Origin of the sequence: Cupriavidus gilardii (genome assembly GCF_013314895.1) — a bacterium.
Classification (GTDB): Bacteria; Pseudomonadota; Gammaproteobacteria; order Burkholderiales; family Burkholderiaceae; genus Cupriavidus; species Cupriavidus gilardii_C.
This window is the reverse complement of sequence record NZ_JABTYE010000010.1, coordinates 57,672-170,339: the sequence shown is the minus strand read 5'-3', so window position 1 is coordinate 170,339 and position 112,668 is coordinate 57,672. Positions and strand designations below refer to the sequence as shown.

Annotated in this window: 100 protein-coding genes, 1 other RNA gene, 1 pseudogene and 1 riboswitch (2 of these 103 running past the window's edge); of the genes and pseudogenes, 69 read left to right on the top strand and 33 right to left on the bottom strand. The window is 67.9% G+C overall.

Going from position 1 to position 112,668, the window contains the following annotated elements; all coding sequences use genetic code 11:
• From HTY53_RS12330 to rnpB, 4 genes and pseudogenes are all read left to right on the top strand, one after another.
• A protein-coding gene (locus HTY53_RS12330) for a glycerate kinase (RefSeq protein ID WP_368040980.1) crosses the window boundary here: on the top strand, positions 1–398 show its 3' end. The gene continues 928 nt to the left of window position 1, outside the view; only the last 398 of its 1,326 coding nucleotides appear in the window; the start codon falls outside the window, past its left edge; the stop codon is at positions 396–398.
• A gap of 40 nt (positions 399–438) precedes the next feature.
• Positions 439–1,482, top strand: coding sequence for a dihydroorotase (gene pyrC, locus HTY53_RS12325; RefSeq protein ID WP_174106855.1), 1,044 nt, complete (start codon positions 439–441; stop codon positions 1,480–1,482).
• Between the two features lie 60 nt (positions 1,483–1,542).
• A pseudogene (locus HTY53_RS12320) lies at positions 1,543–2,337 on the top strand (DUF3025 domain-containing protein); the annotation flags it as partial.
• A gap of 28 nt (positions 2,338–2,365) precedes the next feature.
• An RNA gene (gene rnpB / locus HTY53_RS12315) (RNase P RNA component class A) lies at positions 2,366–2,709 on the top strand.
• An 85-nt stretch (positions 2,710–2,794) separates the two neighbouring features.
• Here the strand turns inward: rnpB and HTY53_RS12310 are convergent.
• Entirely contained in the window at positions 2,795–3,217 is a 423-nt protein-coding gene (locus HTY53_RS12310; RefSeq protein WP_174106854.1) for an OsmC family protein, read from the bottom strand.
• A 729-nt stretch (positions 3,218–3,946) separates the two neighbouring features.
• On the opposite strand from HTY53_RS12310, the gene rplM reads away from it, so the two are divergent.
• The 4 genes from rplM (at position 3,947) to erpA (ending at position 5,879) form a co-directional block, all read left to right on the top strand.
• Positions 3,947–4,375, top strand: a complete 429-nt coding sequence (gene rplM / locus HTY53_RS12305; protein WP_006576930.1) for a 50S ribosomal protein L13 — start codon at positions 3,947–3,949, stop codon at positions 4,373–4,375.
• Positions 4,376–4,386: 11 nt separating this feature from the next.
• Positions 4,387–4,779 (top strand): 30S ribosomal protein S9, encoded by a 393-nt coding sequence (gene rpsI, locus HTY53_RS12300; protein ID WP_006576929.1) that lies wholly within the window; start codon positions 4,387–4,389, stop codon positions 4,777–4,779.
• 204 nt (positions 4,780–4,983) lie between these two features.
• On the top strand, positions 4,984–5,397 hold the full coding sequence (locus tag HTY53_RS12295) for a bactofilin family protein (protein WP_174106853.1): 414 nt from the start codon (positions 4,984–4,986) through the stop codon (positions 5,395–5,397).
• A gap of 113 nt (positions 5,398–5,510) precedes the next feature.
• Entirely contained in the window at positions 5,511–5,879 is a 369-nt protein-coding gene (gene erpA, locus HTY53_RS12290) for an iron-sulfur cluster insertion protein ErpA (RefSeq protein WP_006576927.1), read from the top strand.
• A gap of 89 nt (positions 5,880–5,968) precedes the next feature.
• Here the strand turns inward: erpA and HTY53_RS12285 are convergent, their stop codons facing one another.
• The 3 genes from HTY53_RS12285 to HTY53_RS12275 all read right to left on the bottom strand — a co-directional run bounded on the left by HTY53_RS12285 (position 5,969) and on the right by HTY53_RS12275 (position 9,384).
• Positions 5,969–6,766 carry a phytanoyl-CoA dioxygenase family protein gene (locus HTY53_RS12285; protein WP_174106852.1) on the bottom strand — a complete coding sequence of 266 codons (798 nt, stop codon included), beginning with the start codon at positions 6,764–6,766 and terminating at the stop codon, positions 5,969–5,971.
• Between the two features lie 88 nt (positions 6,767–6,854).
• Complete coding sequence (locus tag HTY53_RS12280) at positions 6,855–7,976, bottom strand: anhydro-N-acetylmuramic acid kinase (RefSeq protein WP_174106851.1); 1,122 nt, start codon at positions 7,974–7,976, stop codon at positions 6,855–6,857.
• A 31-nt stretch (positions 7,977–8,007) separates the two neighbouring features.
• On the bottom strand, positions 8,008–9,384 hold the full coding sequence (locus HTY53_RS12275; RefSeq protein WP_174106850.1) for a M23 family metallopeptidase: 1,377 nt from the start codon (positions 9,382–9,384) through the stop codon (positions 8,008–8,010).
• 214 nt (positions 9,385–9,598) lie between these two features.
• On the opposite strand from HTY53_RS12275, the gene tyrS reads away from it, so the two are divergent.
• The 4 genes from tyrS to HTY53_RS12255 are packed head-to-tail and all read left to right on the top strand — an operon-like array spanning position 9,599 to position 12,799.
• Positions 9,599–10,840, top strand: a complete 1,242-nt coding sequence (gene tyrS / locus HTY53_RS12270) for a tyrosine--tRNA ligase (RefSeq protein WP_174106849.1) — start codon at positions 9,599–9,601, stop codon at positions 10,838–10,840.
• Positions 10,841–10,851: 11 nt separating this feature from the next.
• Positions 10,852–11,382 (top strand): D-aminoacyl-tRNA deacylase, encoded by a 531-nt coding sequence (gene dtd, locus HTY53_RS12265; RefSeq protein ID WP_174106848.1) that lies wholly within the window; start codon positions 10,852–10,854, stop codon positions 11,380–11,382.
• Between the two features lie 16 nt (positions 11,383–11,398).
• The gene (locus HTY53_RS12260) at positions 11,399–12,061 is read left to right on the top strand and encodes a YbhB/YbcL family Raf kinase inhibitor-like protein (RefSeq protein ID WP_174106847.1); all 663 of its coding nucleotides are present in this window, start codon (positions 11,399–11,401) and stop codon (positions 12,059–12,061) included.
• Positions 12,062–12,121: 60 nt separating this feature from the next.
• Entirely contained in the window at positions 12,122–12,799 is a 678-nt protein-coding gene (locus tag HTY53_RS12255) for a histidine phosphatase family protein (protein ID WP_174106846.1), read from the top strand.
• 130 nt (positions 12,800–12,929) lie between these two features.
• Here the strand turns inward: HTY53_RS12255 and HTY53_RS12250 are convergent, their stop codons facing one another.
• A complete protein-coding gene (locus HTY53_RS12250; protein ID WP_174106845.1) occupies positions 12,930–13,652 on the bottom strand; it encodes a queuosine precursor transporter in 723 nt (240 codons plus the stop codon).
• 172 nt (positions 13,653–13,824) lie between these two features.
• Here HTY53_RS12250 and tam point away from each other — a divergent pair, with 172 nt between their 5' ends.
• A complete protein-coding gene (gene tam / locus HTY53_RS12245; RefSeq protein ID WP_174106844.1) occupies positions 13,825–14,592 on the top strand; it encodes a trans-aconitate 2-methyltransferase in 768 nt (255 codons plus the stop codon).
• A gap of 10 nt (positions 14,593–14,602) precedes the next feature.
• On the opposite strand, the gene HTY53_RS12240 is transcribed toward tam, so the two are convergent.
• From HTY53_RS12240 to lptF, 3 genes are read right to left on the bottom strand one after another with little or no spacing between them, the layout of a single operon-like run.
• Positions 14,603–15,136, bottom strand: a complete 534-nt coding sequence (locus HTY53_RS12240; RefSeq protein ID WP_174106843.1) for a sirohydrochlorin chelatase — start codon at positions 15,134–15,136, stop codon at positions 14,603–14,605.
• Between the two features lie 3 nt (positions 15,137–15,139).
• The gene (gene lptG, locus HTY53_RS12235) at positions 15,140–16,294 is read right to left on the bottom strand and encodes an LPS export ABC transporter permease LptG (protein WP_174106842.1); all 1,155 of its coding nucleotides are present in this window, start codon (positions 16,292–16,294) and stop codon (positions 15,140–15,142) included.
• On the bottom strand, positions 16,291–17,412 hold the full coding sequence (gene lptF, locus HTY53_RS12230) for an LPS export ABC transporter permease LptF (RefSeq protein ID WP_174106841.1): 1,122 nt from the start codon (positions 17,410–17,412) through the stop codon (positions 16,291–16,293). The genes lptG and lptF overlap by 4 nt, the downstream gene beginning before the upstream one ends.
• Before the next feature lie 187 nt (positions 17,413–17,599).
• Between lptF and HTY53_RS12225 the strand changes: the two genes are divergently transcribed.
• The 3 genes from HTY53_RS12225 (at position 17,600) to HTY53_RS12215 (ending at position 21,051) form a co-directional block, all read left to right on the top strand.
• The gene (locus HTY53_RS12225; protein ID WP_174106840.1) at positions 17,600–19,159 is read left to right on the top strand and encodes a leucyl aminopeptidase; all 1,560 of its coding nucleotides are present in this window, start codon (positions 17,600–17,602) and stop codon (positions 19,157–19,159) included.
• A gap of 10 nt (positions 19,160–19,169) precedes the next feature.
• Positions 19,170–19,613: a DNA polymerase III subunit chi gene (locus HTY53_RS12220; RefSeq protein WP_174106839.1), complete on the top strand. Its 444-nt coding sequence runs from the start codon at positions 19,170–19,172 to the stop codon at positions 19,611–19,613.
• Positions 19,614–19,848: 235 nt separating this feature from the next.
• Positions 19,849–21,051: an Rpn family recombination-promoting nuclease/putative transposase gene (locus HTY53_RS12215; protein ID WP_174106838.1), complete on the top strand. Its 1,203-nt coding sequence runs from the start codon at positions 19,849–19,851 to the stop codon at positions 21,049–21,051.
• A gap of 67 nt (positions 21,052–21,118) precedes the next feature.
• Here the strand turns inward: HTY53_RS12215 and rocF are convergent, their stop codons facing one another.
• A complete protein-coding gene (gene rocF / locus HTY53_RS12210) occupies positions 21,119–22,030 on the bottom strand; it encodes an arginase (RefSeq protein ID WP_174106837.1) in 912 nt (303 codons plus the stop codon).
• Between the two features lie 98 nt (positions 22,031–22,128).
• Positions 22,129–22,554 carry a VOC family protein gene (locus tag HTY53_RS12205; RefSeq protein WP_174106836.1) on the bottom strand — a complete coding sequence of 142 codons (426 nt, stop codon included), beginning with the start codon at positions 22,552–22,554 and terminating at the stop codon, positions 22,129–22,131.
• A 129-nt stretch (positions 22,555–22,683) separates the two neighbouring features.
• On the opposite strand from HTY53_RS12205, the gene HTY53_RS12200 reads away from it, so the two are divergent.
• Entirely contained in the window at positions 22,684–23,265 is a 582-nt protein-coding gene (locus tag HTY53_RS12200; protein WP_217435596.1) for a TetR/AcrR family transcriptional regulator, read from the top strand.
• A gap of 89 nt (positions 23,266–23,354) precedes the next feature.
• Here the strand turns inward: HTY53_RS12200 and ilvD (HTY53_RS12195) are convergent, their stop codons facing one another.
• Together ilvD (HTY53_RS12195) and ilvD (HTY53_RS12190) are read right to left on the bottom strand one after the other, a co-directional pair.
• On the bottom strand, positions 23,355–25,214 hold the full coding sequence (gene ilvD / locus HTY53_RS12195) for a dihydroxy-acid dehydratase (RefSeq protein ID WP_174106834.1): 1,860 nt from the start codon (positions 25,212–25,214) through the stop codon (positions 23,355–23,357).
• A gap of 134 nt (positions 25,215–25,348) precedes the next feature.
• Positions 25,349–27,022 carry a dihydroxy-acid dehydratase gene (ilvD, locus tag HTY53_RS12190; protein ID WP_174106833.1) on the bottom strand — a complete coding sequence of 558 codons (1,674 nt, stop codon included), beginning with the start codon at positions 27,020–27,022 and terminating at the stop codon, positions 25,349–25,351.
• Between the two features lie 158 nt (positions 27,023–27,180).
• On the opposite strand from ilvD (HTY53_RS12190), the gene HTY53_RS12185 reads away from it, so the two are divergent.
• Both HTY53_RS12185 and lgt read left to right on the top strand, forming a co-directional pair.
• Positions 27,181–28,167: a LysR family transcriptional regulator gene (locus HTY53_RS12185; protein ID WP_174106832.1), complete on the top strand. Its 987-nt coding sequence runs from the start codon at positions 27,181–27,183 to the stop codon at positions 28,165–28,167.
• A gap of 88 nt (positions 28,168–28,255) precedes the next feature.
• Positions 28,256–29,059 (top strand): prolipoprotein diacylglyceryl transferase, encoded by an 804-nt coding sequence (gene lgt, locus HTY53_RS12180; protein WP_174106831.1) that lies wholly within the window; start codon positions 28,256–28,258, stop codon positions 29,057–29,059.
• A 90-nt stretch (positions 29,060–29,149) separates the two neighbouring features.
• Here the strand turns inward: lgt and HTY53_RS12175 are convergent, their stop codons facing one another.
• Positions 29,150–30,874 carry a ShET2/EspL2 family type III secretion system effector toxin gene (locus HTY53_RS12175; protein WP_174106830.1) on the bottom strand — a complete coding sequence of 575 codons (1,725 nt, stop codon included), beginning with the start codon at positions 30,872–30,874 and terminating at the stop codon, positions 29,150–29,152.
• 96 nt (positions 30,875–30,970) lie between these two features.
• Here HTY53_RS12175 and HTY53_RS12170 point away from each other — a divergent pair, with 96 nt between their 5' ends.
• Positions 30,971–33,130 (top strand): hypothetical protein, encoded by a 2,160-nt coding sequence (locus HTY53_RS12170; protein WP_174106829.1) that lies wholly within the window; start codon positions 30,971–30,973, stop codon positions 33,128–33,130.
• Positions 33,131–33,136: 6 nt separating this feature from the next.
• Here HTY53_RS12170 and HTY53_RS12165 read toward each other — a convergent pair whose 3' ends face one another.
• Entirely contained in the window at positions 33,137–34,087 is a 951-nt protein-coding gene (locus HTY53_RS12165) for a LysR substrate-binding domain-containing protein (protein ID WP_174106828.1), read from the bottom strand.
• A gap of 150 nt (positions 34,088–34,237) precedes the next feature.
• Between HTY53_RS12165 and HTY53_RS12160 the strand changes: the two genes are divergently transcribed.
• From HTY53_RS12160 to HTY53_RS12130, 7 genes are all read left to right on the top strand, one after another.
• A complete protein-coding gene (locus HTY53_RS12160) occupies positions 34,238–35,410 on the top strand; it encodes a CaiB/BaiF CoA transferase family protein (protein ID WP_174106827.1) in 1,173 nt (390 codons plus the stop codon).
• A gap of 14 nt (positions 35,411–35,424) precedes the next feature.
• On the top strand, positions 35,425–36,267 hold the full coding sequence (locus tag HTY53_RS12155) for an HpcH/HpaI aldolase/citrate lyase family protein (RefSeq protein ID WP_174106826.1): 843 nt from the start codon (positions 35,425–35,427) through the stop codon (positions 36,265–36,267).
• Between the two features lie 189 nt (positions 36,268–36,456).
• On the top strand, positions 36,457–37,191 hold the full coding sequence (locus tag HTY53_RS12150) for a GntR family transcriptional regulator (protein WP_238511618.1): 735 nt from the start codon (positions 36,457–36,459) through the stop codon (positions 37,189–37,191).
• Positions 37,192–37,278: 87 nt separating this feature from the next.
• Positions 37,279–38,808, top strand: coding sequence for a malonyl-CoA decarboxylase domain-containing protein (locus tag HTY53_RS12145; RefSeq protein WP_174106825.1), 1,530 nt, complete (start codon positions 37,279–37,281; stop codon positions 38,806–38,808).
• Positions 38,809–38,955: 147 nt separating this feature from the next.
• Positions 38,956–39,948 (top strand): Bug family tripartite tricarboxylate transporter substrate binding protein, encoded by a 993-nt coding sequence (locus HTY53_RS12140; protein WP_174106824.1) that lies wholly within the window; start codon positions 38,956–38,958, stop codon positions 39,946–39,948.
• 61 nt (positions 39,949–40,009) lie between these two features.
• Positions 40,010–40,801 carry an enoyl-CoA hydratase/isomerase family protein gene (locus HTY53_RS12135; RefSeq protein ID WP_174106823.1) on the top strand — a complete coding sequence of 264 codons (792 nt, stop codon included), beginning with the start codon at positions 40,010–40,012 and terminating at the stop codon, positions 40,799–40,801.
• Between the two features lie 56 nt (positions 40,802–40,857).
• A complete protein-coding gene (locus tag HTY53_RS12130) occupies positions 40,858–42,408 on the top strand; it encodes a malonate--CoA ligase (protein ID WP_174106822.1) in 1,551 nt (516 codons plus the stop codon).
• A 172-nt stretch (positions 42,409–42,580) separates the two neighbouring features.
• On the opposite strand, the gene HTY53_RS12125 is transcribed toward HTY53_RS12130, so the two are convergent.
• The 5 genes from HTY53_RS12125 to HTY53_RS12105 all read right to left on the bottom strand — a co-directional run bounded on the left by HTY53_RS12125 (position 42,581) and on the right by HTY53_RS12105 (position 46,295).
• Positions 42,581–43,288, bottom strand: a complete 708-nt coding sequence (locus HTY53_RS12125) for an SIMPL domain-containing protein (protein ID WP_174106821.1) — start codon at positions 43,286–43,288, stop codon at positions 42,581–42,583.
• 96 nt (positions 43,289–43,384) lie between these two features.
• Positions 43,385–44,197, bottom strand: a complete 813-nt coding sequence (locus HTY53_RS12120) for a sulfite exporter TauE/SafE family protein (RefSeq protein ID WP_174106820.1) — start codon at positions 44,195–44,197, stop codon at positions 43,385–43,387.
• Between the two features lie 108 nt (positions 44,198–44,305).
• Positions 44,306–44,752 carry an EVE domain-containing protein gene (locus HTY53_RS12115; RefSeq protein WP_174106885.1) on the bottom strand — a complete coding sequence of 149 codons (447 nt, stop codon included), beginning with the start codon at positions 44,750–44,752 and terminating at the stop codon, positions 44,306–44,308.
• A gap of 839 nt (positions 44,753–45,591) precedes the next feature.
• Entirely contained in the window at positions 45,592–45,963 is a 372-nt protein-coding gene (locus tag HTY53_RS12110; protein WP_174106819.1) for a cell division protein ZapA, read from the bottom strand.
• Entirely contained in the window at positions 45,960–46,295 is a 336-nt protein-coding gene (locus HTY53_RS12105; protein WP_006577387.1) for a hypothetical protein, read from the bottom strand. Before HTY53_RS12105 ends, HTY53_RS12110 begins: the two co-directional genes overlap by 4 nt.
• 223 nt (positions 46,296–46,518) lie before the next feature.
• Positions 46,519–46,786: riboswitch (cobalamin riboswitch) on the top strand.
• 80 nt (positions 46,787–46,866) lie between these two features.
• Between HTY53_RS12105 and HTY53_RS12100 the strand changes: the two genes are divergently transcribed.
• From HTY53_RS12100 to cobC, 7 genes are read left to right on the top strand one after another with little or no spacing between them, the layout of a single operon-like run.
• Positions 46,867–48,828, top strand: coding sequence for a TonB-dependent receptor domain-containing protein (locus HTY53_RS12100; RefSeq protein WP_174106818.1), 1,962 nt, complete (start codon positions 46,867–46,869; stop codon positions 48,826–48,828).
• 54 nt (positions 48,829–48,882) lie between these two features.
• Complete coding sequence (locus HTY53_RS12095) at positions 48,883–49,926, top strand: FecCD family ABC transporter permease (protein WP_254599925.1); 1,044 nt, start codon at positions 48,883–48,885, stop codon at positions 49,924–49,926.
• Between the two features lie 10 nt (positions 49,927–49,936).
• Positions 49,937–50,764: an ABC transporter ATP-binding protein gene (locus HTY53_RS12090; protein ID WP_174106817.1), complete on the top strand. Its 828-nt coding sequence runs from the start codon at positions 49,937–49,939 to the stop codon at positions 50,762–50,764.
• 25 nt (positions 50,765–50,789) lie between these two features.
• The gene (gene cobO, locus HTY53_RS12085) at positions 50,790–51,434 is read left to right on the top strand and encodes a cob(I)yrinic acid a,c-diamide adenosyltransferase (protein ID WP_174106816.1); all 645 of its coding nucleotides are present in this window, start codon (positions 50,790–50,792) and stop codon (positions 51,432–51,434) included.
• A gap of 3 nt (positions 51,435–51,437) precedes the next feature.
• On the top strand, positions 51,438–52,541 hold the full coding sequence (gene cobT, locus HTY53_RS12080; RefSeq protein WP_174106815.1) for a nicotinate-nucleotide--dimethylbenzimidazole phosphoribosyltransferase: 1,104 nt from the start codon (positions 51,438–51,440) through the stop codon (positions 52,539–52,541).
• Between the two features lie 39 nt (positions 52,542–52,580).
• On the top strand, positions 52,581–53,420 hold the full coding sequence (locus HTY53_RS12075) for an adenosylcobinamide-GDP ribazoletransferase (RefSeq protein WP_174106814.1): 840 nt from the start codon (positions 52,581–52,583) through the stop codon (positions 53,418–53,420).
• Positions 53,405–54,040: an alpha-ribazole phosphatase family protein gene (gene cobC / locus HTY53_RS12070; RefSeq protein ID WP_174106813.1), complete on the top strand. Its 636-nt coding sequence runs from the start codon at positions 53,405–53,407 to the stop codon at positions 54,038–54,040. The genes HTY53_RS12075 and cobC overlap by 16 nt, the downstream gene beginning before the upstream one ends.
• Before the next feature lie 39 nt (positions 54,041–54,079).
• On the opposite strand, the gene HTY53_RS12065 is transcribed toward cobC, so the two are convergent.
• Genes HTY53_RS12065 through cobU form a run of 4 tightly spaced genes read right to left on the bottom strand, consistent with a single transcriptional unit; the run spans position 54,080 to position 57,828 of the window.
• A complete protein-coding gene (locus tag HTY53_RS12065) occupies positions 54,080–55,048 on the bottom strand; it encodes a cobalamin-binding protein (RefSeq protein ID WP_174106812.1) in 969 nt (322 codons plus the stop codon).
• 1 nt (position 55,049) lies between these two features.
• Complete coding sequence (cobD, locus tag HTY53_RS12060; protein WP_174106811.1) at positions 55,050–56,117, bottom strand: threonine-phosphate decarboxylase CobD; 1,068 nt, start codon at positions 56,115–56,117, stop codon at positions 55,050–55,052.
• Complete coding sequence (gene cbiB / locus HTY53_RS12055; protein ID WP_174106810.1) at positions 56,114–57,112, bottom strand: adenosylcobinamide-phosphate synthase CbiB; 999 nt, start codon at positions 57,110–57,112, stop codon at positions 56,114–56,116. Before cbiB ends, cobD begins: the two co-directional genes overlap by 4 nt.
• Positions 57,106–57,828: a bifunctional adenosylcobinamide kinase/adenosylcobinamide-phosphate guanylyltransferase gene (gene cobU, locus HTY53_RS12050; RefSeq protein WP_174106809.1), complete on the bottom strand. Its 723-nt coding sequence runs from the start codon at positions 57,826–57,828 to the stop codon at positions 57,106–57,108. The genes cbiB and cobU overlap by 7 nt, the downstream gene beginning before the upstream one ends.
• A 104-nt stretch (positions 57,829–57,932) precedes the next feature.
• Between cobU and HTY53_RS12045 the strand changes: the two genes are divergently transcribed.
• The 3 genes from HTY53_RS12045 (at position 57,933) to HTY53_RS12035 (ending at position 61,992) form a co-directional block, all read left to right on the top strand.
• On the top strand, positions 57,933–59,459 hold the full coding sequence (locus HTY53_RS12045; protein ID WP_254599924.1) for a cobyric acid synthase: 1,527 nt from the start codon (positions 57,933–57,935) through the stop codon (positions 59,457–59,459).
• 122 nt (positions 59,460–59,581) lie between these two features.
• Entirely contained in the window at positions 59,582–60,781 is a 1,200-nt protein-coding gene (locus HTY53_RS12040) for a PepSY-associated TM helix domain-containing protein (protein WP_174106882.1), read from the top strand.
• A gap of 200 nt (positions 60,782–60,981) precedes the next feature.
• On the top strand, positions 60,982–61,992 hold the full coding sequence (locus HTY53_RS12035) for an ankyrin repeat domain-containing protein (RefSeq protein ID WP_174106808.1): 1,011 nt from the start codon (positions 60,982–60,984) through the stop codon (positions 61,990–61,992).
• Positions 61,993–62,059: 67 nt separating this feature from the next.
• Here HTY53_RS12035 and panC read toward each other — a convergent pair whose 3' ends face one another.
• The 3 genes from panC to HTY53_RS12020 form a co-directional block, all read right to left on the bottom strand.
• Complete coding sequence (panC, locus tag HTY53_RS12030) at positions 62,060–62,908, bottom strand: pantoate--beta-alanine ligase (RefSeq protein ID WP_174106807.1); 849 nt, start codon at positions 62,906–62,908, stop codon at positions 62,060–62,062.
• Positions 62,909–62,955: 47 nt separating this feature from the next.
• Positions 62,956–63,834, bottom strand: coding sequence for a segregation and condensation protein A (locus tag HTY53_RS12025; RefSeq protein WP_174106806.1), 879 nt, complete (start codon positions 63,832–63,834; stop codon positions 62,956–62,958).
• A 67-nt stretch (positions 63,835–63,901) separates the two neighbouring features.
• Positions 63,902–64,090, bottom strand: coding sequence for a DUF3460 family protein (locus HTY53_RS12020; protein WP_149317714.1), 189 nt, complete (start codon positions 64,088–64,090; stop codon positions 63,902–63,904).
• A 182-nt stretch (positions 64,091–64,272) separates the two neighbouring features.
• Here HTY53_RS12020 and HTY53_RS12015 point away from each other — a divergent pair, with 182 nt between their 5' ends.
• From HTY53_RS12015 to bamE, 3 genes are all read left to right on the top strand, one after another.
• Positions 64,273–66,129, top strand: a complete 1,857-nt coding sequence (locus HTY53_RS12015) for an autotransporter assembly complex protein TamA (protein WP_174106805.1) — start codon at positions 64,273–64,275, stop codon at positions 66,127–66,129.
• A 172-nt stretch (positions 66,130–66,301) separates the two neighbouring features.
• The gene (locus HTY53_RS12010; RefSeq protein WP_174106804.1) at positions 66,302–70,525 is read left to right on the top strand and encodes a translocation/assembly module TamB domain-containing protein; all 4,224 of its coding nucleotides are present in this window, start codon (positions 66,302–66,304) and stop codon (positions 70,523–70,525) included.
• A 49-nt stretch (positions 70,526–70,574) separates the two neighbouring features.
• A complete protein-coding gene (gene bamE / locus HTY53_RS12005) occupies positions 70,575–71,123 on the top strand; it encodes an outer membrane protein assembly factor BamE domain-containing protein (protein ID WP_174106803.1) in 549 nt (182 codons plus the stop codon).
• A gap of 24 nt (positions 71,124–71,147) precedes the next feature.
• Here bamE and metG read toward each other — a convergent pair whose 3' ends face one another.
• Together metG and HTY53_RS11995 are read right to left on the bottom strand one after the other, a co-directional pair.
• Entirely contained in the window at positions 71,148–73,223 is a 2,076-nt protein-coding gene (metG, locus tag HTY53_RS12000) for a methionine--tRNA ligase (protein ID WP_174106802.1), read from the bottom strand.
• Between the two features lie 264 nt (positions 73,224–73,487).
• Complete coding sequence (locus HTY53_RS11995) at positions 73,488–74,120, bottom strand: OmpA family protein (RefSeq protein ID WP_174106801.1); 633 nt, start codon at positions 74,118–74,120, stop codon at positions 73,488–73,490.
• A 363-nt stretch (positions 74,121–74,483) separates the two neighbouring features.
• Between HTY53_RS11995 and apbC the strand changes: the two genes are divergently transcribed.
• The 14 genes from apbC (at position 74,484) to HTY53_RS11925 (ending at position 90,450) form a co-directional block, all read left to right on the top strand.
• Positions 74,484–75,572, top strand: coding sequence for an iron-sulfur cluster carrier protein ApbC (gene apbC / locus HTY53_RS11990; protein ID WP_174106800.1), 1,089 nt, complete (start codon positions 74,484–74,486; stop codon positions 75,570–75,572).
• Between the two features lie 11 nt (positions 75,573–75,583).
• Positions 75,584–76,105 carry a DUF3305 domain-containing protein gene (locus tag HTY53_RS11985; RefSeq protein ID WP_174106881.1) on the top strand — a complete coding sequence of 174 codons (522 nt, stop codon included), beginning with the start codon at positions 75,584–75,586 and terminating at the stop codon, positions 76,103–76,105.
• 61 nt (positions 76,106–76,166) lie between these two features.
• The gene (locus HTY53_RS11980) at positions 76,167–76,832 is read left to right on the top strand and encodes a DUF3306 domain-containing protein (RefSeq protein WP_174106799.1); all 666 of its coding nucleotides are present in this window, start codon (positions 76,167–76,169) and stop codon (positions 76,830–76,832) included.
• A gap of 102 nt (positions 76,833–76,934) precedes the next feature.
• Positions 76,935–79,088 carry a 4Fe-4S binding protein gene (locus tag HTY53_RS11975; protein WP_174106798.1) on the top strand — a complete coding sequence of 718 codons (2,154 nt, stop codon included), beginning with the start codon at positions 76,935–76,937 and terminating at the stop codon, positions 79,086–79,088.
• A 103-nt stretch (positions 79,089–79,191) separates the two neighbouring features.
• A complete protein-coding gene (locus HTY53_RS11970) occupies positions 79,192–79,824 on the top strand; it encodes a TorD/DmsD family molecular chaperone (protein WP_149317721.1) in 633 nt (210 codons plus the stop codon).
• 251 nt (positions 79,825–80,075) lie between these two features.
• Positions 80,076–80,285, top strand: a complete 210-nt coding sequence (locus HTY53_RS11965; RefSeq protein WP_174106797.1) for a formate dehydrogenase — start codon at positions 80,076–80,078, stop codon at positions 80,283–80,285.
• A 135-nt stretch (positions 80,286–80,420) separates the two neighbouring features.
• Positions 80,421–83,450, top strand: coding sequence for a molybdopterin-dependent oxidoreductase (locus tag HTY53_RS11960; protein WP_174106796.1), 3,030 nt, complete (start codon positions 80,421–80,423; stop codon positions 83,448–83,450).
• Positions 83,451–83,460: 10 nt separating this feature from the next.
• Positions 83,461–84,150: a formate dehydrogenase FDH3 subunit beta gene (gene fdh3B, locus HTY53_RS11955; protein ID WP_053821148.1), complete on the top strand. Its 690-nt coding sequence runs from the start codon at positions 83,461–83,463 to the stop codon at positions 84,148–84,150.
• The gene (locus HTY53_RS11950; protein WP_244258651.1) at positions 84,147–84,389 is read left to right on the top strand and encodes a hypothetical protein; all 243 of its coding nucleotides are present in this window, start codon (positions 84,147–84,149) and stop codon (positions 84,387–84,389) included. Before fdh3B ends, HTY53_RS11950 begins: the two co-directional genes overlap by 4 nt.
• Before the next feature lie 61 nt (positions 84,390–84,450).
• Complete coding sequence (locus tag HTY53_RS11945) at positions 84,451–85,701, top strand: formate dehydrogenase subunit gamma (RefSeq protein ID WP_238511593.1); 1,251 nt, start codon at positions 84,451–84,453, stop codon at positions 85,699–85,701.
• A gap of 73 nt (positions 85,702–85,774) precedes the next feature.
• Positions 85,775–86,320 (top strand): superoxide dismutase family protein, encoded by a 546-nt coding sequence (locus HTY53_RS11940; RefSeq protein WP_174106795.1) that lies wholly within the window; start codon positions 85,775–85,777, stop codon positions 86,318–86,320.
• A 97-nt stretch (positions 86,321–86,417) separates the two neighbouring features.
• Positions 86,418–87,248, top strand: coding sequence for a formate dehydrogenase accessory sulfurtransferase FdhD (locus HTY53_RS11935; RefSeq protein ID WP_174106794.1), 831 nt, complete (start codon positions 86,418–86,420; stop codon positions 87,246–87,248).
• Positions 87,249–87,410: 162 nt separating this feature from the next.
• Positions 87,411–87,977: a dCTP deaminase gene (gene dcd / locus HTY53_RS11930; RefSeq protein WP_006578441.1), complete on the top strand. Its 567-nt coding sequence runs from the start codon at positions 87,411–87,413 to the stop codon at positions 87,975–87,977.
• 202 nt (positions 87,978–88,179) lie between these two features.
• Positions 88,180–90,450, top strand: coding sequence for an arginine/lysine/ornithine decarboxylase (locus tag HTY53_RS11925; protein ID WP_174106793.1), 2,271 nt, complete (start codon positions 88,180–88,182; stop codon positions 90,448–90,450).
• Between the two features lie 121 nt (positions 90,451–90,571).
• Here HTY53_RS11925 and HTY53_RS11920 read toward each other — a convergent pair whose 3' ends face one another.
• The 3 genes from HTY53_RS11920 to argH form a co-directional block, all read right to left on the bottom strand.
• Complete coding sequence (locus HTY53_RS11920) at positions 90,572–92,305, bottom strand: TRAP transporter large permease (protein ID WP_174106792.1); 1,734 nt, start codon at positions 92,303–92,305, stop codon at positions 90,572–90,574.
• Between the two features lie 12 nt (positions 92,306–92,317).
• Positions 92,318–92,917 (bottom strand): TRAP transporter small permease subunit, encoded by a 600-nt coding sequence (locus tag HTY53_RS11915; RefSeq protein ID WP_174106791.1) that lies wholly within the window; start codon positions 92,915–92,917, stop codon positions 92,318–92,320.
• Positions 92,918–93,238: 321 nt separating this feature from the next.
• Complete coding sequence (gene argH, locus HTY53_RS11910; RefSeq protein ID WP_174106790.1) at positions 93,239–94,648, bottom strand: argininosuccinate lyase; 1,410 nt, start codon at positions 94,646–94,648, stop codon at positions 93,239–93,241.
• A 282-nt stretch (positions 94,649–94,930) separates the two neighbouring features.
• Between argH and HTY53_RS11905 the strand changes: the two genes are divergently transcribed.
• Positions 94,931–95,281, top strand: coding sequence for a type II toxin-antitoxin system RelE/ParE family toxin (locus HTY53_RS11905; RefSeq protein ID WP_174106789.1), 351 nt, complete (start codon positions 94,931–94,933; stop codon positions 95,279–95,281).
• Positions 95,262–95,579: a helix-turn-helix domain-containing transcriptional regulator gene (locus HTY53_RS11900; RefSeq protein WP_174106788.1), complete on the top strand. Its 318-nt coding sequence runs from the start codon at positions 95,262–95,264 to the stop codon at positions 95,577–95,579. The genes HTY53_RS11905 and HTY53_RS11900 overlap by 20 nt, the downstream gene beginning before the upstream one ends.
• 55 nt (positions 95,580–95,634) lie before the next feature.
• On the opposite strand, the gene ppc is transcribed toward HTY53_RS11900, so the two are convergent.
• A complete protein-coding gene (ppc, locus tag HTY53_RS11895) occupies positions 95,635–98,709 on the bottom strand; it encodes a phosphoenolpyruvate carboxylase (RefSeq protein WP_174106787.1) in 3,075 nt (1,024 codons plus the stop codon).
• 173 nt (positions 98,710–98,882) lie between these two features.
• Here ppc and hemC point away from each other — a divergent pair, with 173 nt between their 5' ends.
• From hemC to HTY53_RS11845, 10 genes are all read left to right on the top strand, one after another.
• Positions 98,883–99,884 carry a hydroxymethylbilane synthase gene (gene hemC, locus HTY53_RS11890; protein ID WP_174106786.1) on the top strand — a complete coding sequence of 334 codons (1,002 nt, stop codon included), beginning with the start codon at positions 98,883–98,885 and terminating at the stop codon, positions 99,882–99,884.
• Between the two features lie 9 nt (positions 99,885–99,893).
• On the top strand, positions 99,894–102,212 hold the full coding sequence (hemDX, locus tag HTY53_RS11885; protein WP_174106785.1) for a fused uroporphyrinogen-III synthase HemD/membrane protein HemX: 2,319 nt from the start codon (positions 99,894–99,896) through the stop codon (positions 102,210–102,212).
• 3 nt (positions 102,213–102,215) lie between these two features.
• Positions 102,216–103,406, top strand: a complete 1,191-nt coding sequence (locus tag HTY53_RS11880) for a heme biosynthesis protein HemY (RefSeq protein WP_174106784.1) — start codon at positions 102,216–102,218, stop codon at positions 103,404–103,406.
• Between the two features lie 117 nt (positions 103,407–103,523).
• Positions 103,524–104,264, top strand: a complete 741-nt coding sequence (locus HTY53_RS11875) for a 16S rRNA pseudouridine(516) synthase (protein WP_174106783.1) — start codon at positions 103,524–103,526, stop codon at positions 104,262–104,264.
• Positions 104,265–104,411: 147 nt separating this feature from the next.
• Positions 104,412–104,984: a YqgE/AlgH family protein gene (locus tag HTY53_RS11870; protein WP_174106782.1), complete on the top strand. Its 573-nt coding sequence runs from the start codon at positions 104,412–104,414 to the stop codon at positions 104,982–104,984.
• Positions 104,977–105,444 (top strand): Holliday junction resolvase RuvX, encoded by a 468-nt coding sequence (ruvX, locus tag HTY53_RS11865; protein WP_238511585.1) that lies wholly within the window; start codon positions 104,977–104,979, stop codon positions 105,442–105,444. Before HTY53_RS11870 ends, ruvX begins: the two co-directional genes overlap by 8 nt.
• The gene (gene pyrR, locus HTY53_RS11860) at positions 105,441–106,004 is read left to right on the top strand and encodes a bifunctional pyr operon transcriptional regulator/uracil phosphoribosyltransferase PyrR (RefSeq protein WP_174106781.1); all 564 of its coding nucleotides are present in this window, start codon (positions 105,441–105,443) and stop codon (positions 106,002–106,004) included. Before ruvX ends, pyrR begins: the two co-directional genes overlap by 4 nt.
• A 135-nt stretch (positions 106,005–106,139) precedes the next feature.
• Positions 106,140–107,111 (top strand): aspartate carbamoyltransferase catalytic subunit, encoded by a 972-nt coding sequence (locus HTY53_RS11855; protein WP_006575889.1) that lies wholly within the window; start codon positions 106,140–106,142, stop codon positions 107,109–107,111.
• 113 nt (positions 107,112–107,224) lie between these two features.
• Positions 107,225–108,535, top strand: coding sequence for a dihydroorotase (locus HTY53_RS11850; protein WP_174106780.1), 1,311 nt, complete (start codon positions 107,225–107,227; stop codon positions 108,533–108,535).
• Between the two features lie 125 nt (positions 108,536–108,660).
• Positions 108,661–109,482, top strand: a complete 822-nt coding sequence (locus HTY53_RS11845; RefSeq protein WP_174106779.1) for a lysophospholipid acyltransferase family protein — start codon at positions 108,661–108,663, stop codon at positions 109,480–109,482.
• Between the two features lie 33 nt (positions 109,483–109,515).
• Here HTY53_RS11845 and HTY53_RS11840 read toward each other — a convergent pair whose 3' ends face one another.
• Positions 109,516–110,364, bottom strand: a complete 849-nt coding sequence (locus HTY53_RS11840) for a symmetrical bis(5'-nucleosyl)-tetraphosphatase (RefSeq protein WP_174106778.1) — start codon at positions 110,362–110,364, stop codon at positions 109,516–109,518.
• A gap of 236 nt (positions 110,365–110,600) precedes the next feature.
• On the opposite strand from HTY53_RS11840, the gene rfbB reads away from it, so the two are divergent.
• The 3 genes in view from rfbB to rfbA are tightly spaced (at most 10 nt apart) and all read left to right on the top strand, a layout consistent with a single transcriptional unit that may run on beyond the window.
• Positions 110,601–111,665, top strand: a complete 1,065-nt coding sequence (gene rfbB, locus HTY53_RS11835; RefSeq protein ID WP_174106777.1) for a dTDP-glucose 4,6-dehydratase — start codon at positions 110,601–110,603, stop codon at positions 111,663–111,665.
• Positions 111,655–112,572, top strand: a complete 918-nt coding sequence (gene rfbD / locus HTY53_RS11830) for a dTDP-4-dehydrorhamnose reductase (protein WP_174106776.1) — start codon at positions 111,655–111,657, stop codon at positions 112,570–112,572. The genes rfbB and rfbD overlap by 11 nt, the downstream gene beginning before the upstream one ends.
• A gap of 10 nt (positions 112,573–112,582) precedes the next feature.
• On the top strand, positions 112,583–112,668 hold the start of the coding sequence (gene rfbA / locus HTY53_RS11825) for a glucose-1-phosphate thymidylyltransferase RfbA (protein ID WP_174106775.1). 793 nt of this gene lie beyond the right edge of the window; only the first 86 of its 879 coding nucleotides appear in the window; its start codon is at positions 112,583–112,585; its stop codon lies beyond the right edge, outside the window.

The following is a 112,668-nucleotide window of genomic DNA, read 5'->3' as shown; positions in this document are numbered from 1 at the left end:
TGGTCCGCGAAATCCGCGCGTACAATGCGCCGTTTGCCGCGCCGGTGGCGCTGATCTCCGGCGGCGAATGCACCGTGACGCTGCCCAAGGACGGCGCGGGGCGCGCCCGCGGCGGCCGCTGCTCCGAATTCCTGCTGTCCCTGGCGATCGAATTGGAAGGCGTGCCGGGCGTGCACGCGATCGCCGCCGATACCGACGGCATCGACGGCTCCGAGGACAATGCCGGCGCGCTGGCCGACCCGACCACGCTGTCTCGCGCGGAGGCGGCCGGCATGCCGGCGCGCCGCCAGCTCGAGGCGCACGACGCCTGGGGGCTGTTCGATGCGATCGGCGATCTGGTCGTGACGGGGCCGACCCGCACCAACGTCAACGATTACCGCGCCATCCTGATCCTGTAACTGCCGGCCTGTTTGCCCGCCTTTCGATTTGCCGAAGTCCATGACCCAGACCCTGACCATCACCCGCCCCGACGACTGGCACCTGCACCTGCGCGACGGCGCCGCCCTCGCCGCGGTGCTGCCCGATACCGCGCGCCAGTTTGCCCGCGCCATCGTGATGCCGAACCTGAAGCCGCCGGTCACCACGGTGGCGCAGGCGCAGGCCTATCGGGAGCGCATCCTTGCCGCATTGCCGGCCGGCCTGTCGTTCGAGCCGCTGATGACGCTGTATCTGACCGACAACACGCAGGCCGACGAAATCGTCGCCGCCAAGGCCAGCGGCTTCGTCCATGCGGTCAAGCTGTATCCGGCCGGCGCCACCACCAACAGCGATGCCGGCGTGACCGACATCCGGCGCTGCACCGCGGCCCTCGAAGCGATGCAGCGCGTCGGCCTGCCGCTGCTGGTGCACGGCGAGGTCACCGACAGCGAGATCGACCTGTTCGATCGCGAGGCGGTCTTCATCGAGCGCGTGATGGCGCCGTTGCGGCGCGATTTCCCGGCGCTGAAGGTTGTGTTCGAACACATCACGACCAAGGATGCGGCCGACTACGTGCGCGAGGCCGAAGGACCGGTCGGCGCCACCATCACCGCGCATCACCTGCTGTACAACCGCAACGCCATCTTTATCGGCGGCATCCGCCCGCATTACTACTGCCTGCCGGTGCTCAAGCGCGAGACGCATCGTCAGGCGCTGGTCGCCGCGGCGGTATCGGGCAACCCGCGCTTCTTCCTCGGCACCGACAGCGCCCCGCACGCGCGCGGTCTGAAGGAACACGCCTGCGGCTGCGCCGGCTGCTATACCGCCCTGCATGCGATGGAGCTGTACGCGGAGGCCTTCGATGCCGCGGGCGCGCTGGACAAGCTCGAAGGCTTCGCCAGCTTCCATGGCGCCGACTTTTACGGCCTGCCGCGCAATACCGGCACGCTGACGCTGACGCGCGAGCCGTGGCAGCTGCCGGAAACGCTGCCCTACGGCGAGACCGAACTGGTGCCGCTGCGCGGCGGCGAAACGCTGCAATGGAAGGCCGCGCTGGCGGTCTGAGCGGTGGGCGGCCCCGGCGCTGAGCGGGCCGTGGAAGGCCGGCAACCGACCGTGGAGCCGGTGCGGCAGCTGGCCCAGATCGACTGGTCCCGGCCCTGGTTCGCGCCGTTCGCCGCGACGGGCGCGGCGGTGGCGGCCCAGGTCTGCCAGGGCCGGCCGGTCCATGCCGCACTCGATGCCCTTGCCACCGCGCAGGGGCTGGCCAACGCCGCCGGACTGCCGTTGCGCTTCGTCCCCCAGCAGGCGCTGCCGCCCGGCAGTGCCTACGAGGCCCATATCCACGCGCACGGCGAGGTGCCGACGCGCGAGAACCTGCACGACTTCTTCAACGGCCTGATCTGGCTGCATTTCCCGCGCACGAAGGCGATGCTGAACCGGCTGCAGGCCGCGGCCATCGCCGTCGAGGGAGTGCGGCCCACGCGCGGCCCGTTGCGCGACGCGGCGACGTTGTTCGACGAAAACGCGGTGCTGTTCGTCACCGCCGAGCCGCGGCTCGGCGAGGCATTGCGCGGCTTCCGCTGGCGCGAGCTGTTTGTCGATGGCCGGGATGCGTGGCCCGACCGCTGCGCGGTGGTGCCGTTCGGCCATGCCTTGCTGGAAAAGCTGGTCGCGCCGTACAAGTCCATCACCGCGCACGCCTGGCCGATCGCCATGGTGCCTGCCGATCCGCGTCCGGCCACGCTCGAGACGCTGGATGGGCCGCTGGCCGACATGCTGGCGCAGGCCGAGCTGCGGGGCCGAAGCAGCTTCGCGCCGCTGCCGGTGCTCGGCATCCCGCACTGGTGGCCGGCCAATGCCGACCCCGCCTTCTACGACGACACCACGGTGTTCCGCCCCGGCCGCCGCGGCGCGGCCGACCCAAAGGTGCTAGACTGCGGCCCGCGAAGCAGGACAGACAACCGCTGCTCGCCCGGCAACGGGCGAGGGGAGGAAAGTCCGGACTCCACAGGGCAGGGTGGTGGCTAACAGCCATCCACGGCAACGTGCGGAATAGGGCCACAGAGACGAGTCTTCGCGCCGGGTTTGCCCGGTGCGAAGGGTGAAACGCGGTAACCTCCACCCGGAGCAATCCCAAATAGGCAGACGATGAAGCGGCCCGCCGAGTCTGCGGGTAGGGAGCTGGAGCCGACCGGTAACGGTCGGCCTAGAGGAATGGTTGTCACGCGCGCGCGGACCGCAAGGCCCGGGCGTCGCGCACAGAATCCGGCTTATCGGCCTGCTTCGCTTCGAATTCGCTTCCGGGGGCGGTGTTGTGCACCTATGCACCCGGAACCCCCTCCAGGACCCGCCACGCCGGCATCCCGTCGGCGCATCAGACCTCGATCAGTTCGACGCTATGGCTGATCTCTGCCGTCTTGGCCAGCATGATCGATGCCGAGCAGTACTTGTCGTGCGACAGCTGCACCGCCCGTTCGACGGTCGCCGGATTCAGATTGCGGCCCGTCACGGTGAACTTGAAGTGGATGCGGGTGAATACCTTGGGGTCCTCGCCGGCGCGCTCGGCCTCGAGCGTGACGGAGCAGCCGCGTACATCGTGGCGTCCGCGCTTCAGGATCAGCACCACGTCATAGGCGGTGCAGCCCCCGGTGCCGAGCAGCACCATCTCCATCGGCCGCGGCGCCAGGTTGTGGCCGCCGCCCTCCGGCGCGCCGTCCATCGCGACGAGGTGACCGCTGCCGGTCTGCGCGATGAAGCTCATGCCGTCGTTGCCCATCCAGGTGACCTTGCATTCCATTTCGTTCGTTCCTGCTCTCAATGTTTCGTTTCGATGTGGCGATGCGCGCGCATCGAGCCCTTGCATTTTCCTCAAATTTTCCTTGCGTCGTGTGGTGTTTTTGCCGCTTGAACAGGAGGAAAACTGAGGGAAACCTCTAAGATGTCAGTTTCGTGACATCGCGCTTTTCCCGTAAGTCATTGAATTTACGGACTTTGTGTCAGCTGCCGCGGCCGTGACAATTTTTTGCATTACGAAATGCCGTTTCGCAGTGCAAATTTTCTTGCGTCGCACAAGCCGTCATGTATAATTCGAACCATTGAACGACGGCGCGCCGATGGCCCGCCAGAGTGCGAAAGCGAAGGGTGGTCGAAGCGACCGAAGCAATTTCCCGACGCCAGCCCGCACCGCCGGCCCCGTCCCGTCGTTCTCCCAGTGTCTCCTCCACCCTCCTCCTTTGGTGGATTCAAACCCAAGCCTCAGCGCTTGGGTTTTTTTTCGCCCCTGCGCCGTTTTCTTTTCAGAAAAGCGGTCCGCAGGACACTGCGTGACTCAATCCCTTGACGGCAAACGCATTGTTTGCTTGTGCCGGGCGGCGAACCGCAAGTATAATCGAGGGCTTTTCCGTCATGCCCGCGGAAGAAGAACTCAGGGAGAGCCTGCACACACAAGCAGGAAGGTCAGGTCCAAAGGGCCGGCCGACGACGCAAGTCATGTTACGGGCAGGTTCTACAAGTCTCAGGAAAGATCATGAAAACCTTTTCCGCCAAGCCTCATGAGGTAAAGCGCGACTGGTTCGTGATTGACGCGACGGACAAAGTCCTCGGCCGTGTCGCCAGCGAAGTGGCACGCCGTCTGCGCGGCAAACACAAGCCGGAATTTACTCCGCACGTCGACACGGGCGACTACATCATCGTCGTCAACGCGGCCAAACTGCGTGTCACCGGCACGAAAGAAACCGACAAGAAGTACTACCGTCACTCGGGCTACCCGGGCGGTATCTACGAAACCACGTTCGGCAAGATGCAACAGCGTTTCCCGGGCCGCGCCCTGGAAAAGGCTGTCAAGGGCATGCTGCCGAAGGGTCCGCTGGGCTATGCGATGATCAAGAAGCTGAAGGTTTACGCCGAAGCCGAGCATCCGCATGAAGCGCAGCAGCCCAAGGCGCTGGAAATCTAAGGGGGCCATCCATGATCGGAAATTGGAATTACGGTACTGGCCGCCGCAAGAGCGCTGTGGCACGTGTGTTCATCAAGTCGGGTAAGGGCGACATCGTCGTCAACGGCAAGCCCATCAACGAGTACTTCGCCCGCGAAACCTCGCTGATGATCGTGCGCCAGCCGCTCGAGCTGACCGCTCACGCGCAGACCTTCGACATCAAGGTCAATGTGACCGGCGGCGGCGAAACCGGCCAGGCCGGTGCGGTGCGCCACGGCATCACCCGCGCGCTGATCGACTATGACGCCACGCTGAAGTCCGCGCTGTCCAAGGCCGGCTTCGTCACCCGCGATGCGCGTGAAGTCGAGCGTAAGAAGGTCGGTCTGCACAAGGCACGTCGTCGCAAGCAGTTCTCGAAGCGTTGATGCGCCGGGCAAGCCGGGATCCTTCCCAGCTTGCGCAGCCAGCAAAAACCGCACGCCAGTCGTGCGGTTTTTGTTTTGGGCGTCCACGCCTGACAGGCGTTACCCGGAGCGTTGTTGCTACATCACGGTGGTACGGGCAGTTGGCCGCACAATGCATCGTCATGGATACAATGGCGCTTTCCCAAGTTTCCCAGTGAGGCCGCGATGCTGTTTTCGAAGAAGAAAGGGTTGACGATCGACACCCTGATCGGTCGCCAGACCGTCGTCGAAGGCGACCTGCACTTCTCGGGCGGCCTGCGCCTCGATGGCCGCGTGCGCGGCAACGTGCTCGCCGTGGCCGGTCAACCCAGCATGCTGGTCGTCAGCGAGACCGGCGTGGTGGAAGGGGAGGTCAAGGTCGGCCACCTGGTGCTCAACGGCACCGTGACGGGTCCAGTGCATGCGGCCGAGCTGCTGGAATTGCAGCCGCAGGCGCGCGTGCAAGGCGAAGTGCACTATGCGGCCCTGGAAATGCACCAGGGCGCGATTGTCGAGGGCCGCCTGGTTCCGCTCGGGAACACCGAGCCCAAGGCGCTGCCCAACCTGAAACTGGCCGCAGGCAGCGAGGAAAGCGCCTGATGAGGCCGCGCGTACCGGAAACGCGCGTGCACAGAGCCCCTTGAATCGATGGGGGATCGGCACGATCTTTCCAGTGCGCTTAGAATACCGGCGTATCTAAATAGGAGAACCCCATGAACGCAGTCGCAGAGGCACCCATTACCGAGGACGTGCCGGCCCCGTTCGTCTTTACCGACAGCGCCGCCGACAAGGTCAAGCAGTTGATCGAGGAAGAGGGCAATGCCGATCTGAAACTGCGCGTCTTCGTGCAGGGCGGCGGTTGTTCCGGCTTCCAGTACGGCTTCACTTTCGACGAGGAAGTGAATGAAGACGACACCACGATGGTCAAGAACGGCGTCACGCTGTTGATCGATTCGATGAGCTACCAGTATCTGGTGGGCGCGGAGATCGACTACAAGGAAGACATCAATGGCGCCCAGTTCGTGATCAAGAACCCGAACGCCACGACCACCTGCGGTTGCGGCTCGTCGTTCTCGGTCTGACGCCAGTCCGCCTCAGCGAAAAGCGCACCCTCGGGTGCGCTTTTTGTTGCCCGCTTGCATTGCAGCGTTGCCGGCCGGGTCCGCGGGCCTTACTGCCCCGCACGCCACACCACCGGAAACCAGTCCTCCCGCATACGGTCCCCATCGGCCAGCCCGATGCCCGGGAAAGGGGGGGACGTGCGCCCGGGCCGATCGACATAGCGCACGTCATCGCCGAGAAAGCGCGCCGAAAATGCCCGCCGGCGTCCGCTGCCGGTATTGCCGGCGGCGCCATGCACGGTGCGGAAGTCGAACACCACCGCGTCGCCCGGCTCCAGTTCCGGCGTCAGGATCCGGTGCGAGCCATCCTCGACGTCCGGCATCTCCATGAACGCATCGTCACCCGCGTAGAAATTGTCGTTGCTGGCCCAGCGCTTGGGCCGCACCAGCCTGGGCCAGCGGTGGGAGCCCAGTACCACGCGCAGCGTGTTGGCCGTTGTGACCGGGTCCAGCGGGATCCAGTAGCTGGCGGTCTGACTGCCGTCGACGCAGTAATAGGGCAGGTCCTGGTGCCAGGGCGTCGGCTTTGCCGTGCCCGGTTCCTTGACGAGGATGTGCTCGTGGAACACCTGCGCCGCCTGCGAGCGCATCAGCTGTCCCGCGATCGCGGCCGCCGGCGATTCGTGCATGAAGGCCGCGAAGGCGGGGATGCGCTGCCAGTTGCAGTAGTCCTCGAAGAAGCGGCCGCTCTCGCCAGCGCGTACGTTTTCGATGGCGAACGGCCCCGGCGCTGCCAGGTTTTGCTCGAATCCTTCGCGCAGCCGCTCGACCCAGTCCGCGAAGGCCCCGCGCAGGACCAGCGCGCCGTCGCGCTGGTAGGCCTCGATCTGTGTGATGCTGATCTCCATCGCTACTCCCCCTCTTTATTGGTGTGGGCGGTCACGACAGTATCTCACCCGGCACAGGGCGGGCAGTCAGCCAGCAGAAGGCAGCGCCTCAGCGCGGATAGATCGCGCCGAGCACGCGCGGGCCGGCGGCGCCCGTCACGGTCGGCATATTGCCCGGCTCGCGGCGCAGGCATTGGCGCGCCAGCCAGGCAAAGGCGAGCGCCTCGACCTGCGAGACCGGCACGCCGAAGTCGTCCGAGGTCTGCACCGTGACGTTCGGCAACGCGGACGCCAGGCGCGCCATCACGAAGCCGTTGCAGGCGCCGCCGCCGCAGACGATCAAGCGCCGCGTATCCGGCGCGTAGCGGCGGATGTCTCCGGCGATGGCCTCGGCCGTCAGCGCCGCCAGCGTCGCCTGCACGTGCTGCGGATCGCGTTCGGCGTCCTGCAGCTGCGCGTCGAGCCAGGCGGGATGGAACAGGTCGCGGCCGGTGCTCTTGGGGGGAGGCTGCTTGAAATACGGCTCGTCGAGCAGCCGCGCCAGCAGTGCCTCGTCGATGCGGCCGCCGGCCGCCCACTCGCCGTTTGCGTCGAAGGGCAGGCCGCGATGGCGGGCAATCCAGTGGTCCAGCAGCGCATTGCCCGGTCCGCAGTCGAAGCCGATCACCGGCCCGCCGTCGCCGGGCAGCACGCTGATATTGGAGATGCCGCCGATATTGCAGACCACGCGGGTCTCGCCGGCCACGCCGAACAGCGCCTGGTGCAGCGCCGGCACCAGCGGCGCGCCCTGTCCGCCCGCGGCGATATCGCGGCTGCGGAAATCGGCGACCACGTCGATGCCGGTCAGCTCGGCCAGCAGCGCCGGATGCTGGCTCTGCCGCGTATAGCCGATGCCGTCGTAACGGCCGGGACGATGGCGAATGGTCTGGCCATGCGCGCCGATCGCCGCGATTGCGTCGGCTGGCACTGCGGCTTCGCGCAGCAGCGCCGCAACGCAGTCGGCATAGACGCGCGCCAGCGCATTGGCCGCCAGCGCCTCGCGATGGATTTCGTCGTCGCCGGGCTGCTGCAGCGCGCCGAAGGCGGTGCGCAGGCTCTCGGGGAAGGGTTGGTGGCTGGCCGCAAGAACCCGGGGCTGGGCCCCGGAGAAGTCCACCAGCACGCCGTCGGCCCCGTCCATGCTGGTGCCGGACATCAGGCCGATCAGGAGTTCGGGGCGCGTGGCGGACATCGCGGCGTGGGGCGGTGCGCTCGGTGCCGCGTCAGTTGCCGTTGGAGGCGACGTTGTAGGTGCGCAGCGCGTTGATCCGGCTCAGCATGTCGCTGGTGTAGCTCAGAAACTGCTGGCGCGCGCGCCCGGTCAGCGCCGGCGATTCCATCAGCGTGATCGTCAACGGGTTCTGCGGCACGTCGTTGTGGCGGAACTCGTAGTGCAGGTGCGGGCCGGTGGCCCAGCCGGTCGAGCCGACGTAGCCGATCAGCTGCCCCTGCATCACGCGCTGGCCCTGCTGGATGCCGGCAAAGCGCGACAGATGCGCGTAGTAGGTCGAGTAGCCGTTGTGGTGCTTGATGACGACGATATTGCCGTAGCCGTTCTGCTGGCCGACGAAATCGACTTCCCCGTCGCCGGTAGCGAACACCTTGGTGCCGGTCGGCGCCGCGAAATCCACGCCCTTGTGCTGCTGCCACTGGTGGTGCAGCGGATGGTCGCGGCCGCCGAAGCCCGACGACATCCGCGAGAACTCGACCGGCGAACGCAGGAACGGCCGCTTCATGCTGCGTCCGTCGAAGGTGTAGTAGGCGCCGTTCTTGCCGTCCGGCGCGTACCACAGCGCCTGGTGCAGCTGGTTGCGGTTGATCAGTTCGATCGCGACCACGCGGCCGTTGCGCACGAACGCGCCGTCGCGATAGCCCGATTCGTAGACGATGCGGAAGCGGTCGCCCTTGACGATGTCGTGGTGGAAGTCGATCACGCCCGAGAAGATCGAGATCATCTGGTCGACCACCTCGTCGGGCACGTTGGCCGCGTCCATCGCCTTGAAGAAGCCGCCGGCGCCGATCGTGCCCGAGCCCATCTCGTAGTGCAGCTCGTTCTTGACGACCTCGATGCGTGCCTTGTAGTCCGGATCGGCCAGGTCGCCGGCGCGCTCGATCACCAGCTGGCGCGAGATCGAGACGTCGCCGCCGAGGTTGGCCTGCAGCGAGACAAGCAGGTTGCTCTGGTCCACTTCCGCCTGCACGATCTGACCCGGTTCGAGCTTGAACAGGCCGCGTGCGGTCGGGTTCTTGTGGATGAAGGCCTGCGCGTCGGGGTCGTCCACGCCGAGCCGCTTGAGCAGCGTGGCGATGGTGTCGCCGCGCTGCATCCGCTCCTGGCGGACGAAGGTGGCGCCGGTGTCGGTCAGGCGCTCGAGCTGGTCGCGCAGGTCGGGCAGGCGCATGCCCTGGACCACGCGGGGCGCGTCGGGATCGTCGTAGGCGGTGCGCGGTGCCACGCCCATGGCCGCGGCCATGCCGAGCGTAAAGACGGTCGCGACCGAAGCCGTCAATTGCTTGCGGCGGCGCGCATGCAGCGCATGGGTCGGATCGACGAGCACCACGAGCTCACGCGCGAAAACTTCGCGGAGTCTGGACCACATCACGTAAAATTCTGCCTTGGTTCGGGCTCCGCTGCCGCGACGATCTGTGCGTGTCTGCCTTCCTCCCCCGAGGTGCGGCGCGGGCTGTCTTTCGTTTGCCGCCTACAATGGCGGTTGGCCGACGGGATGGCTCCCGGCTGGCCGAATCGGCGGATTATACCAAAAAGTTCCCCGGTGTCCGCCCGAATATTCATGTATTTCAACGACTTAAGTCATGACCGACGTATCCTCCGGCGCCGCGACCTCCTACCCCCTGACACCGTCCGTGATGCACGCGCTGGAAGTGTCCAAGCGCGGCTGCGACGAACTGCTGATCGAATCCGAATGGCTGCAGAAGCTGGCGCGTAGCGAGGCCACCGGCGTGCCGTTGCGGATCAAGCTGGGCCTGGATCCGACCGCGCCGGACATCCACATCGGGCACACGGTCGTGCTCAACAAGATGCGCCAGTTGCAGGACCTCGGCCACCACGTGATCTTCCTGATCGGCGACTTCACCTCGACCATCGGCGATCCGTCCGGCCGCAACAGCACCCGGCCGCCGCTGACGCGCGAACAGATCGAAGCCAACGCGCAGACCTATTACCGCCAGGCCAGCCTGGTGCTGGACCCGTCCAGGACCGAGATCCGCTACAACAGCGAGTGGTGCGACCCATTGGGCGCGCGCGGCATGATCCAGCTCGCCGCGAAGTACACCGTCGCCCGCATGATGGAGCGCGACGACTTCACCAAACGCTACCGGTCTGGGATTCCGATTTCGGTCCATGAGTTCCTCTACCCGCTGATGCAGGGCTACGACTCAGTTGCATTGAAGTCCGATCTCGAGCTCGGCGGTACCGACCAGAAGTTCAATCTGCTGGTCGGCCGCGAACTGCAAAAGGAATACGGCCAGGAGCCGCAGTGCATCCTGACCATGCCGCTGCTGGTCGGCCTGGACGGCGTCGAGAAGATGTCCAAGTCCAAGGGCAACTACGTCGGTGTGACGGAGCCGCCCAGCGAGATGTTCGGCAAGCTGATGAGTATCTCGGACGACCTGATGTGGCGCTACTACGAATTGCTGTCGTTCCGCCCGATGTCCGAGATCGACCTGATGAAGCAGGAAGTGGCGCTGGGCCGCAACCCGCGCGACTGCAAGGTGATGCTGGCGCAGGAGATCGTCACGCGCTTTCACAGCGCGGCCGACGCCGACAAGGCGCTGGAGGACTTCAATCACCGCGCCCGCGGCGGCGTGCCCGACGATATCCCCGAGGTCAGCCTGTCCGGCGCGCCGATGGGCATCGCCCAGCTGCTCAAGCAGGCCAACCTGGTGCCGTCGTCGTCCGAGGCCAACCGCAATATCGAGCAGGGCGGGGTGCGCATCGACGGCACCCAGATCAGCGACAAGGCGCTGAAGGTCGAGCCCGGCACCTATGTGGTCCAGGTCGGCAAGCGCCGTTTCGCGCGCGTGACGCTGTCCTGAGGCGCAGTCCGATGATTGCCCTGATCCAGCGCGTGGCGCGAGCCAGCGTGACGGTCGATGGCCGCGTCACCGGCGAAATCGGTGCTGGCCTGCTCGCGCTGGTCTGCGCCGAACGCGGCGACACCGAAAGCGAGGCCGAGCGCCTGCTGGCCAAGCTGCTCGGCTATCGCGTCTTCTCCGATGCCGCCGGCAAGATGAACCTGCCGGTGCGCGACATCGACGGCCAGGGCACGCCCGGCGGGCTGCTGGTGGTGTCGCAGTTCACGTTGGCCGCCGATACCAACAGCGGTACGCGCCCAAGCTTCACGCCCGCGGCTTCGCCGCAGGACGGCCGGCGGTTGTACGAGCATTTCGTCGCCCGGGCGCGGGCCGCCCATCCCGAGGTGCAGACCGGCGAGTTCGGCGCGATGATGCAGGTCAGCCTGGTCAACGACGGCCCCGTCACGTTCTGGCTGCGGGTGCCGCCATCGTCGCCGCCCCCGTCGCCGTCATCCGTGCCGTTCCGACCGTCATCCACGCCGCCCCGCGCGGCCAACCCGTAACCGCAAGGAGACAAGCATGAGACTCTGGAGCAACGCCTTTGCCGACATGGCGCCGATTCCCGGCGAGTTCGCCTTTGCCGTGCCGGACGCCGCCAATCACGTCACGCTGTCCGGCAACCGCAATCCCGACCTGCATTGGGACGGCGCGCCGTCCGGCACGCGCTCGTTCGTGCTGATCTGTCACGATCCCGACGTGCCCAGCCGCGGCGACGACGTCAACCAGGAAGGCCGCGAAGTGCCGGCGGATCTGCCGCGCGTGGACTTCTTCCATTGGGTGCTGGTCGACATTCCGCCGGGCCTGACCACGATTTCGGCCGGCTCGCACAGCGACGGTGTGATCGCGCGCGGCAAGCCCGGCCCGGATGCGACAGGGGGCACCGCGGCGGCGGGCGGCCTGCGCCACGGCATCAACGACTACACCAACTGGTTTGCCGGCGACAAGGACATGAGCGGCGACTACTACGGCTACGACGGCCCGTGCCCGCCGTGGAACGACACGATCGTGCACCACTACGTGTTCACGATCTATGCGCTGGACCTGGACCGTCTGCCGCTCGAGGGCCGTTTCACCGGCGCGCAGGTGCGCGAGGCGATCGAAGGCCACGTGCTCGACCAGGCCAGCCTGACCGGCACCTATACCCTGAACCCGAAACTGGCGGCGACGCAGTCGGCCGCCTGACGCCGCCGCAGCCCCAACACCAAGAATCAGCGCGCACCCGGCGCGCGCGAAGGAAACGGCATGACGTTCACGCCCGGGCCGCAGTCGCTGCTGGCCATCACCCATCTGATCGTGATCCGACACGGCGAAACGGCCTGGAACCGCGAACGGCGGCTGCAGGGGCAGCTCGATATCCCGCTGAACGAGACCGGCCACGCGCAGGCACGCGCGCTGGCCGGCTCGCTGGCGGGCGAACCGATCGATGCCATCTATTCGAGCGACCTGTCGCGCGCGATGCAGACGGCGGCGCCGCTGTCGGAGGCGCTCGGCATGCCGGTCCAGTCCGAGCCGCGGCTGCGCGAGCGCTGCTACGGCACGCTGGAAGGCATGACCTATGCCGAAGTTGCGCAGCAGCGGCCCGAGGACTTCGCCCGCTGGCAGGCGCGCGTGCCGGATTACGCGCCGCCGCAGGGAGAGTCGCTGCGCGACTTCCACGAACGCGCGATCGAAGTCGTGCTGGCGCTGGTGCGCCGCCATCCCGGCGAGCGCATCGCGCTGGTGGCGCACGGTGGCGTGCTGGACTGCCTGTATCGCGAAGCCACCGGCATGACGCTCGAAGCGCCGCGCGAGCACGAGCTGCTCAATGCCAGCGTCAATCGCCTGCGCAGCGACAGCTACCGGCTGACCGTGGCGCAATGGGGCGACGTCAGCCACCTGGCCACGCTGACGCTGGACGAGGTCGATCGGCGCGTACCGTGACGTTCGGTAGCGCCGACTCCGGTCGGCGCTATCGCCCGCGCTATTCCACCTGGCCATTCCCGGCGCCATCCCCTGGCGCTATTCCCAAGCGCAATCCCCCGGCGCAATCCCGGCCCGCTATACCCGCCCGCTATACCCGCAGCCGGAACGGCGTGAAGTCGGTGTCGCGGTCGTACCAGTCCTCGTTCTCGGCCCGCTTCAGGAACGCCACCACGCGATAGGTGACCGGCGTCATCACGACTTCCCAGCCGGTCTTGAGCACGTATTGCGCCACTGCGACCTGGATCACCTTCTCCAGCGGCCAGATGCCGTAGAACGCGATCACGTAGAACAGCGACGAGTCGACCAGTTCGCCAGCCAGCGTCGAGCCGATCGTGCGGGTCCACAGCCAGCGGCCGCGTGTCCACAGCTTCATCTTGGCCAGCACGTAGCTGTTGGTGAAGCTGCCGCAGCAGAAGGCGATCAGCGAGCCGAGCGCAATGCGCCAGGTGTTGCCGAACACGTCCTGCAGGCTCTTCTGATAGTCGGCCATGAACGGTGCCACCGGCATCGACAGCACCACCACGCTCATGAAGGTAGCGAAGGCCAGCGCCGCGAAGCCCGCCCACACCACGCGCCGGTCGCGGCCATAGCCGTAGACCTCGGTCAGCACGTCGCCGAAGATGTACGAGACCGGGAAGAACAGCACGCCGGCGCCGAAGGTCACCGGGCCGATCCAGGGCAGCGTGACCTGCGCCGCCTTGGCCGCGCCGATCAGGTTCGAGCACAGCAGCACGGTGACGAAGGCCACCATCACCAGATCGTAGTAGCGATAGACACGGCCGGTGAGGGGGGCGGCTCGGGTTGTGGACATGGGCTTCCCTGGTTTTTTGCTGGCGATTATGCCAGCAGCGGGTCGGGGCGGCCGGGTCTCCGGTTCCGACTCCTGCGGTGCGGCAGCGCGCGCTGCCGCTGCATGCAGGCGCGGCACGCCGGGTGTATCGTTGCGCCATCCCTGACCGCCCAGCCACCGGGAGCCCACCGCCATGACTTGGTCCTCCAACCAATACCTGCAATTCGAAGACGAAAGAACGCGGCCGGCGCGCGAGCTGCTTGCCGCCGTGCCGACGCGGACGGTCCGCAGCGCCATCGACCTGGGCTGCGGTCCCGGCAATTCGACCGAGGCGCTCGCCGCGCGCTATCCCGACGCGCAGATCGTCGGCCTCGACAGCTCGCAGGACATGATCGACGCCGCGCGCAAACGGCTGCCGCAGTTCCGCTTCGAACTGGGCGACATCAGCGCCTGGCGCGATCCGGGGCCGTACGATCTGGTGCTCGCCAACGCCGCGCTGCAATGGGTGCCGGACCACGCCACGCTGTTCCCCTCGCTGGCGCAGCGGCTTGCGCCGGGCGGCAGCCTGGCCGTGCAGATGCCCGACAACCTCGATCAGCCGACCCATCGGCTGATGCGCGAGGTCGCCGCGGACGGGCCGTGGGCGCAGGCGCTGTCGCGGGCCGCGGCCGCGCGCACCACGCTGCCGCCGGCGCTCTGGTACTACGATCTGCTGCGGCCGCACTGCACGCGCGTCGATATCTGGCGCACGACGTATCACCATACGCTGGCGGGTGCGCCGGCGGTGGTCGAATGGTTAAAGGGAACGGGACTGCGGCCTTTCCTCGAGCCGCTCGATGCGGCACAGCGCGAGGCCTTTCTGGCGCGCTATACGGCGGCGATTGAGCAAGCCTATCCGGCGCAGGTCGATGGCGTGGTACTGCTGCCGTTTCCGCGCCTGTTCATCGTGGCGACGCGATGATGTCGCGGCGTCAGGGCTTGCTGGCGGGACCGTCGACGGGATCGTTGCCGGAATCGTCGGTGGAGTCGCTGGTGGAGTCGTTGGTGGAGTCGCTGGCGGAGGCGTCAGCCGCCGCGCCAGCTAGCGCAGCCGCACAATAGGCGGCGATCGCGTCGAGCACGCTGTCGGCCTCGCCGACCGCCGCCGCGCAGCGGATCCGGACACCCGGCAGCCGCGCGCGGCAATCGTCCAGCAGGGCCGGCAGATCGCGGCGCAGATGGCCGCCCTGGCCGAAAAACACCGGCACCACCAGGATGTCCTCGATACCCTGCGCGGCGAGCTGCGCCAGCGTGGCGGGCAGGTCCGGCGTCATCAGTTCGAGAAACGCCAGCCTGACCGCGCAATCGGGCAGCCGCGCGCTGAGCCGCGCATGCAGCCGGTCGAACGGCTCGCGCCAGCGCGCATCGCGCGCGCCGTGGGCGAACAGCACCAGTGCCTGGCGGCCGGGCTTGGCGCTGGGCTTGCCGTTAGGCTTGGCGCTGGGCAGGTCGGCGGACGATGCCATCGCTCAATGCCGGTCGACCCAGCGCAGCGCCGTCAGCGCGACCAGCAGATACAGCGTGCCGGGCAACAGCGCGGAGACGATCGGCGGCCAGGTGTGCAACAGGCCCACGTGCGAGAACAGCGTGTTGGACAGGTGGAAGGACAGCCCCAGCATGATGCCACCGAACACCTTGATGCCGACCGCGCCGGCGCGCGCGTGCAGATAGGCGAACGGCAGCGCCAGCGCCATCATCACGAACAGCGTCAGCGGATAGACCACCTTCTTCCAGAACGCGATCTCGTAGCGCTGGGTGTCCTGCTTGTTGTCGCGCAGATGGCGGATATAGCGGAACAGGTCCAGCGTCGACATGCGCTCGGGCGTCACCAGCAGCACCGACAGGATCTGCGGCGTCAGCTCCGAATGCATCGTCATGTCGGGAAAGCTCTTGCGCTCGGCCCGGAACGCCGGCGCCAGTCCGTCGCGCTGCGCGCCCGGCTGCGCCGGCGCTTCGGCGAAGCGGGTCTCGGTGACTTTCGACAGCTGCCAGGACTGGTCGCCGCGATAGCGCCCTTCCTCGGCGACGCGGATCACGCTGAGCCGGTAGTCGGGATCGAACTCGTAGATCGTCACGCCGTTGATGGTCTGATCCGGCTTCAGGCCCGCCACGTTGACGAAGCGGGTCAGCTCGGCGCCGGTTGCCGGATCCTTGCCGCGGTCCTTGACCCAGACGCCCGAGCGAAAGCCCGACGACACCGTCGCGCCCAGCGAATCGAGCTTGACCTTCTGCGCGTACTGCTCGGTCTTCGGCCCGATGAACTCGCCGAACAGGAACGTCGCGATCGCCAGCGGAATCGCCAGCTTGAACAGCGAGAACAGCGCCTGCCGCGTATTGAGCCCGGCCACGCGGAAGATGGTGTACTCCGACTGGCTCGCCAGCTGGGAGAACACATAGATCGCACTGATCAGCGCCGCGATCGGCAGCACCTCGTAGATCCGCGTCGGCGCCTGCAGCACCACGTGGAAGAAGGCGACCAGCGAGGTGTAGCCGCCGGTTACGTTCTCCAGCTCGTTGAGCATGTCGAAGAACACGAACAGCGCCAGCACCGCGAACAGGATGAAGGCGAAGACGCCGTAGATCAGCCGGCCGAAGTAGCGCTCGTAGACGTGCAGCAACCTCATGCCAGGTCTCCCTGCGGGGTACGGCGGCGCAGCCCGAACACCGCGCGCCAGCCGCCCAGGCTGTAGCGCTGGCGGTAGCGGAACAGCATCACCGCGCCGAGGAAGGCCAGCAGGTGGAACGGCCACCAGGCCAGCCCGAACGGCAGCGAGCCGGAGCGGACCCAGGCCTGCGACAGGTTGATCAGGTTGCTGTAGGTCAGGTAGATCAGCACGGCGAACACCAGCGGCGTATAGCGGCCCAGACGCGGGTTCACATAGGCCAGCGGGATCGCGATCAGCACGAAGTTGAAGGCGAGGATCGGCAGCGACAGCCGCCAGATCAGCTCGCCCAGGTTCTCGTTGGTCGGATTGCGCAGCAGCTCGATGGTGTCGCGGCTCTTGACCGGCAGGTTGGCGTCGCTCTCGGGCGGTTTGCTGTCGACCTTGACGGCATAGCGGTCGAACTCGACGATGCGGTAGTCCAGCTTGCCCGGGGTGCCGGCATAGCGGCGGCCGTCCTCCATCACCACCAGCCGGTCGCCGTTGGGCATGGTCTCGAACTGGCCCTGATGGGCCAGCGCCACGCCGATCTTGCCGGCCTCGGCATTGGCGACGAAGACATTGCGCGCATGGCGCATATCGCCGTCGATGCTCTCGATGAACAGCACGTAATTGCCGTTGGCCGGCTCGATGAAGCGGCCGGCGGCGATCATCGACAGCACGCCGCGCTGCTGGAAGCGGTCGCGGAACAGCGCGCTCTGCTGGTTGGCCCAGGGCCAGGCGAAGGCGCCCAGGAACAGCGCCAACAGCACGAACGGCGCCGCGAACTGCAGCACGGGTTTGATGAAGTCGCGCAGCGACAGGCCGGCCGAGAACCAGACCACCATCTCGGAGTCCTTGTACCAGCGCGTCAGCACGATCAGCGTGGAGATGAACAACGTCGCGCACAGCAGGATCGCCAGGTAGCCGAGGGCGGCCAGGCCGATCAGCATCAGCACGTCGTTGGGGCTGGCGCGGCCGGTGGCGGCCATGCCGAGAATACGGATCACGAGCGAGGTCAGCATGAAGGTCAGCATGACCAGGAACACCGCGCCGGCGGTGTAGGCGAGCTCGCGACGCAAGGCTTGTTGAAAAATCATGCGATGTCGGTTCCGGGCTGCCGGCCAGCGCGGCGGCGGCGCACGCCGGCGGCTGACGGAGGGTACGGCGTCAGCGCTGCAGGCCAGCGGCGGCCAGTCGCTGCGGAAGTGACTGCCAAAAGTTCGCGAAGCAAAATCGCGGATAATGGAGGCTTTCGTTCTACACGAGCCCCTGGAAGGAAGCGCGATGGAATTTAGCACAAAAGCCCTTGATTTGAGCAAAGCGGGCCAGAATGGTTTCCTGGCGACCAAGACCGACTGCCTGGTGGTCGGCGTGTTCGAGGGCCAGAGCCTGGACGGCGTTGCCAAGGCGCTGGACGCCGCAACCAAGGGCCTGGTGGCTAGATTGATCAAGCTCGGGGACTTCGAAGGCAAGCGCAATTCGCAGCTGATGTTGCACGAGGTGGCCGGCATCGGCGCCGCCCGCGTGCTGCTGATCGGCCTGGGCAAGGAGGCCGAGTTCGGCGACAAGGCATTCGCCGATGCGATACGTACCGCATTGCGTGCGTTGAGCGGCACGCGTGCCGCCAATGTCCTGTGGTGCCTGGCCCAGCCGGCACCGCGCGCCGCCGGGCAGGGCGCCGCCGAGGGCGCGACCCGCGATATCGCCTGGCGCGTGATCACCACCGTCACGCTGATCCGCGAGGCCGGCTACCGGCTGCTGGAGCGCCATCCCGAACTGAAGCGCAACGGCGCCAAGAACAACGACAAGGCCCTGGGCCTGCGCAAGGTCGTGCTGGCGGTCGATACCGCCGACGTCAAGGCCGCCAACCAGGCCGTGGTGCGCGGCGTCGCGATCGCCAACGGCATGGAGCTGACCAAGGACCTGGGCAACCTGCCTTCCAATATCTGCACGCCGACCTATCTGGCCGACACCGCGCGTTCGATCGCGCGCCGCTTCAAGTTGAAGGTCGAGGTGCTGGGCCGCAAGCAGATCGAAGCGCTGAAGATGGGCGCTTTCCTCGCGGTCACCAAGGGCGCCGCCGAGCCGCCGCAGTTCATCGTGCTTCGCTACGACGGCGGCGGCGCGCGCCAGGCGCCGGTGGTGCTGGTCGGCAAGGGCATCACCTTCGATACCGGCGGCATCTCGCTGAAGCCGGGCGAGGGCATGGACGAAATGAAGTACGACATGTGCGGCGCCGCCTCGGTGCTCGGCACGCTGCAGGCCGTGGCCGAGATGGGCCTGAAGCAGAACGTGATCGCCGTGGTGCCGACCTGCGAGAACATGCCGAGTGGCACCGCGACCAAGCCGGGCGACGTGGTGACCAGCATGTCGGGCCAGACCATCGAGATCCTGAACACCGATGCCGAGGGTCGCCTGATCCTGTGCGACGCGCTGACCTATGTCGAGCGCTTCAAGCCGGCAGCGGTGATCGACGTCGCCACGCTGACCGGTGCCTGCATCATCGCGCTCGGCCACGTCAACAGCGGCCTGTACGCGCGCAGCGACGCGCTGGCCGACCAGCTGCTGCAGGCCGGCCGCAAGGCGATGGACGGTGCCTGGCGCATGCCGCTGGACGACGAGTACCAGGACCAGCTCAAGTCGAATTTCGCCGATATGGCCAACATCGGCGGCCGCCCGGCCGGCAGCGTCACCGCGGCCTGCTTCCTGGCGCGCTTTGCCGACAAGTACGACTGGGCCCACCTCGATATCGCCGGCACCGCGTGGAAGAGCGGCGCGGCCAAGGGCGCCACCGGCCGCCCGGTGCCGCTGCTGACGCAGTTCCTGATGGACCGCGCCGGCTGATCTCCGAACCATGACGCGCATCGACTTCCACAGCAATGTGCCGGACAAGCTCGGCTATGTCTGCCGGCTGATCCGCAAGGCCTACGGAGCAGGACAGAAGATCGTCGTGCATGCCGAGCCGGCCGTGCTGGCGCGGCTCGATGCGCAGCTGTGGACCTTCTCGGCGCTGGACTTCCTGCCGCACTGCGGGCTCGACAGCCCGCACGCGGCGGAAACACCGATCGTGCTGGCCGCCACGCTCGACGCGGTGCCGCACCACGAACTGCTGATCAATCTGGATACGCGCATCCCGCTGCAGTTCGCCAGCTTCGAACGGATGATCGAAGTGGTCGGCGGCGATGCCGACGATCGCGCCGCGGGGCGCGAACGCTATCGCCAGTATCGCGAGCGGGGCTATCCGCTGACGCACCACGATATCGGCCAACGCAACCAGGGCGGGGACGCTGGCGCGTAGCGTCGCAGCCGGGGCCGCGATCCGCGGCCTCGTCCTCGCTTGAAAGACCGCTCCAACCGGTCCTTTCGACGTGCCCCTTCAAACGTCGCTTTCGAACGCACCCTAAAGTGGTCCCTGTCAGTTAACTCCGCGACATTTCAGGCAAGCACCGTAGCCAATAGGCTGGCAACTTACGGCATCGGCTTTCGCCGTGTCCCGTTGTTCCTCCTATGGCCCCCTCAGGTGCTCTTGCCAAATGCTCGACTACTCCGCTCGCCAGTCGCGGCCGCGTGCGCCGCGCCATTCAGGCCGAAACTCGGCCCACCGCCATCCTGCCGGTCATGCCGACCGTTATCCGCTATACGGTCCTCCGGGCTGTCCCGCCGGCCATTCCCGCATCCCTCCCGATCATGACGGTCTCGACGTCGGCTTGCCGTGGCGCTTGCCGGGGTCCACTTGTCTCAACGTATGCGAGCCCGGCGATGAGGCGAATGACGAAGCGCTGCGTACGCCTGCCCGTCATCACGACGCCTCGTACAAGCTGGTGTTTGCCTTTCGCGAAGTCATCCGCGATCTGATCCGCGACTTCGTCTCGGATCCGTGGCTGCAGACGGCCGATTTCGATTCCATGGAGATGGTGTCCGGAAACTATGTCTCCGACGGCCTGCGTCTCGGCTTGAACGATGTGGTCTGGCGCGTGCGCGTGCCCGGCCAGCGGCAGCCGGTCTACCTGCTGATCGAGTTCCAGAGCAGCAACGACCCACACATGGCCGCGCGCATGCTCGCCTACGTCGGCATGTTCTATCGCGATGTCAGCAGGCGATGCCATGGCAAGGGCCGGCACCGATATCCACTGGTGTTGCCGATCGTGTTCTACAACGGCATGGCGCGATGGCGGGCACCGACGGACATTGCGGCGATGATCCCGCTGGTCCCCGGTCGCGTCGCGGCTCACCAGCCAAGCCTGCAGTACTGCCTGATCGACCGTGCCGCCTATACCGAATCCGAGCTGGCGACGCAGCGCAACCTTGTCGCCGTGCTGATGCGGCTCGAACAGGCAACGACGGTCGGCGCAGTGTTTGCGCCATTGCGGCTGGCCCGGGAACTGGCACAAGGCAATGCCGCGCTCGACACGGCGCTGACCGCATGGGTCGTGGCGCGAGCGGCCAACTTCAGCGCATCCGCGCTGGATCTCAACGACGTTCACAACCTGATGGAGCTGGATATGGAATTGTCGGAAGGCTATGGAAAGTGGGCGCGCCGGTTGGAGCGCGACATCAAACGGAAGGTCAAGGCTGAAATGAAAGCCGAGCTGTTGATCACGCTGCTCGACCATCGGTTCGGTCCCTTGCCCGAGGAAGTCGTCGCCAAGGTTCTTGCCGCCCCGGTGGAACAGATCGAGGATTGGGCACGTCGCGTGATATACGCGAAGAACCTTGGTGAGGTGTTCCTCTGCTAGCGCGCGGCCGCCCGCTCGCGGTGCCTCCGGGAAGCCTTCCGGCCTGGCGATCCTGAGTGGAAACGCCTCACTGGCGTATCAGGATCGATTTCCCGAACAGGCTCTCGAGAAAATCCACCATCAGCCTGGCGGTCTGGTTGCGGACATCGCAAGCCGGATTGAGCTCGAGCACATCGAGCGATCCAAGCCGGCCGGTGTCCGCAATCATCTCCATGCAAAGCTGCGTTTCGCGATATGTCGGGCCGCCCATCACCGTCGTGCCGACGCCCGGCGCGATGCTGCAGTCGAGAAAGTCCACGTCGAAGCTGACGTGCAGATGGGTGTTGTCGTCGATGCCGGCAAGCGCGTTCTGCATGGTATGGCGCATGCCGTTCTCGTCGATGTAGCGCATGTCGAAGACCGCGAGGTTCAGGTCGCGCAGCCGCCGTTTCTCCTCGGCGTCGACGCTGCGGATGCCGACCTGCCGGATATGCTCGGGATTGACCGCCGGCACCGTGCCGCTCAGCGAGATCAAGGGCGCAGGACCATCGCCGCACAAGCAGGCGACCGGCATGCCATGGATATTGCCGGTCGGGCTGGTCGAGCCGGTATTGGCGTCGGCGTGCGCGTCCAGCCAAAGCACCATCAGCTTCTTGCCGGTGTCGCGGCAATGGCGCGCGGCTGCACTGATCGAGCCGATCGCCAGGCAATGGTCGCCGCCGAGCAGCAGCGGGAAGCGTCCGCCCTGCAGGCAGCCGTAGCAGGCATCGAACACGCCGCGGTTCCACGCCACTACTTCGTCCAGGTGCCGCATGCCGTCGACCGGCGGGTGCAGCGGGTTGGCCGGGCCGGACAGATTGCCGCCATCGACGACATCGAGCCCGTTGCGCAGCAGCGCGCCGGCGACATCGGCGACGCGCATCGCCTCCGGACCCATCGATGCGCCGCGCGTGCTGGCGCCGACATCGGTAGGCGCGCCAATCAACATCACTGTCCTCATGGTCCCTCCTTGCGGTTTCGAAGGCCGCCGGTGTCCGTGGGTGTCCGCGGATGTCCGGGGCGCCGATCACGGGGCCATGATACCGCCGCGATACCGGATCAGCCCGGCATGGCCTGCGGGTCGTATTGCGCGGCGAATTCGGGCGACGGCGGAATCGGCTTGATGATGTCGATCAGCACGCCGTTGGGGTCCGCGGTGATGAAATGCCGTTGGCCGAACGGCTCGTCGCGCAGTGCCAGCCGGATCGGCAAGCCGGCCTGCTGCAGCTGCGCGTACAGCGTGTCGACGTCCTCGACCTCGAAGTTCAGGATGGTCCCGGCCACCGGTGCGCGGCTGCCCGAAGGGATGGTCTCGTGCCGGTAGTCGAGCACGGCGAGATTGACGCCCGCATCGTCGGCGGCCTGCAGATGCCAGTACCAGTCGCTGGAGAACAGCGCCTTGAAGCCAAAGTGCTGCTGGTAGAAGGCCGCCGTGGCCGCCACATCGGCGGTCTGGATGACGGGGTAGAAGCTGGTGATCTTCATGACGGACTCCATTCGGTGTGGCGGCCTTCGAGGAAACGGAAACGGAAACGGAAAAGGCCGGATTGAATTAACATGCAGTCTGTATCTTTTTGTCGTTATAACATACAGGCTGTATGTATGCAAAGAAAAATGCCACGGACCAACCGTGAACGCACCGAGGCTACGCGCGGCGCCTTGCTGGCCGCCGCGCGCGCCTTGTTCGTCGACAAGGGGTATGCCGGCACCTCGACCCCGGAAATCGTCGCGGCGGCCGGCATCACGCGCGGTGCGCTCTATCACCACTTCGAGGACAAGCGCGCGCTGTTTCGCGCGGTGCTGGAGGAGGAGGCGAGGGCGGTGGCCGACGAGATCGAGCGCGCCGCGCCGGCCACCCGCTCGGCGCGCAAGGCGCTGATCGCCGGCAGCGAGGCCTATCTCACGGCGATGACGGTCGCTGGCCGCACTCGGCTGCTGCTGATCGACGGTCCGGCGGTGCTGGGCCCCGGCGAGAGCCTGTCGCTGGACCAGGCCCACGCTGGTCGCACGCTGCGCGAGGGGCTGGCGGCGGCGCTGGGTCCGCGCCTGCCGCCGCCGCTGACGGTCGATGCGCTGGCCACGCTGCTGTCGGCAGCGTTCGACCGGGCCGCGCTCGCGATCGATGCCGGCGATGACCCGGCCGCGATCCGCGCCGCGATGGTCAGGCTGATCGAGCGGACGGTATCCGGGGTCTGAAACGGGCCGACGCGCCGGAGGTGCAACCGTGCCGCGGTGCAAAAAAAAGGCCGCTCCGAAGAGCGGCCTTGCAGCGGGCAGGTACGGGGTCAATCGTCCAGCAGTGACAGGTCCCGGACCGCGCCCTTGTCGGCCGACATCACCAGCTTGGCGTAGGCCTTCAGTGCCGCCGAGACCTTGCGCGGGCGCGGCTTGGCAGGCTTCCAGCCCTTGGCGTCCTGCTCCGCGCGGCGGCGCGCCAGTTCCTCGTCCGACAGCAGCACGTCGATCCTGCGATTCGGGATGTCAATGCGAATCCGATCGCCGTCGCGCACCAGGCCGATCGCTCCGCCGGCCGCCGCTTCGGGCGAGCAGTGGCCGATCGACAGGCCGGAGGTGCCGCCCGAGAAGCGGCCGTCGGTCAGCAGCGCACAGGCTTTGCCCAAGCCCTTGGACTTGATGTAGCTGGTCGGATAGAGCATCTCCTGCATGCCGGGCCCACCCTTCGGGCCTTCATAGCGCACGATCACCACGTCGCCGGCCTTGACCTTGTCGTTCAGGATGTTCTCGACCGCCTCGTCCTGCGATTCGGTCACGTGGGCCGTGCCCTCGAACACCAGGATGCTTTCGTCGACGCCGGCGGTCTTGACCACGCAGCCATCGACCGCGATGTTGCCGGTCAGCACCGCCAGGCCGCCTTCCTTCGAGAAGGCATGCTCGTACGAGCGGATGCAGCCCTCGGCGCGGTCCAGGTCCAGGCTCGGCCAGCGCGTGTTCTGGCTGAATGCCACCTGGGTCGGAATGCCGGCGGGTCCGGCCAGGTAGAAGTTGCGGACCGCCTCGTCCCGGGTGCGGACGATATCCCATTGCTCGAGTGCGTCTTTCAGCGTCGGCGCATGCACGGTCGGCACGTCGGTGTGCAGCTTGCCGGCGCGCTCGAGTTCGCCGAGGATGGCCATGATGCCGCCGGCGCGGTGCACATCCTCGATGTGGTACTTGTTGGTGTTCGGTGCGACCTTGCACAGCTGCGGCACGACGCGCGACAGGCGATCGATGTCGGCCATGGTGAAGTCGATTTCCGCTTCCCGGGCGATCGCCAGCAGATGCAGGATGGTATTGGTCGAGCCGCCCATCGCGATATCCAGCGTCATCGCGTTTTCGAAGGCCTTGAAGCCGACGGAGCGCGGCAGCACGCGCGCGTCCTCCTGCTCGTAGTACTGACGGGCCAGTTCCACGATGCGGCGGCCGGCACGCTTGAACAGTTGCTCGCGGTCGGCGTGGGTCGCCACCACCGTGCCATTGCCCGGCAGCGACAGGCCCAGCGCTTCGGTCAGGCAGTTCATCGAGTTGGCGGTGAACATGCCCGAGCACGAGCCGCAGGTCGGGCAGGCCGAGCGCTCGACCTCGGCCACGTCGGCGTCCGAATAGGCCGGGTCCGCCGCAATCACCATCGCATCGACCAGGTCCAGCTTCTTGAACTCGACGGCCTTGGTGACCGGGTTGGCCAGGCGCGTCTTGCCGGCTTCCATCGGGCCGCCCGAGACGAAGATCACCGGAATGTTCAGCCGCATCGCGGCCATCAGCATGCCCGGCGTGATCTTGTCGCAGTTCGAGATGCAGACCATGGCGTCGGCGCAGTGCGCGTTGACCATGTATTCCACCGAATCCGCGATGATGTCGCGGCTGGGCAGCGAGTACAGCATGCCGTCGTGTCCCATCGCGATGCCGTCGTCCACTGCGATGGTGTTGAATTCCTTGGCGACGCCGCCCGCCGCCTCGATCTCGCGGGCTACCAGCTGGCCCAGGTCCTTCAGGTGCACGTGCCCCGGGACGAACTGCGTAAAGGAATTGACGACCGCGACGATCGGCTTGGAGAAGTCCTCGTCTTTCATGCCGGTCGCGCGCCACAGGGAGCGCGCGCCTGCCATGTTGCGGCCGGCGGTGGAGGTCTTGGAACGGTATGTGGGCATCGTGATGGTGCGGTAATGAAATAGCGTGGAAACGCCGCGGCGCAAGCCGCAAAAAAAGAAGCCCGCGGGCGCGCAGGCTTCGGATCGGATCGATCGGACGGGGTGAGCGGCTCTAGACCCGTCGATGTCCGGGTTCAGTCGGTGACCGCCCCCTTGCTGGCCGTCGACGCCAGCTTCGAGAACTTGGCCAGCACGCCGCGCGTATAGCGGGGCGCCGGCTGCTTCCAGGCGGCACGGCGGCGCGCCAGTTCTTCGTCGCTGATGTTCAGCTGCAGCAGCAGCCTGTGCGCGTCGATCGTGATCGAGTCGCCTTCCTGCACCAGCGCGATGGTGCCGCCGACAAAGGCTTCCGGCGCGACGTGGCCGACCACCATGCCCCAGGTACCGCCGGAGAAGCGGCCATCGGTGATGAAGCCGACCGATTCGCCCAGGCCCTTGCCGATGATCGCCGAGGTCGGCGCCAGCATTTCCGGCATGCCGGGGCCGCCCTTCGGTCCCAGATAGCGCAGCACCAGCACGTCGCCAGCCTGGATCCTGTCGGCCAGGATCGCGTCCATTGCGCTCTGCTCGTCGTCGAACACGCGCGCCGGCCCGGTGATCACCGGGTTCTTCAGCCCGGTTATCTTCGCCACTGCGCCTTCCTCGGCCAGGTTGCCCTTCAGGATGGCCAGATGGCCTTCCTTGTACAGCGCCTTGTCGATCGGCAGGATGACATCCTGATCGGCGCGGGGCTGATCGGGCACGTGCTCCAGTTCCTCGGCCAGCGTGCGGCCGGTGATGGTCAGGCAGTCGCCGTGCAGCAGGCCCGCGTTCAGCAGGATCTTCATCACCTGCGGGATGCCGCCGGCGCGGTGCAGGTCGGTGGCGACGTACTGGCCCGACGGCTTCAGGTTGCAGATCACCGGCACCTTGCGGCGGATGCGCTCGAAATCGTCGATGGTCCATTCGACCTCGGCCGCATGCGCGATCGCCAGGTAGTGCAGCACCGCGTTGGTCGAGCCGCCGGTCGCCATGATCAGGCTGACGGCGTTTTCGATCGACTTGCGCGTGATGATGTCGCGCGGCTTGATGTCCTTCTTGATCGCCTCGACCAGCACGCGCGCCGATTCGGCGGCGCTGTCGACCTTTTCCTGGTCCGGGTTGGCCATCGTCGACGAATACAGCAGCGACATGCCCAGCGCCTCGAACGACGAACTCATCGTGTTGGCGGTGTACATGCCGCCGCACGAGCCGGTCGACGGGCAGGCGTTCTTTTCGACGCCCTCGAAGTCCTCCTGGCTCATCCGGCCTGCGGTGAACTCGCCGACCGCCTCGAACGACGACACGATGGTCAGGTCCTTGCCCTTCCAGTTGCCGGGCTTGATGGTGCCGCCGTAGACGTAGATTCCGGGCACATTGGTGCGCGCCAGCGCGATCATGCCGCCCGGCATGTTCTTGTCGCAGCCGCCGATGACGACCACGCCGTCCATCCATTGGCCCTGCGCGGCGGTCTCGATGCAGTCGGCAATGACCTCGCGCGAGATCAGCGAGTACTTCATGCCCTCGGTGCCCATCGACATGCCATCGGAGATCGTCGGCGTGCCGAAGATCTGCGGGTTGGCGCCGGACGCCTTGATCGCATCGACGGCGGCGTCGGCCAGGCGCTGCAGCCCGGCGTTGCAGGGCGTGATCGTTGAGTGGCCGTTGGCGATGCCGACCATCGGCTTGTCGAAGTCTTCCTTCTGATAGCCCAGCGCGTAATACATCGAGCGGTTGGGCGAGCGCGCCACGCCTTGCGTGATGTTCTGCGAGCGGCGGTTGTAGGCCATGGGGATCTCCGGGGTGGAATGCGTCGCGCCCGCGGGCGCTGCCTTTGTTGTGGGCGAAAGCATGCCGCTTGCGTTTTTGTGTGTCAAATATATTATTCGTGCCTTATTGAGTCGTTTTTCCTATCAAGCGCGTGGCCGCCGCCGCGCCGGGAGTCCGCGTGGATCTGCGTCAGCTGCGCTATTTCGTTACCGTTGCCGAGGAGCTCCACTTCGGCCGCGCCGCCGCGCGCCTGGCCATGACCCAGCCGCCGCTGTCGCAGCAGATCCAGGCGCTGGAGGAAGAGATCGGCGTGCAGCTGTTCGTGCGCACGCGCCGCTCCGTCGCGCTGACCCCGGCCGGCCAGCAGTGGCTGCCCGAGGTGCGACGGGTGCTGGCCGACGCGGCGGGTTTGCCTGCGCTGGCGCAGCGGCTGGCGCGCGGCGAGGTCGGCACGCTGTCGCTGGCCTTCGTCAGCACCGCGGACTACGGCATCCTGCCCGATCTGCTGCGGCGCTTTCGCGCGCGGCATCCCGAGGTCCAGCTGCAGCTGCGCGAGGCCACCAGCGATATCCAGCTCGAGGCGCTGGCCGAAGGCCAGATCGACGCCGGGCTGGTGATCCGTCCGCAGATGCCGGCCCTGCCGCACGGCCTGTCGTATCTGCCGCTGGTGCGCGAGCCGCTGGTGCTCGCCGTGCCACAGGACTGGCGCGCGCCCGGCCGGCGCAGCGGGGCCGCGCAGGCGGATGCGGTGGCGTTGGCCGATTTCGCGCACGAGCCGCTGATCCTGTTTCCGCGCCGAAGCGCGCCCGCATTTCATGACATCATTACCGGTTACTATGCGCGCGACGGCTTCGCCCCCGCGATCGCACAGGAAGCGATCCAGATGCAGACCATCGTCAGCCTCGTGTCGGCCGGCATCGGCGTCGCGCTGGTGCCCGCCTCGCTGTGCAACCTGCGGCGCACCGGCGTGTCGTATCTGACGTTGCGCGGCGCGGTGCCGCAGATCGAGACCGGGCTGGCGTGGCGCGACAACGGCGCGGCGGGGCCCAGTCCGGTGTTGCGGTCCTTTATCGAGATCGCCTCGGCGCTGGCCCCGGCCGCGCGTCCGGGCGGCGGCACGCCGAAGCGGCGTGCCGCCAGGCCGGAGTCGCAGCCGAAGCATTGATGCCCGATCCCGATTCCCGGTCCCGATCGCCGATCCCGATTCCAATCCCCATTCCATCCATCCAAACAACGCCAAGCGATAGACCCGCATGCTGATCCATCCGAACTTCGATCCCATTGCCATCCATCTGGGCCCGCTGGCGATCCGCTGGTACGGGCTGATGTACCTGGCCGGCTTCATCATGTTTATGTGGTTCGGCCGGATCCGGCTGCGTCAGCCGCAGGTGGCGGCGCAGGGCTGGACCGCGCGGGATATCGACGACCTGCTGTTCTACGGCGTGCTCGGCGTGATCCTGGGTGGGCGGCTCGGCTACGTGCTGTTCTACAAGCCGTCCTTCTACCTGTCGCATCCGCTCGATATCTTCAAGGTGTGGGAGGGCGGCATGGCCTTCCACGGCGGCTTCCTCGGCGTGGTGATCGCGATGTGGGTGTTCTCCAAGGTGCGAGGCCGGCATTGGATGGAAGTGACCGACTTCATCGCGCCGATGATTCCGTGCGGTCTGGCGGCCGGCCGGCTCGGCAACTTCATCAACGGCGAGCTGTGGGGCCGTCCGACCGATCTGCCGTGGGGCATGGTTTTTCCGCAGGCCGGCGACAATATCGCGCGCCATCCGTCGCAGCTGTACCAGTTCGCCGGCGAAGGCGTCGCGCTGTTCGTGATCCTGTGGCTGTTCGCGCGCCATCCGCGGCCGATGGGCGCGGTCTCGGGCGCTTTCCTGCTCGGCTATGGCGTGTTCCGCTTCCTGGCCGAGTTCGCCCGCGAGCCGGACAATTTCCTCGGCCTGCTGGCGCTGAACTTTTCGATGGGCCAGTGGCTGAGCCTGCCGATGATCGTCGCGGGCGCGGCGATGATGTGGTGGGCGTATCGGCGTCAGCCGCAGCTGTCGGCCTGACATCGGGCTGATGGTGGGCTGATGGCGGCCTGACATCGACCCGACATCGGCCCGACCTCGGCCCGACCTCGGCCGAAGGCGGTTCGGCCTTCAGCCGAGCTTCCACTTCCAGCGAGTCCAGCCTTTCAAGGCCGCTGCAGCACGCCCGTCCCGTTTGCTGCCGTCGCCCGACAGCAGCGACGGCGCGAACCGCTCCAGATGCGATCGCATCATCTGTTCGACGAGCAGCTGCTGGCGCCCCTGCGCATTCAGCCGTCGAATCAGCCGCCACGCCGGCTTCAGCAGATAGACGCAGGCCTGCGGCGGCAGCAGCGGCAGCACCTTGTCGACATTGCCGACGGTCAGCAGATCGTTGTTGCGCACGGCCGCTTCCAGGCCCGTTTCGTTGTCGGCCGAACGCGCGCACATCAGCGAGGCGAGAAGCAGCGGCGGCAGCGACGACAAGGCGGCGGCATACGCCGGCGGCGTATTGGAACGTCCGTGCTTGAACGCGTGATGGAGCGCCGAGGTCCCGTCCGGCATGGCTGCCACCAGCATGGCGTAGTGATGGTCCGGCGGCAGCAGCGCCTGCAGCAGGTCGACGAATGGCCGGAACATTTCGGTGCGGCCGGCCTTCACGGCGTAACCGAACGCCGTCGTGCCGCAGTCCGCGCGCGATTGCAGCAGGTGAATCCGCTGCTCCAGCGGAAGGTCGGCGATCAGCTCCCCAAACAGCCTGGCCGACGATGGCAAGCCGAGCGACATGATGTCGTAGAACAGCGGGGTGGAGCGGTTCGTACTGAGCCGCTGGATGCGCTCCTGCTCTGGCAGCGCGCGCAGGGCCGGCGCCAGCTGACGGACCGCGTCATCGCAGCCATAACGCAGCAAATACCACAACGCATCGGCCGTCAGCGGCGGCAATGCCCCCGACAACTGGCGCGGCTGCGCGGGCAGGGTCACGTCGAGGTCGCGCAACTGCCGCAGCGTCGCCATGTCGAGCTCGAGCATCAGCATGGCGTCCACCGTGTTCGGGGTCCGGGTCTGCAGCGGGAAGGCCGGGTAGTCGGGCGCGAACGGGGTGAAGCATCGCGCCTCCAGGTGGCGTACCGCTTCCAGGTCGTCGAAGCGCGCTTCGAGATGCGTGGCCGTGAAGTTGGGATCGTAGAAGGCGACGACATGGAGCGTGCGGTGCGGCTGACGCTCGATGCGCAGCCCGACGGCCATCGCGTGATCGGGTGTCAGCACCAGCAGGGTGGTGGCCGTTTCGCCGCGCCGGTCGAGGTCGGCCAGGCGTGCGACGAACTCCTTGCCCCAGTCTCCGTTCATCACCACACGCAGCTTGCCGAGCTGCACGGCGTTCGGCACCACCCTGTATTCATAGCTCAGTGGGACGTTGTCCCGCAGTGCCTGTGCGGTTGCCAGCCGCGAGTAGTCGGGGCCATTGGGCAGGCCGTCGATGAACAGGCCAAGCCAGAAGACGGCCAGATGGCGGCAGGCGATCGGCCCGGACCGGCGTCCGCGCGCGAAGGAGACCTGGCCATTGAGCCGCACCGACGGATGGGTGCCACGTGGCCAGTGGAATTGATCGTCGAACATTTCACGGCACCTGTCGTCCAGCAGCGCCGCCAGCGCCTGCCGTTGCGGCTCCGCCGCCGTGGCGCTGCGGACAAGGAGCTGCCCCTTTTCCCAGCGGATCCGGAAGCAGTCGCTTCCGCACTGCAGCCATCCGCCATGAGCCTGCCATAGCCGGCGCATGTCACGGTTGTGCAGCGCCTCCGGCACGGGGCATCGCACCACGACGGGCTGCGGTTTCGCGGAGGAAGCGGCGACGAACATGATGTTCTCCAGAAGAGGGCGGTCGAACAGCATGCGGCCACGGCACGGCATGGCTCAAGAGCCAGGTGTCACTTATCGCGAGTTGCTTGTCGATTTATGAAAGCCTTTGCACATAACTTGCGCGATCCTTCGGCGCATCGGCGATCGCTCCCCACCGACGTCGTCGTCGCCTTCGCTCTCATTCGTTCAGCGCCTGCTTCCGGATTCATCATGCCGCCCCTTTCCGCTCCTGCCGTCGCCTCCGTCTTGTTTCCGTCCCTGACTCCCGGCATCTCCGACCCTGTCGGAGATCGAACCGGCCCGTCGTCCCCCGAGGCGCCTATCGCCCCGCACGCGCCGGTGGAAGGCGCGATCGGCGACACGGTGACGGCCGGCTGCGCGCGGCATCTGGATCAACTGGAGCGGACGATCGACGCGCTGGCAATCTCGGCCAGTCAGAAGCAGCCACTGAAGCAGAGGCTCGAGGACTGCCGCAGGGACTTCGAGGCGCTCCAGAATCTGGCACAGGAAATCGTGCGGCTCGAGTACCGTGCCACCAGGCCGTGGGAGTCCGGCCCACAGGCGCAGGAGCGACACCTCGCCGTGGTAATGGCACGCAACCTGAAGCTCGCGACGCAATGCCAGGCGCTGATGCAAAGGCTGCAGTCGCTGCAGGACGACATCGCGCCCCACGTGCAAAAGCGCAGCGTCGGCAAGATCATCGCGCTCGCCGTGGGCGCACTGCTCGGCATTGCCGGTACCGTCACGCTGGCGGTGATCCTGTGGCCAGTGGCCGTGACCGGGGTAGCGCTGGGCGGGTCCTTCCTGTTGACGGCCGCGTGCGCGGCGGGAACAGGAGCATCGGCTGCCGTGGGCGTGATCGCGACCATCTTCGGCGCAGGGGAAGTGTTCGGCAGGCCCGAGGCCTATCGCCACTTTCCTGACCGGCGGCCGGATCTTGCGAGGCTGGTACGCGAGCTAGGCGACCAGATGAGCCGTTGGCTCGAAGCCAATTCGGACTTTTCGGAGCCGCTGGCGCAGGACGTGCTGGAGGAGCTTTGTGGCGGTCCCATCGGGGCGGCCTACTTTTGCATGGAAGTGCAGGACAGCATGCTGTGCGATGCGGCCAAGCGCCTGGTCGACCAATCGAGCGAGCGCGCGCCGGCGCAGAATGGACTGGCACGCGCCGTATCGTCGCGGCCGATCGTCCCGGACCAGGGCGCGGCCGACGTGCGTGCCGACGTGTCTGCCGACGTGTCTGCCGACGTGCCTGCTGACGTGCCTGAGGACGTGGCCGCCAGCCACGACCGCAATTGGGGCGAAGTCCTGGATAACGATCGGATGATCGAACAGTTCTGGCACCGCCTGGGCTTCGAGCGTAAAAATCCGCCGAGCACCGCGGACCGCGCCGCGGAGGCGGCGTTGGCGGACACGTCGGTCGACAATGCCGGCGATACCGCCAGCGATCGCCCATTGAGCCGAACCGTATCCAGGTCGAGCATTGGGTCGTACAACTCGATGAAAATGGAAGACGGCCCGGACGGGTTGGGCGATGCGTCGGCCTATGGTCTTGGGAAGACCGAGAGCGCCTCGCAGGCGCTTCCCGCCGCCGCTGCCGCCGCTGATGACAACGCAGCCCCGGCAGCAATCTCCGCAGTGCAAGCCGTCCAGGCGCCACCGGTTGGCGTGCAGGCACAGTGGGAGGAGAGCCGGGCCTGGGCGGAGAGCCGGATCAGCACCGCTGCGCGATACGTGCAGCATCTCTCGACGGCACTTGCGCAGCCCTATCCGAAGCGGATCGACGGCGCCGAGCACAAGAAGGTCGTCATGGTCGAATATCTCTGCGCCCTCCAGCTTCTGGAAAAGGCAGGCTGCGAAATGCTCGCGCTGGCGGAGATGGGGGGCCTCCATGCCAACCGCTTTGCCACGGCCAGTGCGATGAATCAGCTGGCGGCCACGATGTATATGGAGCGCGGCCGGTTTCTTGGCAATAACGTGACCGGACTGCGCGCGCTGTTCGACGACGACAACTGCATCCGCTTCGACGATTTGCCGAATGCCTCTGAGCGCGCCGCGGCGAGCCGGGCCTGGGACGCGGTCATTGCCCAGGCGGCGGCGCTCGTCCGCCAATTGGACGAGGTGTGCGCTCCCGTCGTCCAGCGAACCTTCCGGAACCTGGCGGTGGAGCGAGCCATGGACTTCTTCGCCCAGGCCATCGCCGCACGCAAGCCGATGATGGAGCGGGAATTGAGGCAGGATCCGCCGAAGGGGCCGTAGGGAGCGTTACGCGCGGGCGGGCTTCAGCGAGCCGCCTTGCGCAATCTTCGCGGCGACGATTTCGCGCAATGCTTCGGCGACCGCTTCGGCCGCGGCGGTCCGTGGCAGCGCACGCGGCCAGCAAAGCGCCAGCGTGCGGTCGAGCTCGGGGAGAATCAGCCGTGTCGGCAGCGCATCGTCGTCCGGCTCGCGGCTCAGTGACGACGCAGGCAGGATCGTGCAGGCCAGCCCTTCGCGCGCGGTCTGCAGCAGGATCGGCAAGGAATCGAGGTCCGCGACAACCTGCAGCCGAATGCCGGCGCCGCTGGCATGCTGCTCCAGCACTTCACGCAGCCCTTGCGCCCCGCTTGGCAGTACCAGCGGAATCTCGGCCAGCGACTTCAACGCAATGGTCGCCTCCTTGCCCGATCGGGCGCGACGCCGCTTCGGATTCGCGGAAAGCGGCGGCGTGCCGACCAGATACAGCGCCTCGCTGGCCAACGGCTCCAGCTCCACCGCGCGCGACGGCGTATCGCGAAACAGAATGGCGAAGTCGAGCCGGTTGTTGTTCAGCAGTTCGGCGATATAGCCGCTCATGCTCTCGAACAGCTGCAGCCGCACGCCTGGATAGCGCTGGCGCACCGCGCGCACCAGCGGCATGCCGAATGCCGCGGCGGCGGTGGTGGGCAGGCCGATCGCCACGGTGCCGGCAATGTCGGCGCCGGCCACCTTGACGTCGGCGCGGGCCACATCGATCTGCTTGAGGATCGCGCGGGCATGCCGGTACAGCGTGCGGCCGGCTTCGGTGGGCTTGACGCCCTTGGCGCCCCGATGCACCAGCGCCACGCCCAGTTCCGCTTCCAGCGCGGCAAGCTGCTGGCTCAGGGCGGGCTGCGCCACGTGGGCGACCTCGGCGGCGCGGGTCAGGCTGCCGTGCTCGACGATCGCGACGAAATAGCGCATGCCCCGGATATCCATGTCCCGCCCCAATGACGCAGTGAAAGCCGAAGGTATTGATTGTACTTATGGCTGGCTCGCGATTCCGTATTTCCGTGCGCCGGCAAACGCGGCTAGATTTGGCGGCATCGCGCCGTTCGGCCCTCCATTCCCCTTCGCGAGCCCACCGCCATGTCCCGACCGCTTGAAGGCATCACCGTCATTTCCCTCGAACAGGCCATCGCCGCGCCGTTCTGCACGCGTCAGCTGGCCGACCTTGGCGCCCGCGTGATCAAGATCGAGCGTCCGGGCGCCGGCGATTTCGCGCGGGCCTACGACGATCGCGTGCGCGGCCTGTCCTCCCACTTCGTCTGGACCAATCGCGGCAAGGAGAGCCTGACGCTGGACGTCAAGCACGATGGCGCGGCGCCGGTGCTCGAGGCGCTGCTCGCGCGCGCCGACGTGCTGGTGCAGAACCTGGCGCCCGGCGCGGCGTCGCGGCTCGGCCTCGATCATGCGGCGTTGTCCGAGCGCTTTCCGCGGCTGATCGTCTGCGATATCTCCGGCTACGGCGCCGACGGCCCGTATCGCGACAAGAAGGCCTACGATCTGCTGGTGCAGAGCGAGTCGGGCTTCGTCTCGGTGACCGGCACGCCGGAGGAGGGCGTCAAGGCGGGCGCATCGATCGCCGATATCGCCGCCGGCATGTATGCCTACACCAATATCCTGGCCGCGCTGATCGAGCGCGGGCAGACCGGCCGGGGCAAGCGCATCGATATCTCGATGCTCGAGTCGATGGTCGAGTGGATGGGTTTCCCGCTGTACTACGCCTTCGATGGCGCCTCGCCGCCGCCGCGTGCCGGCGCCTCGCATGCCACCATCTATCCGTATGGTCCGTTCCCGACCGGCGATGGCAAGACCGTGATGCTGGGTCTGCAGAACGAGCGCGAATGGGCGGTGTTCTGCGAGTCCGTGCTGCAGCAGCCCGAACTGATCGCGCATCCCGACTACGCCAGCAACAGCCTGCGCAGCGCCAACCGGGCGTCTTTGCGCGAGCGCATCGTCGCGGCGTTCTCGCAGTGGAGCGCCGAAGAGGTCGGCGCGCGCCTGGACGCGGCAAAGATCGCCAACGCGCAGGTCAATACGATGGCCGACGTCTGGGCGCATCCGCAGCTGGCCGCGCGGCAGCGCTGGCGCGAGGTCGAGACGCCCGCGGGCGCCATCCCGGCGCTGCTGCCGCCCGGCATGACGGAGGCGCGCATGGACCCGGTGCCGGCCCTGGGCCAGCATACGGACGCGATCCTTGCCGAACTGGGCATCGCGGGCGAGCAGCTTGCCGCGATGCGCGCGGCCGGCGCGGTATGACGGCGGAGAGGGCGATGAAACAGGGCGTGCTGAATCAGGGCTTGCGGCTGCCGCGCAGCTATCTGTTCGTGCCGGCGAACCGTCCGGATCGGATCGGCAAGGCGCTGGCCGCCGGTGCCGACGCGGTGATCGTCGACTTCGAGGATGCGGTGGCACCGGCCGACAAGGCCCTGGCGCGCGAGAACCTGTGCGCGCCGTGGCCTGCGCTGGCGCAGCAGGCCGTTGACGCCGGCGTGCTGCTGCTGGTGCGCGTGAACGCGGCCGGCACACCGTACCACGACGACGATATCGGCTGGTGCCGGGCGCTCGGAATCGACACGCTGGTGTTGCCCAAGGCCGACGCCGAGGCGATGCAGCAGTTGCGGCAGGCGCTGCCCGGCGTGCAATGCCATGCGCTGCTCGAAACCGCCGCAGGCTTCGCGCAGCTTGCACAGGTGGCCGCGCAGCCGGGCGTCGTGCGCCTGCTGTTCGGGAGCATCGACCTGATGGGCGATCTCGGCGTCGGCGACGAAGGCGAGCCGCTGCATGCGTTCCGCAGTCTGCTGGTGCTGCATTCGCGCGCGGCAGGGCTGCCCGCGCCCGTGGACGGCGTCTGCACCGCGCTGGGCGATACCGCGGTGCTGGCGGCCGAGACCGCGCGTGCGCGCGCATTCGGCTTCGGCGCCAAGCTGCTGATCCACCCGGCGCAGGTGGGTCCCGTGCATGGCGGCCTGGCGCCGACCGAGGCCGAGCGAGGCTGGGCCCGGCGCGTCGTCGAGGCGGCAGCATCGGCGGACGGCGCGGCGGTGGCGGTCGACGGCAAGATGGTCGATCGTCCCGTGCTCGAACGGGCGCGACGGATCCTGGCCGACGGCTGAAGCGATCCGGCGGTCGCTTTAGTCGCCCTGCAGGCGCCGCCCAGGGCCTGTTGATGCCCTTGATGCTGTGCAATATCGAAACACCTTGCCATTCCCTCACCGTTATTCATAATTATGAATTATTGCGAGGGCCTCCCGGACGGGGCTGCGGCCCATCGCGATGTCCACGCATCGCACCGGGAGGAACCCATGCGCATCGTCCAGCAGGCGCTGTATCTCGAAGTCGCCGATCGCCTGCGCGCCATGATCGACGAGCACACGCTCGTGCCCGGTGCCTGGATCGACGAAGCGGCCTTGGCCACCACGCTGGGCATTTCCCGTACCCCGTTGCGCGAGGCGCTGAAGGTGCTGGCCGCCGAAGGACTGGTCCGGCTGGAGCCGCGCCGCGGCTGCTTCGTCAACGAGTTGTCCGAGCAGGACCTGGACGAAATCTTCCCGCTGATGGCGCTGCTCGAAGGCCGCTGTGCCTACGAGGCGGCCCGCAATGCCACCGCCGCCGACCTCGACGCCCTCGAAGACCTGCATCGCGATCTCGCGCGCTACGCCGGCGCCGGCCAGATCGACGCCTACTACGAGACCAACTACCAGATTCACGAAGCGATCCAGCGGCTTGCCGGCAATCGCTGGCTGTCCGGGCTGATCGGCGATTTGCGCAAGGTGCTCCGACTGTCGCGGCACAAGAGCCTGCAGTTGCCCGGCCGCATCGACGAATCCTGCGCCGAGCACCTGTCGGTCTTCGCCGCGCTGAAGGCGCGCGACCCGGAAGGTGCCGAGGCGATGATGAAGACCCACCTGCTGCGCCAGCGCGCCGCGTTGAAGGCGCTGGACGCGGATGCGCAGGCCGCAGCGCCCGAGCCCGCGGCCCCCGCCCGACGGCGCCACAGCCGCCTGCGCCTGGCGGCCAAGGCCGCCTCCGATGGCTGATCCGACTGCGCCGCCATATCGTTCGCGCCATATCGTTCGCGCCATATCGTTCCAGTTCGCTCCCATCCTTTGCCCACAGGTAGTTCGATGACTTCTTTCGAGACCGGAGACAAGACCGTCAGCGCGCCGCTCGGCGCCAGCGAAACCCTGGGCGACGCACGCCCCGACGCCGCCGGCAGCACGCTGCTGGCCCGCTTCGGCCGCTGGTGGAACCGCAAGGGGACACCGGCCGATGCCAATGCGGCCGATGGCAAGACCCGCGCGCCCGCGCCCGCGACGCTGAGCGCGCGCGTGCAGCGCCGCCAGCGCGAGGAGCTGCGGCTGTGCTTCGATGCCCGCCTGACCGACGGCGCCGCCAACGCCGCCGCGCAAGCCTGGCGCAACGAATACGAGGCCGCCGACGAGGCGACCCGTCAGGCGATGCTGACGCTGCTGGCCGAGGTGGCCAACAGCGGTGCCCAGGGCGACGGCACCGGGGAAGGGACGACCGCGGGCACGGCCGCGGGCGAGGGCGGCAAGCCCGCCCGCAACGGCTCGGGATTGAGCCACGCGCTGTCTAGCGCGCGCATCCGCTTCTTCAAGCGGCTGGCCGGGCTGCACGGTCCGAGCGCGACCTCCGTCTGCGGCCTGCACTTCATCATCCATCTGCGCGCCGACATGCTGCGCTGGTACAAGAAGATCGCCGGCTTGCGGGTGCTCGACGAAGATCTGGAAGGGCTGCTGTCCAACTGGTTCGATGTCGGCCTGCTGGAGCTGCAGCCGATCACCTGGGATTCGCCGGCGTCGCTGCTGGAAAAGCTGATCCGCTACGAGGCGGTGCACGAGATCGCCTCCTGGGCCGACCTGCGCAACCGGCTCGATTCCGATCGCCGCTGCTATGCGTTCTTCCATCCGCGCATTCCGCGCGAGCCGCTGATCTTCGTCGAGGTGGCCTTCGTGCCCGAGATGGCAGCCAACGTGCAGAGCCTGCTCGACGAGGCGGCGCCGCAGGAAGATCTGCGCCGCGTCAAATGGGCGATCTTCTATTCGATCTCGAATACGCAGCCGGGCCTGCGCGGGGTCAGCTTCGGCAATTTCCTGCTCAAGCGCGTGATCGAGGAACTGCAGCGCGAATTCCCCAAGGTCAAGCAGTTCGCCACGCTGTCGCCGATACCGGGTTTCGCCGACTGGTTGCGCAAGCAGGACGGCGATACCGTCGCCAGGGTGCTGGGCAGCAAGTGCATGCAGCGCTGGAGCGCGCGCGCGCCGGCTGCTGGCGAGACCGCGCCGCCGCCGGTGCCGGCCAGCGGCGCGGAATGGCTGGCAGTGCTGAATGCGGGCTCGGACGACGCGCTGGTGCGCGACAGCGGCCTGGCTCTGGCGGCGCACTTCCTGGTGCATGCCCGCAATGGCGCGCTGCCGGCGGATCCGGTAGCGCGCTTCCACCTCGGAAACGGCGCCTGCGTCGAGCGGCTGAACTGGGGCGCGGATCTGTCGAGCAAGGGGCGCGCGCAGTCGTGCGGCATGATGGTCAATTACCTGTACGTGCCCGAGGCGCTCGACGACAATCTGGCCAAGCTGGGCGAGGGCAATCCGCGCATCAGCCGCTCGGTCGCCAAGCTGCTGGCGCGCTCCTGAGCGAGAGCGGCCGGCGCCGGCTCGCATCAGCACATCGCATCACCGCATCATCCAGTTTCGCAGTGCATTTTTCGACGGGAAGTTCCAAAGCGGTTCACACCAGCAGTTCACATCGCATTTTCATAAGACAAAGCGAGGAGACACACCATGGAACGTAGTCAGTTCAAGCGGACGGCAGGGATGCTGGCACTGGCCGGCGGCATCGCGATGATGGCGCTCGGCACGGCGTCGGCGCAGGAGCCCTGGCCGTCCAGGCCGGTCACCATCGTCGTGCCGTTCCCGGCCGGCGGCGGCACCGATGCCTTTGCGCGGCCGCTGGCGGCGCAATTGTCCAAGCAGCTTGGCAAGCAGTTCGTCATCGACAACCGCGGCGGCGCGGGCGGCACGGTCGGCGCCAGTCTCGCATCGAAGGCCGCGCCCGATGGCTACACGATCTTCATCGGCGGCGCCCATCACGTGATCGCGCCCTCGTTCTACAAGAAGCTCGATTACGACATCGAGAAGGACTTCGTGCCGATCACCGTGATCGCGCAGCCGCCGCAGGTGGTGGTCGTCAATCCGACCAAGGTCCAGGCCAAGACGCTGCAGGAGCTGATCGCCTACGCGCGCCAGAATCCCGGCAAGCTGAACTACGGCTCGGCCGGCAACGGCTCGTCGCACCATCTGGCGGGCGAGCTGTTCAAGATCCAGACCAAGACCTTCATCACGCATATTCCGTACAAGGGTGCCGGGCCGGCGCTGTCCGACCTGATCGCCGGCCAGGTCGACATGGTGTTCGACGGCCTGGGCTCGTCCGCGCAGCATATCCGCGCGGGCCGTATCAAGGCGCTGGCGGTGGCGGCGCCGAAGCGCTCGCCGGCCTTCCCCGACGTGCCGACCGCGGCCGAAGCCGGCGTGCCGAACTACGAGGTGTCGACCTGGTATGCGCTGTGGGTACCGAAGAACACGCCAAAGGAAATCAGCGACAAGCTCTACGCCGAGGTCAACAAGGCGCTCAATACGCCGGAGCTCAAGCAGATCTGGCTGAACAACGGCTCGGAGACGCCGTCGTACACGCCGGATCAGTTCGCTCAGTTCCAGCGCGCCGAAATCAAGCGCTGGGCGCAGGTGGTGCAGCAGTCCGGCGCCAAGATGGATTGATGGCGATGACGATGGCGATGACGATCCCATTCGCGACGGCATCGATGCCGCGGGTGTGGCCGTGAGCGGCGCGGTCAGCTTCGAGCGCGATGGCGACATCGCGCTGGTCACGCTGTCGAATCCGGGCAAGCTCAACGCGATTTCGGAAGCGATGTGGCGCGCGCTGGCCGACGGCTTCACGCGGCTGTCGGCCGACCGCACGCTGCGCTGCGTGGTGCTGCGCGGCGCCGACGGCAATTTTGCTGCCGGCGCCGATATCGCGGAGTTTCCGCGGCTGCGCGGCGATCCCGCCTCGGTGCGCGCCTACCACGTCGACATCCTGGCGCCGGCGCTCGCGGCGATCGCCGGCTGCCTGCATCCGACCGTGGCCTGCATCGAAGGCGTCTGCGTCGGTGGCGGCCTGGAGATCGCCTGCCATTGCGATCTGCGTATCGCGGGCACCGACAGTCGCTTCGGCGTGCCGATCAACAAGCTCGGTTTCCCGATGGCCCCCGGCGAGCTGCAGGGTCTGCTGGCGCTGGCCGGCCGTGCCGCGACGCTCGAAATCCTGCTGGAAGGCCGCGTGTTCGATGCGGCCGAGGCGCAGGCCAAGGGGCTGCTGACGCGTGTGGTCGCGCGCAGCGACGTCGCCGCGGAAGCCATGGCCACCGCGCGCCGCATCGCAGCCGGCGCGCCGCTGGCCGCGCGCATCAACAAGGCGACCATCGCGCGGCTGTCGCCACAACCCGCGCCGCTGTCGGCCGCAGAACTCGATGCCCATTTCTCGTATGCGGCCAGCCGCGATCATGCCGAAGGCGTCGCCGCCTTTCTGGCGCGCCGGCCGCCCCGTTTCGACGGACAGGAGGGCGCCTAGCGCCGCCGCTGCCGTTGCCGGTTTTTCTTCCTCTTCAAGCTTTTACCGCTGATCGCATGAACGCCAATCTGTTCGCCCTGTTCGAATCCCGCTTCCCCGCCAAGCGCGAGGCCTGCTGCATCGAGACGCACGACGGCCTGTACTACAGCTGGGACGACCTCGACCGCGCCACCGCCAAGCTGGCCAATCTGCTCGCCTCGCTCGACCTGCCGGAAGGCGCGCGTGTCGCGGTGCAGGTCGAGAAGTCGCCCGAGGCGCTGTTCCTGTATCTGGCCACGCTGCGCGCCGGCTTTGTCTATCTGCCGCTGAACACGGCGTACCAGGAAGCCGAGATCGACTATTTCATCGGCAATGCCGAGCCCGCGGTGGTCGTCTGCAGCAGCGCCAATTTCGGCTGGGTGTCGAAGCTGGCGTTCCGCCACGGCACGGGCCATGTATTCACGCTCGACGACGACCGGGGCGGCACGCTGCTGGCACGCGCCGCGGCGCAGCCTGACCGCTTCGATACGGTCCACAGCGAGCCCGACGATCTGGCGGCGATCCTCTACACCTCGGGTACCACGGGCCGCAGCAAGGGCGCGATGCTGACGCATCGCAATCTGTCGTCGAACGCCGAGACGCTGCACAAGGCCTGGGGCTGGCGCAGCGACGACGTGCTGCTGCACATGCTGCCGATCTTCCATGTGCATGGGCTGTTCGTCGCCTCGCACGGTGCGCTGCTGGCCGGCGCCAAGATGATCTGGGCACCGAAGTTCGACATGGAGCAGGTGCTGCGTTTCCTGCCGCGCTCGACGGTGATGATGGGCGTGCCGACCTACTATGTGCGGATGCTGCAGGATCAGCGCTTCGACGAGGACACCTGCCGCCGCATGCGCCTGTTCGTGTCGGGCTCGGCGCCGCTGCTGCTGGAGACCTTCGAGGCGTTCCGCGAGCGCACCGGGCATACCATCCTCGAGCGCTACGGCATGAGCGAGACGGTGATGCTGGTGTCGAATCCGTACGACCCCAGCGAAGGCGAGCGGATCGGCGGCACCGTGGGCCGCCCGTTGCCCGGCGTGTCGGTGCGGGTCGTCGATGGAGAGGGCAAGCCCTGCCCGGCCGGCGAGATCGGCGCGGTCGAGGTCAAGGGGCCGAACGTGTTCAAGGGCTACTGGCGCATGCCGGAGAAAACGGGCGAGGAATTCACCGCGGACGGCTGGTTCAAGACCGGCGACGTGGGACGCTTCGGCGGCGCCATCGTCGGCATGTCGGGCGAACGCAGGGTGCCGGACGACTATCTGACCATCGTCGGCCGCAGCAAGGACCTGATCATTTCCGGCGGCTACAACGTCTATCCGAAGGAGATCGAGAGCTTCCTCGACGAGATGCCCGGCGTGCAGGAGAGCGCGGTGATCGGCGTGCCCCATCCGGATTTCGGCGAGGCGGTGGTGGCGGTGGTGGTCGGCAAGCCGGGCGCCGAACTGAACGAGCAGGCGATGATCGGCACGCTGAAGCACCGGATCGCCAACTTCAAGGTGCCCAAGCGGATTCACCTGGTCAGCGAATTGCCGCGCAATACGATGGGCAAGGTGCAGAAGAACCTGCTGCGGGAAAGGTTTGGCGGGTAGAGCGGCCTTGCGCTCGGTTGGCTCCCCTCTCCCGCATGCGGGAGAGGGGCCGGGGGAGAGGGCAGCGGCGCTGGCTAGGCCCGCGCCGTTTGAAACCACCTCCCTCTCCCCGGCCCTCTCCCCCTGAGGGGGAGAGGGAGTACACCACTAGGTTGGTTGGACCTGTCGCGCCTTACTTCAGCATCTGCACCGAGCCGTTCACGGTCACGGTGACCTGGGCCTTGCCGCCCTCCATCGGCACCGGTGCCGCCTCCGCGGCCATCGCGGCCTTGGCGTACATGCGCGGCATCGGCGTCACGGTGCCGGCCTCGCCGACCTGCACGCTGCGGATCGTGTAGCTGCCATAGCCGAACAGCCGGGTCGTGGTCTGCGCCTTGTCGCGGAACGCGGCCACCGCCTGCTCGGTCAGCTTGCTCTCGGCCGCGAGCCGCGCCTCGCGCGACAGCGAGAAGCTGATGTTCTGCACCTGCATCTGGCTCGCCAGCTCGCCGGCGAGCTTCGATGCCGCGCTGAAATCGCGCGACTGCAGGATGACCTCGGCGCGTCCGCGCCAGGTGCTGATGCGGCCGTTGCGGTCGGTGCTCGGATAGATCGTGAAGCCGCCCGATTCCGCCTGGATGCCGGACACGCGCTTGGCGTGCGCGATCACCTGCTGAGCCTTCGCCGACAGCGCGGACGAGATCGCGGCGGGCTCGGCGCCTTCCTGCTCTGCGGCCAGCGTCACGCGCACCACGTCGGTCGGCACTTCGGCCGCGGCCTCCGCCGACAGCGACAGCACGCCCGCGGGCGGTTGCCATCCTTCAGGCGGCATCGGGCCGCCTTGCGCGGAGGCGGCCAGTGCGGTGGTACCGAGCAGGGTAGCGGCGAGCAATTGCTTCATCGAGTTCTCCATGACAATGTGATGGTGATCAGACGGTCACTGGCGCGCCCGGTTCCCTGGCGTCGCCGGGCGCTTGTATCGGCGTATTACCGGGCGTCAGAACGTCTGCCAGGCTTTCCACAGCATGTAGGTGGCCAGGCAGAACAGCATGCCGGCGAAGATGCGCTTGAGCTTGCGGACCTCCATCCGATGCGCGGTGCGTGCGCCGAGCGGCGCGGTCAGGACACTGGCGACCGCGATCACCGCCAGCGCCGGCAGGTAGACATAGCCGAGCGAGCCCGCCGGCAGGCCGGTCATCTGGTAGCCGCTCCAGACATAGCCGATCACGCTGGCCGCGGCGATCGGGAAGCCCAACGCCGCGGACGTCGCGACGGCATGGTGGATCGGCACGTTGCACCAGGTCATGAACGGTACCGAGACGAAGCCGCCGCCCGCACCGACCAGGCTGGACAGGAAGCCGATCGCCGAGCCGGCGCCGAACATACCCGGAACGCCGGGCAGCTGCCGGGTCGCCGACGGCTTGCGACTGCGCAGCATCTGCGTGGCCGAGAAGCCGACGAACAGCGCGAACAGCAGCGACAGCCAGCCGGTCTTCAGGGCCGCAAACACCTTGCCGCCGCCGATCATGCCGCCCAGCAGGATGCCGGGCGCCAGCGCCAGCACGATCTTCCAGCGCACCGCGCCCTGCTTGTGGTGGGCGCGCACCGACGACAGCGACGTGAACAGGATGGTGGACATCGAGGTGGCGATCGCCATATGGACGATCGCCGCTTCCGGAAAGGCCAGCCAGCTGAAGGTCAGCGTCAGGAACGGCACCATCATCATGCCGCCGCCTACGCCGAGCAGTCCTGCGCAGAAACCGGTGAACGCGCCGAGCAGCAGCAGCGCGGGAATCAGGGAGAGAGTCATGCGTGGATCGCCTGGTGATGTTTTTCGTTATGGTTATCTCGCGGGCGGTGCGTGTACCGCCCGCGCGGATCGCACGCCGGTCAGGCGCGTTCCATCAGCGGCGTCCCATCAGCCGCGCCCCATCAGCCGCGTGGTGATGAACTGCCATTCCTGCGGCGTCACCGGCGTGATCGACAGCCGGTTGCCTCGACGCAGCACGACCATGTCGGCCAGCTCTTCATGCTCGCGCAATGCCGCCAGCGAGATCAGCTCGCACTTGTCGACGAACTTGACGTCCACCAGCTGCCAGCGGGGATGCTCCGGCCTGGAGGCAGGGTCGTGATACTTGCTGGAAGGATCGAACTGGGTGGGATCGGGGTAGGGCGTCGAGCAGACCTCGGCCAGCCCGGCGATTCCGGGCTGCGGACACGACGAGTGGTAGAACAGCACGCCGTCGCCGATGCGCATCGCGTCGCGCATGAAGTTGCGCGCCTGGTAGTTGCGCACTCCTGTCCACGGCAGGCGCCCCTGCTCGGCCAGCGTATCGATGCTCGCCTCGTCGGGCTCGGACTTCATCAGCCAGTACTGGCGCGCGCGCGACGCGCCGGCGGCCGGTTTGTCGGTCGGCTTGTCAGTCGTCTTGTCGGCAGCTTTGGTGGCCGATTTTGCGGCGGGCCTGGGGGCCGCCTTCTTGTCGGAGGAACTCATGCTTGCACGTCATGGAGGGTCGGAACGGCATCGCGAGGACGCGGCAAGGGCATTGCAGCAGTGGCGCGACGCGGCAAGCATACCGTGAAAGCGCCTTCGTCGCCCGCACTGGCATTCACACCATGGGCCAATACGCCGGCAAAAAAAAGAGGCGATGGTCCAAAGACCATCGCCTCTTGCATGGGGTCCCCGCCTCGGCCGTTGGGTCGGCATCCTGAACCCAAGTGAGGTTCAGTGTGGCTGCGGAAGCCGCATTTCGGGTACATCACCTATTCAGGGAGCCCAGGTTCGAGACCTACGCTATGAACACTGTGACGCGCTCGCCCACACGGCATCATCCCGCACCATGCAATGCATATCGGTTCAAGGAGTTATGACCTTCGCGAACCAGGCAGGGAAACTGTCAAACGTCTGACTATCCAATTGGGCCTGGACATCGAAGTCCGGGGGAGGTCAGACGTTTGCCGTTTCTAATCAGGATGGAGGAGAACGGCGGCCGGGCGCGATAACCCGACCATGTTTCTGCACCTTGGTACCTCCGTGCAGTGGCTCCACTATACACCGGGGTTCTGCGCATACCAAGCGTGTCCGGGCTTGTCGTTACATTTGCGTGGCAGCCGCGGCACGGTCTTCACATGCATATACCGCTATGGTGAAGGCCCTTGCACAAGGGCCCATATGTGGGCCCCTGCGCGGAGTTCAAGGGGTCAGGATTGCGCCGAAGAAACGGTATTGCCGATGCTGCCGCTGCCCACGCTGGTGCCGACATGCGCGTACTGGCGCAGCGCCTCGTCGGCGCGCTCGTTCAGCTCGCGGATGCGGGCGCGCACCGCGTCCACCGGAATCGCGCCGTCCTCCTGCTGCTTGCGCTTGAGCGCGAGCAGATCGGAGGCGATGCTGATCGCGGCCATCACCGCGACGCGCTCGACGCCCTTGGTCGAGGCGCCGGACTTGATCCGCGTCATCTGGTTGTCGACCAGCGCCACCGCTTCGAGCAGCGCGGCCTCGTTCTCGGGGGCGATCGCGAAGCGATAGGGCTGCCCCGCGATATGGACTTCGACTTGCTTGTTGCCGCTCATGCGTGTTCTCCGGAAGGCTGGGCGCCGCGCGGCTCGCCCTGGATGCGCTCGGCAGGCAGCTCGCCTTCCTCGAGCAGATCCAGCTGGCGCGCGTCGGTGGCCGTGGGCAGCTTGTCGAGGATCGACTGGATGCGCAGTTGCGCTTCCTCGATCTTGATGTTCAGCAGTTCGCGATCGGCAGCCATCGCTTCGCGATCGCTGCGCAGCTGCGCGGCCTCCGCCTGCAGGCGTTCGATCTCCTCGCGCAGCCGCTGGTTCTCGGCCGCCAGCGTATCCGCGTGGTGCAGCACGCGGCCGATCTTGGCGGCCAGTTGTTCGAGTTCGGTCAGCATGGGCCTGTCGTGTCTCAGGGTGTCAGGTAACGGGATTCTAGCCGATGCATGGTCCGCGTCATCACGGCGCGAAGCGATTGTGACCGTGCATTCGCGTCGAAGTTGCATCGATCTCCGCGCAATGGCCGCAATGAGCGCATCAGAGGCGCACGCTGCGCCGCAATGCGTCGAGCCCGCCGCCGATTTGACGAGGGCCCGCAAACTGCCTACACTCACGCGCGTTTTCAGGTGCTCGCGATCCGGTCCCTGCCGGATTGCAGTTAAACGGGAAACAGGGAGTCCGCCGCGCGGTCGCGCGATGCCGGGCCAACCTGTGCTGCCCCCGCAACGGTAAGCGATTGCGATCGCCGCCGCGCCGGAGCCGATCGCACGATCGTCTCCACGCCCGCCGGCCTCGCCTCACCGCCCCACACGCCACTGGACCGACGGTTCCGGGAAGGCGGGCGGTGCCGATCGCCAGCCCGGATACCGGCCTGGATGCGGGCATGCCGGTCGCCATCGCGCCTGCGCAGCCTCACCGCCAGACGGTCCGCGGGGGAACGGGCCAGGCTATCACTTCCGCTCGAGCACCATGCTTTCATCGTCTTCGAGGTCGCGTCGCCTGGCACTGCCAGCCCCGCGCCCGACTGCGCGCGTCCGCGCCCATGCCACCGTCCGCGATATTGCCCGCGATATTGCCCGCGCCGCCACCGGCTCGTCCGCGCATGCCGCGCTGCTGTCGGCCACCACGCTGTGCGCGTGGCCCGCGCTGGCGCAGCAGCCCGCGCCGTCCGCAGACACCACGCTGGCGCCGGTCGTCGTCAGCGCCACGCGCACCGTGCAGCCGCTGGACGAGGCGCTGCCTCATACCACCGTGATCACGCAGCAGGAGATCGCCAACAGCCAGGCCCCCGACCTGCGTTCGCTGCTGCGCACGCAGGCCGGCGTGGAACTGGCCGCCACCGGCGGCATGGGCGCCAACACGACGCTGTTCATGCGCGGCGCCAACTCGAACCAGACGCTGATCCTGATCGACGGCGTGCGCATCGCCTCGGCCAGCAGCGGCACCGCGCAACTGGCCAATATCCTGCCCGACGAGATCGACCGGATCGAGGTGGTGCGCGGCAACGTGTCGGCGCTGTACGGCTCCGACGCGATCGGCGGCGTGGTGCAGATCTTCACCAAGAGCGGCGCCGGCAAGCCCCCCGCGGCCAACGCCCAGGTCGAATACGGCAGCGACAATACGCGCCGCGCGACGGTCGGCTACGGCGGGCAGGTCGGCGATACCTCGTTCAACCTGACCGGCTCGATCTTCAAGACCGATGGCTTCTCGGCGGTCAATACGCGCCTGCAGCCGCGCGCCAACCCGAACGACAACCCCTACGAGAACAAGAGCGTATCGGGCCAGATCAAGCATCGCTTTGCCGCGGACTGGGAAGCGGGCGTCGCCGCCTACTACAGCAGGAGCAAGCTGTCCTACGACAGCACCTTCGGGCGACCCACCGACGACTGGCGCAGCGACAGCGAGCTCTATACGCTGTCGGCCTTCGTCAACGGCAAGCTCACGCCGGACTGGACCACGCGCTTCAAGGTCGCGCAGAGCGAGGACGACAGCGACAACTGGCTGAACGGCGTGTTCGACAGCCGCTTCAAGACGCGCACGCGCCAGTTCACCTGGCAGAACGAATACGCGCTGGCCAAGGGCCATCAGCTGATGTTCGGCACCGAATACCTGCAGCAGCTGTTCGATTCGAACTCGTACGGCGCGCCCGGCCGCAACGTGGTGTCGGTGTTCGGCGGCTACGACGGCCGCATCGGCAAGCATCAGCTGCAGCTGAATCTGCGCAACGACCACTACTCGGACTTCGGCGACAAGGGCAGCTATTTCGCCGGCTACGGGTACTACGTGACCGAGCAGTTCAAGCTGCTGGCCAACGCCAGCAATGCCTTCCGCGCGCCGACCTTCAACGAGCTGTACTACCCCAACTATGGCCAGCCGAACCTGCAGCCGGAGCGGGCGCGCTCGGTCGAGATCGGCGCGCAGTACGACAGCAAGGGCGCGGGCCTGCTGCGCGTGACGGCCTTCCGCACGCAATACGACAACCTGATCACCTCGGCGCTGCAGCCCAGCGGCCTGTTCCTCGCGCAGAACGTCAGCAGCGCGAAGGTCGAGGGCGTCGAGGCCTCGTGGCGCGCGCGCCTGCTCGGCACCGACGTGACCGCCAGCGTCACCATGCAGAATCCGGTCGACGAGCAGACCGGCACGCAGCTGATGCGCCGCGCACGCCGGCATGCGGCGCTCGACCTGGGCCGCGATGTCGGCAACTGGCGCTTCGGCGGGCAGTGGATCGTGTCGTCGTCGCGCCGGGACAGCGGCTCGCGCACGCTGGGCGGATACGGTATCGTCAACCTCAACGCGCGCTACAACATCGACAAGCAATGGTTCATCGCCGCCCGCGTCGAGAATCTGTTCGACAAGGACTATCAGCTGGCCTACCCCTACAACACGCAGGGCCGGGCGGGCTTCATCACGCTCGGCTGGCGCCAGCGATAGGTCGCATCGATGCGGACAGCGGCGACAGCGAAGACAGCGACAACGGGCAGGCCGATGCGCGGCGCCGCTGAGATGCGGCGCGCGCTAGCCGTATGCGCGCTGCTGACGGGCGCCGCCGTCGCGGTGTTCCTGCTGTCGCTGGCGGTCGGCAGCGTCGGCCTGTCGCTGAGCGAGGTCTGGCACGCGCTGTTCGGGCTGGCCGATGGATCGGGCGATCGCGGCGCGGTCGACCCCACCGCGGCCGCCATCGTGCGCGAGCTGCGCCTGCCGCGCGCCGCGGCGGCGTTCGCTTGCGGCGGCCTGCTGGCGCTGTCCGGCGCCATGATGCAGGTGCTGCTGCGCAATCCGTTGGCCGAGCCCTATGTGCTCGGCGTGTCGGGCGGCGCGGCCACCGGCGCCTTGCTGGCGATGCTGACGCTGGCGCCGCTGTGGACCGTGCAGGCCGGCGCGGCCGGCGGCGCGCTGGTGTCGATGGTGCTGGTCGCGACGCTGGCGCGGCGCGATCTGCTGCATCCGCAGGTCATGGGCGGCCATCATGAGGCCGGCTCAAGGCTGCTGCTGACCGGCGTGATCCTCGCCGCGGGCTGGGGGGCGGTCATCACGCTGATCCTGAGCATCGCCCCCGAGGCGCGGCTGCGCGGCATGCTGTTCTGGCTGACCGGCGATCTGGGCGGCACCGCCAGCTACGGGCTGGCGCTTGGCACGCTGGTGCTGGCGCTGCTGCTGATCTTGCCGATGGCGCGCGCGCTGAACGTGATGCTGCTCGGCGAGACCCTTGCGCAGTCGCTCGGTGTGCGCGTCGGCCAGGTACGGCTGTTGGCGTACCTGATTGCATCGGTCGCCATCGCGGCGGCGATCACCACCGCCGGCTCGATCGGCTTCGTCGGGCTGGTGGTGCCGCATCTGGTGCGGCTGGCCTGGGGCAACGATCAGCGCCTGCTGCTGCCGGCAGCGGCGCTGCTGGGCGGCACGCTGCTGATGGCGGCGGACCTGATCGCGCGCACCGTGATCGCACCGGCGCAGCTGCCGGTGGGCGTCATCACCGCGCTGCTCGGCGTGCCGACCTTCCTGTTCCTGCTGCTGCGCCGGCCGCGATGAAGGATCCGCAATGACGACCGCCGTCGACTGGACCGTTCCCACTGTGCCTTGTCCGCAGCTGTCGCTGCATGGGCTGGGCCTGCGCGTGGACGGCAGAACGCTGTTCGACGCGCTCGACTTGACGATGCGGCCCGGCGAGCTGTGGTGTGTGCTGGGTCCGAACGGCGTCGGCAAATCGACGCTGATGGCGGTGCTGGCCGGGCTGCGCCATGCCGAGCGCGGCGAGGTTCGACTGGGCGACGAGTCGCTCGCGACGCTGTCGCGCCAGCGACCCGACCTGCTGGCCCGCCGGCGCGCGTACTTGCCGCAGGCCATTCACGACACCTTTTCGATGACCGTGCATGACGCGGTCGCGGTCGGCCGTCATCCGCATCTGTCGGGGTGGGGCTGGAGCGGTCGCGACGACGATGCGGTGGTTGCGGCCCTGCTCGAGGCGCTGGACCTGGCGGACCTGGCGGGCCGCGATGTGCTGACGCTGTCCGGCGGCGAGCGCCAGCGCGTGTCGCTGGCCGCGGTGCTGGCGCAGCAGGCGCCGCTGCTGCTGCTCGACGAACCGCTGGCGCATCTGGACCTGCGCCATCAGATCCTCGTGCTGGACACGCTCGCGCGCCTGACCGGCGCGGGCCGCCATACCGCGATGCTGATCCTGCACGACCTGAATCTGGCGCGCCGCTATGCCACGCACGCGCTGCTGATGGCCGAGGACGGCAGTTGCCTGCACGGGCCGGCGGACCGGATATTGACGCCCGCCCACTGTTCGCGCGCGCTGCGCACGCCGATCGTCGCCGTCGCGCAGGGCGCGCATACGGCGTTGATCGCCACCGATGGACCGGCATGACGTACCGGCCGAACCGCTTACCGCAATGACAAACCACGACAACAACATCGACGAGGGCAGCGACGAGGCCGCCGGCCGCGACGAACGCCACAAGGCGCGGATGGTCCGCAAGAAGGCGGTGGTGGACGCGAAGATTGCCGCGGCACAGGACGAGCGCGGCGTGATCGTGATCACGACCGGCAACGGCAAGGGCAAGTCGAGCTCGGGCTTCGGCATGGTGATCCGCGCGCTCGGCCATGGCATGCAGGCCGGCGTGGTCCAGTTCATCAAGGGCGCGTTTGCCAGCGGCGAGGAAATGTTCCTGCGGCGCTTTCCGGAGCAGTGCCGCTTCCACGTGATGGGCGAGGGCTATACCTGGGAGACCCAGGACCGGGCGCGCGACGTGGCCAAGGCCGAAGCCGCGTGGGAGGTCGCGCGCGGGCTGCTGCGCGATCCATCGATCGGGCTGGTGCTGCTCGACGAACTGAATATCGCGCTGAAGCTGCACTATCTGGACGTCGAGTCCGTGATCGCCGACCTGCGCGCGCGGCCGCCGATGCAGCATGTGGTGATCACCGGCCGCGGCGCGCCGCCCGCGCTGATCGAAGCGGCCGACACCGTCACCGAAATGACGCCGGTCAAGCATGCGTTCCAGCAAGGCATCAAGGCCCAGCGCGGCATCGAGATGTAAGCCATGACTACTGTGTCGAACACCATATCGAATTTCGCACTGCCCTCGATCGCGCCGCTGGACAAGACCCTGCGTCCGACACTGCAGGCCGCCATCGACGACAAGACCAAGCCGCTCGGCGCGCTCGGCCGGCTGGAGTCGCTGGCCTTGCAGATCGGGCTGATCCAGGGCACCGCGCGGCCGATGCTGCGGCGGCCGGCGATGATCGTGTTCGCCGCCGACCATGGCATCGCCGATGCCGGCGTCAGCGCCTACCCGGCCGATGTCACGGTGCAGATGGTCCGCAATTTCGCCGCAGGCGGCGCGGCCATCAATGTGTTCGCACGCCAGCACGGCATGGTGCTCGAAGTCGTCGATGCCGGCGTGCGCGTGCCGCCGGGCGCGGCGCCCGGTCTGGTGGACTGTCGCATCGATGCGGGCACGCGCAACTTCATCGACGAGCCGGCGATGCGGCGCGAGCAGGCCGAGGCCGCGATGGCGGCCGGCGCCGCACGCGTGATGCACCACGCCGCGCAGGGCACCAATGTCATCGGCTTCGGCGAGATGGGTATCGGCAATACCTCGGCTGCCGCCTGCCTGGTCAGCCGGCTGGCGGGCCTGCCGATCGCCGCCTGCGTCGGGCGCGGCACCGGTCTGGACGACGCCGGAGTGGCGCGCAAGCTGGCGTTGCTCCAGCGCGCGCTGGCGCGGCATGCCGATGCGGTAGAACCGCTCGATGCGCTGGCCGCGCTGGGCGGCTTCGAGATCGCGATGATGGCCGGCGCCTTGCTCGCCGCGGCGTCGCAGCGGATGGTGATTCTGGTCGACGGCTTTATCGCGTCGGCCGCGCTGCTGGTCGCCTGCCGTCTCGATCCCGATGTGCTGGCGTACTGCGTGTTCTCGCATTGCTCGCACGAGCAGGGGCATCGCGCGCTGCTGGACCATTTCGGCGCGCAACCGCTGCTGGCGCTGGACCTGCGGCTGGGGGAGGGCAGCGGCGCCGCGCTGGCGTATCCGCTGGTGGTATCGGCCGTGGCCTTCCTGCGCGAGATGGCGACCTTCGGCGCGGCCGGCGTCAGTACTGCCAGCGCGACGGACGACACGACCGGCAGCGCCCCGCCGCGATAGACTCGCGCCACCCGATCCGCAATCCGCCCCATTGCCACGATGCCGACCGAGCCCACACCCGAGCCGCTGCATGATCGGCAAGACCAGCGTCCGATCGACCGCCTGCTGCACCGCGCCTGCGGCGAACTGCGCTACCTGCTGACCGCGGTCGGCTATTTCACCCGCATACCGGTACCCGCCTGGGTCGGCTTCGCTCCGCACTATCTGCACGCCGCCGCGCGCTATTTCCCGCTGGTGGGGCTGATGGTCGGCGCCGTGGCCGCGCTGGCGACGCTGGCCGCGTGGCTGCTTTGGCCGCCTCCGGTCGCCGTGCTGATCGGCATCGGCGCCACGCTGCTGCTGACCGGCGCCTTCCACGAGGACGGCCTGGCCGATTGCGTCGACGCCTTCGGCGGCGGATACCGGCGCGAGGACGTGCTGCGCATCATGCACGATTCGCGCATCGGTGCCTTCGGCGCGCTCGCGCTGGTGCTGGCGTTGCTGCTGAAATGGCAATTGCTGCTGGCGCTGGGCCAGCGCGGCGGCCTGCGCGAACTGATGCTGGTACTGGTGGCCGCGCATGCCGCCAGCCGCGCGATGGCGGTCAGCTTTCTGGCCACGCTCGACTATGTGCGTGCCGAAGGCAAGGCCAAGCCGGTCGCGCAGCGGCTGTCGCCGCGTGGCCTGGCCCTGGTGCTGGCTTGCGGCGCGTTGCCGCTGCTGGCGGTAGCGCCGGGCTTCGGTGCCGCCGCCATCGCCGCGCTGGCGCTGCTGCGGTTGGTGTTGGGCCGCTATTTCGTGCGCCGCATCGGCGGCTATACCGGCGACTGTCTCGGCATGGCGCAGCAACTGGGCGAATTGCTGATCTACCTGCTGGCGGCGGCATGGATCTGGTCCTGATCCGGCATGCTCGTCCCGCGGTGGACCATGGCGTCTGCTATGGCCGGCTCGATCTGCCGCTGGCCGAACCGATGTCGCCGCCGGCCGAGGCGATCCTGTCGGCGGCAGCGTCTGCTGCGTCCGCCAATGGCGTGCCGCCGCCGGCCCGCATCGTCTGCAGTCCCGCACGGCGTGCCAGCGTCAGCGCGCAACGCATCGCGCTGGCGCGCGTGGCGCAAGCCGGTGAAACGGCGCCGGCGATCGACAGCGATGCGCGACTGCAGGAACTCGATTTCGGCGCCTGGGAAGGGCAATGCTGGGACGCGGTGCCGCGGGCCGAGCTCGATCGATGGGCGGCCGATCTGATCGATGCCCGCCCGCACGGCGGCGAATCGGCGCGCACCGCGTATGCGCGCGTGGTGGAATGGGCCGATGCCATCGCGAGGCCGGCATCGGTGCCGTGCCTCTGGATGGTGGGCCACGCTGGCCCGATCCGCATGCTGGCCGCGCATTGGCTGGGCCTGCCGCTGTCCGTCACGCTGGACTGGCAGCTTGGCTGGGGCGCCAGCTGCGGCTTCCGGCTCGACCCAGGCGGCGCCCGGCCGGGGCGCCTGCTGTGGTGGAATCGCACGGCGGGCTGATGGCCGACGCGCACGGTGCCGTGCAGCCCCGCTTACGTATCAGTGCGCCGGCCGCCGGCTTCGCGCCACCTCCAGCTGACGGCACAGGATCTCGGCCGCATCGATCGCCCGTGGCCCGGCCCGGTTGATCAGGTCGCCGTCGATCGTGAACAGATTGCCGCGGGCCACCGCCGTCAGCTGCTGCCAGCGCTGCCATTGCGCGAAATCGGCCAGCGGCCGGTCCGCCGGCGTCGCGCCCATGCTGGCCGTGATCATTGCCTCGGGGTTGCGGGCGATCACCGCTTCCACCGAGATCGTCGGCACCAGCGGCGTCTCGTCGGCGAACACATTGCGGCCGCCGCACAGGGCCAGCATGTCGCTGACCATATGCTGGCCGTTGAGCGTCATCAGCGGCTGCTGCCAGACCTGATAGAACACCGACACCGGCGGCCGCGCGGCATGGGTCTTGCCCAGCGCGGCAATGCGCGCGCGCAGGCGTTCGGCTGCGGCATGCGCGGTGGGGCCGGTGCCGAGCAGCACGCCCAGCTTCTCGATATTGTCCGGCACCGCCGCCAGCCGCCGCGGCTCGCTGTGGAACAGCGGCAGGCCGAGCGCGCGCAAGCGCTCGGCCTGCTTCTGCGCGTTGCCGTGCCGCCAGACCACGATCAGATCGGGCTTGAGCGCGGCGATGCGTTCGAGATCGAGCGCCTTGTTGTCGCCCACACGAGGAATCGCACGGGCCTCGGGCGGATAGTCGCTGTAGTTCACGGTGCCGACGATGCGGTCGCCGCCGCCGGCCGCGAACAGCATCTCGGTGACATGCGGGGCCAGCGACACGATGCGGCGCGCCGGGTGCGCCAGCGTGATGGTCTGGCCGGCATCGTCGACGACGGTAACGGCTGCCTGCGCGCGGGTGGGCAGGACGGTGGCGATCAGCGCCGCAAACCATGCGGTAGACACCGCGACGGCGGCGAGCCGCGTGGCGGCAGCGCGCCGACGTCGGCAGGACAGGAACGGCAGAACGGGCATGTCAGAGCGGAAGGGTCGTGGCGAGGGCGTCGGCAAGCCGTTGCCAGCAGGCCTCGCGATCGGGCGGCAAGCCGAAGCGCAGGCTCGGCATCCGGGTGGAATCGTGCGCAGCGACGGGCGGCGCCGGTGCGTCGAACAGGCGAGTCCAGACACCGGCATGCGCCAGCGCCTCATGCAGCCGTGCGGCATCGGCACGCGGCACCCAGGCGAACAGCGGCAAGGTGACCGGCGCCAGTCCGTGCGCGCGCAGCAGCGCGTCCATGCGCGCGCTCGCCCCACGAAGACGCCAGCGCGTGGCGGCCTGCCAATCGGTGTCGCACAGCGCCAGCCGAGCCACCTCGCGTGCCGGTCCGGAAACGGTCCAATGGCCCAGACGCTTGCCAAGAGACTGCAACAGGTCCGGCTGCGCCAGCACGAAGCCGCAGCGCACGCCGGCCAGTCCATAGAACTTGCCCAGCGAGCGCAGCACGATCAGGCCGGCACGGCCGCTGTCCGGCGCCAGCGAGTCACTGCCTTCATCGGCGGCCAGCGCATCGGCAAAGGCCTCGTCGACCAGCAGCGTGCCGCCGCGCGCGGCCAGCGCGGCATGCCAGCCAAGCAGCCGCTGGCGCGGTACCAGGCGCCCCGTCGGATTGTTCGGATTGACCACCACCAGATGATCGAGCGTATCGGCGAGGGCCGGACGCAAGAAGTCCGCTTCGTCGAGCGGCACCACGCGATGGCCCGCGGCGGCGAACGCGGGCGCGTACTCGCTGTAGCCGAGCGAGGCGATGCCGACGCGGCCCGGCGGCAGCAGCGCCGGCAGCGTGCGGATCGCGGCCTGCGAGCCGGCCACCGGCAGGGCATGCGGCGCGCCGTATGCGCGCGCCGCAATTTCGGCGAGACCGTCGTCGTCCTGCGGCAGCCGCTGCCAGCAGTCGGCCGGCAGCGGCGGCACCGGATAGCCGTCGGGATTGATGCCGGTCGACAGGTCGAGCCAGTCGGCCGGGTCGCGGCCGTAGCGGCGCGCGGCGGCGAGCAGATTGCCGCCGTGGCGGATCGGCGGGGGCAGGGGATGCGGATGGTTCATCGCGCCAGCGCCATCAGCTGCGCGACGATGCCGCCGGCGGCCGCCAGTGCCAGCCACAGCCACAGCGTTCGCCGCACCAGCCGCAGACTGGCCAGTACGTCGGCCGCGCCGGGAGGAGCGCCTTCGCCCAGCGGGGGGCGCGCTTCCCATTGGCCGTGGTAGCGGGCCGGCCCGCCGAGCGCGACGCCAAGCGCACCGGCGCCCGCCGCCATCACCGGCCCCGCGTTCGGGCTGGACCAGGCCGGCGCCTGCTGGCGCCAGCAGCGCAGCGCGCGCGCGGTCGAGCCGAGCAGCGCGTAGGACAGCGCGGTCAGCCGGGCCGGGATCAGATTCAGCAGGTCGTCGAGACGGGCGGCGGCCCAGCCGAATTGCAGCAGTCGTTCGGTCCGGTATCCCCACATCGCATCGAGCGTATTGGCGAGCCGATAGGCGATCGCCGCGGGCGCGCCGCCGATCAGGAACCAGAACAGCGCGCCGAAGATCGCGTCGTTGCCGTTCTCGAGCGCCGATTCGCAGGCCGCCCTGGCCAGCGCCGGGGCATCGGCATCGGCAGTGTCGCGCGAGACGATGCGCGCGGTCAGCTGCCGCGCTTGCCCAAGCTCGCCTTCGGCCAGCGCCCTGGCGATCGGTTCGATATGCTGGCTCAGGCTGCGCGCCCCCAGCGCGGCATACAGGCCCAGGGCGTGCAGCAGCCAGCCGAGCCACGCGCCGGCGAAGTCGGTGGCGGCGGCGATCAGCAGCACGCTCAGCGCCGCGGGGCCGAGCACCAGCGCCGACCAGGCCATCAGCCCGACGCCGCGCTGGCGCCAGCGCGACCCTGGTCGCGGCCGGTTCAGCCTGCGCTCGGCGGCATGGGCGAGGCGACCGAAGCCCACCAGCGGATGCCAGCGGCGCGGCTCGCCAAGCCCGCGGTCGAGCGCCACGCCAGCCAGCGCCGTCAGCGCAATGGCCGCCCCGGGCGCCAGCGGCGCCGCGGGCCACAGCGAACTCACCATGCCGGGTCCGGTCCCTTGATCGCGACCGGCAGACCGGCGACCAGCAGGCGCACGCGGTCGGCCGCAGCGGCCAGCTTCTGGTTCAGGCGGCCGAGCTCGTCGACGTAGAAACGCGTGATGGCGCCCATCGGCACCACGCCGAAGCCGATCTCGTTGGAAACCAGGATCACGTGGCCGGGCAATGTCGGCAGCGCGGCGAGCAGCGCGTCCATTTCCTCGGTGAAGGCCGGCGGCGGCGTGATGACGCCGTGCTCCGGATAGGGACGCTTGTCGAGAAAGATCAGGTTGTTGAGCCAGACCGTCATGCAGTCGACCAGGATGCAGCCGTCGCGGCGGGCATGCGCGTACAGCGCGTCGGCCAGATGCAGCGGCTCCTCGACCAGATTCCAGTCGGCGGGGCGCCGCGCGCGATGCAGCGCGATGCGCAGCTGCATTTCCTCGTCGGTGTCGTCGGGGTCTTCGAGGGCGGTCGCGATATAGGTCACCGGACCGCCGGTGGCCAGCGCATGGTCGGTCGCCAGCTGCTCGGCAAAGTGACTCTTGCCCGAGCGCGCGCCGCCCAGCACCAGCGTCAGCTCGCGCGGCCCGGGCCGGGGCAGGTCGACGACGGGCTGGGTCGCCACCGCGATGGCCGCTTCGCCGGTGGGCAACGCGACGTCGGACGGCGTGTCGGCCTGGCCGGCGCCAGCGGCGGGAGGAGGGGCCTTGGGTTCCATCCGGGTATTGTAGCGGGCGCATCGCGCGTCGCCAGGGTAGATCGGCCGGGCCAGGTGCGCAGCGCACCGGCGGACCCGCATGGCCCGATGCGATAATCGCCGCGATGCAAACCTGTCCCGATTCGAACGACCCCGCCGCCGTGGCCTGCGCCAGGCTATCCGGCACGCTGATGATCCAGGGCACGACCTCCGACGCCGGCAAGAGCACCGTGGTGGCCGGCCTGTGCCGGCTGCTGGCACGCGCGGGGGTGCGGGTCGCACCGTTCAAGCCGCAGAACATGGCGCTGAACAGCGCCGTCACCGCCGATGGCGGCGAGATCGGCCGCGCGCAGGCACTGCAGGCCCAGGCGGCGGGGCTGGCGCCGCACACCGACATGAACCCGGTACTGCTCAAGCCGAGCAGCGACACCGGCGCGCAGATCATCATCCACGGCCGTGCGCGCCTGGATCTCGACGCCCGCGCCTATCACGACTACAAGCCGGTGGCGATGCAGGCCGTGCTGGCCTCGCACCGGCGCCTGCGCGAGGGCTACGACGTGGTGCTGGTCGAGGGCGCCGGCAGCCCGGCCGAGGTCAATCTGCGCGACCGCGACATCGCCAACATGGGCTTTGCGGAGGCGGTGGATTGCCCGGTGGTGCTGGTCGCCGATATCGACCGCGGCGGGGTGTTCGCGCATCTGGTCGGCACGCTGGACTGTCTGTCCCGGAGCGAGCGCGGGCGCATCAAGGGCTTCATCATCAATCGCTTCCGCGGCGATATCTCGCTGCTCGAACCGGGGCTGGACTGGCTGCGTCAGCGCACCGGCAAGCCGGTGCTGGGCGTGCTGCCCTATCTGCACGGGCTGCATCTCGATGCCGAGGACGCGGTGGCGGCCACGCAAGCGGCCAAGGACGAGAACGCGCCGCGCCTGCGCGTGATCGTGCCGGTGCTGCCGCGCATTTCGAACCATACCGATTTCGATGCGCTGCGCGCGCATCCGCGCGTCGATCTGCACTGGATCGGCCCCGGCATGCCGATTCCCGCGGCCGATCTGATCGTGCTGCCGGGCAGCAAGAGCGTGCGCGCCGACCTCGCCTTCCTGCGCGAACAGGGCTGGGACCGCGCGCTGCTGCGGCATCTGCGCTATGGCGGCAAGGTCATCGGCATTTGCGGCGGCATGCAGATGCTGGGGCGCCGCATCGAGGATCCGGACGGCCGCGAGGGCGCACCCGGTGGCAGCGACGGTCTGGGGCTGCTCGATTTCGCCACCGTGCTGGCGGCCGACAAGCAGCTGCGCCAGGCGCGCGGCCATCTCTTGCTGGATGGACAGCATGCCAGCGTGGCGGGCTACGAGATCCATCTCGGCGTCACCGACGGCCCGGCGCTGGCGCGGCCCGCGCTGCGGCTCGACGATGGCCGCGCGGACGGCGTGCTGTCCGCTGACGGCCAGGTGCTGGCGACCTATCTGCATGGCCTGTTCGACGATCCGGCCGGCTGTGCCGCGCTGCTGCGCTGGGCCGGGCTGGATGGGGCCGAAGGGGTCGACCTGGCGGCGCTGCGCGAAGCGTCGCTGGAACGGCTGGCCGACACGATGGCTTCGCACCTGGATCTGGCGACCTTGTTCGCGCCGCTGCGGCCCGCCGGGAGTTGAGTCTCGCCTAAGGCGGGAGGGACGGCCGCCACCGTTGCGCATGGCCCGCCTGCTACACTTGTCGGCTTTGTCAGCCCCGTAGCGCGCGTCGGCAGCCGCCGGCCGTGCCATCGTTCCCCACCATGGTTACCGGCCGCCTGCGCGTCCTTCTCGTCAAACTCCATCTGTACATCGGCCTGTGGCTCGGCGTGCTGTTCGTGCTGCTGGGCCTGACCGGCACCGTGCTGTCATGGCGCGACGAGATCGACGCCGCGCTCAATCCCGAGCTGCTGGTGGCATCCGAGCCGGTATCGCTGCCGCTGCGTGCCGATACCGTGCAGCAGGTGGTCGCCAGGCTGAAGGCCGATCCGCAGTATGGCAAGCCGCGGATGCTGATGCTGCCGGTATCGGAGCGCGAGGTGTTCATCGCCTGGTACCACGTCAAGGATCCCGCCACGGGCAACGTGGTGCCCGGGCGTTCGCGGCAGGTGATGGTCGATCCGGCCACGCTGGCGGTCAAGGGCGAACGCATCTGGGGCGAGCCCGGGCTGTCGCGCCCGTTGCTGATGCCGACGATCTTTCATCTGCATCACTATCTGCTCGCCGGCGATACCGGCAAGACCGTGGCCGGCGTGGGCGGCATGCTGCTGCTGTTGTCGGTGCTGGCCGGCATTGCGCTGTGGTGGCCCAAGCTGAAGGCCCGCGCGATCGTGCAGGCGTTCCGCATCACGCACGGCGGCTCGTGGTGGCGGCTGAACTATTCGCTGCATCGCGCCGGCGGCATCCTGGCCGCGCCGGTGCTCGCGACGCTGGCGTTTTCCGGCTGGTATCTGAATCTGCCGAAGTGGGTCACGCCGCTGGTCGGCAGCGTGATGACGGTCACCGCACCGGCACGGCCGAGCTCCACGCCGCCCTACGAGGGCGCCATGCCGATGGGCGTGCAGCAGGCCATGCAGGCGGCCCAGGCGCTGTACCCGGAGGCGACCGTGTCGCGCGTGTCGTTCCCGCGTCAGCCGACCGATGCCTACGAGATCCGGCTGCGTCAGCCCGGGGAAGTGCGCCAGGGCAGCGGTGCGACCCGGCTGTGGCTGGACGCCTATACCGGTCAGCGGCTCGGCGTGCGCGATCCGCTCGCCGCACCGGCCGGCGACACCGTGCTGAACTGGATGTACCCGCTGCACACCGGCGAAGCGTTCGGCCTGCCGGGCCGCATCTTCATCTCTGCCTTCGGGCTCGCGCCGCTGCTGTTCGCGCTGACCGGCGTGCTGATCTGGTGGAAGCGGCAGCGCGGCCATCGGCGCCATCTGAAGAAGACCGAGCAGCGGCAGGCGGCACGCCGCTGAATCGGCGCGGGGCGGCCATGGCGTAGCGCGCCGCTGCAACTCCCTCCTTTCCCAGCCCCCTCCGCACTTCGATTTCCACAACGCCGGCCAAAAAAGGCGAAGCGCCCGCGCGCCGCGTCGCAATACTGGCCGGCGCCGGCCGCGGCGCCTGGCGCCCGCCGGTCCGATCGGTGGAAATCCCATTCGAAACAGGAGGGAACATGTTCTCTGCACCCTGCAAGGGCGCCCCGTCCATCTCCAGGCCGGGCGCGCTGGCCATGCCGCTGGCCGGCACCGCTGCACTGATGCGCGCACTGGCGGACCGCGACGACGACGGCGCGATGCGGCTGCTGTCGGCCTGGCCCAGGCACGACCAGACGCTGCGGCAATTCCGCACCGCCATTGGCGAAACCCTGCTGCATGTCGCGGCCTACTGGCGCAACAGTCCCGACGTCCTGCGCATGCTGCTGGCGCGCGGTGTCGAGCTGCGTGGCGTCACCCGGACCGGAGCCAGCCCGCTGCACTATGCGGTGCAGGGCGTCATGCGCGCGTCGCCGGCGGCATTGCAGTGGCTGTTGCGCGAGGGCGGGCCGACGCTGCGGGAAGGGGCCGACGCCGACGGTCGCACGGCGCTGATGGGGGCCGTATTGTCGGACGACGCGGAGGCGGTGACCACGCTGCTGGAAGCGGGCGCCGCGGTGCGGGCGCGCGACGATGGCGGCAGGACGGCGCTGCATTTCGCCGCGGGCGTGGGGTCGCCCGCGCTCCTCCATGCCTTGCTGGCGGCGGATGCCGATGCCGATGCGCGCGACAAGTCGGGCGTCACGCCGCTGATGATGGCCACGGCGCAAGGCCGGCTCGACAACGTGCTGCGCCTGCTGGTGGCGGATGTCGATATCGATGCTGTCGATGGCCGAGGCGGTACGCCGCTGATGTACGCGGTCGCCAACGGCCATGTCGAACTTGCCGATCTACTGCTGACTCGCGGTGCGGCCTGGCATCACGCCAACGACGGCGGGTGGAACGCGTTGACGCTGGCCGCCTTCACCGGCAACGGCGGCATGCTGCAGCTTTTGCTCGAACATGGCGCCAACCCGGTCCTGCCGGACGGGGCGGGGCGGCTGGCATGGCAGGTGGCGGTGCAGCGCGGCGCGGCCGATCTGGAGATCGCGTTGCGCGTGCCGGGCACGGGTGCCCGCGGGGGCCATGCGGCCCGCGCGGGTTTGCGCTGACTGTGTGCTGACTGTGCGCTGACTCTGCGCTACGGCGCCGCCTACGCCGACGGCGCCGCCGGCCGGCTCAGATCTCGAGATTGTCGATCAGACGCGTGGCGCCGAGCTTGGCGGCGGCCAGCACCACCAGCGGTTCGCCGGCCGCATATTCGTCGCGGGTCGGTGCCTGCAGATTGCTGCGCTTGCGGATCGACACGTAATCGGGCTTCCAGCCGCGGGCCTTCAGCGCATCGAGGGCCTGCGCCTCGACCGCGGTCAGCTCGGCGCCGCCGCCGGCGTTGGCCAGCACCCGGTCGCGCACCTGGTGCAGCGTGCGGTACAGCATCGGCGCCTCGGCCCGCTCGTCCGGCGACAGATAGCGGTTGCGCGACGACAGCGCCAGGCCGTCCTCGGCGCGCACGGTCTCGGCCGGCACGATGTCGATCGGCAGCGCGAACTGGTTCGCCATGCGCCGCACGATCATCAGCTGCTGGTAGTCCTTCTTGCCGAACACCGCGACGCGCGGCTGCGTGCACGAGAACAGCTTCATCACCACCGTGCAGACGCCGTTGAAGAAGCCGGGGCGGAATTCGCCCTCCAGGATGTCGCCCAGGTCGTGCGGCGGATCCACCCGGTATTCCTGCGGTTCCGGGTACATGTCGCGCTCGGTCGGCGCGAACAGCACGTAGACGCCTTCCTTCTGCAGCTTCTCGATATCGTCCTGCAGCGTGCGCGGATACTTGTCGAAATCCTCGTTGGGACCGAACTGCAGCCGATTGACGAAGATCGAGGCCACCACCGGATCGCCGTGCTGGCGCGCCAGCCGCATCAGCGACAGATGGCCTTCGTGCAGATTGCCCATGGTCGGGACGAAGGCGATCCGGTTCTGGCCGCGCAACTGGTCGCGCAGCTCGTGAATGGAGGAAATGACTTTCATGGATGCGGTGTACTGCTCGTCAGGTAAAGCGCGCGGCGATGCCGGGGCTATGCGGGGGTATAGGCCAGGCGCACATAGATCGGCGCATAGGGTTCGGCCTGGGTGATTTCGACCAGGGACTCGCGCGACAGCTCGAGCATTGCGATGAAATTGACGACTACCACCGGCACGCCCTTGCCCGAGCGGATCGCATCCTCGAACAGCTCGGTGAACTCCATGAAGCGGGCATGCTGCAGCCGGCGCAGGATCTGGCTCATGTGCTCGCGCACGGACAGTTCCTCGCGCGAAATCTTGTGGTGCTGGTTCAGCTTGGCGCGCTTGAGCACGTCGGCCCAGGCGGCCTGCAAATCGGCGGTGTCGACCTCGGGAAAGCGCGGCGACAGGCTCTGCTCGATATAGACCTGCGAACGCAGGAAATCGCGGCCCAGCTGCGGCACCTGGTCGAGCTTCTGCGCGGCGAGCTTCATCTGCTCGTATTCGAGCAGCCGGCGCACCAGCTCGGCGCGCGGGTCTTCGGCGTCCTCGTCGGTGTCGGCCTTCTTGACCGGCAGCAGCATGCGCGACTTGATCTCGATCAGCATCGCGGCCATCAGCAGGTATTCGGCGGCCAGTTCCAGATTGCTCTTGCGGATCTGCTCGACATACGCCAGGTACTGGTGCGTGACCTGCGACATCGGGATGTCGAGCACATTGAAGTTCTGCTTGCGAATCAGGTACAGCAGCAGGTCCAGCGGCCCTTCGAAGGCCTCGAGGAAGATCTCGAGGGCGTCGGGGGGGATATACAGGTCCTGCGGCAGCTGGAACAGCGGCTCGCCGTACAGGCGCGCGAACGCCATGCCGTCGACGGTGTCCGGCGTGGTGCCTTCGGGCGCCACGCTGGGCAGCTCGAGCGCGAGCGCGAGCTTGTCCTGTTCGCTATGGTTCATGAGTGGGGCGGATCTGCGCGCATCGCGGCGGTCGGCAGGGACTGCGGCGCCGGGATGCGTGCCGGCATCAGTCCAGCGAGTAGACGTAGGGCTTCTGCGGGACCCGCGACGCCTCGGCGCGCTGGCGCTCCTCGAGGTCGATCGGGGCCTTGTCCCACAGCAGGGCGCGGCCTTGGCGCTGTTCCGCCTCCAGCGACGGGCGCTCCTGCTTGAGCGCCTTCAGGAACTGGGTGATCTCGGATTCGTACATGGCCATGGCAGGAAAGCTATACAGAATGCTATAGGGGAATGGAAAACTGCCGCGATTCTACCGTATTGCCATGCCGGGGCGGGCTTTGCCGGCCTGGGGCGCTCGGGGTTTGGGGATCGGGCCGCGGGGTGTGGTCAAATAGCGACTTTGTCGGATCGCAACGACGGATGATATTGGACCTCGGGATCATGCGCATCGGATTCCGCCGCCCCCGGGGCAGCGGCGCGGAGGCGTCCGCGCCGGCGTCGCGGCGGTCGGCCGGGCTGCCGGCGCCGCCGGTGGCGCGCTTGCCGACTGCCTTCCTTGCCCCGCTGCTGGCGCTGCTGTTCGCGCTGCTGCCGGCGCCGGTCCAGGCGGCCTACCGGGTCCAGGTCGAGGCGCCCGAGCCGCTGGAGGACATCCTGGAAGAGCATCTGGACCTGGTCCGCTATCGCGAGCGCGCCGACCTCGGCGAGGACCAGATCGCCTATATGGTCGAAACGGTCGGCGACCAGGTCCGGGCCTTCGCCGCCACCGAGGGCTGGTTCGACCCCCAGACCACCACCCGCGTCGAGGGCAGCGGCGACAGCCGCGTGATCCATGTGACCGTCGACCCGGGCGCCCGGACCCTGATCCGCCAGGTCGATGTCGATGTGCGCGGGCCGGCCGCCACGCGTTCGCCCGAACAGGTTGCGGCGCTGCGGGAGAAGTGGGGCCTGCCGGTCGGCGACCCGTTCCGCCAGTCGGACTGGGACAAGGCCAAGGAAGATGCGCTGGTCGAGCTGCAGAGCAACGCTTACTACGGCGCCAAACTGGCCGCCTCGCAGGCGCGCATCGAGCCGGAGGAGCGCGCCGCCGATCTGAGCGCGACCTATGACAGCGGCCCGGCCTACCGCATGGGCGAGCTGGTCGTCAGCGGCACGCGGCGCTATCCCGAGCGGATCGTGCGCAACGTCAATCCGCTGTACGTTGGCGAACCCTACCGCGTGGAGCGGCTGCTGGAGCTGCAACGTGCGATCCAGAACCAGCCGTACTTCTCCAATGTGCTGGTCGAGCTCGGTGATCCGGTCCCCGATGCGGACGGCAATGGCGACACGGTGACCGCGCCCGTCAATGTGCGCGTGCGCGAGTATCCGGTGCACCGGGTCGTTTCCGGCGTCGGCTACAACACCGATACCGGCGCGCAGGTCGAGGGCCGCTATGCCTACTACAACCTGTTCAACCGCGCCTGGATCTTCGATTCGCAGGCCCGCGTCGAGCAGAAGCGCCAGTACGCCTTCGCCGAGGTGGCGATGCCGCCCGACAGCAAGACCTATCGGAACAGCGTCTACGGCAGCTACGAGCGCACCACCGACATCGAGAACACCGACACCCGAAGCTGGCGCACCGGCGTGCGCCGGGCCCGCACCCGCGAGCGTTACGACACCGCGCTGTCGCTGGATTTCTACTACGACGATCTGCGGCCCTACGATCAGCCGCGCCAGCTGAGCAAGGCGCTGGTGCCGCAATACGCCTGGACCCGGCGCGACGTCGACAACCCGGTGTTCCCGCGCCGCGGCAATATCATCAACACGCAGGTCGGCGCGGCGGTGGAGGGCTTTCTGACCGACCAGACCTTCGTGCGCCTGTATGGCCGCATCCGGCAATACATCCCGGTGCGCACCCGCGATCTGATCGTGGCCCGGCTCGAACTGGGCGCGGACCTGACCAGCGGCAGCGCCGACAAGATCCCGGCCACGCTGCGCTTCCGTGCCGGCGGCACCGATTCGATCCGCGGCTACGGCTTCCAGTCGATCGGCACGCGGCGGGGCACCAGCGTGCTGCCGGCCAAGTACCTGGCCACCACCAGCCTGGAGTACCAGTACTGGTTCAAGCCCGACTGGGGCGCGGCGATCTTCTGGGACGCCGGCACGGCCACCAACAACCTCGACGGCGTGCGCCTCTACCACGGCGTGGGCATCGGCGCGCGCTGGCGCAGCCCGGTGGGACCGGTGCAGCTCGACGTGGGCTACGGCATCCAGGAGCGGCAATTCCGCCCGCATATCTCGCTGGGAGTGGCATTCTGATGCCGATGCGTCCTTCGTGCCGGCCGGCACCGGCGCATGAGGCGATCGTCGGGATTGCGCCGATCGCCCCGATTGTTTCGATTGCCCCGATTGCTTCGGTCGCCGCGATCGCTCCGATCGCTTCGATCGCGTCAACCGGCACCGGTCCTGCCGATTTCCCGAGTCCCGGCGCATGAGCACGCCCGATCTGCCTTCCGTTCCCGCCCGCGGCAGCGAGCCCCCGCCCGCGCCGCAGCCGCGCCGCCGGCGCTGGCTGCGCGTGCTCGGCGCCGTGCTGCTCGCGCTGGTGGCGCTGATCGTGCTGCTGGCGATCGCGCTCGGCGCGGCGCTGCGCACCGAGCGCGGCTCGCGCGAGCTGTGGTCGCTGGCGACGCGGTTGTCGGCCGGCGTGCTGGCCGGCCAGTACCAGGGCGGTACCTTCGCGCGCGGCCTGCAACTGCGCGACGTGGTGTTCGCGCAGGGCGACACCCGTGTCAGCGTGGACCGCCTCGACGGCAGCTGGTCGCTGGCCTGGCATCTGGGGCCGGGCCGGCCGCGGCTGCATGTGGCCGCGCTGCGGCTGGGCAATGTCGACGTCCGGCTGCCGCCACCGGTGGACGAGCCCGACCAGCCGCCGCCGACCTTGCCGGACTCGCTGTCGCTGCCGCTGGCGGTCGACGTCGATGCGCTGACGCTGGCGCGCTTGTCGATTCTGCGGGGGCCGGACGCCACCGCATCGCCGCTGGTGTTTTCCGATCTGTCGGCCGAGCTGCATTCCGATGGCAGCCGGCATCGTCTGAGCGTCCATCGCCTCGGCACGCCCTACGGCAAGCTGTCGGCCAACGCGCAGATCGCCGGCGCGGCGCCATTCGCGCTCAATGGCGAGGCGCTGCTCGAAGGCGAATGGGAGAAGGAGGCTTACAACGTCAGCGCCCGCGCCGACGGCACCCTGGAGGCGCTGCGCGCCGATGTCGAGGCGAGCGGCGATCGCCTGCGCGGCCGCGGCGAGATCGAACTGACGCCCTTCGGCGCGGTGCCCTTTACGCGCCTGCGGGTCGATGCCGAGCGCATCAATCCGCGGCTGTTCAACCCGTCGGCGCCGCAGGCCAATCTGTCGGTGCACGCGGAACTGCGGCCGGTCGATGGCAGCAGTGGCGCAGCCGCGCCCGGGGCCGGCGCGGCCTCGGCCCCGGCAGCGCCGGCGCCCGCGGCGCCCGCCAGCCCACCGGCGGCATCGGTGGTCGCTCCCTCCGCTTCGGCTGTCCCCGCCGCACCCGGCGCGCCTGCCTCGCCCGGCACCGCGCCGCTGACCGTGGCGGGCGAGATCACGGTGCGCAACCACGAGCCCGGGCCGCTCGACGCCGAGCGGCTGCCGGTGCAATCGCTGCGCGCCGCCGTCGAACTGAGCGAGACGGCGCAGCATGTCCGCGACCTGCGCATCGCCCTGGCCGGCAATGGCGAAATCGCGGGCAGCGGTTCGCTGCGCGAGGGCCGCGGCGGTTTCGATCTGGACGTGCGCCGGCTCGACCCGCACGCGATCCATGGCAAGCTGCGCAGCGCGCGGCTGTCCGGCCCGGTGATCGTGCGGCTGGAGCCGGGCCGCCAAAGCGTGGCGCTCGATCTGGGCGGGGGCGAGCTCAAGCTGTTCGCCGACGCGCGCATCGATGCCGACGCAGTCACGCTGGCCGCGCTGCGCCTCGGCGTCGCGCAGGGCAGCGTGCATGCCGAGGGCCGGCTCGGACTGAAGGAGCAGCAGCCGTTCAGCTTCAAGGGCCGCGTCAGCGACCTGGACCTGTCACGGCTGGCCAGCGTGGCCAAGGGCCGCATCAATGCGAATTTCGAGGGGTCCGGCACGCTGGCGGGCGAGCCCCGGGTGGCGGCCGATTTCTCGATCGGCGACAGCGAATACGCGGGATTGCCGATGACCGGCGGCGGCAAGATCCGGCTGGCCGGGCAGCGGCTGCTCCCCAGCGAGGCGACGCTGTCGATGGCCGGCAACCGCGCCGAGCTGCGCGGCAGCTTCGGCGCGCGCGGCGACCGCATGATGGTGGCGGTCGACGCGCCACAGCTGGACCGGCTCAAGTTCGGCGTCGGCGGCACGCTCAAGCTCGACGGCCAGGTCAGCGGCACCTGGCAGCGTCCGGAAGTCACCGCGACCTACGATGCCCGCGCGCTGTCGATGGGCCCGCACCGGGTCGACAGCGCGAGCGGCAACGCCGATCTGCGCGGCGGCATCGACGGTCCGCTGCGGCTGCGTCTGGACGCGCGCGGCTATCGCGGCCCGCAACTGACGATGAGCACGCTGCAGGCCAGCCTCGACGGCACGCAGGCGAAACACAGCTTCACGGTAGAGGGCGAGGGCCGCATGCGGCGCCGGCCGCTGCAGCTGAAGGCCGCCGGACAGGGCGCCTGGCAGAGCGGACGCTGGACCGGCACGCTCGGCACGCTGGAGGAGCGCGGCACCGTCCAGCTGCGGCTGCTGACGCCGGTCGCGATCAGCGCAGGCGCGCAGCGCCTGACGCTCGGAGCCACCCGGCTGCAGCTGGAGCGCGCGACCATCGCGCTTGACAGCCTCGACTGGGACCGCGGCCGCATCCGTTCGAAGGGCCAGCTGACCGCCCTGCATGTCGGCCATCTGCTGCAGTTGGCCGAGGCCTTTACCGGCGAAGCCCCGCCGGTGCGCTCCGACCTGGTGCTCGACGGCCAATGGAACCTGAATCTGGCCGAAACCGCGTCGGGCTTTGCCGAACTGCGGCGGCGCAGCGGCGACCTGTCGGTCAACGCCGGCCGCGGTTTCACCACGCTTGGGCTCGGCGAGACCGTCGTGCGTGCCGAGGCCGCCGGCAATCGCCTCCAGCTGCGCGGCAACCTGGTGTCGTCGCGACTGGGCACCGCGAAGGTCGACGCCTTCGCCGGCCTGATGCCCGAGCAAGGCGTGCTGACGGTGACGCCGGCCTCGGCGCTGGGCGGGCAGGTGGCCTTCGACGTGCCGCGTCTCAAGGCGCTGGAGGCGCTGACCGGCCCGCAATATGCCTTCGACGGCCGGCTGGCGGCCGCGATGCAGCTGGCGGGCACGATCGGCGCGCCGGTGCTGACCGGCACCGTCAACGGCGACGGCCTGGCCATCACGCTGTACGACCAGGGCATCCGCCTGACCGACGGCATCGTCCGCATCGTGCTCGACCGCAACGTGATCGAACTGCGGCAGGTGCGCTTCCACGGCGGCGACGGCACGTTGACCGCCAGCGGCAACGTGCGGCTCGGCGAGACCGACCCCACGCTGCGCGCGCGCATCGTGGCCGACCGGCTGGAGCTGTTCGCCAGCCCCGAGCGCACGCTGGTGGTATCGGGCAATGCCGATATGGCCAACGAGAACCGGCAGTTCGTGATCCGCGGCAAGTTCCGCGTCGACCGCGGCCTGTTCGACCTGCCCAAGGCCGGCGCGCCGGTGCTCGGCGACGATGTGGTGATCGTGCGCAAGTCGGATCGCCGCGCCGAGCGCGAGGTGCGTACCGCGGCCACGCCGGCGGTGCCGGAGTCGCAGCCGACCAGCCGCTTCGCGCCGGTGATCGACCTGTCGGTGGATCTGGGCGACCGCTTCCGTTTCCGCGGTGCCGGCGCCGATCTGCTGCTGGCAGGGCGTCTCGGCGTCAACAGCGAGCCCTTGACACCGATGCGCGTCACCGGCACCGTGCGCGTGGTCGAAGGCACCTACGAGGCGTTCGGCCGCCGGCTGCAGATCACGCGCGGCATCGTCAATTTCAATGGTCCGGTCGGCAATCCCAACCTGAACATCCGCGCGATGCGGCTGAACCAGGAAGTCGAGGCGGGCGTCGAGGTCACCGGCACGGTACGGCTGCCGCGCGTGCGGCTGGTGTCCGAGCCCAATGTTCCGGATGAGGACAAGCTGTCATGGCTGATGTTCGGTTACGGCGCCGAGAGCGGGACGGCGGGCCAGCAACAGCAGTTGAGCGGCGCGGCGCTGGGCGGCGCGGCGCTCGGCATGCTGGGCTCGAAGGCGGGCAAGGGTGTGGTGCAGCGCTTCGGCATCGACGAGTTTTCGATCGGTCCGAGCACGGCCGGCCTCAGCGACCAGCAGGTGGTGACCGTCGGCAAGGCGGTCAGCGAGAAGATCTCGGTCGGCTACGAGCAGAGCCTGACCTCGGCCGCCAACGTCGCCAAGCTGACCTGGGCGTTCTCGCGGCGCTGGTCGCTGATCGCCCGGGGCGGCACGATCAACGGGCTGTCGCTGCTGTTCAACCGCCGCTTCGACAGCTGGAGCCAACTATTTTCAGGATCGTCATCACGGCGCGAGGGCGCCAGGAGAGAGCAGGATGGAAGCACGGGAAGCAGCGGCGGGGACGCCGACAATCCGCCAACGCCACCGGAAGGGCCCGTCGAGGCCATCAAGCGATGAGGGTGGCGGGGTGGGCGCCGGCCGCCGGTCCGCGCGCGGGGTGGCAGCCATGGGACTGATCGCTTCGGTGCTGGCGCTGTTCGGCTGCGACCAGCGCAAGGTCGACGAGGCGCTGAACAAGGCCGGCGACGCCGCGCGCTCGGCCTGGCAGACGATCCAGCCCGACAGCCAGCTGTTCAAGGGGATCGAGCCCGGGGTGTCCAGCGAGGACGACGTGCGGCGCCAGGCCGGCAAGCCGGAGATCGTCTGGGAAGAGGAAAACGGCGCGCGCCGCCTCGAATATCCGCGCGGGCCGGAGGGCGCCACCACCTGGATGGTGACGATCGGCGCCGACGGCCGGGTCGGCGCGATCGAACAGGTGCTGACCGCCGAGAACTTCCAGCGCGTGCGCGCCGGCATGAGCCAGGACAGCGTGCGCCGGATGCTGGGCAAGCCGACGAAGATCGAGGCCTTCCGCCTGAAGCAGGAGACCGTGTGGGGCTACCGCTGGTGGGAGACCTCGCAGGACAAGGCCTTCTTCAACGTGCACTTCGGCACGGACGGGCTCGTCACGCATACCTCGCGCAGCGACGATCCGTCGAAGGTGCAGGGCGGCTGACGCCGCCCCGCGGCGGCGAGGCGTTCAGCGGATCCGCATGCCGGGCACCGCGCCCGCATGCGGTTCGAGGATGTACAGGCCCGGCGCGGCCTTCTCGTCCGCCGCCGAGGCTGCCAGCACCATGCCTTCGGACAGGCCGAACTTCATCTTGCGCGGCGCCAGGTTGGCGACCACCACGGTCAGCTTGCCGACCAGCTGCTCCGGCTGGTAGGCCGACTGGATGCCAGAGAAGACGTTGCGGGTCTTGCCCTCGCCCAGGTCCAGCGTCAGCTGCAGCAGCTTGTTCGAGCCCTCGACCTTGCGGCACTCCACGATGCGCGCCACGCGCAGGTCGACCTTGGCGAAGTCGTCGATCGTGATGGTGTCGGCGATCGGCTCGATGCCAGCGACGGCATTGCCCGCCTCGGCCGCACCAGTCGCGGGCGTGGCCTGCAGCGAGTCGCGGTTGGCGGCAAGCAGCGCCTCGATCTGCTTGGCGTCGACCCGCGTCATCAAGTGCGAATACGGCTTGATCGGGCTGGCGCCGCTCAGCTGGCGGTCGACCGCGCGCCAGTCCAGCGGCTCGATATTGAGGAAGGCCTCGACGCCGGCCGCGACGTTTGGCACCACCGGCTTCAGATAGACGGTCAGCAGCCGGAATGCTTCCAGCGACACCGAGCAGGCGGCGTGCAAGGCCGCGCGCCTGGCCTCGTCCTTGGCCAGCTCCCACGGTTTCTCGGCGTCAACGAAGGCGTTGACGGCGTCGGTCAGCTCCATCACCAGGCGCAGCGCCTTGCTGTATTCGCGGCCTTCGTACAGCTGCGCGATCTGCGGCGCGGCCTGGCGCAGCTGTTCGAGCAGCGGATGCGACAGCGCGGCGTCGTCGACGCGGCCGTCGAAACGCTTGACCAGGAAGCCGGCGGCCCGGCTGGCGATATTGACGTACTTGCCGATCAGGTCGCTGTTGACCCGGGAGACGAAGTCGTCCAGGTTCAGGTCCAGGTCTTCCATGCTGGCGTTCAGCTTGGCGGCGAAGTAGTAGCGCAGCCATTCCGGGTTCATGCCGGTATCGATATAGCTCTGCGCGGTGATGAAGGTGCCGCGCGACTTGCTCATCTTGGCGCCGTCGACGGTCAGGAAGCCGTGCGCGAACACATTGGTCGGCGTCCGGTAGCCCGAGAAGCGCAGCATCGCCGGCCAGAACAGCGTGTGGAAGTACAGGATGTCCTTGCCGATGAAGTGGTATTGCTCGGCGGTCGAATGCGGGCCGACCCAGGCGTCGAAGTCGATGCCCTTGCGCTCGCACAGGTTCTTGAAGCTGGCGTAGTAGCCGATCGGGGCGTCCAGCCAGACGTAGAAGAACTTGCCGGGGGCGCCGGGGATCTCGAAGCCGAAGTAGGGGGCGTCGCGCGAGATGTCCCAGTCCGACAGCGTGGAGGCCTCGCCATCGCTGCCCAGCCACTCCTGCATCTTGTTGCTGGCCTCCGGCTGGGCCAGGTCGGCGACCCACTCGCGCAGGAAGCTTTCGCAGCGCGGATCGGACAGCTTGAAGAAGTAGTGGGTCGAGGACTTGCGCACCGGCGTCGCGCCCGATACCACCGAATACGGGTTCTTCAGGTCGGTCGGCACGTAGGTGGTCCCGCAGACCTCGCAGGAGTCGCCGTACTGGTCCTTGGCGCCGCACTTGGGGCACTCGCCCTTGATGAAGCGGTCCGGCAGGAACATGTTCTTGACCGGATCGTAGAACTGCTCGACGTCGCGCTCCGCGATCAGATCTTCGGCCTTCAGCGCCAGGTAGATCTTCTCGCACAGCAGCCGGTTTTCCTCGGCGTCGGTGCTGTAGTAGTTGTCGAACGAGACCAGGAAGCTGTCGAAGTCGCGCTTGTGCTCGTTCCAGACCCGGTCGATCAGCTGCTTGGGCGTGATGCCTTCCTTCTCCGCGCGCAGCATCACCGGCGTGCCGTGGGTATCGTCGGCACCCACGTAATACACCTCGTTGCCCATCATGCGCTGGAAACGGACCCAGATATCGGTCTGGATGTATTCCACCAGGTGGCCGATATGGATCTGGCCGTTGGCGTAAGGCAGGGCAGATGTGACGAGGATGCGACGTGCTGTCATGGGGGATGCCGGTCGGGAAGCGTTGGAATCGGTGTTCCGCGGCGCGGGCGGGCCGGGGCGCGGAAAACCGACATTCTAGCAAGCGGGGCAATCGGCCGCGGGCAGGGCGGCCGGCGCGGGGCGTGAAGCCAAAAAAAAGCGCCGGTCTGAGCCGGCGCAGCTTTCCACAACGGAAAAGGAGGAGAAATCAGGTACCGCCCGGGAGGTCAGCCACCCATCGCGAGCCAGCAACGGTGGCAAGCGGTACCTGTTTCTATGACTCCATCACCCTTGAATTGGTTTCAAAAAAATTTCGACCCGGCGATTCTGGGCCCGGCCGGCCTCGGTGGCGTTGTCCGCAATGGGCTGGGACTGGCCCCGGCCCTCGGCGTTCAGGCGGCTGCGCGCGACCCCGCGCTCGCCCAGATAGCCGGCCACGCTCTGGGCGCGGCGCTGGGACAGCTGCATGTTGTAGGTCGGGTTGCCGGTGCTGTCGGTATGGCCGACGACCGTGGCGTTGACGTCCTGATGCTGGCTCAGCGTCTGCGCAACCTGGTCCAGCACCGAGCGGAACGACGGCTTGATGGTGGCGCTGTCGGTATCGAAGGTCACCTGGCTCGGGATATTGACCTTCAGCGAGCCGTCCGGCTGCTCGGTGATCTGGGTGCCGGTGCCGGCCGTGTCGCGGCTCAGCTTGCCCCGGATCGCGTTCCAGTTGTAACCCAGCGCACCGCCCGCGGCCGCCCCGACGGCGGCGCCGATCACGGTGCCCTTGGTATTGCCGCCGATCAGATTGCCCAGGCCGGCGCCCACGGCCGCGCCGGCACCGGTACCCACGGCGGTGTGCGTACCCTGCTCGGTCGCACAGCCGGCGGCCAGTGCGGCGACGATCGAAAGGCTGACGAGCTTGAGTTTCATGCTTTCTCCTTCTGTCGATTGTTGTGCTTCAACTGCGGCTGCACCTCGGGGTGAGGCATTGTGACGCACTGGCCTAATTGCGCCAGCAGCTTCGCAAAAATGCAAGCTTCAGGTGACGGTTCAGGCGGCTGCCGGGCTGTTGCCTTGGCCTTGGGCCGGGATCCGGGCGAGCCGACGTTTCGGGGCACTACAATAGGGAGATGCCGCCCCGTGCACAAGCGCGACGCTGTGAAAGTTGTAAGCACGTGTAATCCCTTGCGGACCGCAGGGATAATCGAGGTCTTCCAGGCCCTCGCCGAGCCGCGGGGCCACTCTTTGATACAGTACGCGCCTTCCCCCATATATCAAGTAGCGGAGATTGTCTTGAGCCTTACCGTTGACCAGGTTACCGAAGCCCTGCGTACCGTGATCGATCCCAACACGGGCAAGGATCTGGTGAGCACGCGCTCCGCCCGCAATATCCGTGTCGACGGCGGCGATGTGTCGCTCGACGTCGAACTCGGCTATCCGGCCAAGAGCCAGCTCGACCCGATCCGCAAGCTGGTGATCGCGGCGCTGCGCGCCCTGCCCGGCGTCACCAACGTCAGCGTGACGGTGACCATGCACATCGTCGCCCACGCCGTGCAGCGCGGCGTCAAGCTGCTGCCCGGCGTCAAGAACGTGATCGCGGTCGCCTCCGGCAAGGGCGGCGTCGGCAAGTCGACCACCGCCGTCAACCTCGCACTGGCGCTGGCCGCCGAGGGTGCGCGGGTCGGCATGCTGGACGCCGACATCTACGGCCCCAGCCTGCCGATGATGCTCGGCATTGATGGCCGCCCCGAGTCCGCCGACGGCCAGACCATGGAGCCGCTCGAAGGCCACGGCCTGCAGGCCAACTCGATCGGCTTCCTGATCGAGCAGGACAACCCGATGGTCTGGCGCGGTCCGATGGTGACCTCGGCGCTGGAACAGCTGCTGCGCCAGACCAACTGGCACGAACTGGACTACCTGATCGTCGACATGCCGCCGGGCACCGGCGACATCCAGCTGACGCTGTCGCAGAAGGTGCCGGTGACGGGCGCGGTCATCGTCACCACGCCGCAGGACATCGCGCTGCTGGACGCGCGCAAGGGCCTGAAGATGTTCGAGAAGGTCGGCATCCCGATCCTTGGCATCGTCGAGAACATGGCGGTCTATTGCTGCCCGAGCTGCGGCCACGTCGAACATATCTTCGGCGAGGGCGGCGGCGAGCGGATGTGCGAGCAATATGGCGTCGACCTGCTGGGCAGCCTGCCGCTGAACCTGTCGATCCGCCAGCAGGCCGATTCGGGCCGGCCCACCGTGGTGGCCGAGCCCGACAGCCCGATCGCCGAGCTCTATCGCGGCATCGCGCGCAAGGTGGCGATCAAGGTCGCCGACAAGGCGCGCGACATGACCAGCAAGTTCCCCAGCATCGTCGTGCAGAACACCTGATCATGGAACCGATGCAGTCCGAGGTCCCGGAGCCGGCCGGCAGCCGTCCCGCCGTCACGATGGCGGTGGTGATGCGCAAGGTCGCGCTGGCCAGCCGCTGGCAGCCGTGGAAGTGGGAGCTCGAAGCGGTGCTCCCCGACCTCGGCGCGTTCGGCACCGAGCCGCACTGCCTGCACGAGGACGACCAGGGCGCGCGCTGGCTCTATCCCGGCTACCCGGTCGCGCTGTTCCGCGACGAAGCCGAGGGTTACTATCTGAACCTGAGCTCCACCGCGCCGTGCTGGTTCGTGCTGTGGCGCATGGACGAGACCCAGCCCGAAGACGGGCGCCGGCCGCTGCCGGTGACTGTTTCGCTGTCGTACAACGAGGCAGGGCGCTGGCTCGACGCCGGCGAGACGGTCGAGAACGTGCCGCTGGCGCCCGAGCAGCTGGCCTGGCTGCAGGCCTATGTGGCCGAACACTACCGCCCCGAGCCGAAGAAGCGGCGGCGGCCGGAGTCCTTCAAGTCGCCGCAGGACCGGGCGCGCTACTGAAATTCGTGAAATCCGCGGCAGCCATGTCGTTATCCGTATCCCTGCCGCCTGCAATGCCATCATGAGCGATTCGACCGAAACGTCCTTCCTGTCCCGCTGGTCACGCCGCAAGGCCGCCGCGCGCGAGGGCAAGGCCGTGCCGGCCGAACCGGCCCCTCAGCCGGCCGCACCGGTCCCCGTCTCCGCAAAGGCGGACGCGACGCCCGGCGCGGCCATCCGCGAGGCCGACGCCCCGCCCGCGCCGACGCTGACCGACGTGGCGATGCTCAAGCCCGGCGACAGCGTGGCCCGCTTCGTTGCCCAGGGTGTCGACGAGACCGTCAAGCGCGCCGCGCTGAAGACGCTGTTCGCCGACCCGCATTTCAACGTGATGGACGGGCTTGATATCTATATCGACGACTACAGCAAGCCGGACCCGATTCCGCCGGACGTGCTGCGGCGCCTGCGCCAGTCGGAGACGCTCGGCCTGTTCGATCCGATCGAGGAAGCGGAAGAGGCGGGCACTGCTGTCGCCGATCCCGCCACTGCTTCGGCCGAAGCTCAAGCCCAGGCCGAATCGTCCGTTGATCTCCCAGAGGAGGGTACCGGCGAGCCGGATAGCGCCGCGCAGGCCGCCTCGGACGATGGCAGCGAAGCCGACCCACCGGGCCGGACCGAGCGTGCGCCGCAGGCGGATGCCTTCGCCGCGGTGCCGCATACCGAACCAGCTACGGACAAACCTGCGTAGCCCCGGCCCGGTCTCGGGCCTACAATGTCACTCCCTCACAAAACCGCCGGCGCGGACCCGCTCGACAGAAGCGGGCTGGCAAGCCGGCCAGCTGTACCTACCATGCCGACGCTGATCTGCAATTGCAACGACACCATGCCGCTTGACGGGGCGGTGCTGTCGGATGCTTCCCCCCAGCCGGGCGCCGCCCCGCTGAAAGTCCACCGCCTGCTGTGCCGCCGCGAGGTCGGCGCCTTCACCGCCGCGCTCGATGGCACCGAAGACGTGATCGTCGCCTGCACGCAGGAACGCCCGCTGTTCACCGAACTGGCGGCGAAAACGCAGGCCGATGGCGTGGTGACAGCGCCGGTGCGCTTCGTCAATATCCGCGAGACCGGCGGCTGGTCGCGCGGCGCGCACAAGGATCCGCGCACCGCCAACGCCAAGATCGCGGCGCTGCTCGCCGCCGCGGCGCTGCCCGACCCGGATCCGGTGCCGGTGGTCGAATATCGTTCTGCCGGCAGCGTGCTGGTGTTCGGTCCGGCAGCGCGCGCGCTGCCCTGGGCCGATCGGCTCGGCGAGGCCGGCCTGCAGGTGACGGTGCTGCTCAACGGCACGGCCGACCGCGTCGATGGCGCGACGCCGCCGGCGATGCGCGACTATCCGGTCCACAGCGGCCGGCTCGACAAGCTGAGCGGCTGGCTCGGTGCCTTCGAGGCCAGCTGGGACACCGGCGCGGGCCGCGCCAATCCGATCGATCTGGACCTGTGCACCCGCTGCAATGCCTGTATCGAGGCCTGCCCGGAAGGCGCGATCGACTTCAGCTACCAGATCGACCTCAGCCGCTGCACTGCGCACCGCGACTGCGTGAAGGCCTGCGGCGCGGCTGCGGCGATCGATTTCGACCGGCTCGCCGGCGCCGTCAGCGAGCGTTTCGACCTGGTCTTCGATCTGAACGACAGCCCGTTCTTCGGTCGGCATGCGCCGCCGCAGGGCTATCTGCATGCGGGCGCGGATCCGGTGCGGCAGGAGCGGATGGCGCTCGCCGCCACGCAACTGGTCGGCGAGTTCGAGAAGCCCAAGTTCTTCCAGTACAAGGAATCGCTGTGCGCGCACGGCCGCAACCGCACCACCGGCTGCTCGGCCTGTATCGAGGTCTGCTCGGCCGAGGCGATCGGCTCGCGCTGGCAGGACGGCAAGGGCCGCATCGAGGTCGCGCCGAACCTGTGCGTGGGCTGCGGGGCCTGCACCACGGTCTGCCCCACCGGGGCGATCAGCTATGCGTATCCGAAGCCCGACCATCAGGGCCGGCGCCTGCGCACGCTGCTGTCGACCTATCGGCAGGCGGGCGGACGCGATGCCGTGCTGCTGCTGCATGGGCAGGAGCACGGCGATCCGCGCATCCTGGCGCTGGGACGCGAGGCGCGCGCGGGCCGGGCCAATGGCCTGCCGCCGAACGTGATTCCGGCCGGCCTGTTCCATCCGGCCTCGGTCGGGCTGGAGCTGTGGCTGGCGGCGATCGCCTGGGGCGCGGACCGCGTCGCGGTGATGCTGACCGGTGACGAGGCGCCGCAATATCGCACCGCGCTGGCCGAGCAGATGGCCGTTGCGCAGTCGATCCTGGCGGGCCTGGGCTATCGCGGCGAATTCTTTACGTTGTTCGACGCCCCCGATGCGGGCTCGCTCGATCGCGCCCTGGCCGCGCTGCAACCCAACCGTCCCGCGCTGCCCACGGCGGCCTTCCATGCCGCCGCGGCCAAGCGCGAGACGCTGGGCTTCGCGCTGGATCATCTGGCCGCGCACGCGCCGGTACCCGCCGACACCGTGCCGCTGCCGGCAGGCGCGCCGCTGGGCGCGGTGCAGGTCGACAGCGGCCGCTGCACGCTGTGCATGGCCTGCGTTGGTTCCTGTCCGTCGCAGGCGCTGCGCGACAACAGCGAGCGCCCGGTGCTGTCCTTCCTCGAGCGCAACTGCGTTCAGTGCGGGCTGTGCGAGCGGACCTGCCCGGAAGATGCCATCACGCTGGTGCCGCGCCTGCTGACCGGCGATGCCGTGCGCCAGGCCGTCACGCTGCACGAGACCAGGCCCTTCCACTGCATCCGCTGCGCCAAGCCCTTCGGCACCGCGCAGATGGTCGAGGCGATGCTGGGACGCCTGGCCGGACACCCTGCCTTTGCCGGTGCCGCCGCCGATCGGCTGAAGATGTGCAGCGACTGCCGGGTCGTCGACATGATCGAGAAGGACACCGGGGCCGCGACCGGCGCGACGCTCCAATGAGCAGGGCGCCGGCGGCAGCCGGCGCCGGTTTTCGATGCCGCAGGCCGATGCGACGAGCCGATGCGGCCCTTGACGTAGTACTGCCACCTCTGACCGCGATTCGATGACCGATTTCCAGCCTATCCAGCTGACCCAGGCCGCCCCCGCGGACCAGGCCGAAGACACCGCCCGCGCCGACCTCTACGGCCTGCTGGCCACGCTGTTCTATCGCGCGCCCGACGCGGCGCTGCTGCACCATATCGCCGCCAATCGCGCCCATGCCGACGATGCCGCCAGCCCGCTGGGCCAGGCCTGGAACGCGCTGGGCGAAGCGGCAGCAGGCACCACCGAGGCCGAGGCGGCCGACGAATACCAGCAGCTCTTCGTCGGCATCGGCAAGCCCGATGTGTTCCTGTACGGCTCGTACTACCAGACCGGCTTCCTGCACGAACGGCCGCTGGTGGCGGTGCGCGAGGATCTCGCGCGCTACGGCCTGGAGCGTCATGAAGGCGTCAGCGAACCCGAGGACCATATCGCGACGCTTTGCGAAGTGATGCGCTTCCTGATTGCGGGCGACGACGTCGCGGTATCGAACCTCGGCGAGCAGCAGCGCTTCTTTGCGCGCCATCTGCAGCCGTGGGTCGAGTCGCTGTGCGATACGGTGATCGCGCATCCGGGCGCGCGCTTCTATGCGCGGGCAGCGGAATTGCTGAAGTCGTTCGCGGCCGTCGAGGCGGTCGCGATGGAGATGCATTGAGGGCGTGGCAGCGCTAAAGCGAACGGCTCGGGAAGCCGATAAACGCGTTTTGGCGCGCAGATCGAGATGTCGCGACGTGGGTCGCGCGGCGTGCAACGAGATGTCTCAAGACATTTGATGCACAGCGCCATGGTTACCGAAAATCAGGATAAACCCGCGGTGAGCATGGTCATTCCGTACATATCGATCTACAATACGCAAAACAATGCATAACTAGATTGGTAATCGGTAAATATTACCGAGGAGCCCCCATGAAAGAGAAGCAAACTCGGGTCGCACGTCGCCATTTCCTCGCGGGCGCTGGCGTCGTGGCTGCCGCTGCAGGTGCCGCGGCCCTGACCGCGCGCACGCCCGCCGCCCCCGCTGGCGCGATCCCCGCGCCCGAACCCACTCCTGCCGACAGCAACGGTTACCGTGTCTCAGAACACGTACGGAAGTATTACCGGACGACGCTGGTATAAGCCGCGCGATTGCCGGCTCGCCGCGATGCCTGTCATCCCGGCGCGGCCCGATCGCGTGATATCGCGCGCGATGTTCACCACGATATCGCTCGCAGTTTTGCTTCTACCCGCTTCGTACCTTTCCCGAGGTGACACATGATTCTGACCCGCAAGCACGCGGCACAGGGCGGCGCCCCTGCGCAGCGCGTTGATCGACTCGCGTCCGCTCAGCCGGCCGCCGCTTCGTCCGCACGCCTGTCGGCGCGGCTGGCCACCAGCCTCGCCGGCGCGATGCCGACCATGGACCGCCGCAGCTTCCTGAAGCGTTCGGGCATCGGCGTGGGCGCGGGCCTGGCTGCCTCGCAGCTGACGCTGATCCGCAAGGCCGACGCCGCCGACGGCAAGGCCGCCGGCAACGGCAAGGGCGACATCGTCGTGCGCCGCACGGTCTGCGGCCACTGCTCGGTCGGCTGCGCGGTCGACGCGGTGGTGCAGAACGGCGTCTGGGTCCGCCAGGAGCCGGTGTTCGATTCGCCGATCAATATGGGCGCGCATTGCGCCAAGGGCGCGGCGCTGCGCGAGCACGGCCACGGCGAATACCGCCTCAAATATCCGATGAAGCTCGTCAACGGCAAGTACCAGCGCATCAGCTGGGACCAGGCCCTGGACGAGATCACCGCGAAGATGAAGCAGATCCGCCAGGAGACCGGTCCGGATTCGATGTTCTTCATCGGCTCGTCCAAGCACAGCAACGAGCAGTCGTATCTGCTGCGAAAGTGGGTGTCGTTCTTCGGCACCAACAACACCGACCACCAGGCGCGCATCTGCCACTCGACCACGGTCGCGGGCGTGGCCAATACCTGGGGCTACGGTGCGATGACCAACTCGTACAACGATATGCAGAACGCCAAGGCGGCGCTGTATATCGGCTCGAATGCGGCTGAGGCGCATCCGGTGTCGATGCTGCATCTGCTGCACGCCAAGGAGAACGGCTGCAAGGTGATCGTGGTCGATCCGCGCTACACCCGCACCGCGGCCAAGGCCGAGCAGTATGTCCGCATCCGTTCGGGCACCGACATCCCGTTCCTGTTCGGCGTGCTGTACCACATCTTCAACAACGGCTGGGAAGACAAGGAGTACATCCGTCAGCGCGTCTATGGCATGGACAAGGTGCGCGAGGAAGTGCTGGCCAAGTGGACGCCGGACAAGGTCGAAGAGGCCTGCGGCGTGCCCGAGGCCGAGGTCTACAAGGTCGCCGAGACCATGGCCAAGAACCGGCCCAGCACGCTGGTCTGGTGCATGGGCCAGACCCAGCACACGATCGGCAACGCGATGGTGCGCGCCTCGTGCATTGTGCAGCTGGCGCTGGGCAACATCGGCGTGTCGGGCGGCGGCGCCAACATCTTCCGCGGCCACGACAACGTGCAGGGCGCGACCGACGTCGGCCCGAACCCCGATTCGCTGCCGGGCTACTACGGCCTGGCCACCGGCGCGTGGAAGCACTACGCCGCGGTGTGGGGCGTCGACTACGAGTGGATCAAGTCGCAGTTCCCGTCGCAGGCGATGATGGAGAAGTCCGGCACCACGGTGTCGCGCTGGATCGATATCGTCACCGAGAAGAGCGATCTGATCGACCAGGACAACAACGTCCGCGGCGTGTTCTTCTGGGGCCATGCGCCGAACTCGCAGACGCGCGGCCTCGAAATGAAGAAGGCCCTCGACAAGCTGGACCTGCTGGTGGTGATCGACCCGTATCCGTCGGCCACCGCGGCGATGGCCAACATGCCGCCGGCCGAGGGCGACAAGGTCAATCCGAACCGCGCCGTCTATCTGCTGCCGGCCGCCACGCAGTTCGAGACCTCGGGCTCGTGCACGGCATCGAACCGCTCGCTGCAATGGCGCGAGAAGGTCATCGAGCCGCTGTTCGAATCGATGCCCGACCACACGATCATGCAGGCCTTCGCCGACAAGCTGGGCTTCGGCAAGGAGCTGTCGCGCAATTTCAAGATGATCGAGGTCAAGCGGGCCGGCCGTACCTGGATGGAGCCGGAGCCCGAGTCGATCCTGCGCGAGATCAACAAGTCGAACTGGACCATCGGCTATACCGGCCAGTCGCCGGAACGGCTGAAGGCGCATATGAAGAATATGCACATGTTCGACGTCAAGACGCTGCGCTGCAAGGGCGGCAAGGACGCGGCCACCGGCTACGACCTGACCGGCGACTACTTCGGCCTGCCGTGGCCGTGCTACGGCACGCCGGAACTGAAGCACCCGGGCTCGCCGAACCTGTACGACACCACCCGCCACGTGATGGACGGCGGCGGCAACTTCCGCGCGAACTTCGGCGTCGAGCGCGACGGCGTCAGCCTGCTGGCCGAGGACGGCTCGCATTCGGTCGGCGCGGAGATCACCACCGGCTATCCCGAGTTCGACCACGTGCTGCTGAAGAAGCTGGGCTGGTGGGACGACCTGACCGATGCCGAGAAGCAGGCCGCCGAGGGCAAGAACTGGAAGACCGACCTGTCGGGCGGCATCCAGCGCGTCGTGCTGAAGGTCCATGGCTGCCATCCGTTCGGCAACGCCAAGGCGCGCGCGGTGGTGTGGAACTTCCCGGATCCGATTCCGCAGCACCGCGAGCCGCTGTACTCGACCCGTCCGGACATGGTCGCCAAGTATCCGACCCACGACGACAAGATGGCGTTCTGGCGCCTGCCGACGCTGTACAAGACCGTGCAGCAGCGCAACGTCGAGAACAAGATCCACGAGAAGTTCCCGATCATCCTGACCTCGGGCCGTCTGGTCGAGTACGAGGGCGGGGGCGAGGAAACGCGTTCGAACCCGTGGCTGGCCGAACTGCAGCAGGAAAACTTCGTCGAGATCAACCCGCGCGCGGCCGCCGCACGCGGCATCCGCAACGGCGACTACTGCTGGGTCAAGACACCGACCGGCGCCATGCTGAAGGTGCGCGCGCTGGTCACCGAGCGCGTCGGCCCGGATACCGCCTTCATCCCGTTCCACTTCTCGGGCTGGTGGCAGGGCAAGGACATGCTGGACTACTACCCGGACGGCGCGCATCCGATCGTGCGGGGCGAGGCGGTCAACACGGCGACAACCTACGGCTACGACGCAGTGACGATGATGCAGGAAACCAAGACCACGGTCTGCCAGATCGAGCGCTTCGCGTAAGGGGAACACAATGGCACGCATGAAATTCATTTGTGACGCCGAGCGCTGCATCGAGTGCAACAGCTGCGTCACCGCTTGCAAGAACGAGCACGAGGTACCGTGGGGCGTCAACCGGCGCCGCGTGGTGACGGTCAACGACGGCGTGCAGGGCGCGGAGAAATCGATCTCGGTGGCCTGCATGCACTGCTCGGACGCGCCCTGCATGGCGGTCTGTCCCGTCGACTGCTTCTACCGCACCGACGACGGCGTGGTGCTGCACGACAAGGATGTCTGCATCGGCTGCGGCTACTGCTCCTATGCGTGCCCGTTCGGCGCGCCGCAGTTCCCGTCGACCGGCACCTTCGGCGTGCGCGGCAAGATGGACAAGTGCACGTTCTGCGCGGGCGGTCCGGAAGCCAACGGCAGCGAGGCCGAGTTCGAGAAGTACGGCCGCAACCGCCTGGCCGAAGGCAAGCTGCCGCTGTGCGCGGAGATGTGCTCGACCAAGGCGCTGCTCGGCGGCGACGGCGACGTGATCGCCGACATCCTGCGCAACCGCGTGATCAAGCGCGGCACCGGCGGCGACGTGTTTGGCTGGGGCACCGCCTACGGCACCAACGGCCAGGCGGCCCAGCGCGCCCCGGCCGCGCCGGCCGGCACCCCGGCACCGGCCCAGCAGACGCCGGCCGGTCCGTCCACTCCCGCGGGGCAGGCATCATGAAAGCAGGCAAGCTGATGTGGATGGCGGCGGGCGCCGCCGCGCTGATCGGGCTGGCGGGCTGCGGCGAGGAGCCGCAAACCGCCAAGCCTAGCCCGAAGAAGACCGACACCGCGGCCTGGAAGGGCGCGCCCGGCGATCCGTTCGTTGCCACCGGCTGGACGCAGGGCGACCAGACCAGCTGGCAGAAGCAGATCCGCCAGCGCAACCAGCTGCAGAACGAGTACACGCGCGTCCAATGAGCGGGGCGAGCATGGGCGGCCGCCGTTGCCGCCGACTTGAAGCCGATCCGAAGGAGGCCCTATGAGCGCCAAGCTGATTACCGCGCTGGCCGGCAAGGCCCGTGCCGCCGCGGCAACGGCCGCATGCGCGCTGGCCTTGGCCGTGCCGCTGCTGCACGCCGGCCCGGCGCATGCGCAGACCACCCCCGCGCAGGCGCCCGCACAGGCGGCGGCGCAGGGCCAGAGCCCCGCCGCGACGCCGACGCAGGCGGATGCCGACGCGAACAACCCCGCGCTGCACCCGCAGCAGCCGTTCTCGGGCATCGCCTCGCAGAACATCTTCGACGTGCCCGAACGCGACATCGCGGCCGAGGCGCGCGAGCAGCAGAGCCGCACGCGCACGCAGCCGGGCAACAACGCGCCGGTCTGGCGCGAGATCAACTCGGACCAGCGCCACTACAGCAGCCTGCCGGACAAGGAAGCCGGCGTGCTGATCCTGCGTACCGGCCAGGAATGGCGGCTGTTGCGCAACGGCGTGATCACGGTCTGGGGCGGCTGGCTGCTGGTGCTGGTGCCGGCGGTGATCCTGGCCTTCTTCGTCTGGCGCGGCACCATTCCGCTGAAGTCGCAACCGACCGGCCGCATGATCGAACGCTTCACGCCGCTGGAGCGCATCGTCCACTGGACCATGGCGATCGCTTTCGTGGTGCTCGCCGTGTCGGGCATCGTGATGCTGTTCGGCAAGCATTTCCTGCTGCCGATCATGGGCCATACGCTGTTCGGCTGGCTGACCTATCTGCTGAAGAACGTCCATAACATCGTCGGTCCGGTCTTCACGCTGTCGCTGATCGTCGGCTTCGTGATCTTCGTGCGCGACAACCTGCCGTCGCGCGACGATATCCGCTGGCTGACCAGCCTCGGCGGCATCGCCAGCGGCAAGCACGTGCCGAGCGGCCGCTTCAATGCCGGGGAGAAGGGCTGGTTCTGGGTGGGCGTGTTCTTCCTCGGCCTGCTGATCTCGGCCTCGGGCTTCGTGCTCGACAAGATCGTGCCGGGGCTGGACTACTACCGCACCACGATGCAGTTGGCCCATATCGTCCATTCGATCGCCGCGATCGTGATGATGGCGATGGCCTTCGGCCATATCTACATGGGCTCGATCGGCATGGAAGGTGCCTACCGCGCAATGCGCGACGGCTATGTCGACGAGGCCTGGGCCAAGGAGCACCACGAGCACTGGTACGACGACATCAAGTCCGGCAAGATCCCGGCCCAGCGTTCGACGCCGTCGCGCCGCCATGCCGAACGGCGGCCGGCACCCGGCGAAGCGTAAGGCACAGCGTACGGAACCGGCCGGGATGAGCGCTACAATGCATGCTCGACATCACCGTGACAGGAGGTTCGGCATGAAGCGTATTCTTTTCGGTCTGGTGGCAAGCGGGGCGCTGGCAGCGTGTTCGCAGATGGGACAGATGGGCCAGATGATGGGCGGCGGTGCGACGGCCGAGCGAGCCGTGGCGCCGCTGACCGCCAAGAGCGGCACCAATACCCAGGGCACCGTGACCTTCACCCAGCATGGTGATCATGTGATGGTGCTGGCCGACGTGACGGGCCTGCCGCCGAATTCGGTGCACGGCTTCCACGTCCACGAGAAGGGCGACTGCTCGGCCCCCGATGCGATGAGCGCCGGCGGTCATTTCAACCCGACCGGGAAGCCGCATGGCTCGGTGAATACGCCGGACCACCATGTCGGCGACATGCCGAACCTGACCGCCGACGCCAATGGTCGCGCGCGGGCAAGCTTCCAGCTGACCAGCATGACTGTCGCGCCCGGCCCGAACAGTGTGGTCGGCCGTGCCGTGGTCGTGCACAAGGACCCCGACGACTACAAGACCCAGCCCACCGGCAATTCGGGCGGCCGCATCGCCTGCGGCGTGGTGGTCAAGTCCTGACCGGCGCGGCCGGCGCGATTACCCGATTTTCGCTTGCCCGCCTGGCGGATTCGCCTTCGCGCTGGCCCGCCTCGACGTTTCCGATTTTCCAGTACCCATGTCCCTGCGTCCCCAACTGAGCCAAGCCGCCGTCCCGCTGATCGAGGAGGTCGAGGTCGTCGACGAGCAGGGCCGCGTGCGCTCGGCCTTCCTGCCCGGTGAGCGGCCGCTGACCGTCTATCTGGACAAGCGCGAGCTGGTCACGCTGATGACGCTGGGCGGCGCCCCCGAGGCGCTGGTGCTGGGCTATCTGCGCAACCAGCGGCTGGTCGAATCGATCGAGGACATCGCCGCGATCCAGGTCGACTGGGAGACCGAGTCGGCCGCGGTGACCACGCGCGGCGGCATCGACCGCATCGAGGAGCGCACCGCCCGCAAGATCGTCACCACCGGCTGCGGCCAGGGCACGGTATTCGGCTCGCTGCTCGACGAGGTCGACCAGATCCGGCTGCCCGATGACGCAGTGCTGGACCAGCAGACCCTCTACAGCATCATCGACACGATCCGGCTGCAGCAGTCGGTCTACAAGCAGGCCGGCTCCGTGCATGGCTGCGCGCTGTTCCAGGGCCGCGAGCTGCTGATGTTCATCGAGGACGTGGGCCGCCACAATGCGGTCGACGCGATCGCCGGACGGATGTGGCTGGAAGGGATGGATGGTGCCGACAAGGTGTTCTACACCACCGGCCGCCTGACCTCGGAGATGGTGATCAAGGGCGCGCAGATGGGCATCCCGTTCCTGCTGTCGCGCTCGGGCGTCACACAGATGGGCTACGAGATGGCCAGGCGCGTCAACATGACGCTGTTCGCGCGCTGCACCGGCAAGCATTTCCTGCTCTATACGGGGCGTCAACGGTTCCGCCACAGCGAGCCGCAGGCCGCGGTGGCCTGAGGCCGCTCTCGCTCTTGCTCTCCCCCTCGCTTGGCATCTGACACCCCTGGCCCGCCTTGCCGGGCCGGCCGCGCTTTGGTTGTACAATGCGGCCCATTGCGCGCCATGCCGCCCGTTGCGGCGTTCCACTTCGCGGCGCTTCCTCCCGTTCACCGCTACCTTATGAGCATCAAATCCGACAAGTGGATCCGCCGCATGGCGGAGCAGCATGGAATGATCGAGCCGTTCGAGCCGGGCCAGGTCAGGGAAACGGATGGCCGCAAGATCGTCTCCTATGGCACCTCCAGCTACGGCTACGACATCCGCTGCGCCGACGAATTCAAGATCTTCACCAACATCAACAGCACCATCGTCGATCCGAAGAACTTCGACGAGAAATCGTTCGTCGACTTCAAGGGCGATGTCTGCATCATCCCGCCGAACTCGTTCGCGCTGGCCCGCACCGTCGAGTATTTCCGTATCCCGCGCAGCGTGCTGACAATCTGCCTGGGCAAGAGCACCTACGCGCGCTGCGGCATCATCGTCAACGTGACGCCGTTCGAGCCGGAGTGGGAAGGCTACGTGACGCTGGAATTCTCGAACACCACGCCGCTGCCCGCGAAGATCTACGCCGGCGAGGGCTGTGCCCAGGTGCTGTTCTTCGAGAGCGACGAGGTTTGCGAGACCTCGTACCGCGACCGCGGCGGCAAATACCAGGGCCAGCACGGTGTCACGCTGCCGAAAACCTGATTGCCCTACAATGCGGGCCAATGGCGCCTGAAACCCCGCTGCCACGGCTGATACCTGACACCGCCAGAACCGAACACCCAGAACCGGCGCAGCAGCCTGACCGCTCCGCCCTGAATATCCGAGCCACATGTCCCCGCGCGCCGAACGCGGGCCATGTGGCTCAAGTCCTTTTGCCTCTCACTCCTTTCCGCGAGGACGCCCGATGAAATTCCGCTTCCCCGTCATCATCATCGATGAAGACTTCCGCTCCGAGAACATCTCCGGCTCGGGCATCCGTGCGCTCGCCCAGGCCATTGAAGCCGAGGGCATGGAGGTGATGGGCCTGACCAGCTATGGCGACCTGACCTCGTTCGCGCAGCAGTCCAGCCGCGCCTCGACCTTCATCGTGTCGATCGACGACGACGAGTTCGCCAGCGGCACCGACGAACCGGAAGCGGCGGCGATCGAGAAGCTGCGCGCCTTCGTCACGGAGGTGCGCCGCCGCAACGCCAATCTGCCGATCTTCCTGTACGGCGAGACCCGTACCTCGCGCCATATCCCGAACGACATCCTGCGCGAGCTGCACGGCTTCATTCACATGTTCGAGGACACGCCCGAGTTCGTGGCCCGGCATATCATCCGCGAAGCCAAGGTCTATCTCGAATCGCTGGCGCCGCCGTTCTTCAAGGCGCTGATCGACTACGCGCAGGACAGCTCGTACTCGTGGCACTGCCCGGGCCACTCCGGCGGCGTCGCCTTCCTGAAGAGCCCGGTCGGCCAGGTGTTCCACCAGTTCTTCGGCGAGAACATGCTGCGCGCCGACGTCTGCAACGCGGTCGACGAGCTGGGGCAGCTGCTCGACCATACCGGCCCGGTGGCGGCATCGGAGCGCAATGCGGCGCGGATCTTCAACTCCGACCACATGTTTTTCGTCACCAACGGCACCTCGACGTCGAACAAGATGGTCTGGCATGCCAACGTGGCGCCTGGCGACATCGTCGTGGTCGACCGCAACTGCCACAAGTCGATCCTGCACGCGATCATGATGACCGGCGCGATCCCGGTGTTCCTGATGCCGACGCGCAACCACTACGGCATCATCGGCCCGATTCCGAAGAGCGAGTTCGACCCGGAGACCATCCGCCGCAAGATCGCCGCGCACCCGTTCGCCAGCCAGGCGAAGAACCAGAAGCCGCGCATCCTGACGATCACGCAGGGCACCTACGACGGCGTGCTCTATAACGCCGAACAGATCAAGGAGATGCTGGCGGCCGAGATCGACACGCTGCATTTCGACGAGGCCTGGCTGCCGCACGCGGCCTTCCACGACTTCTATCGCAACATGCACGCGATCGGGCGCGATCGTCCGCGCAGCAAGGACGCGCTGGTGTTCGCCACGCAGTCGACCCACAAGCTGCTGGCCGGGCTGTCGCAGGCCTCGCAGATCCTCGTGCAGGACTCCGAGACGCGCAAGCTGGACCGGTACCGCTTCAACGAGGCGTACCTGATGCATACGTCGACGAGCCCGCAGTATTCGATCATCGCCTCGTGCGATGTGGCCGCGGCGATGATGGAAGCGCCCGGAGGTACCGCGCTGGTCGAGGAGAGCATCCAGGAGGCGCTGGACTTCCGCCGCGCGATGCGCAAGGTCGAGGGCGACTACGATGCCGGCAACAACGGCGACTGGTGGTTCAAGGTCTGGGGGCCGGAGGCGCTGATCGAGGACGGCATCGGCGACCGCGAGGCGTGGATGCTGAAGGCCAACGATCGCTGGCACGGCTTCGGCGATCTGGCCGACGGCTTCAACCTGCTCGACCCGATCAAGGCCACCATCATCACGCCGGGGCTCGATGTCGACGGCGAATTCAGCGAGCGCGGCATTCCGGCGGCGATCGTCACCAAGTACCTGGCTGAGCACGGCATCATCATCGAGAAGACCGGGCTGTACTCGTTCTTCATCATGTTTACGATCGGCATCACCAAAGGCCGCTGGAACTCGCTGGTGACCGAACTGCAGCAGTTCAAGGACGACTACGACCAGAACCAGCCGCTGTGGCGCGTGCTGCCGGAATTCGTCGCCCGCTTCCCGCAGTACGAGCGGATGGGCCTGCGCGACCTGTGCGACGCGATCCATAGCGTCTACAAGGCCAGCGACGTCGCGCGCGTGACCACCGAGATGTACCTGTCGGACATGGAGCCGGCGATGAAGCCGTCGGACGCGTGGGCGATGATGGCGCACCGCGAGATCGAACGGGTGCCGGTCGACGATCTGGAGGGCCGCGTCACCGCGATCCTGCTGACGCCGTACCCGCCGGGCATTCCGCTGCTGATCCCGGGCGAGCGCTTCAACCGGACCATCGTCCAGTACCTGAAGTTCGCGCGCGAGTTCAACCAGCTGTTCCCGGGCTTCGAGACCGATATCCACGGCCTGGTAGCCGAGGAGATCGACGGCAAGCGCGTGTATTTCGTCGATTGCGTGAAGCAGACGGTTTGACGGCGGCGCCGCGGTAAAGCAAAAACGGCCGGCATCATGTTGATGCCGGCCGTTTTGCCTGGTGCCGTCGTCCGAGCGATTTCGACTCGAACGATCTCGGCCCGGACGACTTTTTCTCGAACTACTTCTTCTCGAACTCGAACACCGGTGCCGCCGGGCCGCTGTCGTTCGACTGGGCCGGCGCGCCTGGCGTCTCGAGCTGCGCGCCGCCCGGCAGCGTCGGCGCTTCGGGCGCCTCCGATGGGCCGGTCGACCCCGGTGCGCTCGGCGCCGGCTGCGTGGTCGTGCCGAAGTCGATGTCCAGGCTGCGCGTGATGCTGCGGTCCTGCGCCTTTGCCTTGTCGGTCGTAACCAGACCCGGGAAGAGGATGATCAGCGCAACCATGATCAGCTGGATCACCACGAAGGGCACCGAGCCCCAGTAGATGTCCGAGGTCTTGACCGAGCGCGGTGCGACCGAGCGCAGGTAGAACAGCGAGAAGCCGAACGGCGGGTGCATGAACGAGGTCTGCATGTTGACCGCCAGCAGCACGCCGAACCAGATCAGGTCGATGCCCAGCTTGTCCGCCACCGGCCCGACCAGCGGCACCAGGATGAAGGCCAGCTCGAAGAAGTCGAGGAAGAAGGCCAGCAGGAAGAACAGAATGTTGACCGCGATCAGGAAGCCCGTCTGCCCGCCCGGGAGCGCCGTCAGCAGATGCTCGACCCACAGGTGGCCGTCGACGCCGTAGAACGTCAGCGAGAACACCCGCGCGCCGATCAGGATGAAGATCACGAAGGCGGACAGCTTCAGCGTCGAGTCCATCGCCTGCCTGGTCAGGCTCAGGTTCAGCCGGCCCTTGATCAGCGCCAGCACCAGCGCGCCCAGCGCTCCCATGCCGCCGCCTTCGGTCGGCGTGGCAACGCCGATGAAGATCGTGCCCAGCACCAGGAAGATCAGCGCCAGCGGCGGGATCAGCACGAAGGTCACCTTCTCGGCCATCTGCGACAGCAGATTGAGCTTGAGCACGCGGTTGACCACCGCCAGCACGAAGGCGAACGAGATCGCGGCGCCGATCGACACCACCAGCCGCTCGTCCAGCGGACCGCCGGGGTTGTAATTGAGGTCGACCACCACGCCGACCACCACGGCAAGCGCGGTCAGCACCAGTACCGAGGTCGAGCCGCTCTTGCCGCTGGGCTCGCGGAAGGTGCGGGCCTCCAGAGGCAGGGCCGGCGCCGAGGCCGGCTTGATCAGCGTCATCAGCAGCACGTACAGCATGTACAGGCCCGTCAGCACCATGCCGGGCACGAAGGCGCCCTTGTACATGTCGCCGACCGAGCGGCCCAACTGGTCGGCCAGCACGATCAGCACCAGCGACGGCGGGATGATCTGCGCCAGCGTGCCGGAAGCGGCGATCACGCCCGTCGCCAGCCGCTTGTCGTAGTTGTACTTGAGCATCAGGGGCAGCGAGATCAGCCCCATCGAGATCACCGAGGCCGCCACCACGCCGGTGGTCGCCGCCAGCAGCGCGCCGACGAAGATCACCGCATAGGCCAGGCCCCCGCGGATCGGGCCGAACAGCTGGCCGATCGTATCGAGCAGATCCTCGGCCATGCCGGACCGCTCCAGTATCAGCCCCATGAAGGTGAAGAACGGAATCGCCAGCAGCGTGTCGTTCTCGATGATGCCGAACAGCCGGCTCGGCAGCGCCTGCAGCAGTTCCGGCGCCAGCAGGCCCAGCTCGATGCCGATGAAGGCGAACAGCAGCCCGTTGGCCGCCAGCGCGAAGGCGATCGGAAAGCCCGACAGCAGGAAGACCACCAGGGAGCCGAACATGATCGGCGCCATGTTGTCGATCAGGAATTGCGTCATCGCGGTCCTCGCTTACGGGGTTGCCGGGGGACCGGAGCGGCCGCCGTCGGCCAGCACGGCGGCATTTTCAGCGGGGCTGTGGCCGTGCTTGCGGAAGGCCTCGAACGGCAGCTCGCCCCTCAGATAGGCAAAGCGCTTGATCAGCTCGGACAGGCCCTGCAGGACCAGCAGGAAGAAGCCCGCGACGATCAGGAACTTGGCCGGCCAGCGGATCAGGCCGCCGGCATTGCCCGACATTTCATGGCCGGCGTAGGACAGCCAGAAGTAGGGGATCGACAGCCACAGGATGATCAGCGAGATCGGCAGCAGGAACAGCAGAATGCCGAAGATGTCGATCCAGACCTGCGTGCGCTCCGAGAAGCGTCCGGCGATCACGTCGATGCGGACATGCTCGTCCTTGCGCAGGGTGTACGGCGCGCCGAGCAGGAACACGCCGGCGAACATGTACCACTGCAATTCGAGCCAGGCATTGGAGCTGATGCTGAAGGTGTAGCGAATGATGGCGTTGCCCGCGCAGACCAGTACGGCCAGCAGGATCAGCCATTTCGCCCACCTCCCGATGACATCGTTCACGGCGTCGATAAGCCGCGAGATCCTCATGAGGAGAGACATGTGAACGTCCTAGGGATGGGGAAAAACCGGGGTGGCGCGTCAGTTTACGGTTGAACCCCACGGCAAATCGCTAGGGTTAATCCCCAATTCGTCACATTGTCTGCGTTGTCTGTACCAGAAGAGGGCGGGTGGAGAGAGAGGCGGGAGGGGGAGATTCCCCACCAAGGTGGGGAGCGTCCCCGCGGGGAGCGGGGACGTCGTGATAGGCGGCGGACCGACAGCCGATCCGCGGACCAGCAAATCAGCAGGTCAGCCAACCAGCAGGTCAGCCAACCAGCAGGTCAGCCAACCAGCAGATCCGCCGATCGGCAAAGCGATCGATCAGCCGGCCTTGCGCGCGGCCGCGATCGCGGCGCGGACCTGGTCCGGCGCGGTGCCGCCGATATGGTTGCGGGCGGCGACCGACCCTTCGAGGGTCAGCACGCCGTGGACGTCGTCGCCGATCAGCGCGGCCTTGTCGCCCAGGCCGGTGGCGTCGCGCAGCTCCGCCACGGTCAGGTCGGCCAGATCGCACTGGCGCGCGTCGCAGGCCCGCACCGCATGGGCCACCGCCTCGTGCGCGTCGCGGAAGGGCAGGCCCTTCTTGACCAGATAGTCGGCCAGGTCGGTCGCGGTGGCATAGCCCTGCAGCGCGGCGGCGCGCATTGCTTCGGGCTTGACCGTGATGCCCGGCACCATGTCTGCGAAGATGCGCAGCGTGTCGACCACGGTATCGACCGTGTCAAACAGCGGCTCCTTGTCTTCCTGGTTGTCCTTGTTGTACGCCAGCGGCTGTCCCTTCATCAGCGTCAGCAGGCCGATCAGATGGCCGTTGACGCGGCCGGTCTTGCCGCGCGCCAGCTCGGGCACGTCCGGGTTCTTCTTCTGCGGCATGATCGAGCTGCCGGTGCAGAAGCGGTCGGCGATATCGATGAAGCCGACACGCGGGCTCATCCACAGCACCAGCTCTTCCGAGAACCGCGACACGTGGGTCATCACCAGCGCCGAGGCTGCGCAGAATTCGATGGCGAAGTCGCGATCGGACACCGCGTCCAGCGAATTGCGGCAGACCCCGTCGAAGCCCAGTTGCTGCGCGACGAACTCGCGGTCGATCGGATAGCTGGTGCCGGCCAGCGCGGCCGCGCCCAGCGGCAGGCGATTGACGCGCTTGCGCGCGTCCTGCATCCGTTCGGCATCGCGCGTGAACATCTCGACGTAGGCCAGCAGATGGTGGCCGAAGGTCACCGGCTGCGCCACCTGCAGGTGCGTGAAGCCCGGCAGGATCGTGTCGGCGTGCTGCTCGGCCAGATCCAGCAGCGCGTTACGCAGGTCGCCCAGCAGGCCGACGATATTGTCGATCTCGCTGCGCAGCCACAGGCGGATATCGGTGGCCACCTGGTCGTTGCGCGAGCGGCCGGTATGCAGCCGCTTGCCCGCATCGCCGACCAGCGCGGTCAGCCTCGCCTCGATATTCAGATGGACGTCTTCCAGGTCCAGCTTCCACTCGAAGCTGCCAGCCTCGATCTCGCCGCGGATCTGCGCCATGCCGCGCTCGATCTCGGCACGGTCGGCATCGCTGATGATGCCCTGCCGGGCCAGCATCGCCGCATGCGCCAGCGAGCCCTGGATATCGAACAGCGCCAGGCGCTTGTCGAAGAACACCGAAGCGGTATAGCGCTTCACCAGGTCGGACATCGGTTCGGAGAAGCGGGCGGACCAGGCTTCGCCTTTCTTGGCAAGTTGGGAGGTCATGGCGGTAGGGAACGGGACAGTGCCCACGCACCGAGGCGTGCCGGGCAACGGAAAGGAGGATAGGAAAAGCGGCAATTATATCGTTGCCGGGCACCGTTGACGGACGGGAACACTTTCATCGTGCCGCCCAGCCTACGCTCGAGCGTCATTCCAGCGCGGCAGCACGCCGCCACCGAAGGCAGAGCCGCCGAGACATGGCGACCACCGCATGCGGCCGCAACGCGCCTCAAGGTGCTGCCTTCCTTCCCATTTCGGTTGACCTCCATTCGTCATTAAACGAAAATGACCCGGTACTTGATCGAACACTACGTCACGGCCGACGGGCAGCGGGATCTCTACATGGATTGGCTGAGCCGCTTGCGTGACCGCGAGGCCAAAGTGGCCGTGATTCGCCGCGTGGCTCGCATGGAGCACGCCAATTTTGGCGACTACAGGTACTGCCGCGAAGGGGTGTGCGAGCTGCGCATCGACGTGGGGCCCGGTTATCGGGTGTACTACGCGCTGCACGGACACCGCATCGTTGTGCTGCTATGCGGGGGCGACAAGCGCACTCAGCAGGCCGATATCGATCGAGCGGTAGCTTATTGGCAAGACTGGCAACAACGAGGCGACGATGAGAAGCAGACCGCATGACGAGGCGATGGCCGAGCTGTACCGCAGCGATCCATCGCTCGCGCTCGATGTCATCAACGGCATTCTGGAAGATGGCGACCAAGGCGAATTGCTGACGGTGCTGCGGCAACTGGCGCAGGCGTTCGGCGGCGTGCAAGCCGTGGCCGAGCAGGCAGACCTCAATCCCACCCAGCTTTACCGCACCCTTTCGCCAAAGGGGAACCCCGCGCTGAGCAGCCTCACCGCCATCCTGAAGGCCATGGGATTGTGCCTCGCGGTGCGGCCCCTGAATCGGGCGGCACCGCGACACGCAGCGTGACGACCGGGCTGGTGGGCAGACTACCGCCCCTCAGCCCGTATTCCAGCGAGGCCCCTCAACCGGTATTGCGCAGCCCCGCCGCAATCCCGTTGATGGTCAGATGGATGCCGCGCCGTACGCGCACGTCGTCGCCGTCCTTGCCGGCCCGGTAGCGCTTGAGCAGTTCCACCTGCAGGTGGTTCAGCGGGTCCAGGTAGGCGAAGCGGTTCTTGATCGAGCGCGCCAGCAGCGGGTTGTCGGCCAGGCGTTCATGCTTGCCGGTGACCAGCCCAAGCATCTCGCCGGTCAGATGCCATTCGGCGCTGATCCGGTTGAAGACCGCCTTGCGCAGCGCCGCGTCGTCGCACAGCTGGGCGTAGCGCGAGGCCACCGCCAGATCGGTCTTGGCCAGCACCATGTCCATGTTCGACAGCAGCGTCGAGAAGAACGGCCAGGTCTTGACCATGCGCCGCAGCGTCGCCACCAGCGCCTTGCGGGCCTTGTCGTCGCCCGCCTCGTCCAGCAGCGACCGCACCGCGCTGCCGAAGCCGAACCACCCCGGCAGCAGCAGGCGGCACTGGCCCCAGGAGAAGCCCCACGGAATCGCCCGCAGATCCTCGATGCGGCGGTTTTTCTTGTCCATCAGCTTGCGCGAGGCCGGCCGCGAACCGAGGTTCAGGTCGGCGATCTCGGTGATCGGCGTGGTGGCGAAGAAGTAGTCCTTGAAGCCCGGGGTGTCGTAGACGAGGTCGCGGTAGGCGACGAAGGCGCGGTCCGACAGCCGCTGCATGATGCTCTCGAACGTCGCCAGGTCCTTCGGCGCGTTCTGCGTCGGCAGCAGCGACGCCTCCAGCGTGGCGGCGATCACCGTCTCCAGGTTGCGGCGCCCGATCTCGGCGTTGGCGAACTTGCTGTTGATGATCTCGCCCTGCTCGGTCAGCCGGATCTGGCCGTTGACCGTGCCTGGCGGCTGCGACAGGATCGCCTGGTAGGTGGGCCCGCCGCCGCGTCCGACCGTGCCGCCGCGGCCGTGAAACAGCCGCAGCTTGATCTTGCGCTGGGCGAACAGCTGCACCAGCGCCAGTTCGGCCTTGTACAACTCCCAGTTCGAGGTCAGGAAGCCGCCGTCCTTGTTCGAATCCGAATAGCCGAGCATCACCTCCTGCTCGCCGCCCTGATTCGCCAGCACCGCCGCGAAGCCCGGCAGATCGAGCAGCGCCTGCATGATGCCGCTGGCGTTGCGCAAGTCCTCGATGGTCTCGAACAGCGGAATCACCATCAATTCCATGCGCGCCGGATCGCTCTTGCTGCCCAGCGTGCCGCGCAGCATGCCGGTCTCCTTCTGCAGCAGCATGACCTCGACCAGGTCAGACAGCGTCTCGGTGTGCGAGATGATGTAGTTGCGCGCCACGCGGGCGCCATAGCGGGCCCGCAATTCGCGCGCGGCCGTCAGCACGTGCAGTTCGCTCCGGGTTTGCTCCGAATAGGTATGCCAGGGCAGGGTCAGCAGCCGCGGCTGGCGCAGTTCGTTCAGCAGCAGTTCAAGCTTGCGCGCTTCGGGCAGCGCGGCGTAATCAGCCTCGACGCCGGCGACCGCGAACAGCTCGGCGATCACGGCCTGGTGCACGTCCGACACCTGGCGCATGTCGATCGAGGCCAGATGGAAGCCGAACACGCCGATCGCGCGGTGCAGCGCGTCGATGCGGGCGCGCGCCAGCACCTCGCCGTGGTGCTCGCGCAGCGAGTCGATCACCACCTCGATGTCGGCGGCGAAGGCCTCGGCGTTGGCGTAGGGCTCGGCGTCGGCGACCGGATGGCGCGGCGCCGCGCGGCCGGTCAGGGCCTGGCACGTCGCGGCCAGCCGCGCGTAGATGCCGATCAGCGCGCGCCGGTACGGCTCGTCGGCGCGGTGCTCGGAACGGTCGGGCGAGGCATCGGCCAGCGCCAGCAGCGCAGGGCTGGCCTCGACCATCAGCGTGGACATCGACAGCTCGGCGCCCAGCGCGTGCACCTCGTCCAGATACCACTCGAGGATCAGCAGCGCCTGCTGGCAGGCGGCGTGCTCGAGCGTGTCGGCGGTGACATTGGGATTGCCGTCGCGATCGCCGCCGATCCACGAGCCCATCTGGAAAAACGGCGGCAGCGGGCCCGGCTCGGTCCTGGCGCGGCGCGAGGCGGGGTAGACCGCAGCGATGTCCTCCTCCAGCTCGGTCATCAGCTGCGGGATGCCGCGCAGGAAGGTCGTGCGGTAGTACGACAGCGCATTCTCGATCTCGTCGACCACCATCAGCCGCGTATTGCGCAGCATCCGGGTCTGCCACAGCGTGGTGACCTTGGCGCGCAGCTGGGCGGTGTTGTGCGCCAGCTCGCGCGCCGTCATCGGCAGGTCGCGCTCGGCCAGCAGGCGGGCGATCTCGCGCTCGGCGTCCAGGATGCTCTTGCGCTGAACCTCGGTCGGGTGCGCGGTCAGCACCGGCACGATCAGCGCCTCGTCGAAGAACTTGCGCAACTGCTTGCCGCTGACGCCGGCGGCGTCGATGGCCTGCAGCGCGCGCGCCATGCTGCCCGGCTGCGGCGGCGAGCCCGCCAGCGCATGGATGCGCCGGCGCCGGTTGTGGTGCTGATCCTCGGCGATATTGGCCAGATGCGAAAAATAGCTGAAGGCGCGTACCACCTGGTTGGTCTGATCGCGCGACAGCCGCTTGAGCAGCCGGTCGAGCTCGGCCGCGGCGGCGCGGTCGTTCTCGCGGCGAAAGCGCACCGCGGTCTGGCGGATCGTCTCGACGATCTGGAAGGCCGCCTCGCCTTCCTGCTCGCGCAGCACGTCGCCCAGCAGGCGGCCCAGGAAGCGGATGTCCTCGCGCAGCGGCAGATCCTTGTCGCTCGCCGCCTTGCGCGCCGGTGCGGCCGGCACCACTTCGAGGTGGGAGGCCGGCTTTGCGGCGGCGCGGCGTGCGGAGCGGGCGGAGGACGCCGCGGGCCGGGCTGTTTCAGCGGTCTGGCCGGAACCGGTGGGTGTCCCGGCTTCGGCGGCCCCGTTGGGCTCGTCCGCCCCATTCGTCCCGTTTACGTCTTTCCCGGCGGTTTCCGAGCGGCCCCCTCGGACAGCGCGGATCCGGCGGCCGGCCGGGCGCGCAGCTGGCTGCGTCATGCAATCTCCTCTGCGTTTGGTTCTGGTGCTGCTGGTGTTTCCGATCGTTTCTGAACGTCGTCCGGACCCGCTCTCGCCCCGGCTCTTCGGCCTTCGGGCGCCACGCCGCCACAGCCGGCTACAGTCCGCCGCAGCGGCAGGACCGGCAGGGGGTGCGTGCTACCATTCGCGGCATGCAAGCTTCCGTCCCTTCCGCATCCTCATCCGCCGCGCCGGGCAGGCTCGTGATTGCGTCACGCGAAAGCCGACTGGCCATGTGGCAGGCCGAACATGTGCGTGCTGCGTTGCAACAATACTATCCCGCGTGCGATGTGTCCATTCTGGGTATGACTACCCGGGGCGACCAGATTCTGGACCGCAGCCTGTCCAAGGTCGGCGGCAAGGGTCTGTTCGTCAAGGAGCTCGAAGTGGCGATGGCCGAAGGCCGTGCGGACCTGGCGGTGCATTCGCTGAAGGACGTGCCGATGGAGCTGCCTGAAGGCTTCGCGCTGGCGGCCGTGATGGAGCGCGAGGATCCGCGCGACGCGCTGGTGTCGACGCGATTCGCCTCGCTCGACGAGATGCCGCCCGGCACCGTGGTCGGCACCTCCAGCCTGCGCCGCGAGGCCGCGCTGCGCAGCCGCTATCCGCATCTGGTCGTGCAGCCGCTGCGCGGCAATCTCGATACCCGGCTGGCCAAGCTCGATCGCGGCGACTATGGCGCGATCATCCTGGCCGCGGCCGGGCTGAAGCGTCTGGGCCTCACCGACCGCATCCGCGCGCTGCTGGACCCTGCGATCTCGCTGCCGGCAGCCGGACAGGGCGCCCTCGGGATCGAGATCCGCTCGGACCGGCCTGAGCTGGCCGCGTGGCTGGCGCCGCTCGATCATGTTCCCACCGCACTGGCGGTCGGCGCCGAACGCGCCGTATCCCGCCGGCTCGGCGGCTCCTGCCAGGTTCCGCTGGCCGCCCACGCGCACTGGGATGGCGCGCGTCTGCAACTGGACGCCTTCGTCGCCACGCCGGACGGCTCGCGCAGTGTGCAGGCGCAGCGCGCGGCCGAGGTCCGCAACGCCGCCGATGCGGAAGCGCTAGGCAATGCCGTGGCCGACGCGCTGCTGGCACAGGGCGCCGACGCGCTGCTGGCCGTCGCGCTGAACAACGACGGCGCACCGGTGCGCCCCAGCGGCGACTGAGGGGAAGCGATGCCCCGCCCGACCGTCGTCGTCACACGACCCGCCGGGCAGTCCCGGCAACTGACCGAGGCGCTGCAGGCTGCGGGGGTGGACGTATTGAGCTTTCCGCTGCTGGCCATCGGTCCGGCGGCCGATGACGCGCCGCTGCGCGCCGCGCTGGCACGGCTGCCGGATTTCGCGCTGGTCGTGTTCGTCAGCCCCAACGCGATTGCCTATGCGCTCGACGCGCTCGCGTTGGCGCAGGGCGGCGCCGCGGTCTGGCCGGAATCGGTGCCGGTCGCGGTGGTCGGGCCCGCCAGCGTGGCGGCGCTTGCCGAGCGCGGCATCGCCGCGCCGCGCCATCGCGTGATATCGCCGGCCGGGGCCGATGGCCGCGCCGCCGATCTCGATCCCGCCGACGCCCGCTTCGATTCCGAGGCGTTGTGGGCGCAGCTCGACGTGCCTGCGCTGGCCGGTCGCGAGGTGCTGATCGTTCGCGGCAACGGCGGCCGCGACTGGCTCGGCGACCAACTGCGCGAGGCCGGTGCCACCGTGCTCGCCGTCGAGGCCTATCAACGCACCATGCCCGTGCCGGGATCGATGCAGTGGCAGGCGGTACGCGACGGTCTGAAGCCCGGCGCGCCGCCGCAAGCCTGGCTGCTGACGAGTTCCGAGGCCGTGCGCAACCTTGATCGCCTGGCTCTCGACAATCTGTCGCCGCAGGAAGACGCCGCGCTGCGCGAAGTGCAGTGCATTGCCCCCCATGCGAGAATCGCCGAGCAGGCAGCGACACTGGGCTTCACGCGCGTGCTGCTGGCCGCGCCGGGCGACGAGGGTCTGCTCGCGGCCTGCCTGGGCTGGGCCGAGCCGTATCTGAGCCAGTTGCAGGCCGCTTCGAAAACGGCGGCGGCAGCAGCATTGCAGGCGGCATCGCAAGCGGGGTCGCAATCCGTATCGCAATCGGCGTCGCAGCCCGCGTCGAAGTCCGAAGCGGGCGCGACTGCGGCACCGGTACCGGCGCCCGCTCCGGCTGCGCAAGCCCCGGCCACGGGCCCTGCCGGGCAATCGCAGGCGCCTTCCATTACCGCTGGGACGGCCGCATCGGCCGCATCGGCCGCACGCGCTACCCCGGGGAACGCGCCCGCTGCGCCTGGCCCGACCACGCCCACCGAATCACCGCCATCCACGTCAACGAAGGTCGATCGCGTGACGCAACAGCAAACCTCCACCGCTTCCTCCACCCCTCCACCGGCCGGCATGCCGCCCGGCGCGGCGCCTTCCGGTGTCTCGCCCGGCGAGCGGCCGAGCCCACGCGGCCGCGGCAGCCTGGCCTGGCTGCTGCTCGCGATCCTCGTGCTGGTCGCCGGCGGCGCGTTCTGGTGGCTGCAGCAGCGGGTCGACCGGCTGACCGAGGAGCTCGCGCGCCGCCAGCAGACCAACGACGCGCTGGTGCAGGAGTCCCGCGTGCTGACCCGCGAGGCCCAGACCACCGTCAAGGAAATGCAGGCCAAGGTCGGCGCGCTGGAAGCCCAGGTCGGCGAGACGCGCGACAAGCAGGCCACGCTCGAGCAGGTCTACCAGGACCTGATGCGCAACCGCGACGACTGGGAGATCGCCGAGATCCAGCAGCTGCTGACCAACGCCGGCCAGCAGCTGCAGCTGACCGGCAACGTCCAGGTCGCGCTGTCCGCACTGCAGAGCGCCGACGTTCGCCTGGCCCGCTCCGACAAGCCCGAATACAACCAGCTGCGCCGGGCGATCGCGCGCGACATCGGCCGGCTCAAGGCGATGCCCGATACCGATCTGACCGGCGCGGCGATCAAGCTCGACGAAGCCATCAACCAGATCGACGCCTTGCCGCTGCTGTCCAGCGAGCGGATGCTGGAACGCAGCGAAGGCGCGACGCGCGGCACTGCGGCCGCATCGCAGCCCGGCGCGGCCTCGGCTGCTGCCGCGGGGGATGGCGACGGCACCGGCAATCGCGTGACGCAATGGTTCGCCGGCGTCTGGGCGACCGTGCGCGACGAGCTGATGCGCGTGATCCGCGTGCGCCGCGTCGACGATACCGAGGCGCTGCTGCTGACCGGCGACCAGGGCTGGTTCCTGCGCGAGAACGTCAAGCTGCGGCTGCTCAACGCGCGGCTGGCGCTGCTGTCGCGCAACGAGCAGGTGTTCCGCAACGATCTGGCCGCGGCCCACGGCATGATCGAACGCTATTTCGATACCAAGAGCCGCCGCGTGCAGGCCGTGCAGACCCTGCTGAAGCAGGCGCAGGCCGGCGCGGTAGCCGTGCAGCTGCCGACCATGGCCGACAGCCTTGGCGCGCTGCGTTCCCTGAAGAAGGAGTAGCGCATGCGACTTCTATTCTGGGTGGCGATCCTGTTTGGCGGCGCCGTCGGGCTGGCGCTGTTCACGCAGTTCAATCAGAGCAATGTGGTGCTGTTCTACCCGCCGTATCGGGTCGAACTGTCGCTCAATCTGGCGCTGGCGCTGCTGTTGCTGCTGTTCTTCGCAGCGTGGACCGTGCTGTCGGCGATCCGGCATCTGTCCGAGATGCCCCGGCGCGCCGCCGCCTATCGCGAGCGCAATCGGATGCTGAAGGCGCAGGCCGCCTTGCGCGAAGCGATCGAGAACCTGTTCGCGGGCCGCTTCGCCCGCGCCGAGCGCACCGCGCGCGAGGCCCAGGTCTGGCCCGAGCAGGCGCAGACCGCGGCGCTGATCGGCGCCCGCGCCGCGCACCAGATGCAGGAGGCCGAACGGCGCGACGGCTGGCTGGCCCAGGTCACTGCGCCCGAGCGCGAGCAGGCGCGGCTGGTGTCGCTCGCCGAGATGCTGGTCGACGCGCGCGATGCCGATGGCGCGCTGGAGACGATCGCCCAGCTGCAGGCGCAGGGCGGGCGGCAGATCCATGTGCAACGGATCGCGCTGCGCGCGCATCAGCATCTGAAGAACTGGAGCGAGGTGCTGCGGCTGGCGCGCTCGCTGGAGAAGCGCAACGCGCTGCATCCGGTGCTGGCGCTGCGTCTGAAGCAGATGGCCTGCGAAGCCATGCTGGAAGAGCGCCGCCACGACGCCGACGCGCTGCAGGACTTCTGGCGTTCGCTGTCGAACGACGAGCGCCGCGCCGCCCGCATCGCCGAGCCGGCGGCGCGCTATTTCTCCGCGCTGGGCCGCCAGCAGGAAGCGCGCAAGATCGTCGAGGAAGCGCTGAAGGTCAACTGGGACAGCCGGCTGGTGCTGCGCTACGCCGACTGCGCCGAGCCCGGCCAGGCGCTGCCGCAGATCCAGCAGGCGGAGAAATGGCTGGCGCAGCATCCGAACGATGCCGAGCTGCATTTCACGCTGGGCGTGCTCTGCCTGGGCGAACAGCTGTGGGGCAAGGCGCAGTCGAACTTCGAGCGCGCGCTGAAGTACGCCACCAGCGAGGACCAGCGGCGCCTGCGCATTCGGTCGCATCTGTCGCTCGCGCGGCTGTTCGAGCAGACCGAACGGCCGGAGGATGCGCAGCGGCACTATCGGGAAAGCGCGCTGCTGGCGGCGTAACGCAGCAGCGCTGCGTCGCGATCCGCGCCCGTCCGTTTACCGTGGCATGGCTCCTGTGCCAACACCCCCGGCAACCCGCCATTCCCGCTGACTCCACTGACCACCCGCTGACCACCGATGACCTCGAAGACCGCCAAACCGCCCCGGACCACGCCGCTGGACCGCATCCTGCAATCGCAGGGCTTCGGCACGCGCCGCTATTGCGGCGATCTGGTGGCGGCCGGCATGGTCGAGGTCGAGGGCGAGCTGTGCGACGATCCGCGCGCCGAATTCGTGCTGGAAGGGCTGCGGCTGACCGTCGATGGCGAGGAGTGGGTCTGCCACGAGAAGGCCTATCTGATGCTGCACAAGCCCACCGGATACGAATGCTCGCAACGGCCGCTGCATCATCCCAGCGTCTACACGCTGCTGCCGGTGCCGCTGCGCGAGCGCGGCGTGCAGGCGGTCGGCCGGCTCGACCAGGACACCACCGGGCTGCTGCTGCTCAGCGACGACGGCCAGTTCATCCACGCGCAGACCTCGCCCAAACGCAAGGTGCCCAAGGTCTACGAGGTCACCACGGCCGAGCCCGTCACCGAAGCCCAGGCCGTGGCGCTGTGCGAAGGCGTGCAGCTCGAGGACGAACCGGCGCCGATCGCCGCGCTTGCCTGCGAGATCGTCGCCGAGCGGGCGCTGCGGCTGACGCTGGCCGAAGGCAAGTATCATCAGGTCAAGCGGATGGTCGCCGCGGCCGGCAATCATGTCGCCGCACTGCACCGCAGCCGCATCGGCGGACTGGCGCTGGACCCGGCGCTGGCACCCGGCGAGTGGCGCTGGCTGACGCCGGCGGATCTAGCGGAACTGGTACGCAAGGACTGAGGCGGGGACTGACAGCGGCGCCGATGCAGCGGCGCCGATGCTGCGGCGCAACGGCTGCGAGGCGGCACGCACCATTCGACCCCTGCGCGGGCCCGGACGAAGGAATCTTTTCCGGAACATTGGCGCTGATTTGATAAAATGCAACGCATGGCGACGTCCGCAGCCCCCATCAATCTGACGAATCAATTCCTGATCGCCATGCCCGGCATGGCGGATCCGACTTTTACCGGCGCCGTCGTCTACATCTGCGAACACAACGAGCGTGGCGCGCTCGGTCTGGTGATCAACCGGCCGATCGACATCGACATGGCCACGCTGTTCGACAAGATCGATCTCAAGCTCGAAATCCAGCCCGTTGCGCAACAGCCCGTCTATTTCGGCGGCCCGGTGCAGACCGAGCGCGGCTTCGTGCTGCACGACCCGGTCGGCGTCTACGTGTCGTCGCTGACGGTGCCCGGGGGGCTGGAGATGACCACCTCCAAGGACGTGCTCGAAGCCGTCGCCAACGGCAGCGGTCCGCACCGCTTCCTGCTGACGCTCGGCTATGCCGGCTGGGGCGCGGGCCAGCTGGAGGAAGAGCTGAGCCGCAACGGCTGGCTGACCGTGCAGGCCGACCCCGAGATCGTATTCAGCGTGCCTCCCGAGGAACGCTTCGCCGCCGCCATTCGCCTTCTGGGCATCGATGTCACCATGCTCTCCGGCGAGGCGGGGCATGCCTAGCGCGGACGCGGCCACGCCGCTCCACAAGCCGGCGCCGCAAGGCGCGCCAGTGTCCGCCGTGCCAACCGATGGCACCGTGCTGGGCTTCGATTACGGCGAGCGCAAGATCGGCGTGGCGCTGGGCAACTTCATCACGCGCGAGGCGCGGCCGCTGACGATCGTGCCGAACATCACCGTCGAAGGCCGCTTCCAGGCCGTCGCCGCGCTGATCGCCGAATGGGCGCCGGTGCATCTCGTGGTAGGTCTGCCGCTGACGCCAGAAGGCGGCGAACAGCCGGCGACCAGGCTGGCGCGGCGCTTCGGCAATCAGCTCAACGGCCGCTTCAATCTGCCCGTGACCTGGGTCGACGAGCGCTACAGCTCGCTGGAGGCCCAGTCGAACGGCGCCAGGCCGGGGGCGCTCGATCACGAAGCCGCCCGCATCATCCTGCAACAGTATTTCGACCAACTCCCGCTATGATCTCCAACGTCACCCTCGACGCCGAAGCGCTCTACCGCGCGCTGCGCGACCACGTGCAAGCGATGCTGTCCGCGGCATCGGACCCCGCCTCGGGCGGTGCGCCCTGGTCGATCGCCGGCATCTACTCGGGTGGCGCCTGGATCGCCGAGCGGCTGGCCGCCGATCTGCAATTGCCGCATCACGGCGTGATCAATGTGGCCTTCCACCGCGACGATTACGCGAAAAAAGGCCTGCACAGCCAGGCGCAGCCGAGCACGCTGCCGTTTTCGGTGCAGGACCGCCAGGTGCTGCTGATCGACGATGTGCTGGCCACCGGCCGCACCATCCGCGCCGCGGTCAACGAGCTGTTCGACTACGGCCGGCCGGCCCGCGTGGCGCTGGCCACGCTGGTCGATCGCGGCGGGCGCGAACTGCCGATCGCGGCCGACTTCGTCGGCGAGCGCATCACGCTGCCGCTCGGCACCAATCTGGTGTTGTCGCGCGAAGGCGAGGGCGCCGGCATCCGTTTCTCCTTCGCCACCGAGACGCTGAACGGCAACAACGACGCTGCCGCCGGCTGAGCCGCACGCAGCAGCACGCAGACCAGCAGCAGAACAAGCAGCAGAAGCAGAACAAGCAGAAGTAGCCAGAACAAAGGCAACAGCAGCACCCGCGCACCCGTACCGAGCCAAACCGCACCCGCCCACGCCTCACCCATGACCAAGACGTTCCGCAACCCGCAGCTCACCAGGAACGGCGAGCTCAAGCATCTGCTGTCCATCGAGGGGCTGTCGCGCGACATGATCACGCACATCCTCGACACCGCCAGCCAGTTCGTGTCGCTGTCGGACTCCGACCGCGACGTCAAGAAGGTGCCGCTGCTGCGCGGCAAGAGCGTGTTCAACCTGTTCTTCGAGAATTCGACGCGCACCCGCACCACGTTCGAGATCGCGGCCAAGCGGCTGTCGGCGGACGTGCTGAACCTGAACATCAATGCCTCGTCGACCAGCAAGGGCGAATCGCTGCTCGACACCATCAACAACCTGTCGGCAATGTCGGCCGACATGTTCGTGGTGCGGCATGCCAGCTCGGGCGCGCCCTATCTGATCGCCGAGCATGTCGCTCCGCACGTGCACGTGATCAACGCCGGCGACGGGCGCCATGCGCACCCGACCCAGGGCCTGCTGGACATGTACACGATCCGGCATTACAAGCAGGACTTCACCAAGCTGACCGTGGCCATCGTCGGCGACATCCTGCACTCGCGGGTGGCGCGCTCGGACATCCACGCGCTGACCACGCTGGGCGTGCCGGAAGTGCGCGCGATCGGGCCGCGTACGCTGCTGCCCTCGGGCCTGGAGCAGATGGGCGTGCGGGTCTTCCACAACATGGAAGAGGGGCTGAAGGGCGTCGACGTGATCATCATGCTGCGGCTGCAGAACGAGCGCATGAGCGGCGCGCTGCTGCCGTCGGCGCAGGAATACTTCAAGGCGTTCGGCCTGACGCCGGAGCGGCTCGCGCTGGCCAAGCCCGATGCGATCGTGATGCACCCAGGGCCGATGAACCGCGGCGTCGAGATCGATTCGGCGGTGGCCGACGGTCCGCAGTCTGTGATCCTGAACCAGGTGACCTTCGGCATCGCGGTGCGGATGGCGGTGATGGGCATCGTCGCGGGCAACAACGACTGACGCGCGATCCGCCGGGCGAGCATCGGCTGAGCGACGAACGCCAGCACCAATACAAGCTGCACTCAAAGCCGCAACTACAAGCCGCAATGGCAAGCGATAGCAAGCGACACGATATGAAGATCCACATCAAGGGTGGCCGCCTGATCGACCCGGCCGGCAATATCGATGCCCAGCAGGACCTGTTCCTGGCCGCCGGCAAGATCGTCGGCATCGGCAACGCGCCGGCCGACTTCCAGGCCAACAAGACCATCGACGCCACCGGGCTGATCGTCTGTCCGGGCCTGGTCGACCTGTCGGCCCGGCTGCGCGAGCCGGGCTACGAATACAAGGCCACGCTCGAATCGGAAGTGGCCGCGGCCACCGCCGGCGGCGTCACCAGCCTGGTGTGCCCGCCGGACACCGACCCGGTGCTCGACGAGCCGGGTCTGGTCGAAATGCTGAAGTACCGCGCCCGCACGCTGAACCAGACCCATGTGTATCCTCTCGGTGCGCTGACGCTCGGCCTGAAGGGCGAGGTGCTGACCGAGATGTCGCAGCTGACGGAAGCGGGCTGCGTCGGCTTCTCGCAGGCCGAGGCGCCGATCCGCAATACGCAGGTGCTGCTGCGCGCGCTGCAGTACGCGCAGACGTTCGGCTTCACCGTCTGGCTGCGGCCGGAAGACCCATATCTGGGCGGCGGCGTCGCGGCCAGCGGTGCGGTGGCGTCGCGGCTCGGGCTGTCCGGCGTCTCGGTGATTGCCGAGACCGTGCGGCTGCATACGATCTTCGAACTGATGCGCTCCACCGGCGCGCGCGTCCACCTTTGCCGGCTGTCGTCGGCCGCCGGCATCGAACTGGTGCGCCAGGCCAAGCGCGAAGGGCTGGCGGTCACCTGCGACGTCAATATCCACCATGTCGGCCTGACCGATATGGATATCGGCTACTTCAACTCGCAGATGCGATTCTCGCCGCCACTGCGCAGCGGGCGCGATCGCGACGCCATCGTCGCTGCGCTGGCCGACGGCACCATCGACGCGCTGTGCTCCGACCATACGCCGGTCGACGATGACGAGAAGCTGCTGCCGTTCGCCGAGGCGTCGCCGGGCGCGACCGGGCTGGAACTGCTGCTGCCGCTGACGCTGCGCTGGGCCGACGAGCACAAGGTGCCGCTGGTCAAGGCGCTGGGCCGCATCACCAGCGAGCCGGCGCGCGTGATCGGCCTGCCGGCCGGGCGGCTGGCGGTGGGCGCCGCGGCCGACGTCTGCCTTTTCGATCCGAATGCCGTGTGGAAGGTCGAGCGCCGCACGCTGAAGAGCCAGGGCAAGAACTCGCCGTGGCTGGGCTACGAGATGCGCGGACGGGTCACGGCCACGCTGGTCGGCGGCCAGCTGGTCCATGAACTGGCCGGGCAGTCGCGCAACGGCGAAGCGGTGGCCGCCCGCTGACGCCAGCGGTCAGCGCTGCCCTTTCCTGACCAATGCTCCCCTCGCCCGCGGGCGGGAGAGGGGCGGGGGAGAGGGCAACCGACACTGGCATACCGCCCCGGCCCGCTCTCACGGCCTCCGACACCATGATCGCCCTGCGCAAGCTCGCCCTCTGCCTTCACCTGCTACGCGGCCTGTTGACCTGCGCGCTCCTGTTCCCGTGGCTCGGCAAGGCATCGCGCCAATGGCATATCCGCCGCTGGTCGCGCCGGCTGCTGCGCATCTGCGGCGTCGATATCGAATTGATCGGGCCGGTGCCGGAGACCGGACGCGGCGCCATGATCGTCGCCAACCATATCTCCTGGCTCGATATCTTCGTGATCCATAGCTGGGAGCCGGCGCGCTTCGTCGCCAAGTCAGAAATCCGCGACTGGCCGGTCATCGGCTGGCTGTGCGCGCAGACCGGCACACTGTTCATCGAACGCGGCCGCAAGCGCGATGCGCATCGCGTGCTGCATGACATCACCGACTGCATGCTGCAGGGCGATCGGGTCTGCGTGTTTCCCGAAGGCACTACCACCGACGGCACCGACGTGCTGCCGTTCCACGCCAATCTGATGCAGGCGCCGATCTCCGCCGGACTGCCGGTGCTGCCGGTGGCGCTTCGCTATTGCGACGCCGCCACCGGCGAGCGCACGGTCGCCCCCGCCTATATCGGCGACCTGACGCTGCTGCAGACGCTCGACGCCATCCTGCAGGCGCCGCCGCTCACGGCGCAGGTCGCGTTCGGTCTACCGCTGCCGGCGGACGAGTGCGAGCGGCGTGCCTTGGCCGAGCAGTCGCGCGAGGCGGTGCTCGGATTGTGCCGACAGCTTCAGGGCGAACCGGTGCCGCACGCCGGCGAGCCATCCGGCGTCCCGGCGGAGACCACGGCTACCCGCGATCCCGCCTGCTCCTCGGTGCGGTAGCGCACCGGCATTGCCGGCAAGGGGCTGACATTATCAGCCTAATGGATCACAATATTGCGGACAGTCGACCTGGATGACCTTACGGTCCCCCGGCTCGGGCGCCAAGCGGGCGGCGGTCAGTTGGCCACCCCAGACACAACCTGTGTCCAGCGCCATCAGGTCGGGCCGCATCACCAGGCCGAGCGTCGACCAGTGGCCGCACACGATCGTCGTATCCCCGGTGCGGCGTGTCGGCACATCGAACCACGGCAGGAAGCCGTCGGGCGCGTTGCCCAATCCCTCCTTGGTCTTGAGGTCCATCACACCGTCGACGGTACAGAAGCGCAACCGCGTCAGCGCATTGATCACGACCCGGTGCCGCTCGATGCCGCGCAGCCCGTCATGCCAACGGTTTGCCGCATTACCGAAAATATCCGCGAGGAATGCTTTCCAGCCCGGTCCCTGTAGCTCCCGCTCGACTTCGCTGGCAAGCTCCAGCGTCTGCTCGACCGTCCATTGCGGCAGCACTCCGGCGTGGATCAGCAGGAATTCCCCCTGATGGAGGGCCAGCGGCCGATGCCGCAGCCAATGCAACAGCTCTTCCCGGTCCGGTGCCTGCAGGACATCGTCCAGCGTGTCAGACGAACCCGGATTGCGCACGCCGGCGGCAACCGCTAATAGATGGATGTCGTGATTGCCCAGCACCGACTCGGCACGATCGCCCATTGCCCGGACCATGCGCAATGTTTCGAGCGACGCCGGCCCCCGGTTGACGAGGTCCCCGACGAAGCGAAGTGGCGCATCGGCGGGAATTTTGGTGACAAGTTGTTCCAGTGAAGGGGCGCAACCTTGCAGGTCGCCGACGGCGTAGGGGTAGGAAGCGGGGACCGGGGAATGGGGCATAGAGGTAAAAAAGGGAGCCGGAGGAGACTTTTTGTCGATTGTAAAGAGGGGGGGCGTGAGCCGTTACAACAGGCTACAAAAAGATGACTGGGCCGGGTAATCCCGAGGGGGCGCTCGGATAGAATACCGCCACTTCTGAGAACACTGATGATCCTGCCGTCCCACCCACGGATCAAGGCGGGCGCCGGGCTATTGTCCCGTTTTCGAAACATATCGATTGTTAGGGAGAAAGGGGTTTGCCGCACATTCTAGTGACTGGCGGCGCTGGTTTTATCGGCGCCAATTTCGTTCTGAACTGGCTGGGCAATGCCGACGCCGACAGCGTCGTCAATGTCGACAAGCTCACATACGCCGGCAACCTGAAGACGCTCGCGTCGCTTGAGGGCGACCCGCGTCACATTTTCTCCCGCACCGACATCTGCGATCGCGCCGCGCTGGATCGGCTGCTATCCGAGTACCAGCCGCGAGCCGTCCTGCACTTCGCCGCCGAAAGCCACGTCGACCGCTCGATCCACGGCCCCGGCGAATTCATCCAGACGAACATCGTTGGCACCTTCACCCTGCTGGAAGCTGTGCGAGCCTACTGGAACGGGCTCGACGACGCCCGCAAGGCCGCCTTCCGCTTCCTGCATGTGTCGACCGACGAGGTGTTCGGCTCGCTGGGCCCCAACGATCCGCCGTTCTCGGAGATCACGGCCTACGCGCCCAACAGCCCGTACTCGGCCTCGAAGGCCGGCTCCGACCACCTGGTTCGCGCCTACCACCATACCTACGGCCTGCCGGTCCTGACGACCAACTGCTCGAACAACTACGGGCCGTATCACTTCCCCGAAAAGCTGATCCCACTGATGATCGCCAACGCGCTGGGCGGCAAGCCGCTGCCCGTCTACGGCGATGGCCTGAACGTGCGCGACTGGCTGTACGTCGGCGACCACTGCTCCGCGATCCGGGAAGTGCTGGCACGCGGCCAAGTCGGCGAGACCTATAACGTTGGCGGCTGGAACGAGAAGACCAACCTTGACGTGGTGCACACGCTGTGCGACCTGCTGGACGAACTGAAGCCGAAGGCTTCGGGGTCCTATCGGGACCAGATCACCTTCGTCAAGGATCGGCCCGGCCACGATCGGCGCTATGCGATCGACGCGCGCAAGCTGGAGCGCGAGCTGGGCTGGAAGCCGGCGGAAACGTTCGAGACCGGGCTGCGCAAGACGGTGCAGTGGTATCTGGACAATCAGGCCTGGGTGCAGGACGTGATGTCCGGGGAATATCGGAACTGGGTGGCGAAGCAGTATGCGGCGTGAGATCTCCCGCGTGCCGACGCTTCTCGTTACCGGCAGCAACGGGCAGGTCGGATTTGAGCTCAAGCGAAGCCTCGCACCGCTTGGTCATGTGGTTGCTCTAGACCGCCATGGCATGGATCTATCGCGCCCGGATGAAATTCGGCGAGTGCTGAGCGAGATCCGGCCGGACATAATCGTCAACCCTGGAGCCTATACAGCGGTCGATAAGGCTGAGAGCGAGCCAGACTTGGCACATGCCATCAACGGTACCGCTGTGGGCGTCCTTGCCGAAGAGGCGCGGACACTCGGCGCCTTGCTGGTCCATTACTCCACTGACTACGTGTTCGATGGCACCAAGGATGCTCCGTACATCGAATCTGATGCGGTAAATCCGCAATCAGAATATGGCCGTAGCAAGCTAGCCGGGGAGCGCGCAATAGAGTCCAGTGGCGCTATGGCGCTTGTATTGCGTACCTGCTGGGTTGCGGGCGCGCATGGCGGCAATTTCGCGAAGACGATGCTGAGACTCGCCGGGGAGCGGGATTCGCTACGGGTAATCGCCGATCAGATAGGCGCCCCAACTACGGCATCGCTAATTGCCGATGTCACGGCGCAAATCATTGGCCGGCATTGGTTACACGGGAATCGTGATCGCTTTCCAAGTGGGATCTATCATCTCGCTGCCGCGGGCGAAACCAGCTGGCATGGCTATGCTACGGAGTTGTTGCGCTACGCCGAATCGCAGGGCATGGCCCTGAAGGCTAATGCGGAAAAAGTGGTCGCTATCACGACCGCCGAATATCCGTTACCCGCGCCGCGCCCTGCCAACTCACGGCTAGATACCAGCAAGCTGCGCGGTACGTTCGACATCCATCTTCCGCACTGGCGGCAGGGCATTGCCCACCTGTTGGACCAAGTCCTTTATTGAGTCATCCGATATGCGCAAGGGCATCATCCTAGCCGGGGGATCCGGCACCCGTCTTTATCCAATCACGCGCTCTGTCTCCAAGCAGCTGCTGCCGGT

Excerpts from the sequence above, each read along its gene's own strand:
- HTY53_RS12280 (WP_174106851.1), bottom strand. The coding sequence starts at position 7,976 with ATGTCCGCCACGCGCCCCGAACTCCTGATCGGCCTGATGTCCGGCACC.
- cobU (WP_174106809.1), bottom strand. The coding sequence starts at position 57,828 with ATGGAACCCAAGGCCCCTCCTCCCGCCGCTGGCGCCGGCCAGGCCGAC.
- HTY53_RS12025 (WP_174106806.1), bottom strand. The coding sequence starts at position 63,834 with ATGAACCATAGCGAACAGGACAAGCTCGCGCTCGCGCTCGAGCTGCCC.
- lptF (WP_174106841.1), bottom strand. The coding sequence starts at position 17,412 with ATGATTTTTCAACAAGCCTTGCGTCGCGAGCTCGCCTACACCGCCGGC.
- HTY53_RS11915 (WP_174106791.1), bottom strand. The coding sequence starts at position 92,917 with ATGTCTCTCCTCATGAGGATCTCGCGGCTTATCGACGCCGTGAACGAT.
- HTY53_RS11935 (WP_174106794.1), top strand. The coding sequence starts at position 86,418 with ATGTCCCTGCGTCCCCAACTGAGCCAAGCCGCCGTCCCGCTGATCGAG.
- HTY53_RS11880 (WP_174106784.1), top strand. The coding sequence starts at position 102,216 with ATGCGACTTCTATTCTGGGTGGCGATCCTGTTTGGCGGCGCCGTCGGG.
- HTY53_RS12020 (WP_149317714.1), bottom strand. The coding sequence starts at position 64,090 with ATGGCCATGTACGAATCCGAGATCACCCAGTTCCTGAAGGCGCTCAAG.
- HTY53_RS12295 (WP_174106853.1), top strand. The coding sequence starts at position 4,984 with ATGCTGTTTTCGAAGAAGAAAGGGTTGACGATCGACACCCTGATCGGT.
- HTY53_RS12175 (WP_174106830.1), bottom strand. The coding sequence starts at position 30,874 with ATGTTCGTCGCCGCTTCCTCCGCGAAACCGCAGCCCGTCGTGGTGCGA.
- HTY53_RS12105 (WP_006577387.1), bottom strand. The coding sequence starts at position 46,295 with ATGCTGACCGAACTCGAACAACTGGCCGCCAAGATCGGCCGCGTGCTG.
- lgt (WP_174106831.1), top strand. The coding sequence starts at position 28,256 with ATGCTGATCCATCCGAACTTCGATCCCATTGCCATCCATCTGGGCCCG.
- cbiB (WP_174106810.1), bottom strand. The coding sequence starts at position 57,112 with ATGGTGAGTTCGCTGTGGCCCGCGGCGCCGCTGGCGCCCGGGGCGGCC.
- HTY53_RS12170 (WP_174106829.1), top strand. The coding sequence starts at position 30,971 with ATGAAAGCCTTTGCACATAACTTGCGCGATCCTTCGGCGCATCGGCGA.
- HTY53_RS11925 (WP_174106793.1), top strand. The coding sequence starts at position 88,180 with ATGAAATTCCGCTTCCCCGTCATCATCATCGATGAAGACTTCCGCTCC.
- HTY53_RS12010 (WP_174106804.1), top strand. The coding sequence starts at position 66,302 with ATGAGCACGCCCGATCTGCCTTCCGTTCCCGCCCGCGGCAGCGAGCCC.
- HTY53_RS11850 (WP_174106780.1), top strand. The coding sequence starts at position 107,225 with ATGAAGATCCACATCAAGGGTGGCCGCCTGATCGACCCGGCCGGCAAT.
- HTY53_RS11970 (WP_149317721.1), top strand. The coding sequence starts at position 79,192 with ATGACCGATTTCCAGCCTATCCAGCTGACCCAGGCCGCCCCCGCGGAC.
- HTY53_RS12145 (WP_174106825.1), top strand. The coding sequence starts at position 37,279 with ATGACTTCTTTCGAGACCGGAGACAAGACCGTCAGCGCGCCGCTCGGC.
- ruvX (WP_238511585.1), top strand. The coding sequence starts at position 104,977 with ATGCCTAGCGCGGACGCGGCCACGCCGCTCCACAAGCCGGCGCCGCAA.
- HTY53_RS11960 (WP_174106796.1), top strand. The coding sequence starts at position 80,421 with ATGATTCTGACCCGCAAGCACGCGGCACAGGGCGGCGCCCCTGCGCAG.
- HTY53_RS12160 (WP_174106827.1), top strand. The coding sequence starts at position 34,238 with ATGTCCCGACCGCTTGAAGGCATCACCGTCATTTCCCTCGAACAGGCC.
- HTY53_RS12090 (WP_174106817.1), top strand. The coding sequence starts at position 49,937 with ATGACGACCGCCGTCGACTGGACCGTTCCCACTGTGCCTTGTCCGCAG.
- hemC (WP_174106786.1), top strand. The coding sequence starts at position 98,883 with ATGCAAGCTTCCGTCCCTTCCGCATCCTCATCCGCCGCGCCGGGCAGG.
- tam (WP_174106844.1), top strand. The coding sequence starts at position 13,825 with ATGACTTGGTCCTCCAACCAATACCTGCAATTCGAAGACGAAAGAACG.
- HTY53_RS12275 (WP_174106850.1), bottom strand. The coding sequence starts at position 9,384 with ATGTGGTCCAGACTCCGCGAAGTTTTCGCGCGTGAGCTCGTGGTGCTC.
- HTY53_RS12130 (WP_174106822.1), top strand. The coding sequence starts at position 40,858 with ATGAACGCCAATCTGTTCGCCCTGTTCGAATCCCGCTTCCCCGCCAAG.
- ilvD (WP_174106833.1), bottom strand. The coding sequence starts at position 27,022 with ATGGCCTACAACCGCCGCTCGCAGAACATCACGCAAGGCGTGGCGCGC.
- HTY53_RS12165 (WP_174106828.1), bottom strand. The coding sequence starts at position 34,087 with ATGGATATCCGGGGCATGCGCTATTTCGTCGCGATCGTCGAGCACGGC.
- erpA (WP_006576927.1), top strand. The coding sequence starts at position 5,511 with ATGAACGCAGTCGCAGAGGCACCCATTACCGAGGACGTGCCGGCCCCG.
- cobT (WP_174106815.1), top strand. The coding sequence starts at position 51,438 with ATGACTACTGTGTCGAACACCATATCGAATTTCGCACTGCCCTCGATC.
- rplM (WP_006576930.1), top strand. The coding sequence starts at position 3,947 with ATGAAAACCTTTTCCGCCAAGCCTCATGAGGTAAAGCGCGACTGGTTC.
- cobC (WP_174106813.1), top strand. The coding sequence starts at position 53,405 with ATGGATCTGGTCCTGATCCGGCATGCTCGTCCCGCGGTGGACCATGGC.
- HTY53_RS12240 (WP_174106843.1), bottom strand. The coding sequence starts at position 15,136 with ATGGCATCGTCCGCCGACCTGCCCAGCGCCAAGCCTAACGGCAAGCCC.
- cobO (WP_174106816.1), top strand. The coding sequence starts at position 50,790 with ATGACAAACCACGACAACAACATCGACGAGGGCAGCGACGAGGCCGCC.
- HTY53_RS11905 (WP_174106789.1), top strand. The coding sequence starts at position 94,931 with ATGACCCGGTACTTGATCGAACACTACGTCACGGCCGACGGGCAGCGG.
- rpsI (WP_006576929.1), top strand. The coding sequence starts at position 4,387 with ATGATCGGAAATTGGAATTACGGTACTGGCCGCCGCAAGAGCGCTGTG.
- HTY53_RS12150 (WP_238511618.1), top strand. The coding sequence starts at position 36,457 with ATGCGCATCGTCCAGCAGGCGCTGTATCTCGAAGTCGCCGATCGCCTG.
- HTY53_RS12155 (WP_174106826.1), top strand. The coding sequence starts at position 35,425 with ATGAAACAGGGCGTGCTGAATCAGGGCTTGCGGCTGCCGCGCAGCTAT.
- HTY53_RS12035 (WP_174106808.1), top strand. The coding sequence starts at position 60,982 with ATGTTCTCTGCACCCTGCAAGGGCGCCCCGTCCATCTCCAGGCCGGGC.
- HTY53_RS11870 (WP_174106782.1), top strand. The coding sequence starts at position 104,412 with ATGGCGACGTCCGCAGCCCCCATCAATCTGACGAATCAATTCCTGATC.
- HTY53_RS11995 (WP_174106801.1), bottom strand. The coding sequence starts at position 74,120 with ATGAAACTCAAGCTCGTCAGCCTTTCGATCGTCGCCGCACTGGCCGCC.
- pyrR (WP_174106781.1), top strand. The coding sequence starts at position 105,441 with ATGATCTCCAACGTCACCCTCGACGCCGAAGCGCTCTACCGCGCGCTG.
- HTY53_RS12220 (WP_174106839.1), top strand. The coding sequence starts at position 19,170 with ATGACGCGCATCGACTTCCACAGCAATGTGCCGGACAAGCTCGGCTAT.
- lptG (WP_174106842.1), bottom strand. The coding sequence starts at position 16,294 with ATGAGGTTGCTGCACGTCTACGAGCGCTACTTCGGCCGGCTGATCTAC.
- HTY53_RS12100 (WP_174106818.1), top strand. The coding sequence starts at position 46,867 with ATGCTTTCATCGTCTTCGAGGTCGCGTCGCCTGGCACTGCCAGCCCCG.
- HTY53_RS11875 (WP_174106783.1), top strand. The coding sequence starts at position 103,524 with ATGACCTCGAAGACCGCCAAACCGCCCCGGACCACGCCGCTGGACCGC.
- HTY53_RS11900 (WP_174106788.1), top strand. The coding sequence starts at position 95,262 with ATGAGAAGCAGACCGCATGACGAGGCGATGGCCGAGCTGTACCGCAGC.
- fdh3B (WP_053821148.1), top strand. The coding sequence starts at position 83,461 with ATGGCACGCATGAAATTCATTTGTGACGCCGAGCGCTGCATCGAGTGC.
- argH (WP_174106790.1), bottom strand. The coding sequence starts at position 94,648 with ATGACCTCCCAACTTGCCAAGAAAGGCGAAGCCTGGTCCGCCCGCTTC.
- HTY53_RS12115 (WP_174106885.1), bottom strand. The coding sequence starts at position 44,752 with ATGAAGTCCGAGCCCGACGAGGCGAGCATCGATACGCTGGCCGAGCAG.
- dtd (WP_174106848.1), top strand. The coding sequence starts at position 10,852 with ATGATTGCCCTGATCCAGCGCGTGGCGCGAGCCAGCGTGACGGTCGAT.
- HTY53_RS11980 (WP_174106799.1), top strand. The coding sequence starts at position 76,167 with ATGAGCGATTCGACCGAAACGTCCTTCCTGTCCCGCTGGTCACGCCGC.
- HTY53_RS11845 (WP_174106779.1), top strand. The coding sequence starts at position 108,661 with ATGATCGCCCTGCGCAAGCTCGCCCTCTGCCTTCACCTGCTACGCGGC.
- hemDX (WP_174106785.1), top strand. The coding sequence starts at position 99,894 with ATGCCCCGCCCGACCGTCGTCGTCACACGACCCGCCGGGCAGTCCCGG.
- HTY53_RS11855 (WP_006575889.1), top strand. The coding sequence starts at position 106,140 with ATGACCAAGACGTTCCGCAACCCGCAGCTCACCAGGAACGGCGAGCTC.
- HTY53_RS11975 (WP_174106798.1), top strand. The coding sequence starts at position 76,935 with ATGCCGACGCTGATCTGCAATTGCAACGACACCATGCCGCTTGACGGG.
- tyrS (WP_174106849.1), top strand. The coding sequence starts at position 9,599 with ATGACCGACGTATCCTCCGGCGCCGCGACCTCCTACCCCCTGACACCG.
- HTY53_RS12120 (WP_174106820.1), bottom strand. The coding sequence starts at position 44,197 with ATGACTCTCTCCCTGATTCCCGCGCTGCTGCTGCTCGGCGCGTTCACC.
- HTY53_RS12045 (WP_254599924.1), top strand. The coding sequence starts at position 57,933 with ATGCAAACCTGTCCCGATTCGAACGACCCCGCCGCCGTGGCCTGCGCC.
- HTY53_RS12140 (WP_174106824.1), top strand. The coding sequence starts at position 38,956 with ATGGAACGTAGTCAGTTCAAGCGGACGGCAGGGATGCTGGCACTGGCC.
- HTY53_RS12075 (WP_174106814.1), top strand. The coding sequence starts at position 52,581 with ATGCCGACCGAGCCCACACCCGAGCCGCTGCATGATCGGCAAGACCAG.
- HTY53_RS12200 (WP_217435596.1), top strand. The coding sequence starts at position 22,684 with ATGCCACGGACCAACCGTGAACGCACCGAGGCTACGCGCGGCGCCTTG.
- HTY53_RS12065 (WP_174106812.1), bottom strand. The coding sequence starts at position 55,048 with ATGCCCGTTCTGCCGTTCCTGTCCTGCCGACGTCGGCGCGCTGCCGCC.
- HTY53_RS12250 (WP_174106845.1), bottom strand. The coding sequence starts at position 13,652 with ATGTCCACAACCCGAGCCGCCCCCCTCACCGGCCGTGTCTATCGCTAC.
- HTY53_RS11950 (WP_244258651.1), top strand. The coding sequence starts at position 84,147 with ATGAAAGCAGGCAAGCTGATGTGGATGGCGGCGGGCGCCGCCGCGCTG.
- HTY53_RS12015 (WP_174106805.1), top strand. The coding sequence starts at position 64,273 with ATGCGCATCGGATTCCGCCGCCCCCGGGGCAGCGGCGCGGAGGCGTCC.
- ilvD (WP_174106834.1), bottom strand. The coding sequence starts at position 25,214 with ATGCCCACATACCGTTCCAAGACCTCCACCGCCGGCCGCAACATGGCA.
- cobD (WP_174106811.1), bottom strand. The coding sequence starts at position 56,117 with ATGAACCATCCGCATCCCCTGCCCCCGCCGATCCGCCACGGCGGCAAT.
- ppc (WP_174106787.1), bottom strand. The coding sequence starts at position 98,709 with ATGACGCAGCCAGCTGCGCGCCCGGCCGGCCGCCGGATCCGCGCTGTC.
- HTY53_RS12225 (WP_174106840.1), top strand. The coding sequence starts at position 17,600 with ATGGAATTTAGCACAAAAGCCCTTGATTTGAGCAAAGCGGGCCAGAAT.
- HTY53_RS12285 (WP_174106852.1), bottom strand. The coding sequence starts at position 6,766 with ATGGAGATCAGCATCACACAGATCGAGGCCTACCAGCGCGACGGCGCG.
- HTY53_RS12215 (WP_174106838.1), top strand. The coding sequence starts at position 19,849 with ATGCTCGACTACTCCGCTCGCCAGTCGCGGCCGCGTGCGCCGCGCCAT.
- bamE (WP_174106803.1), top strand. The coding sequence starts at position 70,575 with ATGGGACTGATCGCTTCGGTGCTGGCGCTGTTCGGCTGCGACCAGCGC.
- HTY53_RS11940 (WP_174106795.1), top strand. The coding sequence starts at position 85,775 with ATGAAGCGTATTCTTTTCGGTCTGGTGGCAAGCGGGGCGCTGGCAGCG.
- metG (WP_174106802.1), bottom strand. The coding sequence starts at position 73,223 with ATGACAGCACGTCGCATCCTCGTCACATCTGCCCTGCCTTACGCCAAC.
- HTY53_RS12310 (WP_174106854.1), bottom strand. The coding sequence starts at position 3,217 with ATGGAATGCAAGGTCACCTGGATGGGCAACGACGGCATGAGCTTCATC.
- HTY53_RS12205 (WP_174106836.1), bottom strand. The coding sequence starts at position 22,554 with ATGAAGATCACCAGCTTCTACCCCGTCATCCAGACCGCCGATGTGGCG.
- HTY53_RS11945 (WP_238511593.1), top strand. The coding sequence starts at position 84,451 with ATGAGCGCCAAGCTGATTACCGCGCTGGCCGGCAAGGCCCGTGCCGCC.
- HTY53_RS11965 (WP_174106797.1), top strand. The coding sequence starts at position 80,076 with ATGAAAGAGAAGCAAACTCGGGTCGCACGTCGCCATTTCCTCGCGGGC.
- panC (WP_174106807.1), bottom strand. The coding sequence starts at position 62,908 with ATGAAAGTCATTTCCTCCATTCACGAGCTGCGCGACCAGTTGCGCGGC.
- pyrC (WP_174106855.1), top strand. The coding sequence starts at position 439 with ATGACCCAGACCCTGACCATCACCCGCCCCGACGACTGGCACCTGCAC.
- HTY53_RS12260 (WP_174106847.1), top strand. The coding sequence starts at position 11,399 with ATGAGACTCTGGAGCAACGCCTTTGCCGACATGGCGCCGATTCCCGGC.
- HTY53_RS12110 (WP_174106819.1), bottom strand. The coding sequence starts at position 45,963 with ATGAGCGGCAACAAGCAAGTCGAAGTCCATATCGCGGGGCAGCCCTAT.
- HTY53_RS12125 (WP_174106821.1), bottom strand. The coding sequence starts at position 43,288 with ATGAAGCAATTGCTCGCCGCTACCCTGCTCGGTACCACCGCACTGGCC.
- dcd (WP_006578441.1), top strand. The coding sequence starts at position 87,411 with ATGAGCATCAAATCCGACAAGTGGATCCGCCGCATGGCGGAGCAGCAT.
- HTY53_RS11920 (WP_174106792.1), bottom strand. The coding sequence starts at position 92,305 with ATGACGCAATTCCTGATCGACAACATGGCGCCGATCATGTTCGGCTCC.
- HTY53_RS11840 (WP_174106778.1), bottom strand. The coding sequence starts at position 110,364 with ATGCCCCATTCCCCGGTCCCCGCTTCCTACCCCTACGCCGTCGGCGAC.
- rfbD (WP_174106776.1), top strand. The coding sequence starts at position 111,655 with ATGCGGCGTGAGATCTCCCGCGTGCCGACGCTTCTCGTTACCGGCAGC.
- rocF (WP_174106837.1), bottom strand. The coding sequence starts at position 22,030 with ATGAGGACAGTGATGTTGATTGGCGCGCCTACCGATGTCGGCGCCAGC.
- HTY53_RS12255 (WP_174106846.1), top strand. The coding sequence starts at position 12,122 with ATGACGTTCACGCCCGGGCCGCAGTCGCTGCTGGCCATCACCCATCTG.
- HTY53_RS12095 (WP_254599925.1), top strand. The coding sequence starts at position 48,883 with ATGCGCGGCGCCGCTGAGATGCGGCGCGCGCTAGCCGTATGCGCGCTG.
- HTY53_RS11985 (WP_174106881.1), top strand. The coding sequence starts at position 75,584 with ATGCAGTCCGAGGTCCCGGAGCCGGCCGGCAGCCGTCCCGCCGTCACG.
- HTY53_RS12040 (WP_174106882.1), top strand. The coding sequence starts at position 59,582 with ATGGTTACCGGCCGCCTGCGCGTCCTTCTCGTCAAACTCCATCTGTAC.